The organism is Nostoc sp. DedQUE09 (genome assembly GCF_034530915.1).
Lineage (GTDB): Bacteria > Cyanobacteriota > Cyanobacteriia > Cyanobacteriales > Nostocaceae > Nostoc.
The window spans coordinates 1-81,741 of the sequence record NZ_JAVRCE010000033.1 but is presented as its reverse complement, the minus strand read 5'-3'; the positions used below and the strand labels follow the sequence as shown (position 1 = coordinate 81,741).

At 42.3% G+C, this 81,741-nt stretch carries 59 protein-coding genes and 3 pseudogenes; 40 read left to right on the top strand and 22 right to left on the bottom strand.

All coding sequences use genetic code 11. The annotated features are described in order from the left end of the window. Positions 1-171 precede the first annotated feature (171 nt). From aroC to RMY27_RS20765, 6 genes are all read left to right on the top strand, one after another. Positions 172-1,260, top strand: a complete 1,089-nt coding sequence (gene aroC, locus RMY27_RS20790; RefSeq protein WP_322666339.1) for a chorismate synthase — start codon at positions 172-174, stop codon at positions 1,258-1,260. A gap of 287 nt (positions 1,261-1,547) precedes the next feature. Further along, complete coding sequence (locus RMY27_RS20785; RefSeq protein ID WP_322666337.1) at positions 1,548-3,281, top strand: hypothetical protein; 1,734 nt, start codon at positions 1,548-1,550, stop codon at positions 3,279-3,281. Between the two features lie 112 nt (positions 3,282-3,393). After that, a complete protein-coding gene (locus RMY27_RS20780; protein WP_322666335.1) occupies positions 3,394-3,648 on the top strand; it encodes a SemiSWEET transporter in 255 nt (84 codons plus the stop codon). Between the two features lie 21 nt (positions 3,649-3,669). Then, complete coding sequence (locus RMY27_RS20775) at positions 3,670-5,325, top strand: radical SAM protein (protein WP_322666333.1); 1,656 nt, start codon at positions 3,670-3,672, stop codon at positions 5,323-5,325. A 99-nt stretch (positions 5,326-5,424) separates the two neighbouring features. Beyond that, entirely contained in the window at positions 5,425-5,613 is a 189-nt protein-coding gene (locus RMY27_RS20770; protein WP_012411100.1) for a CPXCG motif-containing cysteine-rich protein, read from the top strand. A gap of 19 nt (positions 5,614-5,632) precedes the next feature. Next, positions 5,633-6,076, top strand: coding sequence for an SRPBCC family protein (locus RMY27_RS20765; RefSeq protein WP_322666331.1), 444 nt, complete (start codon positions 5,633-5,635; stop codon positions 6,074-6,076). 28 nt (positions 6,077-6,104) lie between these two features. Here RMY27_RS20765 and RMY27_RS20760 read toward each other — a convergent pair. Continuing rightward, positions 6,105-6,557: pseudogene (locus tag RMY27_RS20760) on the bottom strand (SDR family NAD(P)-dependent oxidoreductase). A 328-nt stretch (positions 6,558-6,885) separates the two neighbouring features. Between RMY27_RS20760 and RMY27_RS20755 the strand changes: the two are divergent. The 8 genes and pseudogenes from RMY27_RS20755 (at position 6,886) to RMY27_RS20720 (ending at position 16,267) form a co-directional block, all read left to right on the top strand. Further along, on the top strand, positions 6,886-7,077 hold the full coding sequence (locus tag RMY27_RS20755) for a chlorophyll a/b-binding protein (RefSeq protein WP_322666329.1): 192 nt from the start codon (positions 6,886-6,888) through the stop codon (positions 7,075-7,077). Between the two features lie 322 nt (positions 7,078-7,399). Then, positions 7,400-8,161, top strand: coding sequence for a beta-carotene ketolase CrtW (crtW, locus tag RMY27_RS20750; protein ID WP_322666328.1), 762 nt, complete (start codon positions 7,400-7,402; stop codon positions 8,159-8,161). A gap of 118 nt (positions 8,162-8,279) precedes the next feature. Further along, complete coding sequence (cofG, locus tag RMY27_RS20745) at positions 8,280-9,260, top strand: 7,8-didemethyl-8-hydroxy-5-deazariboflavin synthase subunit CofG (protein ID WP_322666327.1); 981 nt, start codon at positions 8,280-8,282, stop codon at positions 9,258-9,260. 254 nt (positions 9,261-9,514) lie between these two features. Beyond that, positions 9,515-10,840, top strand: a complete 1,326-nt coding sequence (locus RMY27_RS20740) for an AAA family ATPase (protein ID WP_322666326.1) — start codon at positions 9,515-9,517, stop codon at positions 10,838-10,840. Beyond that, positions 10,837-12,603, top strand: coding sequence for a tetratricopeptide repeat protein (locus tag RMY27_RS20735; protein ID WP_322666324.1), 1,767 nt, complete (start codon positions 10,837-10,839; stop codon positions 12,601-12,603). Before RMY27_RS20740 ends, RMY27_RS20735 begins: the two co-directional genes overlap by 4 nt. Before the next feature lie 121 nt (positions 12,604-12,724). Further along, positions 12,725-12,977, top strand: a pseudogene (locus RMY27_RS20730) (UPF0175 family protein). Positions 12,978-13,192: 215 nt separating this feature from the next. Next, positions 13,193-14,938, top strand: a complete 1,746-nt coding sequence (gene hflX, locus RMY27_RS20725) for a GTPase HflX (RefSeq protein WP_322666341.1) — start codon at positions 13,193-13,195, stop codon at positions 14,936-14,938. Between the two features lie 447 nt (positions 14,939-15,385). After that, positions 15,386-16,267 carry a 2OG-Fe(II) oxygenase gene (locus RMY27_RS20720; protein WP_322666322.1) on the top strand — a complete coding sequence of 294 codons (882 nt, stop codon included), beginning with the start codon at positions 15,386-15,388 and terminating at the stop codon, positions 16,265-16,267. Positions 16,268-16,755: 488 nt separating this feature from the next. On the opposite strand, the gene RMY27_RS20715 is transcribed toward RMY27_RS20720, so the two are convergent. Both RMY27_RS20715 and RMY27_RS20710 read right to left on the bottom strand, forming a co-directional pair. After that, on the bottom strand, positions 16,756-16,926 hold the full coding sequence (locus tag RMY27_RS20715) for a hypothetical protein (protein ID WP_322666346.1): 171 nt from the start codon (positions 16,924-16,926) through the stop codon (positions 16,756-16,758). A gap of 395 nt (positions 16,927-17,321) precedes the next feature. Continuing rightward, positions 17,322-17,831 carry a hypothetical protein gene (locus RMY27_RS20710; RefSeq protein ID WP_322666343.1) on the bottom strand — a complete coding sequence of 170 codons (510 nt, stop codon included), beginning with the start codon at positions 17,829-17,831 and terminating at the stop codon, positions 17,322-17,324. A 2-nt stretch (positions 17,832-17,833) separates the two neighbouring features. Between RMY27_RS20710 and RMY27_RS20705 the strand changes: the two are divergent. The 3 genes and pseudogenes from RMY27_RS20705 to gshB form a co-directional block, all read left to right on the top strand. Further along, positions 17,834-17,899, top strand: a pseudogene (locus tag RMY27_RS20705) (hypothetical protein); the annotation flags it as partial. Between the two features lie 524 nt (positions 17,900-18,423). Further along, a complete protein-coding gene (grxC, locus tag RMY27_RS20700; RefSeq protein WP_190893995.1) occupies positions 18,424-18,696 on the top strand; it encodes a glutaredoxin 3 in 273 nt (90 codons plus the stop codon). A 232-nt stretch (positions 18,697-18,928) separates the two neighbouring features. Further along, positions 18,929-19,903, top strand: a complete 975-nt coding sequence (gene gshB, locus RMY27_RS20695) for a glutathione synthase (protein ID WP_322666319.1) — start codon at positions 18,929-18,931, stop codon at positions 19,901-19,903. A gap of 505 nt (positions 19,904-20,408) precedes the next feature. Here gshB and ftsZ read toward each other — a convergent pair. The 3 genes from ftsZ to RMY27_RS20680 all read right to left on the bottom strand — a co-directional run bounded on the left by ftsZ (position 20,409) and on the right by RMY27_RS20680 (position 23,620). Beyond that, the gene (ftsZ, locus tag RMY27_RS20690; protein WP_289796678.1) at positions 20,409-21,725 is read right to left on the bottom strand and encodes a cell division protein FtsZ; all 1,317 of its coding nucleotides are present in this window, start codon (positions 21,723-21,725) and stop codon (positions 20,409-20,411) included. 60 nt (positions 21,726-21,785) lie between these two features. After that, complete coding sequence (locus RMY27_RS20685) at positions 21,786-22,061, bottom strand: hypothetical protein (protein ID WP_322666317.1); 276 nt, start codon at positions 22,059-22,061, stop codon at positions 21,786-21,788. Between the two features lie 725 nt (positions 22,062-22,786). After that, a complete protein-coding gene (locus RMY27_RS20680; RefSeq protein ID WP_322666315.1) occupies positions 22,787-23,620 on the bottom strand; it encodes a cell division protein FtsQ/DivIB in 834 nt (277 codons plus the stop codon). Positions 23,621-24,524: 904 nt separating this feature from the next. Here RMY27_RS20680 and RMY27_RS20675 point away from each other — a divergent pair. Both RMY27_RS20675 and RMY27_RS20670 read left to right on the top strand, forming a co-directional pair. Beyond that, the gene (locus RMY27_RS20675; RefSeq protein ID WP_322666313.1) at positions 24,525-25,856 is read left to right on the top strand and encodes a P-loop NTPase fold protein; all 1,332 of its coding nucleotides are present in this window, start codon (positions 24,525-24,527) and stop codon (positions 25,854-25,856) included. A gap of 103 nt (positions 25,857-25,959) precedes the next feature. Next, a complete protein-coding gene (locus tag RMY27_RS20670; protein WP_322666311.1) occupies positions 25,960-31,008 on the top strand; it encodes a hypothetical protein in 5,049 nt (1,682 codons plus the stop codon). A gap of 110 nt (positions 31,009-31,118) precedes the next feature. Here the strand turns inward: RMY27_RS20670 and RMY27_RS20665 are convergent, their stop codons facing one another. Together RMY27_RS20665 and RMY27_RS20660 are read right to left on the bottom strand one after the other, a co-directional pair. After that, the gene (locus RMY27_RS20665) at positions 31,119-31,466 is read right to left on the bottom strand and encodes a hypothetical protein (RefSeq protein WP_322666309.1); all 348 of its coding nucleotides are present in this window, start codon (positions 31,464-31,466) and stop codon (positions 31,119-31,121) included. A gap of 123 nt (positions 31,467-31,589) precedes the next feature. Beyond that, entirely contained in the window at positions 31,590-31,808 is a 219-nt protein-coding gene (locus tag RMY27_RS20660) for a hypothetical protein (protein WP_322666307.1), read from the bottom strand. A 468-nt stretch (positions 31,809-32,276) separates the two neighbouring features. On the opposite strand from RMY27_RS20660, the gene RMY27_RS20655 reads away from it, so the two are divergent. The 6 genes from RMY27_RS20655 to RMY27_RS20630 all read left to right on the top strand — a co-directional run bounded on the left by RMY27_RS20655 (position 32,277) and on the right by RMY27_RS20630 (position 38,973). Continuing rightward, positions 32,277-33,113 carry a photosystem II manganese-stabilizing polypeptide gene (locus RMY27_RS20655; RefSeq protein ID WP_322666305.1) on the top strand — a complete coding sequence of 279 codons (837 nt, stop codon included), beginning with the start codon at positions 32,277-32,279 and terminating at the stop codon, positions 33,111-33,113. 752 nt (positions 33,114-33,865) lie between these two features. Then, positions 33,866-34,642: an RNA polymerase sigma factor SigF gene (locus RMY27_RS20650; protein WP_292729987.1), complete on the top strand. Its 777-nt coding sequence runs from the start codon at positions 33,866-33,868 to the stop codon at positions 34,640-34,642. A 162-nt stretch (positions 34,643-34,804) separates the two neighbouring features. Then, a complete protein-coding gene (locus tag RMY27_RS20645; protein ID WP_322666302.1) occupies positions 34,805-35,656 on the top strand; it encodes a hypothetical protein in 852 nt (283 codons plus the stop codon). A gap of 2 nt (positions 35,657-35,658) precedes the next feature. Beyond that, a complete protein-coding gene (locus RMY27_RS20640; protein ID WP_322666300.1) occupies positions 35,659-35,910 on the top strand; it encodes a hypothetical protein in 252 nt (83 codons plus the stop codon). 408 nt (positions 35,911-36,318) lie between these two features. After that, positions 36,319-37,602 (top strand): serine hydroxymethyltransferase, encoded by a 1,284-nt coding sequence (gene glyA, locus RMY27_RS20635; protein ID WP_322666298.1) that lies wholly within the window; start codon positions 36,319-36,321, stop codon positions 37,600-37,602. A gap of 120 nt (positions 37,603-37,722) precedes the next feature. Further along, complete coding sequence (locus RMY27_RS20630; protein ID WP_322666296.1) at positions 37,723-38,973, top strand: competence/damage-inducible protein A; 1,251 nt, start codon at positions 37,723-37,725, stop codon at positions 38,971-38,973. Between the two features lie 207 nt (positions 38,974-39,180). Here RMY27_RS20630 and RMY27_RS20625 read toward each other — a convergent pair whose 3' ends face one another. Then, complete coding sequence (locus tag RMY27_RS20625) at positions 39,181-39,363, bottom strand: hypothetical protein (RefSeq protein ID WP_322666294.1); 183 nt, start codon at positions 39,361-39,363, stop codon at positions 39,181-39,183. Between the two features lie 262 nt (positions 39,364-39,625). Between RMY27_RS20625 and RMY27_RS20620 the strand changes: the two genes are divergently transcribed. The 7 genes from RMY27_RS20620 to RMY27_RS20590 all read left to right on the top strand — a co-directional run bounded on the left by RMY27_RS20620 (position 39,626) and on the right by RMY27_RS20590 (position 47,966). Then, positions 39,626-40,072 carry a hypothetical protein gene (locus RMY27_RS20620; protein ID WP_322666292.1) on the top strand — a complete coding sequence of 149 codons (447 nt, stop codon included), beginning with the start codon at positions 39,626-39,628 and terminating at the stop codon, positions 40,070-40,072. Between the two features lie 748 nt (positions 40,073-40,820). Further along, on the top strand, positions 40,821-42,728 hold the full coding sequence (dxs, locus tag RMY27_RS20615; protein ID WP_322666291.1) for a 1-deoxy-D-xylulose-5-phosphate synthase: 1,908 nt from the start codon (positions 40,821-40,823) through the stop codon (positions 42,726-42,728). Between the two features lie 1,290 nt (positions 42,729-44,018). Further along, complete coding sequence (locus RMY27_RS20610; protein WP_322666289.1) at positions 44,019-44,555, top strand: GAF domain-containing protein; 537 nt, start codon at positions 44,019-44,021, stop codon at positions 44,553-44,555. An 82-nt stretch (positions 44,556-44,637) separates the two neighbouring features. After that, positions 44,638-45,027 carry a VOC family protein gene (locus tag RMY27_RS20605; RefSeq protein WP_322666287.1) on the top strand — a complete coding sequence of 130 codons (390 nt, stop codon included), beginning with the start codon at positions 44,638-44,640 and terminating at the stop codon, positions 45,025-45,027. A gap of 89 nt (positions 45,028-45,116) precedes the next feature. Then, the gene (locus tag RMY27_RS20600) at positions 45,117-45,449 is read left to right on the top strand and encodes a DUF433 domain-containing protein (RefSeq protein ID WP_322666285.1); all 333 of its coding nucleotides are present in this window, start codon (positions 45,117-45,119) and stop codon (positions 45,447-45,449) included. Positions 45,450-45,496: 47 nt separating this feature from the next. Further along, positions 45,497-46,675 carry a class I SAM-dependent methyltransferase gene (locus RMY27_RS20595; RefSeq protein ID WP_322666284.1) on the top strand — a complete coding sequence of 393 codons (1,179 nt, stop codon included), beginning with the start codon at positions 45,497-45,499 and terminating at the stop codon, positions 46,673-46,675. Between the two features lie 412 nt (positions 46,676-47,087). Next, positions 47,088-47,966 carry an NAD(P)-dependent oxidoreductase gene (locus RMY27_RS20590; RefSeq protein ID WP_322666282.1) on the top strand — a complete coding sequence of 293 codons (879 nt, stop codon included), beginning with the start codon at positions 47,088-47,090 and terminating at the stop codon, positions 47,964-47,966. A 184-nt stretch (positions 47,967-48,150) separates the two neighbouring features. Here the strand turns inward: RMY27_RS20590 and RMY27_RS20585 are convergent, their stop codons facing one another. Together RMY27_RS20585 and hslO are read right to left on the bottom strand one after the other, a co-directional pair. After that, positions 48,151-50,223, bottom strand: coding sequence for a chromosome segregation ATPase (locus RMY27_RS20585; RefSeq protein ID WP_322666280.1), 2,073 nt, complete (start codon positions 50,221-50,223; stop codon positions 48,151-48,153). A gap of 160 nt (positions 50,224-50,383) precedes the next feature. Next, a complete protein-coding gene (hslO, locus tag RMY27_RS20580; RefSeq protein WP_322666279.1) occupies positions 50,384-51,283 on the bottom strand; it encodes an Hsp33 family molecular chaperone HslO in 900 nt (299 codons plus the stop codon). 141 nt (positions 51,284-51,424) lie between these two features. Between hslO and RMY27_RS20575 the strand changes: the two genes are divergently transcribed. After that, positions 51,425-51,811, top strand: coding sequence for a hypothetical protein (locus RMY27_RS20575; RefSeq protein WP_322666278.1), 387 nt, complete (start codon positions 51,425-51,427; stop codon positions 51,809-51,811). Positions 51,812-52,183: 372 nt separating this feature from the next. Here the strand turns inward: RMY27_RS20575 and RMY27_RS20570 are convergent, their stop codons facing one another. Together RMY27_RS20570 and hisD are read right to left on the bottom strand one after the other, a co-directional pair. Then, positions 52,184-52,609 (bottom strand): universal stress protein, encoded by a 426-nt coding sequence (locus RMY27_RS20570; protein ID WP_322666276.1) that lies wholly within the window; start codon positions 52,607-52,609, stop codon positions 52,184-52,186. A gap of 409 nt (positions 52,610-53,018) precedes the next feature. Then, complete coding sequence (hisD, locus tag RMY27_RS20565; protein WP_322666274.1) at positions 53,019-54,320, bottom strand: histidinol dehydrogenase; 1,302 nt, start codon at positions 54,318-54,320, stop codon at positions 53,019-53,021. A 733-nt stretch (positions 54,321-55,053) separates the two neighbouring features. Here hisD and rpsT point away from each other — a divergent pair. The 5 genes from rpsT (at position 55,054) to RMY27_RS20540 (ending at position 66,569) form a co-directional block, all read left to right on the top strand. After that, the gene (gene rpsT, locus RMY27_RS20560) at positions 55,054-55,350 is read left to right on the top strand and encodes a 30S ribosomal protein S20 (RefSeq protein WP_322666272.1); all 297 of its coding nucleotides are present in this window, start codon (positions 55,054-55,056) and stop codon (positions 55,348-55,350) included. A gap of 77 nt (positions 55,351-55,427) precedes the next feature. Continuing rightward, positions 55,428-56,225: a TatD family hydrolase gene (locus tag RMY27_RS20555; protein ID WP_322666270.1), complete on the top strand. Its 798-nt coding sequence runs from the start codon at positions 55,428-55,430 to the stop codon at positions 56,223-56,225. A gap of 885 nt (positions 56,226-57,110) precedes the next feature. Beyond that, positions 57,111-60,410, top strand: coding sequence for a DNA-directed RNA polymerase subunit beta (gene rpoB / locus RMY27_RS20550; RefSeq protein WP_322666269.1), 3,300 nt, complete (start codon positions 57,111-57,113; stop codon positions 60,408-60,410). A 137-nt stretch (positions 60,411-60,547) separates the two neighbouring features. Then, the gene (locus RMY27_RS20545) at positions 60,548-62,425 is read left to right on the top strand and encodes a DNA-directed RNA polymerase subunit gamma (protein WP_322666268.1); all 1,878 of its coding nucleotides are present in this window, start codon (positions 60,548-60,550) and stop codon (positions 62,423-62,425) included. 97 nt (positions 62,426-62,522) lie between these two features. Beyond that, the gene (locus RMY27_RS20540; protein WP_322666267.1) at positions 62,523-66,569 is read left to right on the top strand and encodes a DNA-directed RNA polymerase subunit beta''; all 4,047 of its coding nucleotides are present in this window, start codon (positions 62,523-62,525) and stop codon (positions 66,567-66,569) included. Between the two features lie 587 nt (positions 66,570-67,156). Here the strand turns inward: RMY27_RS20540 and RMY27_RS20535 are convergent. After that, positions 67,157-69,166, bottom strand: a complete 2,010-nt coding sequence (locus RMY27_RS20535) for a cytochrome-c peroxidase (protein ID WP_322666265.1) — start codon at positions 69,164-69,166, stop codon at positions 67,157-67,159. 350 nt (positions 69,167-69,516) lie between these two features. Here RMY27_RS20535 and RMY27_RS20530 point away from each other — a divergent pair, with 350 nt between their 5' ends. Further along, on the top strand, positions 69,517-70,311 hold the full coding sequence (locus tag RMY27_RS20530) for a DUF2993 domain-containing protein (protein WP_322666263.1): 795 nt from the start codon (positions 69,517-69,519) through the stop codon (positions 70,309-70,311). A gap of 137 nt (positions 70,312-70,448) precedes the next feature. On the opposite strand, the gene RMY27_RS20525 is transcribed toward RMY27_RS20530, so the two are convergent. From RMY27_RS20525 to RMY27_RS20490, 8 genes are all read right to left on the bottom strand, one after another. Continuing rightward, the gene (locus tag RMY27_RS20525) at positions 70,449-71,840 is read right to left on the bottom strand and encodes a UDP-glucose/GDP-mannose dehydrogenase family protein (RefSeq protein WP_322666261.1); all 1,392 of its coding nucleotides are present in this window, start codon (positions 71,838-71,840) and stop codon (positions 70,449-70,451) included. 148 nt (positions 71,841-71,988) lie between these two features. Next, positions 71,989-72,939, bottom strand: a complete 951-nt coding sequence (locus tag RMY27_RS20520; RefSeq protein ID WP_322666259.1) for a UDP-glucuronic acid decarboxylase family protein — start codon at positions 72,937-72,939, stop codon at positions 71,989-71,991. Between the two features lie 492 nt (positions 72,940-73,431). Further along, a complete protein-coding gene (locus RMY27_RS20515; RefSeq protein ID WP_322666257.1) occupies positions 73,432-75,570 on the bottom strand; it encodes a cation:proton antiporter in 2,139 nt (712 codons plus the stop codon). A gap of 148 nt (positions 75,571-75,718) precedes the next feature. Then, entirely contained in the window at positions 75,719-76,375 is a 657-nt protein-coding gene (locus tag RMY27_RS20510; protein WP_322666255.1) for an HAS-barrel domain-containing protein, read from the bottom strand. A 79-nt stretch (positions 76,376-76,454) separates the two neighbouring features. Next, positions 76,455-76,652: an NAD(P)H dehydrogenase subunit NdhS gene (locus RMY27_RS20505; protein WP_094351697.1), complete on the bottom strand. Its 198-nt coding sequence runs from the start codon at positions 76,650-76,652 to the stop codon at positions 76,455-76,457. 95 nt (positions 76,653-76,747) lie between these two features. Further along, the gene (rodA, locus tag RMY27_RS20500; protein WP_322666253.1) at positions 76,748-78,061 is read right to left on the bottom strand and encodes a rod shape-determining protein RodA; all 1,314 of its coding nucleotides are present in this window, start codon (positions 78,059-78,061) and stop codon (positions 76,748-76,750) included. 160 nt (positions 78,062-78,221) lie between these two features. Beyond that, positions 78,222-79,292, bottom strand: a complete 1,071-nt coding sequence (locus tag RMY27_RS20495) for an Mrp/NBP35 family ATP-binding protein (RefSeq protein WP_322666251.1) — start codon at positions 79,290-79,292, stop codon at positions 78,222-78,224. 365 nt (positions 79,293-79,657) lie between these two features. Next, a complete protein-coding gene (locus tag RMY27_RS20490) occupies positions 79,658-80,182 on the bottom strand; it encodes a polyketide cyclase / dehydrase and lipid transport (protein ID WP_069070960.1) in 525 nt (174 codons plus the stop codon). A 453-nt stretch (positions 80,183-80,635) separates the two neighbouring features. Between RMY27_RS20490 and hemF the strand changes: the two genes are divergently transcribed. Next, positions 80,636-81,676, top strand: a complete 1,041-nt coding sequence (gene hemF / locus RMY27_RS20485; protein WP_322666249.1) for an oxygen-dependent coproporphyrinogen oxidase — start codon at positions 80,636-80,638, stop codon at positions 81,674-81,676. The last annotated feature ends 65 nt before the right edge of the window (positions 81,677-81,741 follow it).

Below are 81,741 nucleotides of genomic sequence, written 5' to 3'. Positions count from 1 at the left end.
TAATTCTGAAGTTTAGCTAAATGAGAAAGCGCCCTCTGGTAACGGAGGGCGCTTTCTTATTTGTATAGGTAAAGGCTATACGTCAAACATTGCGAGTGCCAAAGCATAAAAATTAACTTTTGCACAAACTCTAGGTAAAATACATAAGCCTCATCCTTTTTCTTTAAGATCATGGGCAACACTTTTGGTCATCTATTTCGTATAACTACTTTTGGTGAATCTCACGGCGGTGGTGTGGGGGTTGTGATTGATGGTTGTCCTCCACAACTAGAAATTTCGGCAGAAGAAATTCAAGTAGAATTAGATAGAAGGCGTCCGGGACAAAGTAAAATTACCACACCTCGCAAAGAAGCCGATACTTGCGAGATTTTATCAGGTGTATTTGAAGGCAAAACACTAGGAACGCCTATAGGAATTTTGGTACGGAACAAAGACACTCGTTCCCAAGACTACGACGAGATGGCCGAGAAGTATCGCCCTTCTCACGCGGATGCAACTTATGATGCAAAATATGGCATTCGTAATTGGCAAGGCGGGGGTAGATCGTCAGCGCGTGAGACAATTGGCAGAGTAGCAGCAGGTGCGATCGCTAAAAAAATTCTCCGTCAAGTTGCTAATGTCGAAGTTATCGCTTACGTCAAGCGCATCAAAGACTTGGAAGGTGTAGTCGATCCAAATACCGTTACCTTAGAACAAGTAGAAAGCAACATCGTTCGCTGCCCCGATGCTGAATGTAGCGATCGCATGATTGAATTAATTGAACAAGTTGGGAGACTTGGTGATTCTATCGGCGGTGTCGTAGAATGTGTAGCGCGTAACGTGCCGAAAGGTTTGGGCGAACCAGTATTTGATAAATTGGAAGCTGATATCGCTAAGGGTGTGATGTCTCTCCCTGCTAGCAAAGGCTTTGAAATCGGTTCCGGTTTTGGCGGGACGTTGTTAACCGGAATTGAGCATAACGACGAATATTATATTGATGAAAATGGTGAAATTCGCACTGTAACTAACCGTTCTGGTGGTATTCAGGGGGGAATTTCCAACGGGGAAAATATCATTTTACGAGTTGCATTTAAGCCAACGGCGACAATTAGAAAAGAGCAAAAAACAGTAACTCGTGAAGGAGAAGAAACCCTATTGGCTGCGAAAGGACGACACGATCCTTGTGTGTTACCGCGTGCAGTTCCAATGGTGGAGGCGATGGTGGCGCTAGTGTTGTGTGACCATTTGTTACGACATCATGGACAGTGTAAGGTGTTGTAGGGATTGTACGTGGACTTTCATAAAATATTTATGCTTCGAGGGTGGGTGTCTGACTCGCCCTTTTTTATCTGTATTGCTATAGTAGCGGATAACACATTTAACTACGTGCGATCGCATCTACTAGCAATATGGTTCAAGAGTCTCAAAATCGCTTAAAACACTTTGCTGCTTTAAAGTCCAAGTACCAAGCAACTAATTATCCCGATTCATCACCCTCTAGTCTTCTTTATCTCATCCTGCGAAAAGTTGACTTAGGAATTCAACTAACTACACTAGAAATTGAATGGTTGAGAGAACATGAGCTTGAATTTATATGTCAAGAAGAGCAAGATAAATTAAAGGACTTTGTAAATTTAGGGGTTGAATTCTCAAAATTAAAGTCTAAGTACAAAGCTACAAAGCATGGTACTTCCTGGCAATCTAGTCATCTGTATTCTATACTTTGGAAAATTGATTCAGGGAATTTACTTACTGATTCAGAAGTTCAATGGCTGAGAGAAAATGATTTATCTGAAGCGAAGAAGATTGCTCAAGAGATGAAGAAGATTGCTCAAGAGAAGCATAAGATTGATCAAGAGAGAAACCGATTTACTCAACTCAAATATAAGTACAAAGCTACTCAATATCAAAACTCATATCTTGATAGTTTCTTGCATCAAATACTAAAAAAGTTAGAAGTTACAGAACGTTTAAGTGATTCTGAATATAATTGGCTGCTTAATAACCAACTCTTGGAAACAGCAGAAATTTTTAAGCAACAGGAGTCAGTAAAAGAAGCTCAATTTGCTGAGTTAAAAGATAAATACCAAGCGATTAAACATTCAGATTTATCATTATCCAGTCCACTATATCCAATACTGCAAAACATTGACGCAAAAAATAATTTGAGTGGTTCAGAAATTAACTGGTTAGAACAGCAAGGATTTAGCGAAACAATTGCGATTGCTCAAGAGTTAGAACAAACACGAGAATTTACTGCCTTGAGAGCTAAGTATAAGGTCACTCATTATGATGATTTATCGCCTAAGAGTCACCTGTATAAAGTTCTCAAAAAACTTGATTTCTCACATCACTTAGGTGAACAGGATATTAACTTCTTGAGAAAGCATAAGCTGACTAAGACAATAGAAATTTATCACGATAAATACGCTAGTAATCTCAAGTTAAATATAGAATCAGGAAAAGCTCTAAATGAATTAGAAATTGAGTGGCTGAAAATTAATGGACGAGAAAATATAATTATTCTCGCCCAACAAAAGCACTTTGCAGCTTTGAAATTAAAATATGATGTTTTAGCTTATCAAGATAAATCACACACTAGTCTTTTATACACAATTTTGCAAAAACTTGAATTAAAAGAGCGACTTGAACCAACAGAGTTTGCTTGGCTACAAGAGACTAAAATTAAAGTGCCTCAACCAACAGCTAATTATTATAGCTGGCAAAAAGAGCCTAAGTATCAAGAGAAGAATTTAGTCTCTGGTAAAATTTGGATTGCTTACCACACAATTGAAGCAAATTTCTATGAGCAGGAGTTTAAGCGCACTGACAACAAATGGAACTTAGCAAATGCTAGTAGTCATTGGCGCAAAGCAGATAAACCAGAACAGGCATTGCAACTGACTAACAATTTAGAATTCGACAACATCAAAGAAAATAAACTCAAGTCAGCTTTGCTAACTAGCAGAGGTGGAGCCTTTCGAGATATTGAAAAATTAGATAAAGCAGAAAATTGCGCTCGTCAAGCTATTGAGTATCAGCCAAAAAGCCATCACCCTTACACCTTGATGGGAGCTATTTGTTTTGAACGGCATCAATATTCAGATGGTGAGTATTGGTTTCAAGAAGCAATCAAACGTGGGGCTAATCCTAGAGATATGGATTCTGAAATCAAGCGAGTAGTGAAAAATGCTAAGGATGAAAATAAGCGTCGGCAAGTGATAAACTACCTACTAAATAAAGATCCACAACGCTATGCTTGGGCGAAGTCTTATATCAAAAAGCCAAAGAATAAAATCTGAATCAAAAAATAAAATTACATTAGAAAACTAAAAAAGAACCTAAGTAAAATTTAATGTAATGCAAGTGTTCCTCTAGCGTTACACTACAAATGAATTGATATGGTTGCATCGCATGGATTTTCTAACGATTCTAGGATTAGCTGCCGCCACAATAACCACAATCTCTTTTTTGCCGCAGATGTTTAAAACTTGGCAAACAAAATCAGCAAAAGATGTTTCTTTGGTGACGCTGATTACATTCATAAGTGGTGTTTTTTTGTGGCTAATCTATGGAATTTATTTACAATCTTTGCCAATTATTCTTGCTAACGCTATAACATTGATTTTTAACTTAATTATTCTATGGCTTAAAATTAAATATAGATAAACTTGCCCCTAACAAACACCTGTGACATCATCTGTATTCGACTCTGAACGCCTTCTATTTACACCTACCGCCCCAGACACCAACGCTATCCCCATAATCTTCGCCTTTCCCAACGAGTACAGCGTAGGTATCACTAGCCTTGGCTATCAGGTAGTGTGGGCAAGTTTTGCAATGCGTGATGATGTGCAGGTGAGTCGCCTGTTTACAGATACTCACGAACAACTCCCCAGAAAGCCGGAAATTGTAGGATTTTCTATTTCGTGGGAACTGGATTATGTGAATATTCTAAATTTGCTGGAATCTTTAGAAATTCCCATTCGAGGAACCTCTCGTGATGATTCTCATCCGATAATTTTTGGTGGTGGCCCCGTTCTTACTGCTAACCCCGAACCTTTTGCAGATTTTTTTGATGTCGTTTTACTGGGAGATGGCGAAACCCTGTTAGGGAATTTTCTTGAGGCTTACAAAGAAGTAAGAAATGCCTCAAGACAAACTCAACTAAAAAGACTTGCACAAATACCAGGAATTTATGTACCCAGTTTGTATGAGGTGGAATATAACACAAGAGATGGTGAAGTAAAGTCAATTAAACCAATTTCTCCCGAAATTCCCGCAGTGGTGCAAAAGCAAACTTACAGAGGAAATACCCTATCGGCTTCTACTGTAGTCACCGAAAAAGCAGCATGGGAAAATATTTACATGGTGGAAGTTGTAAGAAGTTGTCCAGAAATGTGCCGCTTTTGTTTGGCGAGTTATCTTACACTGCCTTTTAGAACAGCCAGTCTTGAAGGTTCGTTAATTCCAGCGATCGCAAAAGGTTTAGAAGTCACAAATCGGCTAGGATTATTAGGGGCTTCAGTTACTCAACATCCAGAATTTGAGGCTTTGCTAGATTATATTAGTCAGCCAAAGTATGATGATGTCCGTCTCAGTATTGCTTCAGTGAGAACTAATACTGTAACAGTCCAATTAGCAGAAACTTTGACGAAACGAGACACGCGATCGCTTACCATTGCAGTAGAAAGTGGTTCCGAGAAAATCCGGCAAATCGTCAACAAAAAGCTGCATAACGACGAAATTATTCAAGCAGCCATAAATGCCAAAGCTGGCGGATTAAAAAGCTTGAAACTCTACGGAATGGCAGGAATTCCTGGTGAAGAAGCAGAAGATTTAGAACAAACCGTGGCGATGATGCGTAATATCAAAAAAGCTGCGCCGGGATTGCGCTTAACATACGGATGCAGCACCTTTGTGCCCAAAGCACATACACCATTTCAATGGTTTGGGGTAAATCGCCAAGCAGAAAAGCGGTTGCAGTTTTTGCAAAAACAGCTAAAACCACAGGGGATAGAGTTTCGCCCAGAAAGCTATAATTGGTCGATTATACAGGCTTTGTTATCGAGAGGCGATCGCAGACTCTCCCAACTCCTCGAACTTACTCGCGACTTTGGCGATTCCTTGGGTAGCTACAAACGTGCTTTCAAGCAACTCAAAGGACAAATCCCCGACTTAGATTTCTATGTCCACGCCGAATGGTCAACAGAACAAGTATTACCCTGGAGTCACTTGCAAGGGCCTCTGCCACAGTCTACACTACTAAAGCATTTGGCTGATGCTCAAAGTTATATCAATCCATCTCCAAAAGAATTACAGCCAGTACTGGGGGCTAGGAACTAGAGACTGGGGACTAGGGACTGGGAATTAAAAGTTAATATTCGATATTCTAATGCCCCATGCCCCATGCCCAATACCATTGAATTCATAGCTGAAAACTTGATGCAAAACACAGCTGAGTATTACTGCGCCTATTGCGGCGAACCGAACTTAACTTTTATTGATTTGAGTGCTGGAGGACAGCAATCTTACGTTGAAGATTGTCAAGTTTGTTGTAACCCAAATATTTTGTATGTGCGGGTTGATGAAGATACCCTAGATATCGAGATTGACACCGAGTCCGAAAGTTGAATTTTAGCTTTTTCTTTCCATGCTGCACTTTAAACATTCCTCAATAATTAATGCCTCACCAGAAGTAGTTTGGAAATTTCACGAAAGGCCAGATATTTTGCAACTGTTGAATCCCCCTTGGCAGCCAGTCCAAGTGGTTCGTCGTGAAGGAGGGCTAAACGTGGGCGCTATCACAGAATTTCGCCTATTTCTTGGTCCATTACCTTTAACTTGGTTAGCGCGTCATACTGAATGTGAAAAATATCGCCTGTTTACCGACGAACAGATATCTGGGCCTTTTGAATCTTGGATACATCGACATGAATTTGAACTGGAAGCTGGCAAAACTAAGCTCACTGATGCTATTTCTTTTTCTATGCCTGGCGGAGGAACAGTTGAATTTGTCAGTGGTTGGTTAGTGCAAGTCCAACTAGAAGCAATGTTTCGCTATCGCCACTATGTAACGAAACGAGAATGTGAGTAACAATAGCAAAATGTGCTGGTAGCAAAAATTAATTCTCTTGATTTTTCAACCCTTGCCGCGAAACCCACTTTATCAAACTAGGAAATAAGCGATACAAAGCTTGCGATAAATTCGCAGAACCAACCATCACTTCTGACTTCTTATTCTTGACTGCATCCCAGATAGAATTTGCCACATCTTCAGGCTTTTCCACCACCGGATTTTTCAGCACATTCTCAAGCTGTCCACGACGAGTTTGAGTATCTTGCTCATCCTTGCCCCGAAAAACTGCCCGTTCCATGAAAGTGAGATGGGTCAGTGACATCGCAAGTAACCGTTAATGGTGCTACACGGCCAATGCTTTGCACCTCCTGCACTAAGGCTTCAAACGGTCAGGATAACGAGCTGCAAGTACCAAGTCATATCTTTGCCGGGCAAATAAAAGAGCCGTTGCTTTGCCAATGCCTTCAGAAGCACCTGTAATCAGTACCGTAGGAGTCATACTTTAAGTCTGAAAAACCTATTTACTGTTTATTAGTCTCGGTAAGAACACTCCAGAAACCTTCTAACTTCCGTTAGATTTTTTCTCAGATGCAAAATATTTTTTTAGTAATATGACAAGTTTTCATGAGCAATTATTTGGTAAAAATACCTCTGATCTATAGGCTAATAAAAGCTATTATTGAACTTTTGTTAGATAAATATTTCCTAAACTCCTTAAAATCTCATTCTTTAGAGTTGCTTCTACTTTGAAACTAGAGACAGATAGCGCCCAAGAGTTAAGTTAAGTAATATGAACTAAGTAAATAGCTTCTTAAGGGAACTTAACAATGGCACTTTATCCTAGTGATAAAACTGAGACGGCATACAATGGCAAAGACCGCAATGCTGGTGATCTTGGGCTAACTCCTCAGTCTGAACTTTGGAACGGTCGCTTGGCTATGATCGGTTTTCTAGCTTACTTACTTTGGGATCTCAATGGTTATAGCGTAGTGCGGGACGTACTTCATCTCGTCTCCTAAACTCCCCGCTAATTATTGACCATTTTTGTTGCAGGCTAAGATTATATCCAAAGTATCAAAGATAAGACACTGGTTATAGTAGATACTAACTTTTCCAGTGCCTTTACTTGTATCACTCAACCTTCCAACCGAAAACAGTTTTTAGACTAGCAGTTGCTTGTGTAATACTAATTAAAGTATCTTAATATTTATACATACTTTTGAGCATTGGCATTGTCCAGTGTAAAACATTGACCACTAACAGATTTTCTCGGTTAGTTGTTTTTGTCATAACTATATATATTTTTGGAATTTTCACCTGAATGCTAGGCGGAGTAAAAGCGTGATCCAGTTAGAACAACCACCCAGTCATCAAACAAAACTGACTCCAGTAGTGAGAAGTAAATCTCAGTTTAAGGGGCTTTATATTGCTATTGTCATTGTTAGCGCATGGGTGATTAGCCTGAGTTTATTACTTACCCTTGATATCTCCAAGCTAAAATTTTGGATGTTATTCCCTGTTATATTATGGGAAACATTTCTATATACCGGATTATTTATTACATCTCATGATGCTATGCATGGGGTAGTATTTCCCCAGAACCCCAAAATTAATCATTTTATTGGAACATTGACCCTATCCCTTTATGGTCTTTTACCCTATCAAAAATTATTGCAAAAACATTGGGTGCATCACCACAATCCAGCAAGTCAAATAGACCCAGATTTTCATAATGGTAAACACAAAAACTTCTTTGCTTGGTATTTTAATTTTATGAAGGGTTACTGGAGTTGGGGGCAAATTATTGCTCTGACTCTTATCTATCAATTTGCTAATCGCATCCTTCATATACCTCATGCTAATCTAATAACCTTTTGGGTGCTTCCTTCGCTTTTAAGTTCATTCCAATTATTTTATTTTGGTACTTTCCTTCCACATAGCGAACCAAGCGGAGGCTATATTCAGCCTCATTGTGCCCAAACTATAAGCCGTCCAATTTGGTGGTCATTTATCACGTGCTATCATTTCGGCTACCACGAAGAACACCACGAGTATCCTCATATTCCTTGGTGGCAGTTACCAGAAATTTACAAAGCGAAATAGTTCTTGTTTTTCTAATAAATTAAGTGGGCGTGAATAATTAAAGGTTTGTAGTCAGTGTATCCAGCACTTAAAATAAGTCTGAAGCTGCTTACTAAGAGCAAATTTATTCTGCTTATTGATGTTAATTAATAATTCTCGTGTTGTAACTTATAGCCCTGCTTATACAATCGTTCCCACTTACGAGTGCTTTAATCGGTGTAGCTACTGCAACTTTCGCAGCGAACCGGGTAAAAGTCCCTGGATGAGTATTTCAGATGCAGACAGTATTTTAAAACCACTTCAAAACGAAAAAGTTTGTGAAATCCTCATACTTAGTGGTGAAGTACATCCCCATTCGCCAAAGCGTCAGGCCTGGTTTGACCGGATTTATGATTTGTGTGAATTAGCGCTTTCAATGGGGTTTTTACCTCACACAAATGCAGGGCCACTGAGTCTTGAAGAAATGCAAAAGCTTAAGCGTGTGAATGTTTCTATGGGGCTGATGTTGGAACAGTTAACGCCAACATTGTTAAATAGTGTACATCGGCACGCACCGAGTAAATTACCAGAAGTGCGTTTACAACAATTGCAATGGGCGGGAGAGTTGCAGATTCCCTTTACAACTGGGTTACTATTGGGAATTGGGGAAACTATAGATGATTGGTGGGAAACATTAACAGCTATATCTCAACTGCATCAACGTTATCACCACATTCAAGAAGTTATCTTGCAACCTCATAGTCCAGGATATCAGCAAACCTTTGATGCACCACCTTTTGATCCTCATCAGTTACCAGAAGTAATTGCTAAAGCACGTCAGATTTTACCGCCAGATATTACTATTCAAATTCCGCCGAATTTAGTTAAAGATGACCAATGGTTACTCGCTTGTATCGAAGCTGGTGCGCGAGATTTGGGTGGAATTGGGCCAAAAGATGAAGTCAATCCTGATTATCCTCATGTTCAGGAACAGGCATTAAGAGAAATTTTACAGCCCGCGGGGTGGGAATTGCTGCCCCGTTTGCCAGTTTATCCGCAATTTGATAGCTGGTTGTCGGGAGAATTACAAACAGCAGTGAAGCACTGGCGCAAGACTCTAACCCCAGTTTCTCTTTTATAAGAATAGGGAAGTAAAGATTTTCCCATTTCGTAGTAGTTTTTTTGTTGACGAGTATTTGAGGTGCGTTCATCCACCTTTGAACTCCATTAATGAACCTCTGAACTCCATTAATGAGCCTTTGAACTCCGTTAATGAACCTCTGAACTCCATTAATGAGCTTTTGAACTCCGTTGACGAGTATTTGAACTGGATTCATCTACCTCAATTCTGTATGATCTCAATTATTATGAGCATCATTGCTATATTTTTTACCTATGGTTAATAGTACTGACTTACTCGCAAACCTCTACAACGCGTTTAACCCCTTTGAACCCTTACCCGCAGGCGATCCAAAATATGTAGATTGTCAGGATGTGCGGGGAGATGCCGATATTTTGCAAGAGTTGGGAAATCGGATGCAATTGGCAAATACAAATACTTGCCAATTGTACTCTGGTCATCGGGGTGCGGGGAAGTCTACAGAGTTACTCAGATTAAAGAAGTATTTAGAAAATCGGAAATTTTATGTAGTCTATTTTGCGGCGGATGAAGAGGATATCGATTCTGAAGATGCCCAATACACAGATATACTCCTTGCCTGTACCCGCCGTTTGCTCAAAGATTTAAAAGAAATTGCCAGTCCTGATCCTATACTCAACTGGTTAAAAAGTCGTTGGGAAGATTTAAAAGATTTGGCGCAGACTCCCATAGAGTTTGAGAGTCTGGGAGTAGAAGCCAAACTTGCTCAGTTTGCCAAGTTGACCGCAAATTTAAGGGCTGTTCCGGAATTACGCCAGAAGATTCGCCAGAAAATTGATCCTTACACTGTCACTTTAATTCAGGTGTTAAATGAGTTTCTAGTGGATGCAAAAAAGAACTTACCTACGGGTAAAACTCAACTGGCGGTAATTGTCGATAATTTAGACCGGATGGTATTAGTCAAAGACGGAGAACGCACCAATTATGAGGAAGTCTTTTTAGACCGCAGCGAACAACTCCAAGCTTTAGATTGCCATTTGATTTACACTGTCCCCATTTCAATGGTCTATTCTACAAGGGCAACAGACCTCAGAGATATCTACGGCGACCCCCAAATTTTGCCGATGATTATGGTCAACACTCTCAAAGGTGAACTTTACCAGCCAGGACTTAAGAAAATTAAAGAAGTAATTAACAAGCGAGTCCGGCAAATTGCACCCGAACTATCACTAGAAACAGAAATTTTTGACAGTCCCCAAACCTTAGACAGACTTTGTTTAATGAGTGGAGGTCATGTGAGGAATTTGCTATTGTTAACTCAAGATGCCTTTGGACGCACTGAAGAGTTACCTGTTTCAGAAAAGGCAGTGCGACGAGCAATTACTCAAGCTAGAGATACTTATCGCCGCGCTGTGGAAGATCATCAATGGTGTCTGTTAGCGGAAGTGTCTTGTTCTAAGCGCATTATTAATGATGACTTGTATCGGAGTTTGATGTATAACCGTTGTCTTTTAGAATACCGCTATTTGGATGATGAGGGAGAGATGCAGCGTTGGTATGATATTCATCCATTGATTCAAGGAATTCCAGAATTTAAAGAAGCCGTAGCAAAACTTTCATGAACCCAAATTTAAGTGATTGGGATGATGATTTACCCCCAGAACCAGAAGAAGCTTATCAAGACTTGATTCGCGCACTGAAGCGAAAATCAGGATTTGGTTTGTTTTTTGTGCAATGTACACCTGTGGAAGCAGACAACTTCATTGTCAAACTTCCCCAGGAGATTCCGCATAAAAAGATTGCAGTTTTGCCCTTAGTTGAGGCGATTGATAATTTATATCAGCCCGTAGCAGAGTTTGTTAAAGACAAGCAAATTGATATTTTATTGATTAAAGGTCTGGAATATTCTTTATATAAGTATGAAAAAAGAAGCTTTGGCGAAATTACTGAAGGACAATTTAGCAATTTAACCAGTGTTCCGCATATTTTAAATCACTTAAACCAACAGCGAGAACGCTTTAGAGATGATTTTAAAATTAGCTTTGTTTTTCTTTTGCGTTCATTTTCGATAAACTATTTTATTCATCGTGCCCCAGATTTTTTTGATTGGCGTTCTGGGGTGTTTGAATTGCCGACAACACAAGAAGTGGTAGATGAAGAGTCATCTCGCCTACTGGACGAAGCAGGTTATGAAGAATATTTAAAACTTAGCCATGAAAAAAAAATAGAGAAACTTCTGGAAATTAAAGATATGCTGACAGAAAAATTCCAGACAAAAAGTCGGAAGCCGAGTTTACTATGTGAGATGGGAAAGTTATTAGTTAGTGCTAATGAAAATGAAGTCGCGATCACATCCTATGATGAGGCGGTAAAAATTCAACCTGATTATCACCAGGCTTGGTACAATCGGGGCATTGCGCTAGGTAATTTAGGACTTTATAAACTAGCAATCTCATCCTACGATGAGGCTGTAAAAATCAAGCCTAATTACCATGATGCTTGGTACAATAGGGGTATTATGCTGGTGAATTTAGGATATTTTGAAGCAGCGATAGCATCTTACGAAGAAGCACTAAAAATTAAAAACGATTATTATGAGGCTTGGAATAATAAAGGTAATTTACTATTAAATTTAGAGCGTTTTGAAGCAGCAATTACATCTTATGAAGAAGCACTAAAAATTAAACCTAATTCTTACTTAATTTGGAATAATCGAGGCATTGCACTAGTAAAAATAGGATACTTTGAAGCAGCAATTACATCTTATGAAGAAGCACTAAAAATTAAACAAGATTACCATTTAGCTTGGTACGGTAAGGGCAATGCACTTGCAAATTTGGGACATACTGAAGCAGCAATTACTTGTTATGAGGAGGCAGTTAAAATTCAACCTGATTATCACTTAGCTTGGTATAGCCAAGGAAATGTACTAGACAATTTAGGACGTTATGAAGAGGCGATTAGATGCTACGAAGAGGCACTAACAATTAAACTAGACGACTATTTAGCTTGGTATGATCGAGGTATTGCACTAGAAAGTTTAGGAAACTACGAATTAGCAATTACTTCCTACGATCAAGCACTAAAAATTAAGCCAGATGACTATTTATCTTGGTACGCTAAAGGCTATGCTTCGAGAAATTTAGAACGTTATCAAGAAGCGATCATATCCTTCGAGCAAGCACTGCAATTTAAACCAGATAATCATGAAGCTTGGTACAATAAAGCTTGCTGTTATGCTCTTCAAGGTAATATTAAGCAGGCATTAAAAAATTTGGAAAAAGTAATTCATATGAGTCCCGATAAATATCGAGAGATGGCAAAAACTAACTCAGATTTTGATAGTATCTGGGAAGATGAGCGGTTTCAAACTTTAATTCAATAACCGCTATAAAGACTAAATTAATGTAGGGATTAATGTAGTGATCGCCTTCACACCTTGACTGAGAAATAAAATGCGCTCGCCCTTTTCTTGCCGAACTGAAATTAAAAGCGCTCTAAAAATCATGTCACAACTTAAAATTGACTATCCAGAAACTTTACCAGATGCCTTACAGCAAAAGCGAGAACAGTTTTAACAAGAAGCAAAAATGGCGATGGCAGTTAAACTATTTGATAATGAAACGCATTTCTTCTGGTCTAGCTGCACATTTAGCAGGTATAGATAGGGTAACTTTTTTACTTAATTTACACCGTTATGGTGTAGCGATGATTGATTTAACAGAAAAGGAACTTATATCTGATTTAGCAAATGCTTGAAAGTAATATAATTGTTAAATTTTGTTGTGAGGCGGCGCGTGTTGTTACCATTGCTCGATTTGTGAGTTATTTTACCACCAAAATCGCCTCAAATAAATACCCACCGTGAACTAATTACTAACGCATCCCTCAAAGGAGAGAGATAGGAGCCTAAACCCTGTTGTAAAATAGACTTATAAGAATTCGGGGGGCCATTTCACTGGTCATAAACGCCTATAGAAACTATTTTTGGAAATCTCCAAGGTCTGAAGTCCAGCCAGCTGAAGCAACTACAGCGGCTGTATCACCAGCGCATACCAGGCGATCGCATCACCACGCCTGAGTTTTCCCAGCGTCTGGCAGCAATTAGCACAGAAGTCAATCAGCCTGTGTGCGCCTACATCAACCGTCGCGGACAAGTGATTCGCGTCGGGGTAGGCACACCACGTCAAACGCAAATACCACCGATGGAATTGCCCCGTTACGGTGCAGAACGACTCAGTGGTATTCGTTGTATTGCCACCCATCTAAAGCCAGAACCGCCCAACGAAGCGGCACTCACGGCTATGGCACTGCAACGCTTAGATGCCCTAGTTGTCCTAAATATTACCGGAACCGGCTTTACACGGCGGGGAGGCGGTGCGACTGGGTATGTCAAAGAAGCTTATCTAGCTCATCTAACACCCCAAGAGTCTCGCACCCTGATTACTAGTCCTGCTGCTCCCAAGATAGGGGAGAGCCAAATCCAATCCCCAAGTTGGAATATATCGCCACCTCTAGACTTGGACGATCTGGCAGACCAGGATTTAGTAGACTTGGTAGAAAATCTGGAAGCGGAATTCCAGCGGGAATTTATCGCCCAGGAAGTAGATGCTGACCACGATCGCGTGCTGATTGTGGGGCTGATGACCAGTGAGATGACTCCCCTACAATTCCAAGACACCCTATTAGAATTGGCACGGTTAGTTGATACAGCTGGGGGAGATGTATTACAGACAATACAACAAAAGCGATCGCGCGTTCATCCCCAAACCGTAGTTGGCGAAGGTAAGGTGCAAGAAATTGCCCTAACTGCCCAAACACTAGGAGTTAACCTCGTTGTCTTCGACCGCGACCTCTCACCCTCCCAAGTCCGCAACTTAGAAATGCAAATTGGTATCCGGGTAGTTGACCGCACCGAAGTAATTTTGGATATCTTTGCCCAACGCGCTCAATCTCGTGCCGGTAAGTTGCAGGTAGAACTAGCACAGTTAGAATACATGCAACCGCGACTGGCTGGTAGAGGCCGCACCATGTCCCGATTGGGTGGTGGTATTGGGACTCGTGGCCCTGGTGAAACCAAACTGGAAACTGAACGCCGTGCCATTGGCCAGCGCATATCCCGACTGCAAAAAGAAGTAACTCAGTTGCAGGCCCATCGTTCTCGGTTACGGCAACGAAGACAGCATCGAGAAGTTCCTTCAGTGGCTTTAGTTGGATATACCAACGCTGGCAAATCCACTTTGCTGAATGCTCTCACTAATGCAGAAGTTTATACAGCCGACCAGTTATTTGCCACTCTCGATCCCACCACGCGCCGTCTGGCGATTCCTTATGGGGAAACAAATGAACATCAGGAAATTCTGATTACAGATACAGTGGGGTTTATACATGAACTGCCTGCATCATTAATGGATGCCTTCCGCGCCACCTTGGAGGAAGTCACAGAAGCCGATGCCCTACTACACTTAGTGGACTTATCTCACCCTGCTTGGTTGCGTCATATTCGCTCAGTCAGAGAAATTTTGGCACAAATGCCAATAACTCCTGGGCCGGCGCTAGTGATTTTTAACAAGATCGATCAAGCTAATAGTGAGACACTAGCCCTAGCTAGGGAAGAATTTCCCCTCGCGGTATTTATTTCTGCAAGTCAGCGCTTAGGATTAGAAACCTTACGTCAGCGCCTTGCCAAACTGATTGAATACGCCGTTGACTCCCAGTAAATGCTGAAATAAGTTTTTAACTTCTACTTGAAAATGCCGTAGTTAATAGTAACTACGGCATTTTCTATTGAAAACAACAGATATTTTTGCTTTACTCTTTGCCAAAGCTTTATCGGATTATGTGGAATTTGCTGAATGACAATATTATAAAAGACGTGTTAGAACAATTGATTAATGGTATTTTTCTGTTTATAGCTGATACAGTAATTAAATTTATTCACAAAATAAATTTTAATAACGTATCAGGATTTAAGCATTGAACTTGTTCTTAATTAATTTTATACAGCAGAATTTAGAATTCAGAAGTAAAACACGCTCTATATCTGGGTAACAGACTTAGCTTGTGTACCTCACAACTTGAAATTTGCTGTAAGTACTGTATTAACCTTTCAGAATGAATTTTAGAGTTATCTCATTGATCAACATTATAGAAAGAAAGGTATATATATGCAATTAGCTTCACAGCAATTTGAGTCGAAAGATGTCAAAGTACAGCTTCTTTTAACTGGAGGACATCAATACACCGTTTATTTAAAATCGGATGCACCTGTGCTGCATAGCCTTTTAACAACAGTTGTGGCTCATGCCTACAAACAAGAATCAGAGTTACAGAATTTATTCCAAATTCCCATCAATGAAGGCCGCTCGGTTTTGTCTTTTCCTAGCGAACATCTTATAGGTGTGGTTACAGAACCCCCAATCTTTGTACAGCAATCAGAGGAAATACAACTTCAAAATGATTATATTTTAGCTTCTGATTATATACAAATAAATAATTTTCTTAAACCAGAAGAACACAAACGCTTACTCAAATATGTCCTGGCAAAAGAGTCGGACTTCTTGCCAAGCAATACTTCTACAAAGGATATTAACTATCGCCAATCAATGGTTATCTACTCATTTCCTGAATTTTCTGAACTGATCTTAAAGAGAATTCAAGCAATGATTCCTGATATCATCAGCAAATTAAACTTACCATTATTTTCTGTATCACAAATTGAAAGCCAACTAACTGCACATAATCATGGTAATTATTACAAAATCCATAATGACAATGGCAGCCCAGAAACTGCTACAAGAGAAATTACATACGTTTATTACTTTAATCGAGAGCCAAAGCAGTTTTCTGGCGGTGAATTACTAATTTATGACAGCAAAATTGAAAACAACTTTTATGTCAATGCAGAGTCTTTTAAGACTATTGAACCGCGCAACAATAGTATTGTATTTTTCATCAGCCGATATATGCACGAAGTGAAGCCTGTGATTTGTCCGTCTAAAGCGTTTGCTGATAGCCGTTTTACAATCAACGGCTGGATACGCCGATAAGCGAATTTAAGCAGTTAGACAATACCTTCGGCAATTATCAGAGGGTTGAGTTAGGTAAATACACCTGACTCAACCCTTTGGTAAAATCTATGGTTGCTTAAATTAATTCTACTTTTTGTGGAAAGCATTTTTATTGTCTCGTCCACACATAATCTTTAAAAGCTCTTATGCGATAGGCATTGAAGAGGCTTAGTTTGCAGTGCAAAATTTTTTCAATTTATAAAGCCAATATTAAACGGTATTTATTCTTATAGTATTTGTTGCACATGCAGTATATGGCAAAAAACAAATTTAATATTTTTAGTGATAAACAAACTTGTTAATCTAAGTGCTAATACTATCTATTCAATAATTATTTATATAAATAAACCCATAAATAAAGATATCAATAAAGCTAGAAAAAACAGTAGACACTTAAAAAATATAAGGAGAAAATTGAAATTGGAATTAACAAAAATTTCTGCATATAACGACTATTATTTAGTACATCACATCATGGCAAGAGTATTTTCTATTTGGCTAGGATCTTCTTTGATAGCGGCTGCGGGTATAGCTGTATCTACCTCTTCGTTCAACCCTGCTAATGCTGCCTCTATGAGTTTCACTGCTACTAACTTTACAGGCGATCCGCTGCAAGTTAAATACACTTTAGATGACACAGTAGCGGGTGCTGGAAAGGTTCAGTTTAAAGTGGAATTTTTGACTGACTCAACCTACAAAAATATCGGCGATATACGCGGAGTCTTCTTCAACATTAAAGATAACTCGCTTCTATCTGGCCTCAAAGTCACAGGTTTGGGCGTACCCATAACGGAGACTGCATATAACACCGCCGGACAGCTTGAAAGTGTTGGTCAAGCTAATCTGAACGGTGATGGAAATACCCACAAATTTGAATACGGTGTAGAAATTGGTGTGCAAGGTTTAAAGGGCGGGAAAGATGACTTTCAAACAGCAACCTTTGTCCTGTCTCACAGTACAGCAGCCTTAAATCTTGATCAGTTCTTCAATCAAGACTTTGGCTTGCGTGTAATGAGTGTAGGACTTCCAGGTTCTAGCCGTGAGGGAAGTAGCAAACTTGCAGGCATATCACCAACACCAGCACCAGCGCCTGCTCCCGCACCAGCTCCCGCACCAGCACCTGCACCAGCACCAGCACCTGCACCTGCTCCAGCGCCAGCACCTGCACCTGCACCTGCTCCAGCACCTGCTCCAGCACCTGCTCCCGCACCAGCTCCCGCACCAGCACCAGCACCAGCACCAGCACCTGCACCTGCTCCAGCGCCAGCACCTGCACCTGCTCCTGCTCCTGCACCTGCTCCAGCACCTGCTCCAGCGCCTGCTCCAGCGCCTGCTCCCGCACCAGCGCCTGCACCTGCTCCTGCTCCTGCTCCAGCGCCTGCTCCAGCGCCTGCACCTGCTCCAGTTCCTGCTCCAGCGCCTGCACCTGCTCCAGTTCCTGCTCCAGCGCCTGCACCTGCACCGTCAGTACCGCCTTACTATCAACCTCCTGCACCTGCACCTCAACCGAGAAAAGTACCTGAACCCAGTACAACCGCAGCATTAGGATTATTTGCCTTGGGTATTTTCGGACTCAAGAAGAAAAACAAAAAAAATATTTCTCAAAATTAAATCACACTGCTGAGTTTTAATAAAAGGGAGCTTAAATATGGGTTTAGAAGAGCATAAGCATTTCTAAACCCATTTTTGTTAGCGTAAGAAACGCTAAACTAGAACTCACCCCAATAATTCCTGCTTTTTAACTGGCGCTTAGTAGCGAAAAAATTTGAGCGACAGAAACAATCTAAATATAACTCCTGCTATTGCTAACATTTAAACTGAAATATTATTAGTTTGTTAGGTCAGATGCAAAATCAGATGCAAAATAAAAATAATCTACATATTTGGCTAGCTTAACCTTGGAGCCTAAATAAGCTGCGTAAATAATTCAAGGTTTGTAGATGCTAGGCGTAGCTTGCTTTCCCGAAAAGGTACACTACAAACTAATATCAATATTTTTACATTACTTAACACTACTTTTATTTTTACCTACTTACATCAGCGATTTCTGTAAATTAGGTTATGAAGGGATAAAGCAGCCACAGTCAGTGGCAAAGCTCTAAAATTAAAAAGTATTAAATCAAGTTGAGGACATCATGGCTGCAAAAGTCGAAATTTACACTTGGAGGACTTGCCCGTTTTGCATTCGTGCTAAAAGTTTGCTGAAAAACAAGGGTGTTGAATTTATCGAATACAGCATTGATGGGGATGAAGCAGCCAGAAATAAAATGGCTCAAAGAGCAAATGGACGCCGTTCTTTACCGCAAATTTTCATCAATGACGATCATATTGGTGGTTGTGATGATATCCACGCTTTAGACAGTCAAGGTAAGCTGGATGAGCTACTAACTTCTAGTAACAGCGTATAGGTTCAGAAGGTATTGCGATAGCGACAAACCACTGCAAATTACACGGTAGTCGCTACAATTCCAGAAAAGCAACGCGCTGCCTTGTCTACGGGTTTCCTCACAAAACCAATCTGTCCACAAGACTTTACCCTCCAGATTCTACTCAGCAGTACATATGTACGTCAATTGGTGAGAGCATCAAGAGATAATAATTGAATAACCATTTAATTTCTTGGTGATTGAGGTATAAAGGGTGAAACTGGCTTTTATCATTGATCCCATCCATCTACTTGACCCGTGTCATGATACCAGTGTTGCCCTAATTGAAGCAGCGCAAATTCTGGGACATGAAGTTTGGGTGACTCAGGCAAATCTGCTGAGTGTGGTGGAGGGCAAAGCTTGGGCTGTCCTACAGCAAGTCGAACTTGTCCCAGTGCAGTTGGTGGAGGGACGCTGGGTAGCGCTAAATCCTTGGTATAAGTTGAGCGATTCCTCCTTAACTTCTTTAGAGACAATGGACGCCGTATTTATGCGGACAGATCCACCTGTCAATGATTCCTACCTATATGCCACATACATTCTTGATTACATTGACCAAAATAAAACCTTGGTGATTAACAGTCCCAGTGGCATCCGAGGGGCAAATGAAAAAATGTATGCCCTCCAGTTTACCAAAGCGATTCCAGAAACGATTGTCAGTGCTGATAAGCAATTTATTCGGCAATTTGTGGAAGCAAAGGGGGCAGGAGTTCTCAAACCACTGGGAAATAAAGCTGGCGAAGGTATTTTGTTTTTGCAATCAGGCGATCGCAATTTTAACTCCATTGTTGAACTCAGTACCCTCCAAGGTAAAGTGCCAGTAATGGTGCAAACCTATTTACCGGAGGCAAAAGAAGGAGATAAGCGAATTATCTTGCTCAATGGTGAACCAATTGGTGCGCTCAATCGCCTCTCTAGTGGAACTGATTTTCGCAACAATATGGCAACTGGTGGTACAGTCGCTCAAACCGAAATTACCTCAAGAGAGTATGAAATTTGTACCCAAGTAGCCGAACGCTTACGCCAAGACGGCTTAATTTTTGTGGGTATTGACGTTATCGGTGGCTACCTAACTGAAGTTAACGTCACTAGTCCTACCGGAATTCGTGAGATTGACCGCCTAGATGGTACTCGCCTTGGTCATCAGGTTATTCAATGGATTGAACAAACACTAAAAATCAAAAAATAATTTACATTTTTTTGTTTGATGTCCTATCTTCAGCAAACAGACTTCTTTCGGACACTTGCGTAGGCTGGTTACCTACGCTACTTTTTAAGTAAATATACGTACTTGTACGGAATATGAGTTTACTAGATAGCGAGGGGTAGATGCATTCATGTCTATGATTGGCTGTGACGCTCGATGACTCGCTAACGCCCTCGCCCTTGGCGTCTCCCTCTGGGAGAAGACTCGCTAACACTGTGCTATCGGTGATGCATCCATAGTTGGGCAGGTATTCCTATTGTTTTGTTCTGAAAGCATAGCTGGACATGTAAGCCAGTAGACTCCTGCCCAAATTCATTCTATAAAGTAGCGTTGACAAGTTTTTTTACCAATTGGCAAAATTGGGTATGGCAAAAGGATTGCTTATCCCTGCCCTTGGTAAAACCCTGGTGGAAGTAGCAGATTTTATACAGCGTTCAGCCTGACCTGAAACTGCTAAGTTAATCTAAAATCCCAAATTCCAAATCTTTTAATTCCTTGGTGTACGTCGGTTTCTTAGAAAATCAGGTATATCTAATCCAGGTTTTTCTTTTGGTTCTGGAATTGGAGTTGGAGTTGGAGTTGAACTTGGAGTCGAGGTTGAGGGATTAACTGCGGGTTGCTGTGTTGTTGGACGCTTGGAGGTATTAGGTGCTACTCGAACGTTAGCCACGCTTTGTTGTACCGCAGCTTGCACTTCACCTGTAAATCCGGTGGCAATTACAGTAATTCTTACCTCACCTTGGAGCCTGTCATCAATTACAGCCCCAAAAATAATATTGGCGTTGGGATCAACTACCTCATAGATTGCTTCTGCGGCTGCATTCACTTCATGCAAAGTCAGGTCAGTACCACCTGTAATATTAAATACAACTCCTCTAGCGCCTTCAATAGAACACTCTAGTAATGGTGAAGAAATAGCTGCGATCGCAGCTTCTCTAGCTCTGGATTTTCCAGAGCTAACGCCTATTCCCATCAAAGCCGAACCTGCATCGGCCATCACAGCTCGGACATCAGCAAAGTCAACGTTTACTAAACCGGGGATCGTGATGATATCAGAAATACCTTGCACCCCTTGACGCAGTACATCATCTGCATAGCGAAAAGCTTCTTGTACAGGGGTTTGTTCGGGGATCACTTCCAGCAGTTTATTGTTGGGGATAATGATCAGTGTATCTACTCTACTTTTTAGTCCTTCAATACCCTGTTCCGCTTGGCTGGTGCGGCGGCGTCCCTCAAAAACAAATGGACGTGTTACTACACCAACAGTTAGAGCGCCCATTTCTTTGGCCACTTCTGCCACGATTGGTGCTGCACCCGTCCCAGTACCACCCCCCATACCAGCAGTGATAAATACTAAATCTGCACCCTCTAAAGCCGTAGCAATTTCGTCCCGCGATTCCTCAGCTGCCTTTTGACCGATAGCAGGATTACCACCTGCTCCTAAACCCCGTGTTAGCTTCTGCCCAATTTGCAATCGACTTGGAGCGCCAGCTAAGGTAAGAGCTTGGGCATCAGTGTTAATTGACCAAAACTCTACCCCAGAGACATCAGACTCGATCATGCGGTTAACAGCATTGCCACCACCACCACCAACACCAATCACTTTGATGTTGGCAACCCGACCAGGAACAATCTCGCCAATTCGGCTATTTTCAGGAGAAATTTTCTTATTATCGTGATTTTGTCCGAAGTTCAGCCCAGAGTTATTAAAGGGATTGGTCGAGTTCACTGCCAGAGAGAACCCCGGCTGTCCCGTAGATTGGGAATTTTTATAGTTAAGTCCTTGGTTATTATCAAGTGTCATTGGATTTGTGAAAGGGTAGATAAACGACTTTTTCAGGTGTTATTCACCTCAGAGTCAACTTTAGTTTGACAATGCCACAATACTATGGCTTTGTTCTTTATTGTTTTCACTACTGCCAAGCCTAACAGAATTGGCAGTGCGAAAATTTGCTATGGGATAAGCTTTTAACACAGCCGATCGCACAGCCAATTCTAGAGAAGTATACCTATATTTATCTAAAACTGACCTGTATAACTTCAACCAGACATTAGTCTGAGCACAGGGCATAACTTGTAAAGACACACTACAGCCTATCTTCTCTGCTTCAATAATAATATTGTTAATAGGTTTCACCATTGGGGATGATTGCAACTTTATACACAAAATCTACCTTCTACTTACTTATCCTTAAGGTTAAACTAAGCAAGAATTTGCTTGTCAGACTATATCTGATTAATTTGTTGTTTAGGTGGTCTCAATGGACACTTTGTTGGAGCAATAGTCTATCCTACAAGAACCCTCACTAGAGCGGCCAACAAATCAAGATTTCCTAAGAGATTTCGTCACCTAATAGGAATTACGGTACAGAACAGTCGAAACTGATTGCCCAGAAGCAATGCTTATGCAACTTTAGGCGTTATCGTTACAGATTGAAACTTCGGTAAACTGTCTTTGGAAGTGTCCTCAACAGACCAAAGCCAGAGCTTTTTGTCTCTGCACTTGGATGACGGCGTAAAGCGTTCTCATCAGTGGTCTCTGCTCACGAGTCTGAATCTGAATGAAAAGCTCAAGCAACTTTCTCTTTTTTGCATTGGGTTTAGCCAAAGAATGTATGGGCAGAAGGCATTTTGCAGGCTATAGACCATTATTAGATCGTCTGACATCTTGCACCCTAATATTAGATGTTAGGGTAACAATTGAGGGTATGTTACTCCCAATGGAGATTTTAGGATTGATCTTCTCATTTTAATTAGAAGTTAATGCCGATTTTCGTGCGATTTGCTGGAAAACTGAAAATAATTAATATATTTATCAGCATAAAGCTTTTTAATTTACTAGGAGCTATCAAAATAATAAACATGCTAAATGTTTTTAAGGATTTTGGGAGTTAATTTTTGGTCTTTTTGGTTCATCTGTACTAATGGAAAATCGGGATTTTTTAGATCAATATACTCTATTTGACCGGGATTAAATTTTGTTGCTAAATGACGCATTTGGGCGAGTACCTTAATTTGTTCAGATAGCTGGGGACCTGGAACACCGAGATGCACATTTCCTAATTCTGTTTTCAAAATTAAATTTGTTGGATTTTGGCAATCAATTTCCATCACTTTCACAGGACTTTGACTCACAGCTTCATGGAGTTGAGTCCAGTAGAGGCAGTATTGATTTGGCAAACCAATTACTCTGAGATTGGGTAATTTTCTAGTGGGATTCAGTGATGTATATTTTTCTAAAGGCATCCAGGCCCCACTTGCATCTAGCAAGCCGATTATTACTTTTTTGTTGCCACGTGTTTGAGTTACCGCTACAGGTACTCGTTCTTGGATTTCAATGATTAATCCAGGTGGAAATAGGCGGCGTCTGACGATCGCTTGGGCAATAGTTGGCTGTTTCTTTAAAGAGTTAGCGATCGCTGACGGTTCAATCCGCCACAAAGATTGAGGGTAAGACAGCACCAACAATGACTGAGTTGTTTGATCCGACAGCAATTTATTGCCTGATTTCATCACTATTTGTTTGGGAGCCTTTAGCATCCACACAGGTTGGACAGCCACCCATAACAATCCACCTGCCAAACCAGTAATAGCAAAGGTTCGCCAAATAGCTTGAATAATTTTCATCTGCCGCTGTCGGCGCAATTTCTGACGACGGTGGGCTAGATGCGTGCGGGAAACTGATATTATGCCAGCCATTCACACCTCTTTTGATTGCAATCTAAATTCCTTGACAAGCTCGTATCACTATTAATTTCAGTAAATACTGTTGGCATCTTTTAGCCGCTCTCCTCAAGACTTTTTTTATTTTTAGTAACACTTTACAGTAACTACACAATGATTATGGCGCTAGTTATTATTCCTATTAAAGTTTCCGGTGTCCATTTTTAACTGACCGTAGTCTTTTTGACAAGCTATTTTTAAAGATTTTTCCTTAAAGATTACAAAATATTAATTGAGATATGTGGGATTTTGCTTTCTTGACAAATAGAATGTGAAATGATAAATAAGTATTCCTGGTTCTCTGTATAGCTTGCTATAATTCATACCAGCTAGAGTAATCGACCATCTAAATTGAGAACAATGAAAATTTGTAGCTTTTTTTACTTCCTCTCTGAACCATACAATTTTGTAGCCGGTCAAACAGAAGGGAGAGATTGTCAAAACCTCAATAGTAGGTGTAAAAAGGACAGATATGCTTAAGACCTGACGGATCGAATGGTACTAATAAAAGATGCAACCCTTGTCAGGTATGGATATAGGGGATAGGGTGTAGGTTCGTAAAAAATCAAGAAAAGTAAAAATAAGTGCGAACATAAATAAAGTTCTTTGCTACGCAACGCTGGCGCAAACGTCACTATACCCCACACCCTACACCCCACATCCCAAAGCTTTGTAGATAATGGGTTTGCATTATCTTAGTGCTATTCGCTATTAGGGTCAATTAAATCTCTACCATACTACTGACAGTAATCTGGCAACAAGTGCTGTCTTTTGCAAGACACTACCACCTTGCGAGTCAATACTGCATCTACATCCTACGATAGAGATTAATTGTATAAAAAATCCAAACTAAACTGCATCTACATAAACCTCTACATACATGAAAACGACATTAAATTTGTCACGTTTTTATAAAGCATGTAACCCTAGCTACACGCTAAATATAAGTAACGTCCTAGATCGGCAGTATTACATAGATTTTGCTGATGTACGTGGTTGCAAGATTGTCGAAGAATTGCAACGAACTATCATTCGGATTTCTCCTGATGAGCCAACCTGTCAGTTATTTACGGGTCATATTGGCTGCGGTAAGTCAACGGAATTGCAGCGCCTCAAGACAGAACTAGAATTGGCAGGATTTCATGTGGTTTATTTTGAGTCTAGTCAAGACTTAGACATGGCGGATATTGATATCAGCGATATTTTGCTGAGTGTAGCCCGTCAAGTCAGTGCCAGTTTAGAAAGTATTAGCATTAAACTCAAACCTGGTTACTTTACTAATTTGTTTAAAGAAGTAGGCGATTTTTTGCAAAGCCCCATAGAGCTTTCTGGACAAGCGGAGTTGTCCTTGGGTATTGCCAAAATTACTGCCAAAACCAAAGATAGCACCCAGATGCGGAACCAACTAAGACAATATCTGGAACCGCGAACCAATAGTATTTTACAAGCGATTAACGAAGAGATTTTAGAAAAGGCTGTTGAACAGCTAAAGCTAAGGGGTCAAAAAGGACTGGTAGTGATTGTAGATAATTTGGATCGAGTAGATATGCGTCCCCTAGCATCGGGGCGATCGCAACCAGAATATCTCTTCATTGACCGAGGCGAACAGTTACGCCGACTTAAATGCCACCTAGTTTACACAATTCCCCTAGCGTTAATTTTCTCCAATGAGTATGAGACACTAAAAAATCGTCTGGGGGGAGGGATTGCACCAAAAGTACTGCCGATGGTATTGGTGCGGCAAAGAGATGGCAGTGACTACGAACCAGGAATGTCACTAGTACGCCAGTTAGTTCTAGCTAGAGCTTTTCCAGAAGTTCCTTTGAATAGCAGACTTTTATTAATTACAGAATTATTCGATCACTCCCAAACCTTGGATCGTCTATGTCGCGTTAGTGGTGGTCACATTCGTAACTTATTGGGCTTACTTTATAGCTGTCTGCAACGACAAGATCCGCCTTTTTCTAGGGACTGCTTAGAAGCCGTGATTAAGGACTATCGTGACGATCTGCTATTAGCTATTGATGAATCCCAGTGGGAATTATTGTTTGAAGTAGTACAGCAACAAAGAGTTAAAGGTGAGTCTGACTATCAGAGCTTACTAAGAAGTATGTATCTGTTTGAATATCGCGATCCTGTGGGGCGCTGGTTTGGCATCAGTCCAGCCTTGGCAGAAACAGAAAAAGTTTTGGCTTGGCAACAAAACAAGTAATAGTCAATTGTCATTTGTCATTAGTCATTTGTTAGTGAACTAATGACGAATGCCCCATATCCAATGCCTAATACTCTATATCCAATGCCCAGCCCCATATCCAATGACTAATGACAAACAGCTAGGCCTCTACACAAAAGAAAATCAGCATACTTTGCAAAGACTGATTAGAGCGATCGCACTTTCCGAAGGTCAATTTGCTCTGATTTTAGTTCGATGTAACTATGGGCGATTACGTGAGCAAATGCTAGAGAATATTCGCTCGAACACCAAAGAAATTAATATCAGAGAAATCGTTCTCAATCCATCAACTACTTCTTTACACAGCACAATAATCTCAGAACTATCTTTAGATAATCCTGCGGTACTTACAGACTCTTTGCCATCTGCTGTGATGGTTTTTGGTATTGAGTCAATTACCGACCTAGAAAACTTACTTACAGGTATCAATCAAGCACGAGATATCTATGCTGCGACTTTTCCATTTCCGCTGGTGTTGTGGCTACAAGATGAAGTGGCATCATTGCTTTCAAGATTAGCACCTGATTTCAAAAGCTGGGCTGCAACCACTATTAAATTTGAAATGGCCAAAGCAGATTTAATTGCTTTGATCTCTCAAGAGGAAGAATCTCTATTTGCCAAAGTTTTAGAAGCAGGTGCTGAAACGTTTTTATCTAATGCCTTTTTAGATTTAGATCCGAAGTCACAACATCGCCACGAAATAGAATCAGCCCGTAATGATTTACTACGCCTGTATGGCGTTAAATTAACACCAGGATTAGAAGCTAGTTTAGAATTTGTGTTGGGGCGAGATAAATACGCCAACGATCAAATTAATGGTGCTCTAGCTAATTATCAAAGAAGCCTTGCATTATGGCAGCAGGAAGCAAGGAGAGTAGCAGAGTGGGAGGGTAATTCTTCTTTGCCTCTCTCATGTCCTCAACCTATGTCCCCCTCATCTTTACTCAAGCAAGCAATAGTACTATTCCACCTGGGGCTTTGTTATCACCGAATGGCAGACTTATACCAGAATACTAGTAGCTATTGCGAACATGCTCTGTCGTGGTTTAAACAATGCTTGGAGCTATTAGAGGAGGTACAAAGAGAAGACTTAGTTGCTAAATTCATTTTGCCTGCTTGTGAAATGCTGCAACGCTTACAAGCCTGGGATGAATTAAAAGAATTAGCTCAAAAGTCATTACACCTACATAAAACTTATGGAACTCCCGCACAAGTTGCTCAAAATTATGGTTTTTTGGCAAATGTGGCGGCTTCAGAATCGAATTGGGTACTGGCTCATGAATTAGCAAATACAGCACTTTCTATTTCCGAAGAAGTAACACAAGTTTCTCTGCGAGACGCTTTGCGAAGACGACGAGAAGAAAGTTGGTATCTTCTTTTGCTAGCACGCACACAACGGCATCTGGGTGAGTCGGAAGAAGCTATCAATAACTTGGAATGGGCGAGAGTAGTTTGTGAACTACAACATCAGCCATTACTTTACTTAGAGATTTTAGAAGAACTGCGATCGCTTTACTTTTTTGAGTGTCATAACTATACAGAAGCCTTTAAGCTGAAGCAAGAAAAAATAAAAATAGAACATCAGTATGGCTTTCGTGCCTTTATCGGAGCAAGTCAATTACAACCACAACGCCCCAGAATTAACCCAGTACTAGAACCTCACAAAATACCGTTTATTCCTGAAGAAATTGCTCAAGAAATATCTGCTTCTGGACGGCAACAAGATATCAATCGCTTAATTGAAAGAATTGCCCGCGCTGACTACAAACTCACAGTTATTTATGGGCCATCTGGTGTAGGTAAAAGTTCAATTCTCAAAGCTGGTTTAGTCCCAGCGCTCAAGGGAAAAGTTATCGGTGAACGCATTCCTATACCGATTGTTTTGTCTGTTTATACTGATTGGATAACAATCTTGAGCAGCAGTATCAACCAAGCATTAGCATACACCGGAATATCAGTTAATATTGACTCTACACCTACCATAATACTAGAAAGAATTCGGCTAGCATCTGAACGCAATTATACAATAGTTATCATATTAGACCAGTTTGAAGAATTTTTCTTTGTTAATAATCCCCCTACACAAAGAATAGAATTTTATAAATTTTTTAGTGAATGTTTAAATGTTTCTTATGTAAAAATTATTCTTTCATTACGAGAAGATTATTTACATCATTTATTAGAATTCGAACGTTTAAGTCAGACAAATAGTACTGGTTTATATGATTTAGGAGTAATTAATAAAAATATTCTTGATAAGGATATTCGCTACTATTTAGGAAAATTCTCTAGCCGAGATGCTAAAGCCATAATTCACAGTCTTACTCAACGTTCACATTATGAACTAAGTGAGGAATTAATTAACCGATTAGTCCAGGATTTGACAGGAGAACTAGACGAAGTACATCCAATTGAATTACAAATAGTCGGTGCTCAATTACAAATAGAAAACATTACGACACTTGCAGAATATAAACTTTGTGGTGGCTCGGCAAAATTGGTGGAACGCTGGTTAGGGGAAGTTATCAAAGACTGCGGTCAAGAGAACGAAGAGTTAAGTTGGAAATTATTATTTGAGTTAACAGATGAAAAGGGGACACGACCTTTAAAAACTAAAGCTGATTTAGCGGCTGCATTAGTTAATAATTATGAGATAGATACGATATCAAGCTTTGACAAAGTTGGAGAACTGATTTTAGAAATATTAGTGGGTTCGGGCTTGGTATTGCGAGTTAGAGAGGAGTTAGGCGATCGCTACCAGTTGGTTCATGATTATTTAGTTGAACCAATTCGCCAAAAGAACAACTATGGTATGCTCGCCGAATTAGAAAAAATCAAACTTGAAAAAACTAGAGCGGAAGCAGCCCAACAACTCAGTCAAAAGCAACTAAATTTGGTATTGCAACGACGACTGCGGGAAGCACGGATAGCAGGTGCAATCCTAGCAATTATGGGGGGAACAATCGCAGCATTATGGTGGCAAGCCGACTTACAAAAAAGAGCAGCAGTGCGTCAAACTCTACGAGCTGAACGCAGTGAAACCAACTTACAAATTAGTGCGATCACTGCTGCTAGCGAAGCTCTGTTTGCATCTAATAAAGAATTTGATGCCCTATTAGAAAGTTTACGGGCTTGGAGAGGGCTTAAACAAGCAGATGGAGTTCAGCCAGATACCCGAATGCGGGTGGTAACAGCCTTGCAACAAGCAGTTTATGGGGTAACTGAGGTTAACCGCCTAGAAGGGCACACTGATATCGTCTGGGGAGTGACTTTCAGCCCGGATGGTCAGTTGATAGCATCAGGTAGCCGAGATCAGACAGTGAAACTTTGGCATCCTGACGGTACTTTACTTCAAACCCTCAAAGGCCACACTGATGCTGTTAGTTGTATAACTTTTAGCCCTGATGGTCAAACTCTAGCTTCCGCTAGCCTTGACAAAACAGTGAAAATCTGGCACAAAAACTCGCTTACAGGTGAATTTGACCCCAAACCATATAAAACCCTCAGAGGACATGAAGATTGGGTTTATAGCGTTAATTTTAGTCCTGATGGCGAGTTGTTAGCTACTAGCAGCAAGGATAAAACCATCAAACTCTGGCACAAAGACGGTAGCTTAGTAAAAATACTGAGAGGACATCAAGGGTGGGTTAACTGGGTAAACTTCAGCCCTGATGGTCAATTTATCGCCTCGTCCAGCGACGACAAAACAGTGAAAATCTGGCGACGGGACGGTAGCCTCGTTACGACTTTGCAGGGACATAAGCAAGGTGTGATCGTGTCTATTTTCAGCCCAGACGGTAAATTCTTGGCGTCAGCAGGTCGAGATCAGACAGTCAAACTTTGGCGGTGGGAAACTAACACTAATAAAGATGGTTTTGGCTTTTTTCCTTACAAAACTTTACGGCAGCATAACGGTACAGTATGGAGTTTGAACTTTAGTTCGGATAGTAAAAAGTTAGCTTCCGCAGGTGAAGACAATACCATAAACCTCTGGAGTATTACTGGTACTTTACTCAAAACCTTCAAAGGACACAGCGATGCTGTCGTTAGCATTGCTTTCAGTCCAAAAAACAAATTGCTAGCTTCAGGAAGTTTCGACAAAAGCGTGAAACTATGGAGTTTAGATGCTCCAAGGCCGTCTATTCTTCAAGGGCATCGAGATCGAGTTTTAAGCGTTGCTTGGAGTCCCGACGGTCAGATGCTAGCTTCTGGTAGTAGCGATCGCACTGTCAAACTTTGGCAACGATACACCAGCAGTGGCGAGGTCAAAACTCGACTTTACAAAACTTTGGTGGGGCACACAAATAGAGTTCCTAGTGTCAGTTTTGACCCAAAAGGTGAAATGCTGGCTTCCGGAAGTTATGACAAAACTGTGAAACTTTGGCGGCTTGACGGTACTTTAATCATGACTCTCCACGGACATAGCGATAGTGTGATGAGCGTCAATTTCAGCCCTGATGGTCAGTTTTTAGCATCAGCTAGCAAAGATAAAACAGTGAAACTTTGGAACCGTCAAGGCAAGTTGCTCAAAACCTTAGTGGGACATCAAGGTTGGGTAAATAGCGTTAATTTCAGCCCTGATGGTCAGGTTTTAGCCTCTGCCAGTGACGATCAAACTGTGAAACTTTGGCGGCAGGATGGTACTTTGCTCAAAACTTTCTCGCCCCATGATAGCTGGGTATTGGGTGTCAGCTTTAGTCCCACTGACGAGTTGCTGGCTTCTGCTAGCTGGGATAACACTGTGAAACTGTGGCGACGGGATGGGACGTTGTTAAAAACTTTATTAAAAGGGTACAGTGATAGCGTCAATGCCGTGACTTTCAGCCCCAATGGTGAATTACTTGCCGCCGCCAGTTGGGACAGTACAGTCAAGCTCTGGAGCCATGATGGCAAATTAATTAAAAGTCTTAATGGGCATCGCGCTCCAGTATTAAGTGTTAGTTTTAGCCCAGATGGTCAAACACTAGCATCAGCTAGTGATGACAACACAATAATTCTGTGGAATTTACATCTTGACGATCTGCTTGTTCGTGGTTGCAATTGGCTAGGTGATTACCTTAAGCACAACCACAATCTTGAAGAACGCGATCGCCTTCTTTGTGATGGGATAATCCGTACAAACCCTTTTTAATTACAAATTACGAATTAGGTTGAAGCCTCAATGAGCAACCGCTCTCGGTTTAGCGGTTGATGAGGCGATCAAAGTTATTAATTCAGAGCTAGAAATAAATTTCGAGTTAATCAGCCAAAGGAGCGATCGCTCTCCAAAACTTCATGGCTATTTTCTTCGGGAGCCTCTTGTGGCAAATTCGCTAAAAAGGCTTGTAGCCTCATCCGCTCAATATAGGGCCAGCCCCCCTCAGACTCAATATCTTTCAGCAGTGAGTAAAGTTGGCGACGATTAACAGGCAAACTCTCTTGAAAAACCCCATCCCGGATCTCTCGGTGTAACTGCTCTAATTGCCGCAGCAATGCCAAAAGAGCTACAGTATCGCCTTCACAAGCTGTAGCGGCATCATACACTACAGTTGCGATCGCTTGCAGTTTACCAGACAACTTCTCTGATTCAATATTTTTGTAATCGTTCATGCCACCTTTTCCGTATAAATGAGGTCAACTCAAATTTACCGGAGATTTTTAATTTTCCCTAGTTTGTCAGTATTGATTCCTCTAATCCTCCTGTCTACCTGTTACTGCATCTCCTCACTTGCCCTAGTTAGGGGTGAATATAACTAGATTTGTATCTTTATCAAAAGCAATAGCGATCGCTCCAAAAAGAGCGTAGTAACCTTTAGCATAGGCTTTACAGAAGCTAGATGCGATCGGGACGAGACTTTTTTGGATTTTGAGAACTTTGATTTTGAGTTGAAAAAAATCGTATGATCTGGCTGATTTACCCATCCAACAATGGGCTGTATGTAGTAGCGTCACATACATGATACAAAAAGACTTGGGCGACGCCGCTTTTGCAATAAGCGAGAGCAAAGTCCGAAACAGACACCCCTGTTCGCACTTTTCGAGACACAAGCATTTATGCTTCTCTGTGTGAGGCTTACTCATACACTCGCCCAACTCTAAACAAATGCCACCAACAGTAAAACTAACTGTTGGTTTTTGCTCCCCTAGTGACACACATCCAAAATGGATGCAGTGTGCTACTTAGTCTGGGGTCTACACCCCAAGCTCAAGATAGCGACACGTTTAACTACGTTTAGCAGAGAAAAGTTTGAGCAGCGTCTGACAACTAGACATCCGAACACTAGCTTCAACTTTTTTAATCAGAGCAAAGCCGTGTCCGAACAAAGGTAGCTTTTCGCAGAGTAGCGGCTTCTCATCAGAGATCAAAGCTTCGATGCAGTTTTACAACTTAGATATTAATTTTTGAGATTGAGGTTGACCATGAGGTATCGCGCTTTAATTGTTGCATTCTTGGCTTTGTGCCTGGGGCTAATAACCGCTTGTAGTGATGCTCCTGCTAGCAGTAGTGGTAGAGATGTACTCACTTATGATCAAATTCGCGGCACTGGCTTGGCTAACAAATGCCCCCAACTAGCAGAAACAAGCCGTGGTTCCATTCCCATTGATTCTAGCCAGTCTTATACCATCAAAGAACTTTGCTTGGAACCAACTAGCTTCTTCATCAAAGAAGAACCTGCTAATAAACGGCAAGAAGCAGAATTTGTTGCTGGCAAATTGTTGACCAGATATACTTCCACCATTGACCAGGTGCAAGGTAATCTAAAAGTCAACGCAGATAATAGCTTGACCTTTACGGAAACCGATGGTCTTGACTTCCAAGCCATCACTGTGCAACTTCCTGGTGGTGAGCGAGTACCTTTCCTCTTCACCATCAAAAATTTGGTTGCTCAAAGCCAACCCAGCTTGACCAGTATTAACACCTCTACGGACTTTGAAGGCAGCTTTAAAGTTCCTTCCTATCGTGGTGCTGCCTTCCTAGATCCCAAAGGTCGTGGTGTCGTCAGTGGCTACGATAATGCTGTGGCTCTTCCCGCCCAAGCAGATGATGAAGAACTTACCCGCACTAACGTCAAGCGTGCTGAAAATCTTAATGGCAAGATTTCTCTGCAAATCGCCAAAATAGACAGTTCTAGCGGTGAAATTGCTGGTACTTTCGAGAGCGAACAGCCATCTGATACAGATTTAGGTGCTGGCGAACCTAAAGAAGTCAAGATTCGTGGTCTATTTTATGGACGGGTTGAATCGACTCGTGGCTAAATCCTCGAAAGTAGGGCAACTGACTGGCACTCAAAACGACAATTCTGTAAGTATCAGACTTGCTTGCCATAGTTAAACTATCCACCCTCTTGAAAAAAGAGGGTGGATAGATTTTTTACAAAAATGGGGAAAAGTTAAATCTGAGTAAAATAGCCCTGGCAGTTGGGAAAATTTTTATTCCTCAGTCTTATGGGTCACTTGATTTATCACTTTAACCTTTTCCCTTTCATTAAAAGAATATAGACTTAAGTACAAAAAAGGGTGAGATGCCCTTTTTTTATTGGCTTGCGTAAATATACATAGAATTTTTTAAAATTATTAGTAATTTTTAACTATTGAATGAATTTTAGTTAAAAAGGCACGTAATTTCACTGTAAATCTAACTTTTATTTATCAAACAAAAGCTCGACTACTGTTGTTTTGTTTCTCTAAATTAACTTTATCATTAATTAATTCAAGTTAAGTACAATCTCGGTTTGATATTTAGTGATTAATTTTATATTTTATTTCTATGTGGTTCTAAAAAAGCTACAGATAATACCAAAGATAAATAACCAACTAAATAGCGATTTCGCCAATTTAAATTTTGCTCGATTGTCAAGTAAGCTATGGGGTTTTAATAGAAAGTCTTTATTATCTACCATAGTATTTACTAGGAAATATTGCATTATATTTCCTTTGATATCGTGCGATCGCAGCTTAATTTAAAAAGCGAATAATTGATTCTTTATTTGCTCAATAAACCCGGTGCTATGCCTACCACAGTCACCAATGAACTAAAGCACGAAATTTGGCAGTTGCTGCGAGAATATCAGCAATCTCCGTCAGAAAACATCCGCAATCAACTGGTAAAACTCAATTTTGGACTTGTGAGAAAAGAAGCTCACTATTGGACAAATCAATGTCATGAAACCTACGATGATTTGCTCCAAGTTGGATGTTTGGGTTTAATCAGAGCTATTGAAAGATTTGAAATTTCTAAGGGACATGCCTTCAGTTCCTACGCTCTTCCCTATATTCGGGGTGAAATTCAACACTATCTCCGAGATAAAGGTGTCACCGTGCGAATTCCTCGGAGATGGTTAGCGCTCCAACAGCAAGCAATAGGAGTATCACGTTCTTGGCGTGAAAAACACAATCGTCAACCAACCGACTCGGAATTAGCAGCAGCACTGGAAATTTCTCCAAACGAATGGCAAGAAATTAAATTAGCATGGGTCAATCGCGCTCCCTTGAGTCTTGATGTGCCAATCCAAGATGGAGAAGAAGGTTCTACCTGCTTGGGAGAATTGGTTCCAGATCCTCACTATCGCAGCTTTCAACTGGCACAAGAAGACCAACTTCGCTTACAACAAGCGTTGGTTCAGCTAGAAAAACGCACCCGCGACGTGTTGGAATGTGTGTTTTTGCAAGATTTGACCCAAAAACAAGTTGCAGAACATTTGGGCATCAGTGTAGTAACAGTTTCCCGCCGAGTCAAGAAAGGACTGGATTTGATGAAAGAACTTATGGGTGTCGCAGAAGATTGACTGCAAACAACAAACCGCAGTTCTACTGGGTATGCAGTGCTAAAAATAACCCTTGAAATTTAAAAAATTAGGTTATAAAGGGAAGATACTTTGCCTTTGATCCAAATTTTAGGCATGTTGATTTCCACTTTTCAATTTTCCAATGGCTTTTGAGAAAGGCTCATGGGCATAACTTCAAAAATTACAATTGCAGCTATTCTAACTTTGGCGCTTGCCGGATGTGCTTCTGAAGATACACAACAAGCCATCACTCCTGTGCCAGTTCCCAAAATAGCAAAAAAGTCGCCACCAGCGGCTCAATCCTTTAAGAATCCAGTGATACCGGCCAAACAGGTCTCACAAGTTAATCTTGCATCTGTTAACTTGATTCAATCCACGAATGCTACAGAGCGGACACGAGAACTTGTAGTATCAAAAGCTCGCAGCGATCCTTTTACAGAACTTTTCGGGCAGACTGTTCCTGGAATGTCTAAGACATCTGGAAGACCACTTCCCGTGTTGCCTAAGCTACCTACTGCATTACTAGGAGTACGAAAAGTTCCAACACGCAGCATCGCTTTAAATCCAAAGAAAAATAACGTTTCTTCTGTACCAAAAAAAGTCAATCCTACTTTGACTTCAGTGTTGCCGAAAGTTTTGCCTCAAGTTGTCCCTAACCCCACTTTAGTTTCTGTATTGCCACCGCCAGCACAACCTGAGTTAGCAAGGGCAGTAGTTGTGACTGGTGTAGTTCTAATTAGTAAAGAACCACAGGCAATTATCAAAGTACCGGATGAGCCGACAAGTCGGTATGTACAGGCGGGACAGCGATTAGCAAATGGCGTACTGATTAAACGTATTGAAATGAATCAGGGCTACAACCCCATCGTGATTTTGGAACAATATGGTATTGAAGTTGCCAAAATGGTAGGGGAAGGGACTGTCAAATCAACGTCGTCAGCTGCATCAGCTAACGGCAATGCTATTTCAGTGACAACGCCCCCCCCAAATACCTTTAATGTGGGAGCTTCATAAAGATGGAGACTAAGGAAAAAGTTGAATTCGCTGGTTTGCCTTTAGCTGTTTATAGAGAAATAGCAGCTCATTTACGTCAAGTCGAGGGGGTGGAAGTGGATTTAATTCCCCAGTCATCCCAACAGTTTGATTACAATCAAAGTCAAATTGCTGGCTTAAGCCTCTCGTGGACACCAAACTCTAGCTTAGAAAATCGGCAACGAGTTAATCAGATTTTGGCTTACTATCAAAATCGCTATATGAATCCTATTTGATTTTTTGATTTGTGAGAATTACACCCCGCAGAACCCCGACTTATTAAAGAAGTCGGGGTTCTTGTTGTTCATGAATGATTTTGAAGTTCATTCCACAGAGCAACGATGTCTCCGACGGGCTACGCCTACGCAGTAAGCATTATTTAACATAGGTTCAAAAAAAATACTGTCTAACGACCTTACAAGACACAGCAAGGTGAGGATTTCAAAAAGCAACGTTATGATAATTAATGCATTAATCGAGCTTGGGTCTAATAATAAATAAGTTGGCACAAATAAACTTCCAGAGTACGGAGACGATTAATTGCCTCTGTACAGCAGTCAAAAGCCATTGCTCTTGAGTGTATATTTAGGTGCTGCGTCCAACCAAAATCAGCCGTTGTACAAATTTCCATAAGGATAATTCAAGTGACTAGGACTAATTCAGACTTTCTTTCTTCGAGCGATCCGGCGATCGCAGGGTTAATCAACGACGAACTACAGCGTCAACGAGATCACTTGGAGTTGATTGCTAGTGAAAACTTTACCTCAGCTGCTGTACTGGCGGCTCAAGGTTCGGTACTGACAAATAAATATGCCGAGGGATTACCTGGTAAACGCTACTATGGCGGTTGTGAGTATGTCGACAAAATTGAGCAGCTAGCAATCAATCGTGCTAAACAGATATTTGGCGCTGCTCATGCGAATGTGCAACCTCATTCTGGCGCACAAGCCAATTTTGCAGTGTTTCTGTCGCTGTTAGAACCAGGAGACAAAATTATGGGGATGGATTTGTCTCATGGGGGACATCTTACCCACGGTTCACCTGTAAATGTCTCAGGTAAGTGGTTCCAAGTTAGCCACTACGGTGTCAGTCAACAAACAGAACAACTTGACTACGATCAAATTCGGGAGCTGGCGTTGAGGGAGCGTCCTAAGCTGCTGATTTGTGGTTATTCGGCTTATCCCCGTATAATTGACTTTCAAAAGTTCCGTAGTATTGCTGATGAAGTCGGTGCTTACTTGCTTGCCGATATTGCCCATATTGCTGGTTTGGTTGCTAGTGGTCTTCATCCTGATCCCATTCCTCATTGTCACGTAGTAACAACAACAACCCATAAAACTCTACGCGGCCCTAGAGGTGGTTTAATTTTGACCAGTGACGCAGAACTAGGTAAAAAGCTAGATAAATCTGTTTTTCCTGGCACTCAAGGCGGGCCATTAGAACACGTCATTGCTGGTAAGGCAGTAGCCTTTGGAGAAGCCCTAAAGCCTGAATTTAAAACCTATTCTGCCCAAGTGATTGAAAATGCTCGTGCTTTGGCAGAACAACTACAAAACCGAGGTTTAAAGCTAGTGTCAAATGGCACTGATAATCATTTAATCCTCGTGGATTTACGTTCTGTCGGTTTAACTGGTAAGCAGGCAGATCAGTTAGTTAGTACTGTAAATATTACTGCTAACAAAAATACTGTTCCCTTTGATCCGCAGTCCCCATTTGTTACCAGCGGTCTGAGGTTAGGTTCGCCAGCAATGACCACACGGGGCTTAGGAGTAGCAGAATTTACCGAGATTGCCAATATTATTAGCGATCGCTTACTTTCTCCAGATTCCGACGTAGTAACCCAAGACTGTCGTCAACGGGTAGCGGCATTGTGCGATCGCTTCCCCTTATATCCTCACCTGGAACTTCCTGTACCAGCATTAGCCTGACATGATAGTTAGGAGTTAAGAATTAGAAGTGATGAGTTTTAAATATTGAACTATTAACTCCTAACTATTAACTTCTAACTATTAACTTCTAACTATTAACTTCTAACTCCTAACTATCTAATGAGTGCAGAAATTATTTGTGTTGGTACTGAATTATTGCTAGGAGATATCCTCAATGGCAATGCTCAATTCTTGGCGCAACAATTAGCGCAACTAGGTATTCCCCACTACTATCAAACAGTGGTTGGGGATAATCCAGAACGGTTGAAGCAAGTTATAAAAATTGCTATTTCCAGAGCGCAAATTCTCATTTTCACTGGTGGACTCGGCCCCACACCAGATGATCTCACCTGCGAAACCATCGCCGATTTTTTTAAAGTTCCGTTGGTAGAACGTTCTGACATAATCGAAGACATAACCCAGAAATTCGCCCAACGTGGTCGGGTTATGTCACCAAGTAACTGCAAACAGGCTTTGATTCCCCAAGGTGCAGAAATTTTACCTAACCCCACTGGAACAGCACCCGGCATCATTTGGCAACCTCGTCCTCAAATCACGATTTTTACCTTTCCCGGTGTTCCCAGCGAAATGCACGCGATGTGGGAAGAAACAGCTGTGCCATTTCTCAAAAGTCAAGGTTGGGGTAAAGAAATTATTTACAGCCGGAGTTTAAAGTTTTGGGGTATTGGTGAATCTGCTTTAGCGGAAAAGGTTGCTTCGTATTTAAAGTTGGCCAATCCCACAGTTGCCCCTTATGCAGGTAAGGGGGAAGTAAGATTGCGAGTTTGTGCAAAAGCAAATTCAGAAGCAGCCGCAGAAGCCCTAATTGCGCCCATTGAAAAACAACTTAAAGAAATTGCTGGGCTGGATTTTTATGGCGTTAATAATGATACTCTCGCTTCCGTAGTTGGTCAGTTGTTGCGGGCATCAAAAGAAACGCTTTCAGTGGCAGAATCTTGCACTGGCGGTGGTTTAGGGCAAATGTTGACTGAGATTTCTGGGAGTTCTGATTACTTTTGGGGTGGAGTAATTTCTTATGACAATTCGGTGAAGGTTAAGCTGCTGGGGGTTAACCAGGAAGATTTAGATAAATTTGGGGCGGTAAGTGCTACCGTTGCAAAGCAAATGGCTGTTGGAGTCAAAACCCGCCTTGAAACAACTTGGGGACTGAGTATTACTGGAATTGCTGGTCCAACTGGAGGGACAGATACGAAGCCAGTGGGTTTAGTTTACATTGGTTTAGCCGGGCCAAAGGATGAAGTGACAAGTTTTGAGTATCAGTTTGGAACTGTGCGAGGTCGAACTTTAATTCGTCATGTAAGTGCGAATGCAGCGTTGGATAATCTGCGCCGGAAGTTGTTGAGCAAGTAGTCAGGTATATTATGTTTGTCATACAATCTGTATGGCAAACGAACCTAACGATGCGAATTAATGCACAATTAGATGACGAGTATGCTGAAAAATTAGCCTTTATTTAACAGCAGACTAATCAAGCAGTAACGGATGTGATTAAGTCTGCTATTGAGTTGTATTACCAGCAGTTTTAGCACGAACAAAAGAATTGCCATAGCATTCTGTTCACTTTCTGTCTGTGATTTCTGCACCCCGCTTCCAAGGGATTTCTAATTGAAACTCAGCATTTATTTTGTAGTAGTTGTACCACTCATCAGATATCGGACTGAATAAAAAATCAGGACGCAAACGCCCCAATCGTAAAAAGTCAGTTGCGATGGCGTAACTGCCCACTGGAAGCGATCGCAAGTTAATTGACTAAAGGGCGATCGCTAACTTTTCTCTAGCTTTGTTAGCGTAGCTTATCGTAGGTATCGCTCATTTACAAAGTCTGTAAACTGTTTAATTCTAGTTTTAACGATATAAAATAATCTTTATTCAAAATTCAATCTATCAAAATAGTGAATTTATCTCATAACTATTGATGCCAGAACTTCTATCTAGAGATCGATATGGCTAATAAGCTAAATGAAGTAAAAATAGTATACTAAATCACATGAGATTGTATTGTATGAAATCCAATTATGTTGCAAAACAGTTTTCCACCGTAAAACGCTGGATGGCCACAGCGCTGTTTTGTATGTTAGCGATCGCTTTCGTTTGGCAAGGTGCATTTTTCTCGAACACCTCAGCAATGGCCGATCCTGCTGCAACCTTGATTGCATCCTCAGACACAAGCGATCGCGCCCAAGAGAAAGCTAGTAGAGATGCTGGACGAACCAAAAATTTCATTGATGATACAGCAGATAAAGTTAAAGATGCTGCTAAAAGCAATGCTAGTAAAGTTGACCAAGCAACAGACAATGGTAGCTTTATTGAGCGCAAAGCCAAGAAAGATGCCGCTACAATTCAGAAGAGAGCAAATGAAGATGCATCTCGGACTAAAGAAGCAGTAGACAACAGCAAGAATGTTGTTGAACGTACTGTTGAAAACATTAAAGATGCTTTTGGTAAATAGAGATATAGATATAGCAATCCTATTGGATTTGTAAAAATCGAAAGCTTCAAATTTCCGACTTCTTAAAGAGGTCGGAAATATTGTTGTTTGCCAGTAATTTCGGAAAATCTAAGGTTACATCAATACTATTACAGCAATTTACAGGTAGTTAAACATTATGGTAGGGTAACACAGATAGCTCTGCATCCCTATAAGGGGTTGTAGTTAATGCCTCGTTTCCAGTTGGAGACTCTTAACGAGATATATAATAAAAAAAGTTAGCTCGAATAATCAAGTAGCTTTAGATACATATTTGTCACAGTTATAAGAATTAGCGATCGTTGATAAAATTAGCTGCTGGCAACTAACAAGAGTAGAAACTATAGTTAAATATTTACTAGCAATTATGCTAGATATGTAGCTGTAAATAAAATATTTGACTTTCGTTTGTACTAACTTAGAAATGGCAAAATTGAGTAATCTGCTTAGGGAACTTCCGCAAACTACTCCTAGAAAAATTGTTTTTCTATACTGATGAAAAACAATTTTTAAGTAGCATTACTTATTGGCAAATGTGTTATAACATTAACTGATTGCAATTTAATTTGACGAATTGTTAATGGTTAACAAATTTTTCTCCATTATCAATTAAGAAGTTATACTTTCCACTACAACTTAGTAACAATGTAAGAGTTTGATTCTGTGGACAACCCGACCGTGGGAAAATCAAAATACCGAGACTCGAAGTTAGAGAGGAAAACCTTATAATATGCATCTGAGCGAAATCACCCATCCTAATCAGTTGCACGGTTTATCTGTTCGCCAACTGCAACAGATTGCCCGTCAGATTCGAGATAAGCATCTTCAAACAGTAGCAGTTAATGGTGGACACTTAGGACCAGGGTTGGGTGTTGTCGAATTAACACTAGGACTTTACCAAACACTGGACTTAGATCGGGATAAAGTGATTTGGGATGTAGGACACCAGGCTTATCCCCACAAACTGCTTACAGGACGTTACGATCACTTCCACACCCTTAGACAAAAGGATGGAGTTGCAGGTTATCTCAAGCGGGGTGAAAACAAGTTTGACCACTTTGGGGCTGGACACGCTTCTACAAGTATTTCAGCCGCATTGGGTATGGCTTTAGCGCGAGACTTGAAAGGGGAAAAATTTAAAGCCGTTGCTGTGATTGGCGATGGCGCACTCACTGGGGGTATGGCTTTAGAAGCCATCAACCATGCGGGACATATGCCGAAAACGAACCTGTTGGTTGTTCTCAATGACAACGACATGTCCATATCTCGCAACGTCGGCGCGATTCCTCGCTATCTCAACAAAATGCGTCTTAGCCAACCGGTGCAATTTATTAAAGATAATCTTGAGGAACAGTTTAAGCAAATTCCCTTTGTGGGTGAATCCCTGTCACCCGAACTTGGACGCATCAAAGAAGGTATGAAGCGTTTGGCTGTTCCAAAGGTAGGTGCAGTTTTTGAAGAACTCGGCTTTACCTACATTGGACCAGTGGATGGGCATAATCTCGAAGAATTGATTGCCACCTTCCAACAAGCACATCAGATAACGGGCCCAGTCTTGGTACACGTAGCAACAATTAAGGGCAAAGGTTATGAAATTGCTGAACTAGATCAAGTTGGCTACCATGCCCAAAGCCCCTTCAACGTCGCAACTGGCAAAGCCATTCCTTCTAATAAACCCAAACCCCCAGCTTATGCCAAAGTCTTTTCTCACACTCTGGTAAAACTTGCCGAACAAAACCCGAAAATCGTTGGCATTACTGCGGCTATGGCGACGGGGACAGGTTTAGATAAACTTCAAGCAAAACTGCCGAATCAATATATAGATGTCGGCATTGCGGAACAACACGCAATTACTCTAGCAGCAGGACTTGCAACCGAAGGAATGCGCCCCGTTGCTGCTATTTATTCCACCTTTTTACAACGCGCCTACGACCAAATAATTCATGATGTCTGCATCCAAAACCTGCCAGTATTCTTCTGCTTGGATCGGGCAGGAATTGTCGGTGCTGATGGCCCCACTCACCAAGGTATGTATGATATTGCCTATCTGCGTTGTATTCCCAACATGGTAATCATGGCACCCAAAGACGAGGCAGAACTGCAAAGCATGATAGTCACTGGTGTTGAGCATACCAGTGGACCGATCGCAATGCGCTACCCGCGTGGCAATGGCTACGGCGTTCCCTTGATGGAGGAAGGTTGGGAACCTTTGGAAATCGGCAAAGGCGAGATTCTGCGTACAGGCGATGATGTGTTAATCGTCGCTTATGGCACAATGGTCTATCCAGGAATGCAAGCCGCTGAAATTCTCAGCGAACACGGCATTGAAGCAACTGTAATTAATGCTCGTTTCGTTAAGCCGTTGGATACCGAGTTGATTTTACCTTTAGCGAAGAAAATCGGCCGTGTTGTCACCTTAGAAGAAGGCTGTGTAATGGGTGGCTTTGGTTCTGCGATCGCCGAAGCTTTACTAGATGCAGATATTCTCGTTCCTGTCAAGCGATTTGGTGTACCAGATGTATTGGTGGATCATGCTGAACCTAACGAATCTAAGACAGAACTAGGTTTAACTAGTCATCAAATAGCAGAGAGAGTGTTGCAAGCTTTCTTTAAACAGCAAGTATCTGCTGTGGTTTAGTTTACTTATCAACAGTATTATCTAAAAATAACCCCTGTTATGGGGGTTATTTTTATGAGAATATTAGCCATCGATATTTATACTCACTCTTCACAAATTGCAATAAAATTAAAGCCGATTTTTCTTTCATGACTGCTAGTTCTGGAGATCCTGAGCCTGATTATTCTTTAATTCCCAAATCCCAGATGGCGGCTTGAACTTTGTTGGGAGTTAATATCTTTAACGATAATTTGATAATTACATCGTTTGCTGTGTCTGGGGATTGAACATCAAATCTCTTATCCCATGATCGGTTAAAGCAAGAGACGCGATGAATCGCCATCTCTACAAAGGGCTAATTATTGTAGAGACAGCAATTTATCGCGTCTTTGTTATGTTTCGGAAAATACCTAAATTAGAAAGCAAACTGGGGTTTGAGTAAGTCAAAGCTGCTTTTGCTTGCGGAAAACACCAAAATGAGAAAGTAAACTGGGGTTTGAGTAAGTCAAAGCTACTTTTACTTGCGGAAAACACCAAAATGAGAAAGCAAACTGGGGTTTGAGTAAGTCAAAGCTGCTTTTGCTTGCGGAAAACACTAAAATGAGAAAGCAAAAGCTTCTTTTGAGTAAGTCAAAGCTTATTTTGAGAAAGCATTTCAGTATTTTAAGAAAGTAAACGGGCATTTTTATAAAGCAATTAGGCATTTTGATAAAGTAATCAGCAAATATACCTGACAATTAAAAATCATAGTTGTACAAATAAAGCCGCCGCTTATAAAAATTGGTAATAGAAGCTTACCGTAACTTTGCCCCAATGTTTGGAGAATCACAAAGAGTTGCATTAACTCATTAAAGCAAAGATAGCTGGCAATACGCTTGGGTTAAGGACTATCGGTAAAAAATTTTGGGTTTTCGAGACGCGATAAATCGCCGTCTTTACAAGTGTTTTGGTTTTATCTGAACTATATTGACTGATGATTTTCTGTAACTATGAATACAAACTAACTTGTGATTTGGTGAAAACTTGCACATTAGATTGCAATCAATAATTTATGCTATAAAAAACTCAATATGCATATTATCTTTAAAATTTCAATATTCTTAACTTTAAATTTATAATTTTAAATCATCCCTAGCGTAGATTAAAAATTGCAACTTCTTAAGAATTTATTTTAAATTTACGAAGAGGTTTACTAGTATTCTGCTTTGTTAAAATTGAATTGCTGCTATCAATACAAAAATGTATTTAAATAAAGTGTAATAAATTACTATATAAATCCGGCAGCATTTACTTAGTCGTCATCTTAGAACCGTGCAAATTCATCCTCACTCGAAATTTAACCATAGCCGCGATCGCCCTGAACAAGGTTTGCAAAATTTGCTTGATCGCCTTGTTAAAACAATCCAGCGCGATGAGTTAGTGCGGCAAACAACCAATCAACTCAGAGAATCGCTTCAGGTTGATCGGGTGGTGTTGTATTATTTTTACGGGCAGTGGCAAGGGCAGGTGACTTTTGAATCTTTGAGTTCTCAAGAGTTCTCAATTCTGGGTTCCACTGGCCCAGATGATTGTTTTAACAACGAGTATGCTGCTTTATACTTAAGAGGACGAGTAAAGGCGATCGCTGATATTGAATTAGAGCCAATCCAGCCTTGTCACCGAGACTTTCTCCTCAGTATGAAGGTTCGCGCCAACTTAGTTGCACCAATTGTCATACCTAGAGGATTATGGGGATTACTAGTAGCACATCACTGTCAAGGGCCTCATGATTGGTCGCCATCAGATATAGAAATGATGCAAACAGGGGCACAAACTCTCGCAACAGATCGTAATATTCTAGAGAGTTAAGTTACTGTGTATTCAAATAGCATACAGTTAAGTAGCAGAAATCCTCGCCAGCACTGATTTTTCTAGATAAGGAGAAAAAACTGTGAAATTTGGTCATACGGTCATCTGGGTAGATGATGTAGTTAAAACAGTTGAGTTTTACGAAAAAGCATTTGGTCTAGTTCGCCGTACTCTCCAGGATAAAGGACAATCTATCTGGGCGGAAATCGAAACCGGAAACACTACACTAGCTTTTTCCTCTAGTAGCGAAGCACAGAAGTTATTTCCTGGTGGCTTCCATCCGAACGATCCCACACAACCACCGCCATTAATCCAAATATCATTTATTACTCCTGATGTTGGCAGCGCTTACATGAGAGCGATCGGGGCAGGTGCAAAAACACTAGATGCTCCTAAAACCCAGCCTGGGGGACAAACAATTGCTCGTGTCCGCGATCCCAATGGTGTGCTGGTGTCGTTGGTGAGTGCCTAAGTAGCAAATTGCTTTCTATTGATCTAGATGGCTGCTTCTAGATTTGGCTTATACTGGCCATAGGAAAACAGCACTGCCTAGATATTAAAATGCTACTTATTCCTACTGTTACCCCGATTCCCCGTGTAACTGATGCAAGTGGCATTGTTAGAGTTAGCAAAACCCGCATCACTATAGATACAGTCATTACAGCTTTCCTTGAAGGGGCTACAGCAGAAGAGATCGGAGAACAGTACCCATCGCTTCACCTTTGCGATATCTATTTTGTGATTGGTTATTACTTAGAACACCAAGCCGAGGTTGATGCCTACCTTCGAGAGCGTCAAAGACTTGCCACGGAGGTTCAACAGGAAGCTGAAAAGCGTTTTAATCCTATTGGATTGCGCGATCGCCTTTTAGCAAGACGCAACCCACAAGGGTAAATTACGATGCTGCGTTTCTTGGCTGATCATCTAAAATCTGAAATTTTATGGATTCTAATGCTTTGCTGTGTGCAGCGATCGCAAATCATATTACCACCAGTCCTCAGCAACGAATTACTTTCGCCCAATTCATGGATTTGGCACTATACCATCCTGAATACGGCTACTATTCCAGCGATGCACTCAAAATTGGCTTTAAAGGTGGTGATTTTTTTACCTCTCCTAACCTCTGCGCTGACTTTGGTGAGTTACTAGCAGAACAATTTTTTCAGATGTGGGAGATTTTAGGAAAACCTGTACCCTTTTCTCTGGTAGAAATGGGAGCAGGTCAAGGACTGCTAGCTTTACATATCCTTAAATATCATCAACAGCACTACCCAGATTTTTTTACGGCGCTAGAGTACATTATTGTTGAAAAGTCCCCAACTTTAAGACAAGAACAGCAGCAACGCTTGCAAGATTTCCCTGTGCGTTGGTGTAATTTAGAGGAGATACCACCAAATGCGATCGCTGGTTGCTTTTTCTCTAACGAGTTAGTAGATGCGTTCCCCGTGCATCAATTCATCCTAGACACGGGAGAACTCCGAGAAATTTATGTAACCACAGATAGTAACGAGAAAGAAACCTGCTCATCATTTGTAGAAGTCACAGGGGAACCTTCAACGCTCCAACTAGCTGAACATTTGGATTTCCTGGGAATTGACTTGACCCAAAGTGCATATCCAGATGGCTACCGTAGTGAAATTAATTTAGCGGCTGGTGACTGGTTGAGTATAGTAGCAGACCGCTTGCAGCGCGGCTATGTGTTAACAATTGATTATGGCTACCCCGCCAGTCGTTACTATAATCCCAGGCGATCGCAGGGAACGTTACAGTGCTATTATCACCACCGTTTCCATGACAACCCTTATATTAATATTGGGCGACAAGATATCACTACCCATGTTGATTTTACAGCTTTGGAACGCTGGGGTGAAAAGTACAATTTAAAGAATGTTGGTTTTATCCAGCAGGGATTATTTTTGATGGCGTTGGGGTTAGGCGATCGTATTGCAGCCCTTTCCGAGCAAAAGCAACCTCTCTCGCGGTTACTACAGCATCGGGACGCACTACACCAACTTATAGATCCCACAGGACTCGGCGGCTTTGGAGTCTTAATTCAGAGCAAAGGTCTGGACAATACAGAAATTTCTCAACGATTAAAAGGATTGATCCTGCCAGAGTAAGCGTAAAGAAAGAAAAGTTAAAACTCTATTTAAGAATGCAGTATCAGTCTTATTTAGACTAGCATAACAGTGATTACTGTAAAGTTAAACACACTACCAAAGTAATAATTATGTCCACTCATGACCTGTTAATGCTAGCAACACTACTTACCCCCGGTCTTTTACTTTCAGTGATAATTATGTTGACTTTTGCTGCCGGTGGTTGATTGCAAGAGTTAGGAAGTAAAAAAACTGGAATTTAGGATTATATCTTAAATTTCAAATAACTACTTCCCAACTAAATTTGAATCAAACAATGCGATGTTCATAATGAGCTATGAATCTCGATGACTCGCTCTAAGCGTTGGCGCAGCCTCTCTAAGAGTTGCTATGCGAACGCTATCGGTGACGCTGTATTAAAGGAACGTAAAAAATGAAGGTGGCATTTCTGGGAACTGGACTGATGGGACTACCAATGGCTCAAAGGTTATTAGCCGCAGATATACAGCTAGTTGCCTACAATCGTACCCCAGAAAAATTAGCACCACTACAAGCAGCTGGGGCTGAAATTGCTACACATCCCCGCCACGCCATTCGTGCTGCTGAGTGCGTAATTCTCATGCTGACTAATGCCCCAGCCATTTATAATGTGTTGCTTTCAGACACTGCTTGGCAAACTCTGGAAGGACGTACGATCATCCAAATGGGAACAATTACGCCCACAGAAAGCCAAGAAATTAGAGATGCAGTTCTTGGGGGTGGTGGTGAGTACTTAGAAGCACCCGTATTAGGGAGTATCCCAGAAGCAAAAGCTGGCAAGTTAAGTGTTATGGTAGGGGCCGAGCCAGAACAATACGAACGCCACTTGAAATTACTCCAAAATTTTGGCACAGAACCTTTACTTATCGGGCCAGTGGGATCTGCGGCGGCGCTTAAATTGGCACTAAATCAACTAATAGCTTCTCTAACAACTAGCTTTGCTCTAAGTTTAGCTTTTGTCCAGCGTCAAGGTGTTGATGTCGATGTGTTTATGCAAATTTTGCGTGACAGTCCCCTCTACGCACCTACCTTTGACAAAAAGCTACAACGGATGTTAGATGGCAATTATGCCGATCCCAATTTCCCCACAAAACACTTGCTTAAAGATACGGAATTATTTATCTCAGAAGCTAAATCTCAGAATTTGGATCTCAGCAGTGTTAAAGGAGTGCGGCAAATTTTGCAAACGGCCGTAAAAATGTCATTTGCTGATGATGATTACTCATCACTATTTTCTGTCATTAAGGAATGGGGAGAAGCAATCGGGGAATAAAGAGTTTAAGCTCATCTCACGCCTGAAGTCAGTAGACTGTGGGGAAAAGGGTAAGGGTTAAAGGGTAAAACTATGAAATTTTTCTTTACCCTTTAACCTTTACTCAAGACAGTAAAAATACTATCACGCAGACACAACTGGAGACTACGACAAGGTGGACTATTTAGTTTAGATGGTATGACGATCACTGACCATTAATAGTAGTTGATTGAGGGAATGGTAGAGATTCAGGCACAGGCGAAGGCTGAGGTTCGGGTTGAGGATTGAGAAAATCTTGCCAAGCCTTAATTTGCTCTTGTGCTGCACTGTAAGCAGCACTACCGCGTGGAACCGATTTGGCAATGTCAATGCCTCTAGCAATATCAGACTGACCTTGAGTCCGTGCAATTTCTAACAATTGCTGACTCCATTGGTCAATAGCCTGATTTGCATCCATACGTAAGATGCTATTGTTTGAAACTCGATCCGCCAGTCGTATTGCCTCAACTAAGGCTTCTGGAGTGCCGGCTGCCCCTACTTCCTGGGCTTTTTTCCAGTTTTCTCTAGTGCGGATTTGCCCTTCCCACTCATTGATCGCAGCTTGTGCTTCTTGTGAAAGCGCCCTTCCCGATGAGGCAATTTGTTGAGCTGTGTTAATGGCGGCGGTGAGATTTCCACTCTGGGCCAGTTCTTGTGCTTGATCTAAGTAAGGTTGGTCTTGAATTCGCTCAATCTTTCCTACCCAAGTACGAATTTTTTTCCGTGCTTCTGGATATAATGCACGACCTTTACGAATTTCGCTGGCCTGGGCGATCGCAGCTTGCAAGGAGTTAATATCCTCGAATATTGCTATCTGTTCGGCGCGGTCTAAGTAAGGTTGGTCTTCAATTGTCTCCACTTGGGCATTCCAGCGACCTATCTCTTGCCTAGCTTCTGCGCCTCTAGGATTACTAGCAGGAATCAGCTGTACTTGAGCGATCGCAGCTGTTAAATTAGGGACTGTTCCCTGGCTAGCCAATATTCTTGCTTTTTCCAGATTCGCAACATCTTCAATTTCCAACTGCCAACGAGCAATTAGTTGCTGTGCTTCGTTATACACTGGTCTGGAAGGATCGATTTGTTGTGCTTGAGCGATCGCTGCCTCTAAACCAGAAACATTACCGATCCAAGCACTCCTTTTCGCGTCAGCTATGGCAATAAAGTCATCAGTTTCGCCTTGTAGTTTCGTACTTTCCGGTATTTGCCTAGCAATATTCAGCGCTTCATCCGCATCCTGCTTATCTAGTTTCGCCTGTGCTAATTCCAGCATTTTACGTCCAAATGCCGGAACCGCTTCCTGAGCTTGTTGGTAAAGGTAACTTTCCTGCCCAATGGACTCCGCTAACTCGATCGCTTTTAGGATCTTATCGACTACTTTGCTGTTTGCTAAACTTTCGGCTTTTCCTAACTTATCGCCATCTTCCCGTGCTGTGGCAATTATACGATTCAATTGGTCGTATTTAGTACCCGCCCAATATTGATTGTCTACGCGCAGCATTTTAGCGGATAACATGAACGCCGATTGCCAGCGCCGTTCCTTTACTTCGGCGATCGCACCGTTGTATGTGGCTTCAGCCTTTGACCAAATTGACTGCCATTTGTCAACTTGTTCATTGACTAATTTATAAGCTGCTACATCTTCGGGTATTTTCTGAGCAGTAGCGATCGCTTCCTCTAAATTCCCTGTTTGGAAACTTTGATCGGCTAGCTTCAAAATATCCCGCGACCATTCTTCGATGAAACGATCGATTTCTCCATGCAACGGGTGATTTTGTGGTAGTTGCTTCACCAGAGCGATCGCTTGCAATAGGTCGTTCACTGTTTGCTTAGAAGCCGCTAACTGAGCGCAATGTAGCCGCACAGAAGCACTAGCTAGCGGCCAGAAAATCGATGGGCAATTAGGGGCAGTTGGCAACTTTAGCAGCATCGCCATTGCCAAAAATCCTACACTGCCGGGAATCAACATTAGTAGTACTAGCCACAATGTCCAGCTTTTCATCCAGCCTGGCCATTTCCTACTACTACTGAGTTGGGCAGTTTCTTCTGAATGACTCTTTATAGATGATCCTTTCGTATGGTTTTTTTTTCGCCGCTTCACTGACTTGGAGGTAGAACCAGTAGCTGGGACATCAAATGGCTGAGTTTCACCGAATTGTTCTGTTCGGGATAATCTTTTGTTTTGATCTGGCTCTCTTCCACTGGCTGAAGACCAACTGTCTGGAATATCCCGCTCTGTCATCTCTCACACCAAAATAATTGAATAGCGCTCTGTTTTAGGTTGATAATTCCATTGTTGACATAGTAACTTTCTCATCATTAAAAAGCTACTTTTTTGATTATCTCTCTCCACAGAGTACCATTATCAATCTCAAAAATCAGTGCTATTTTATACTTTATCCTCAAATAGCAGATTCGGCTTGCAAATCGGAAATTAGTTGAGCTAACTGATCGCTACTTGCCTGGTAGACGTTGCCGCAAAAGTCGCAAGTTGCTTCAGCACCATCATCTTTAAGAATCATATCTTGTAGTTCAGCTTCTCCCAAAATCTTCAGTGCCCCCAAAACGCGATCAAAAGAGCAACCACAGTGGAAGCGCAACATTTGGCGTTCGGAAAAGATTTCCAACCCCATATCTCCCAATAAGTCACCAAAAATTTCAGGTAACGTCTTGCCAGCTTGCAATAATGGCGTAAATCCTGCTAGACCAGCTACCCGTGATTCCAATGTTTCTACTAAGGCTTCGTCTCTGGCGGCTTTGGGCAATATTTGTACCAATAATCCTCCAGCAGCAGTTACTCCGCCTGCTCCCACGAACACACCTAAAACTAAAGCCGAAGGTGTTTGTTCGGAATTCACGAGATAATGAGCTACATCATCACCAATTTCGCCAGAAACTAGTTCTACTGTACTAGAGTAAGGATAACCATAACCGATATCTCGCACAACGTAGAGGTAGCCGCTACCCACAGCACCACCAACATCTAATTTACCTTTGGCGTTGGGAGGCAATTCTATAGATGGATTCCCGACATATCCACGTACCGTACCATCTAAGCCTGCATCTACCAATATGCCACCCAAAGGCCCATCGCCCTTAACGCGGACATTCACCCTCGATCCAGTTCGCTTCATACTAGAAGCCATTAACAAGCCCGCCGTCATAGTCCTACCTAGTGCTGCCGTTGCCACATAAGAAAGCTTGTGGCGCCCCCGTGCTTCTTCTGTTAAACGTGTGGTGATCGCACCTACGGCACGAATTCCACCTTCGGCTGCTGTTGCACGAATTAACTGATCCGCCATGAATAACCTTACATTTCTTAACAAGTTCGCTTTTTCTATTCTAAGTTCTCTGCTGCGAGAAAAGTCACCTAGTCATAATCAGTGATTATATTTGCAATATTAGAAATAGCGATGTCTTAATCTTTAGGTAATTCGAGAAAAATGCTGGGTAATTTTCAACAAAGCCAACTGCGGATCGAAATCGAAGCATCAACAGATGCAATTCGTGACAGTCTGCTGCATCCCGTGCAACTAAAAAAATGGCTTTTAGGACAACGTTTTGCGCCAGGAATGCCAGAAGAACTGATTCCCGGATTCCAGTTTACAACCTGGACTGGACCAGTCGCGATTCATCATCAAGTAAACGTTGTCAAATCCAACTGCCTCCGCTTAGTACTAAGCGGAGGGATTGATGGGTTCCACGAATGGTACTGGGGAGAAGGTTGGGTACAGTCCCGCTTGGAAGGAATTTCAATTTTGCCCTTAAATTTGGGTCAAACACTCAGCTTGTTGAGCTTGCGTCAGTTTTTAGCAACTCAAGAACGTTGAATCGACTGAACCGGAAAAGGAGATTTTCCTTGTCTCTATAGCTAGCCCTTTCAAGGTAACTCGAAAAATCTCTTTTTTCTTCTTGCGCCACGGACACTTTGCTCAATTAGGGAAACCCGCTTATGCAAGTGTCCTCCTCTGTTCCTCTGCGGTTTCAAAATAATTTATTTAACGACTCCAAACGCTGAGGACACAGAATTGCATAGGTTAAAATTCTTAAACTCTTATGCACTGTGTTGCCCACTTTTTAGACTCATGGGAATTAGTTCTCCCTTGACCACTTTATAGCGGGTATCAGAACCATCATATTTCAAGTATTCTTTAAAAATTAGTTTTGGGGCGGTTATAGCCATTGCTTCCCCTTGCAAATCTTTACCTTGGTTTTACGACTAACACTGAACAATTAGCCTCTTCTACAACTTGACTGCTAACAGAACCCTGAACAATTCGTTTCATCCCCATCAACCCCCGACTGCCAATTATGATCAAGTCAGTTTTATAAATATTGGCAAGACGAATAATCTCTTCAGCGGGATCGCCAGTTACTAACTCTAACTCACTTTTGACTGATAACTTTTCCTGATATAATTGCAGTTGCTTTTCAATATGAAAATAAGACAATGTTGGGGACTCTGGCTGAGGGCGATCAGCAGGTAGTTCCATTTCTGACTCTGGTGTGAGAAACACATGACAAAGAATAACCTTGGCGTCTTTTGAAAACACTAAATTATCTAAAGCTTGAATTACTCGTTCTGAAATATCCGAACCGTCCAGAGCTACCAAAACACTATTTAGCACTGCTCTTGTCTCCTAAAGAGTAGACCCCTTACATACATAAGTATCTAGCAAAATTAGTCGGCAGTGACACGAAACTAATTTTTTATCTGACAACTTACAGCTATTTTCAGGTAAATAGCTGTAAGTTTATATATTTAAGGCTACGCCATAGGTCAGTGAGTTTTATGCCACTTTCATGTGAAGAGGTTGTAGCAACTTTTCTGGAGAATGAAACTTTTCACGAGTTTCTGGGAGAGGAAAACCCTCTCCCAGAAACTCGTGTCTGTTTACAATACCCGACTTGTGGACGCTTAAAGGGTGACTCAAGGTAGTCCCGATGAAACAAGTTTCACAGCCATGCATGAAAATGTTCTAGGAATTGGGATTTTTACTCAGCACTGGCTTATCAGAAAAAATTAAGCATTCCAAATCACTCTTCTTGCTGAATTCGGCGTCGGACTGAATCAGCATGGGAAGGTAAACCTTCTGCTGTTGCTAGCACATCAATAGCACCAGCCACATTTTGCAGTGCGGTTTGGGAGTATTGAATAATACTGGAGTGTTTGAGAAAAGTTTCAACACCCAATGCCGAAGCATAGCGGGCAGCACCAGAAGTTGGCAAGGTATGATTAGGACCTGCCAAATAGTCTCCTACAGCTTCTGGTGTTGAGTAACCCAAAAAGATAGCCCCAGCGTGGCGAATCTGTGGTAAGAGTGCCCAAGGGTCTTTGACTTCTAATTCCAGATGTTCGGGGGCAAATTCATTTGAGAGTTCTGCTGCTGCTTGGAGCGATTCCACAACGATAATCAAGCCGTAGTGAGCGATCGCTTTTTCTGTGTCTATTCGCCGTGGGTGATCGACTAGCTGTCTTTCCAAGGCTAATTGTACGTTTTTTGCCAAAGCAGCATCTGTGGTCAGCAAAATGGCTGCCGCCATTGGGTCGTGTTCGGCTTGGGCTAGCAAGTCAGCAGCTACATGAACCGGATTTGCGGTTTCATCGGCAATCACCAGCACTTCGCTGGGGCCTGCCAAAGAATCAATACCGACAGTGCCGTAGACAAGTTTTTTCGCTAAGGTGACATAAATGTTACCAGGCCCAGTAATCACATTCACTTTCGGAATCGTTTCTGTACCATAAGCTAAAGCGGCGATCGCTTGTGCGCCCCCAATACGATAAATTTCTTGCACCCCTGCTTCTTGGGCAGCTACCAAGACTGCTGGGTTAATAGCACCCCCTGGGCCTGGTGGTGTTACCATTACCACGTGCGGTACAGCAGCAACATGAGCCGGAATTGCATTCATCAGCACTGTACTGGGATAGGCAGCACGGCCACCAGGCACATACAACCCGGCTCGGTCTACAGGGGTGTAGCGTTTGCCCAGTACTACTTCATCGTCACCAAAGTGTACCCAGCTTTTTGGTACTCGCTGACGATGAAACGCTTCAATTTGGCGGCAAGCTAGCCGAACTGCACTCAACAACTCCTTTGATACCTGCTGATAGGCTGCATCCAGTTCCGAGCCTGTAACTCGGAGTTCTTCTGCTTTCAGGGTTTGTTTGTCAAATTCGTCCGTGTAATGCAATACAGCTTTGTCGCCTTGGCGCTTCACTGCTTGCAAAATTTCCCGCACCGTTGCTTCTTTGTGAAGTACCTGTTCGTCATGGGTGCGATCGCAGATCCGTTGTAGTTCTGCTCTAACGTCTGCCTGCTGAGTAATAATTCGCAGCATGGAGTAAGGACAATGCCAAAATTATAATATTGCCACCTGAGATTTAGTATTGCTCTTGACCCACTGGGGTGTGCAAGCTGACTCTAATTCTCTTCTCTAGCTTAACCTGGATTTTTTTGATACTCTCAAGGCTACCAGCGTATAGTTTGCTTGAGAAGGCGACTTAATTGCTCAATCCGACAAGCCTTGACTGGCCAGCGGCTGGAAGCAGGTGTGCCATTTCCCACTTTCCTTACACCCTTTCCTCAATCCTTGGGGGGTGCAGATGGTATGTTTACACATCCAATCCCGTGAATTTACAGGGGTTAGGGTTTGAGTATAATTTTTACTTATTTCCCTAACTTTTACTAGTTAATGTGTGTACAGGCACGATATATCGGCTCTATACTTGAGAACCTCTGAGATTTAGCTCTTTATAGTTCCTGCCTCTAAATAATACATCTGGTTTACGGACAAATTATATTTATTGGCAATCACATTGCTTAATCAGGTTGTGATGAGTTAGGGTGACATTTATTTAGATGTATTTTATTTTAACGCATTTCCTAAATTGACGAAATACTGAATTGGCGAGTAGAGACTATGGAACTAATAATATTGACGATCTTCATTCATACCCAATACCTAATCCCATAATTTTTTTAGGAAATTATAACATTGGCAATTTGGATGCTATATTAGTAAGTCTAGTAGTGTGTGTACATAATTAATAATCGTATTTTTGGAATTGACTGTGGCGAATACAAAGTCTGCTCTTAAGCGTGCCCAAATCGCAGAACGTAACCGACTGCGTAATAAATCTTACAAATCAGCAGTCAAGACGCTGATGAAAAAATACCTCAATGCTGTAGCTGCTTATACAGCTAATCCTACCCCAGAATTAAAACAAGAAGCACAGGCTCGGTTATCCGAGGCTTACGGCAAAATTGATAAAGCGATCAAACGAGGTGTTCTTCACCCAAACAATGGGGCAAGGAAAAAATCAAGATTGGCTCACAGACTAAAGCCCCTCACACAAACAGCTGAGTAGTCATTGGTAATTTGTCCTTAGTCATTGGTAACGAAACAAACGACAAATGACGAAGGACAAACAACAAAGGACAAAAGATGCAACTAATAGACACGCATGTACATCTCAACTTTGATAGTTTTCAGCCGGATTTAGCCATAGTGCGATCGCGGTGGCAAGAAGCGGGTGTAGTGCGTTTAGTGCATTCCTGTGTTCACCCGGAGGAGTTTTCCAGTATTCAATCCATAGCCCAAGAGTTTCCCGAAATTAGTTTTGCTGTAGGATTACATCCTTTAGATGCTGATAAATGGAATAGCGAGACAGCCGAGAAAATCAAAACTTTAGCGAGTTCTGACTCGAATGTAGTAGCAATTGGGGAAATGGGGCTGGATTTTTACAAAGCTGATAACTATGAGCAACAGTACATGGTGTTCGAGTCCCAGTTGGCGATCGCATCTGAACTAAACTTACCAGTGATTATCCACTGCCGTGATGCTGCGGTGGCAACCAAAGAAGTGTTGCAAAAGTGGCGGCAACTCAAAGGAGAAAGAGTGCGGGGTGTAATGCATTGCTGGGGAGGAACGCCAGAAGAAACTCAATGGTTTCTCGATTTAGGCTTCTATATCAGCTTTAGCGGTACAGTAACGTTTAAAAATGCCAAAGCAATCCAATCCTCAGCTGCAATGGTAAGTAGCGATCGCCTCCTGATTGAAACAGATTGCCCATTTCTCGCTCCAGTTCCGAAACGGGGCGAGAGGCGCAACGAGCCTGCGTACGTACTTTATGTAGCCGAGCAAATAGCTAAACTGCGTCAGGAAACGGTAGAGGCGATCGCCCATCAAACCACCCAAAATGCCTGTGAATTATTTGGGTTGTCAATATCAAATCTGTTCTAGTACCTTTTGTGAAGTTGTGTAAAAAAAAATAAATCTATAGGGGGACAAAAATATGCTAGTATTATTCCCTCAAAAACATTTTGCTTGCGCCATAATGATAAAAGAAGGAGCATAAAACTTCTCATCTTAATCTTCCATGCTGTTATAGCTTGGCCATCCTCAAAATCTCTACAAGCGGATGCTCTTCACACATGACTAACTGTGCCAAACTAAATTGAGCTAGACTTTTGCACAACATCGGTTTACTTTGTATTAGAACCTATTCAAAATCGTTAAACAAAAATTGCCTTGTGAGTACAATCCAGCAAAATGAAGTGATTCTGATTCAAAATCGACAAGGTGCGGATCATTCCCTCAATCTTAGGATATCTAAAATATCACTGAGAGTATAAACCAGCGGGGTGGATTTAAAACACACTGTGTGGAGCTGCGTCAGCGAATTAACGCGCTTTTTGGAGGGGAAGTGAAGCAAGTAAATCAAATTCAGGAATATTTTAACTGGATATTCTATTTGAAATGGGCATTGGGGAGCCAAGGCGTTGGGCAGCTCTGCCGAATTTTCTCCCTGATCTTAAGCAAGCTATGCGTAGCGTCTCTGACAGGAGAAGCTACTAGCTCCATTGGGCATGAGATGCAAAGGAAAAAGATTTTCAGCAACTTTTCCCTTGCTTTCATAATACCCATTACTTAGTCCCTTCTTATGGGCAACTTTCCTTGTAAAAATTGCTCATTCCAGCCAAATTTAATCGCTGCTTTTGCCGACAGATGTAAATCACAAGTGTGTAAGAAAAAGTTCCCAAACAGCCAAGGACACTGGCTAGCAATGGGAAGCGTCAAACAGCAGTGTCCAAGGGAAAATTTAACCAGGTTAACAAAGGTAGAGGCATGACTAAAGAAACATATATGGAACCCGCCTTTCTGTTACCCGACTTGATTGAAATCCAGCGGTCAAGCTTTCGCTGGTTTTTGGAAGAAGGGCTGATAGAAGAACTTAACTCCTTTAGTCCTATTACAGATTATACGGGCAAATTAGAACTGCACTTTTTGGGTCATAACTACAAACTCAAGGAGCCAAAGTACAGCGTTGAAGAAGCCAAACGGCGGGATAGTACTTATGCCGTTCAAATGTATGTTCCCACACGGTTGATTAATAAGGAAACCGGGGAAATCAAAGAGCAAGAGGTATTCATTGGCGATTTGCCTTTGATGACCGATCGCGGCACATTTATTATTAACGGAGCCGAGCGGGTAATTGTCAATCAAATCGTGCGATCGCCAGGCGTTTATTACAAATCAGAAATCGACAAAAACGGGCGACGTACTTATTCGGCTAGCTTAATTCCTAACCGAGGAGCATGGCTGAAATTTGAAACAGACCGTAACGATTTGGTGTGGGTACGCATCGACAAAACCCGCAAACTGTCAGCACAAGTACTTTTAAAGGCTTTAGGGTTATCAGATAACGAAATCTTTGACGCCTTACGCCACCCAGAGTATTTCCAAAAAACCATTGAAAAAGAAGGGCAATTCTCTGAGGAAGAAGCGCTGATGGAGTTATATCGCAAACTCCGTCCTGGTGAACCACCCACAGTCTTAGGTGGACAACAACTCCTAGATTCTCGTTTCTTTGACCCGAAACGTTATGACCTTGGTCGCGTTGGACGGTACAAACTCAACAAGAAATTGCGCCTTTCTGTCCCAGACACCATGCGCGTGTTGACTCCTGGCGATATCTTGGCAGCCGTAGATTACCTGATCAACCTAGAATATGATATCGGTAATATCGATGACATTGACCACTTAGGCAACCGTCGAGTGAGAAGCGTCGGTGAATTGCTGCAAAACCAAGTGCGGGTGGGCTTAAACCGTTTGGAGAGAATCATTCGGGAACGGATGACTGTATCCGATGCCGAAGTGCTAACTCCCGCTTCCTTGGTGAACCCCAAACCATTGGTAGCAGCAATTAAAGAATTCTTTGGTTCTAGCCAATTAAGTCAGTTCATGGATCAAACCAATCCTCTAGCAGAACTGACCCATAAACGCCGTCTAAGTGCCCTTGGTCCCGGTGGTTTAACCCGCGAACGCGCTGGATTTGCCGTGCGGGATATTCACCCTAGTCACTATGGACGCATTTGCCCCATTGAGACACCAGAAGGCCCCAACGCCGGATTGATTGGCTCCCTAGCAACCCATGCGCGGGTTAACCTATATGGGTTCTTAGAAACACCATTTAGACCTGTAGAAAATGGGCGAGTCAGATTTGATCTGCCTCCAGCCTACATGACAGCCGATGAAGAAGACGATCTACGGGTTGCTCCGGGAGATATTCCCGTAGATGAAAGCGGGCACATTATTGGGCCACTAGTGCCAGTCCGTTATCGTCAAGAATTTTCCACCACAACACCAGAACAGGTGGACTACGTAGCAGTATCTCCCGTACAGATTGTGTCGGTAGCAACCAGCATGATTCCTTTCTTGGAGCATGATGACGCTAACCGAGCGCTGATGGGATCGAACATGCAAAGGCAAGCAGTACCCCTGCTCAAGCCAGAACGTCCTCTGGTGGGTACTGGTTTGGAAGCCCAAGGTGCAAGAGACTCTGGGATGGTGATTGTATCGCGTACTGATGGCGATGTCACTTATGTGGATGCTACGGAAATTCGCGTTCGTCCTAAAGCTAATACCCAAGAAATTAAGTACACCCTTTCCAAGTACCAACGCTCAAACCAAGACACCTGTTTAAATCAGAAACCTCTCGTCCGCATTGGTGAACGGGTTGTTGCTGGTCAGGTATTGGCTGATGGCTCCTCCACCGAAGGCGGTGAATTGGCGCTAGGACAAAATATCGTCGTTGCCTATATGCCTTGGGAAGGCTACAACTACGAAGACGCGATTTTAATCTCTGAAAGACTGGTGCAGGATGATGTCTACACCTCAATTCACATTGAAAAATATGAAATTGAAGCTAGACAAACCAAATTGGGACCAGAAGAAATTACTAGAGAAATTCCCAACGTCGGGGAAGATGCCTTGCGTCAGTTGGATGAACAGGGAATCATTCGCATTGGGGCATGGGTAGAAGCTGGTGATATCTTGGTAGGAAAAGTTACACCCAAGGGTGAATCTGACCAACCGCCAGAAGAAAAACTCTTACGTGCAATTTTTGGTGAGAAAGCACGGGATGTGCGAGACAATTCTCTGCGAGTACCAAACGGTGAAAAAGGCCGCGTAGTTGATGTGCGCTTGTTTACTCGTGAACAAGGCGATGAACTGCCACCAGGAGCCAATATGGTAGTCCGGGTGTATGTCGCTCAAAAACGCAAAATCCAAGTTGGCGACAAAATGGCAGGACGCCACGGTAATAAAGGGATTATTTCCCGGATATTACCAGCGGAAGATATGCCTTATTTGCCCGATGGTTCACCAGTGGACATTGTACTTAACCCCTTGGGCGTACCCAGCCGGATGAACGTCGGACAAGTATTTGAGTGCCTCTTGGGTTGGGCTGGTCAAACCTTGGGAGTGCGATTTAAAATTACTCCCTTTGATGAAATGTACGGGGAAGAGTCATCTCGCCGAATCGTGCATGGCAAATTGCAAGAAGCACGAGACGAAACAGGGAAAGATTGGGTATATAACCCAGATAACCCAGGCAAAATCATGGTGTATGACGGTCGTACAGGCGAACCCTTTGACCGAGCAATTACCATCGGTGTGGCTTACATGCTGAAGCTGGTGCATTTGGTGGATGATAAGATCCACGCCCGTTCCACAGGCCCATACTCACTGGTGACTCAGCAACCCTTGGGTGGTAAAGCACAACAAGGTGGTCAGAGGTTTGGAGAAATGGAAGTGTGGGCATTGGAAGCCTTTGGTGCAGCTTACACCTTACAGGAATTGCTCACAGTTAAATCTGACGATATGCAAGGACGGAATGAAGCGTTAAATGCGATCGTTAAAGGTAAGGCAATTCCTCGACCTGGAACTCCAGAATCCTTTAAGGTGCTAATGCGCGAGTTGCAATCATTGGGGTTAGATATTGCCGTACACAAGGTAGAAACCCAAACAGACGGCAGTTCCCTGGATGTAGAAGTCGATTTGATGGCAGACCAATCAGCCCGTCGTACACCTCCTCGACCAACATACGAATCTCTTTCCCGCGAATCGTTGGAAGAAGACGAATAAGGAGTGCTGAGTGCTGAGTGCTGAGTGCTGAGTATTAAAAAACTCAGTAATTGGCATTTAGCACTTGGATATTTCTTAATTCAAACCTTAAAACTAAATATACTCAAAACTCATAACTCGAAACTCAGCACTTAAGTATGAGACCTGCCCAAACTAATCAGTTTGACTACGTAAAAATCGGCTTGGCTTCCCCGGAACGTATTCGCCAATGGGGCGAGAGAACATTGCCTAATGGTCAAGTAGTCGGTGAAGTTACCAAGCCAGAAACGATTAACTACCGAACTCTCAAGCCAGAAATGGATGGCTTGTTTTGTGAGCGCATTTTTGGTCCCGCGAAAGATTGGGAATGCCATTGTGGCAAGTATAAAAGAGTTCGTCACAGAGGTATTGTTTGTGAGCGTTGTGGGGTAGAAGTCACTGAGTCACGGGTGCGTCGTCACCGCATGGGCTATATTAAACTCGCCGCACCAGTAGCTCACGTTTGGTATCTCAAGGGTATCCCTAGCTATATTTCCATTTTGTTGGATATGCCCTTGCGGGATGTCGAGCAGATTGTCTATTTCAACTCTTATGTTGTCCTGAGTCCAGGTAATGCCGAAACTTTAACTTACAAACAGCTACTGAGCGAAGACCAGTGGTTGGAAATAGAAGACCAAATTTATAGCGAAGATTCTGTTCTGCAAGGCGTAGAGGTAGGTATTGGGGCTGAAGCGCTATTGCGTTTGCTTGCCGATATTAATTTGGAACAAGAAGCGGAAAGCCTACGCGAAGAAATTGGCAACGCCAAGGGACAAAAGAGAGCCAAGCTAATTAAGCGACTGCGGGTAATTGACAATTTCATCGCTACTGGTTCCAAACCAGAGTGGATGGTAATGGCAGTTATTCCTGTGATTCCGCCCGACTTGCGCCCAATGGTGCAACTAGATGGCGGACGGTTTGCTACCAGCGATTTGAATGATTTGTATCGGCGGGTAATTAACCGCAACAATCGTTTGGCACGCTTGCAAGAAATTTTGGCACCAGAGATTATTGTGCGGAACGAAAAGCGGATGCTGCAAGAAGCAGTAGATGCTTTGATTGACAATGGTCGTCGGGGACGCACTGTAGTAGGGGCAAATAATCGACCCCTGAAATCTTTGTCCGACATTATTGAGGGTAAGCAAGGACGTTTCCGACAAAACTTGTTGGGTAAACGAGTTGACTACTCTGGACGTTCGGTTATTGTGGTCGGGCCAAAGCTGAAAATTCACCAGTGCGGTTTGCCTAGAGAAATGGCGATTGAGCTATTTCAGCCATTTGTGATTAACCGCCTGATTCGTAGCGGCATGGTAAATAACATCAAAGCTGCGAAAAAGCTGATATCCCGTAATGATCCCAGTGTCTGGGATGTGCTGGAAGAGGTGATTGAAGGACACCCTGTAATGCTAAACCGGGCACCAACATTGCACCGCTTGGGTATTCAGTCTTTTGAACCAATTTTAGTAGAAGGTAGAGCGATTCAACTGCATCCTCTGGTGTGTCCAGCCTTTAACGCCGACTTTGACGGCGACCAAATGGCGGTACACGTTCCTCTTTCTTTAGAAAGTCAGGCTGAAGCGCGGTTGTTAATGTTGGCTTCTAACAATATTTTGTCACCAGCCACAGGTAGACCGATCATCACGCCTAGCCAAGATATGGTATTGGGAGCCTATTATTTAACAGCAGAAAATCCCGATGCGACAAAAGGGGCAGGAAATTACTTTTCTTCGCTAGAGGATGTAATTATGGCTTTCCAGCAAGATCAAATTGACTTGCACGCCTACATCTATGTGCGGTTTGACGGTGAAATAGAATCAGACCAATCGGATACAGAACCCGTGAAAGTGACGGAAAACGAGGATGGTACGCGCACATTACTCTATAAGTTCCGTCGAGTTAGACAAGACGCTAAAGGCAATGTAATTTCCCAGTATATATACACAACTCCTGGTCGTGTTATTTACAACAATGCCATTCAGGAAGCACTTGCAAGCTAAAAGTGAGGAGTGAAAAGTTAAGAGTTAGGAGTTATTAATTACAAACTCCTAACTCCTAACTCCTAACTCCTAATTATTAATTTAGGACTAATGACTAATGACTAACGAAAAAATGATTTTTCGCAATCGCGTAGTTAACAAAAGTCAACTGCAAAAATTAATTTCTTGGGCGTTTACGCATTATGGTACGGCGCGAACCGCAGTGATGGCGGACAAACTGAAAGATTTGGGATTTCGCTACGCTACCAAAGCAGGGGTTTCCATCAGTGTAGATGACTTGATGATACCACCAACTAAGCGATTGCTCTTAGAAGCAGCTGAGGAAGAAATTCGCGCTACTGAAACCCGTTATCAACGGGGAGAAATTACTGAAGTAGAACGCTTCCAAAAGGTAATCGATACTTGGAATGGTACTAGTGAAGCCTTGAAAGATGAAGTAGTCGTTCACTTTAAGAAAACTAATCCCCTGAACTCCGTATACATGATGGCATTCTCCGGGGCACGGGGTAACATCTCTCAAGTGCGGCAATTGGTGGGAATGCGGGGATTGATGGCAGATCCTCAAGGGGAAATTATCGATTTGCCGATCAAAACCAACTTCCGTGAAGGGCTCACTGTAACGGAATACATTATTTCGTCTTACGGGGCCAGAAAAGGATTGGTGGATACTGCCTTGCGGACGGCTGACTCTGGTTATCTCACCCGCCGTTTGGTAGATGTATCCCAGGATGTAATTATTCGGGAATTTGACTGCGGCACCACTAGAGGTCTGGCGATTCAACCAATGACAGAAGGTGCCAAAACCTTGATTCCTCTGGGAACCCGCTTGATGGGACGGGTAATTGGCGAAGATGTCATGCATCCGGTAACAAAAGAAGTGATTGCAGCACGTAATACCCCAATTTCTGAGGATTTGGCGAAGAAAATTGAAAAATCTGGGGTGGGAGAAGTTGTGGTGCGATCGCCACTCACTTGTGAAGCCGCGCGTTCTGTCTGTCAACACTGCTACGGCTGGAGTTTAGCCCACGCCAAGATGGTAGATTTGGGCGAAGCTGTGGGGATTATTGCCGCCCAAAGTATCGGCGAACCTGGTACTCAGCTAACAATGCGGACATTCCACACAGGTGGGGTGTTTACCGGAGAAGTGGCACAACAAGTTCGTTCTAAAATTGATGGAACTGTCAAGCTTCCCCGCAAACTGAAGACCAGAACATATCGTACCCGCCACGGGGAAGATGCCCTTTATGTTGAGGCTAATGGCATCATGCTTTTGGAGCCAGCAAAAGTAGGTGATGTTACTCCGGAGAACCAAGAGGTTCATCTTACCCAAGGTTCAACACTATATGTATTTGATGGAAATAAGGTAAAACAAGGTCAGTTGTTGGCAGAAGTTGCCCTTGGTGGACGCACAACTCGGACTAATACAGAAAAAGCAGTTAAAGATGTCGCCTCTGATTTAGCAGGGGAAGTGCAATTTGCCGAAGTTGTTCCAGAACAAAAAACTGACCGTCAAGGTAATACCACAACCACAGCCGCACGCGGTGGCTTGATTTGGATTTTGTCTGGGGAAGTTTACAACTTGCCGCCTGGTGCAGAATTAGTAGTGAAAAATGGTGATGCGATCGCTTCTAATGGAGTTTTGGCAGAAACCAAGTTAACTAGTTTGCACGGCGGTGTGGTGCGCTTACCAGAAGCTACCCCAGGTAAGAGTACTAGGGAAATTGAAATTATCACCGCTTCTGTGGTCTTAGACCAAGCAACGGTGACAGTCCAAAGTTCCCAAGGTCGCAATAACTACTTAGTTTCTACTGGCAACAACCAAGTATTTAACCTCCGAGCTACACCGGGCACAAAAGTGCAAAATGGTCAAGTGGTAGCTGAGTTAATCGATGATCGCTATCGCACAACCACTGGTGGATTCCTGAAATTTGCAGGTGTCGAAGTCCAGAAAAAAGGCAAAGCCAAGCTGGGTTATGAAGTCGTGCAGGGCGGTACACTGTTGTGGATTCCCGAAGAAAGCCACGAAGTTAATAAAGATATCTCTTTACTGTTGGTAGAGGACGGTCAGTTTGTCGAAGCTGGCACTGAAGTGGTGAAAGATATCTTCTGCCAAAACAGTGGTGTAGTAGAAGTGACCCAGAAAAACGACATCCTCCGGGAAGTAGTCGTGAAGCCAGGGGAACTACTGATGGTGGACGATCCCGAATCAGTTATCGGGCGAGATAACACCTTCATCCAACCAGGTGAAGAATTCCAAGGTAATGTCGCCACAGAATTGCGTTATATCCAGTATGTAGAGACACCAGAGGGGCCCGCCCTGTTGAGCCGTCCAGTAGTTGAGTTTGCCGTCCCTGATAATCCAGATGTGCCATCAACTACATCTGTAAGTCAACAAACCGGGCGATCGATCCAATTAAGAGCGGTGCAGCGACTGCCTTATAAAGATTCAGAACGCGTCAAATCTGTTGAAGGCGTAGAACTGCTGCGAACCCAGCTAGTGCTAGAAATTGAGCAAGAAGGGGAACAAGACCATAATGCTTCACCCCTGGCAGCAGATATTGAATTAGTAGAGGATACTGAAGACCCAGAAGTTCAACGTTTACAACTAGTGATTTTGGAATCCTTGGTAATTCGTCGAGACATTACCGCTGATGCCACCCAAGGTAGTACCCAGACGACACTTGAGGTACACGATGGGCTAACCATCGCCCCAGGTTCTGTAGTCGCACGTACCCAAATCTTGTGTAAAGAAGGTGGGGAAGTACGAGGTGTTAAAAAAGGAACCGAAAACGTGCGTCGCTGTTTGGTGTTGCGCGACGCTGACAGACTTCCCATTAATACTAGTACTCAGCCAAAGGTAAAAGTGGGTGACTTATTAGTAGAAGGTACAGAAGTTGCTCCTGGAGTTTTTGCCCCAGAATCAGGGCAAGTAGTCGATATTAAAAGTGTCGCTGCTGCATCTGGTGAAGAATCAGCTTTGAGTAGTAAAAACTACGTTATTACTACCCGTATCGGTCGCCCTTATCGAGTCAGCCCTGGTGCTGTGTTGCAGATAGAAGACGGCGATTTAGTACAACGGGGTGATAACTTGGTGTTGCTAGTGTTTGAACGCGCCAAAACCGGAGATATCATTCAAGGTTTGCCCCGGATTGAGGAACTGCTGGAAGCTCGTAAACCGAAAGAAGCGTGCATCTTATGTCGGCGAGGCGGAGAAGTTAAGGTAGTTTACGGTGATGGTGATGAAGCGATCGCCATCAAGGTCGTAGAATCCAATGGGGTGGTGACAGATTATCCTCTGGGACCAGGACAAAATTTGATTGTGCCAGATGGCTCGACAGTATTAGCAGGACAACCGTTAACTGATGGGCCATCCAATCCCCATGAAATTTTGGAAATCTTCTTTAGCTTGGGTTCCGAAGATGGCATCTATGCTTGTGCTAGCCTTGCCTTACAGAAGGTACAAACCTTCTTAGTGAATGAAGTGCAAATGGTGTACCAGTCTCAAGGGATTGATATTTCCGATAAGCACATTGAAGTGATTGTTCGCCAGATGACCAACAAAGTCAGGATTGATGATGGTGGTGACACCACAATGCTTCCCGGCGAATTGGTGGAACTGCGTCAAGTTGAGCAGGTGAACGAAGCTATGGCAATTACAGGCGGTGCTAGGGCACAGTATACCCCAGTATTATTGGGGATCACTAAAGCATCGTTGAACACCGACAGCTTTATTTCCGCCGCTTCCTTCCAAGAGACAACACGGGTACTCACCGAAGCAGCTATCGAAGGCAAATCTGACTGGCTGCGCGGATTAAAAGAAAACGTGATTATCGGGCGATTGATTCCGGCAGGTACTGGATACAATACCTATGAAGAACCAGGAGCGATCGATGACTATGCTGCTGAAATTACCAGTAGCGTGTTAGATGAAGTTGACGATCCCCTAGATATGGTCTTAGACGATCGCACAGCTCGCACCTATAATTTAGATTCTCCTACTCTTGGGGAATCTGGCTTTGGCAGCAGACGTGCAGAAAGGTCAATTCTAGATGAAGAAGATGAACTAATTGCTGACGAAGTAGTAGATGACGACGATTACGAGGAAGAAGAGGAAGACGACGAAGATGATTTCGACGACGAATAGAAACTTGATATTTCGCGTCTAAAAAGGAAAAGGGAAAAGGTAATATCCAGTCTGCTCAATTACCAATAACCAAAATACCTGACTCGTGCTAGCGTGCCCCTTGCAAAGGGGCGCGCTAGTTTCAGTTTTACCCCTAGCGAGCAAGTGTCGTCATATTCAATTAAAATAAGCGATCGCAATCAGTATATTGAAATTTTCTACTTTACAGCGCTGCAAACTTTTTAGGTGCAATTTATCTAGCTGCTTCTATCATTTGGCTTAATTGATGACACGCCCTAGTAATCACTGGTACATAACCATCTGATTCTAGTAACTTTATTCATGAATTTAAAATTATAAAAACTGTCGAGCGATCGCTGGTTCTATATTAAGTCCAAGGTAACTTATTTGACTGTGATATTTCTGGCTTCAGATAATTTTGATGCTGTCTGCTGGAACCGTTCAGGAAGTATACGAAGTTAACAATGTTTGAGGCACTATCAAGCCCATAAATTTGAGAAAATAAGGCTAAAGAATTCAATTAAATTGTGTTTGTAACCCTCATTTGATCGTTACTCCCTGAACAATTACGTTTCAAGTCTAGAGTATTACTCTAAGAAATTTGGTTTGGGAGTAGTAACACCATTACGACCGACTGCGGGTATTTCCAAGAGCTCATCTGTAGCAGTAGGAGTCCCATTAGTATTACCACTGGAAGTCACTGAGCTTTGATTGCCAGGATGTCCATTAGGGATGAACAATTGCGGATGATCAAAGGGTGCTTGTTCAAGGAGGACTCGCTGATCGGTTAGTCCGTTTCTTAAGAAAGCGACCAAATCAGCTTTTTTAGCATCGGTTAAGTTCAACACTCCTGCACCAGGCCCACCGTCGTCACCTCGACCACGATTGTAAAAGTCCACTACTTGCTCTAAAGTTGCCATCCCACCGTTATGCATATATGGAGCTGTCAAGCCGATATTACGCAGGCTAGGTGCTTTAAACAGCGATTTGGTAGTGTTTCCAGCTCCTGGATCGTCTGAGGCAGGTCTGACTCCGTAGTTAGGGAAGAAGCCGTTAGTTGGATTATTAATAAGCGGATCAGTTGAATCAGTTGAAGCTACTCCTGCGGTTCTTCTTATCGAAGCGGTGGTGAATTCTGGAATCGTATGGCAGATGTTGCAATTACCGCCACCATTAGCCGTACTATTTACAAATACAGTCAGACCGCTTTTTTCCTGAGCGGTGAGAGCATTGATATTTCCCGCTTGGAATTTATCAAAAGGTGTATTGTCAGACACAAGAGTAGATATATACTTTTGCACTGCTAACCCAGAAAATAAGGAGAAGTTCCAATCTCTAAGCGAAAACTGATTTGCAGGTAAAGTCTGTCCTTCCTCACTCTCATTACCATCATCATTCTTGGCGAGGATTGTTGGTGTTCCATTACTATCAACTTGAATGATTGACTTTGACTTCCACCATTCCTTCTTAAAGGCTTTCCGAATCAGCTGATCGTAGGATGTGGTTTTCAGACCAGGGCGAGGAAATCGACTGTCAGATCCTAAAACACTGTCTTGCTGATCTACAAGTTGTTTACCTAAAGGTCTGAGGCTTTTGATCTTCTGACCTTTTTTTCGCAGAAACTTAGCACCGACTTCAGGTAAGGTACGACCATTAGCAGATGTCTCAAATTCACTCAATAGTGGTCCGGTGACTAGAGAAGCAATAGAGGAATTGTTGAGCGAAACGGAAACAGCAGTTAGTTGCTTTGGTTTTGTAGCTTTGTAAACTTTAGCACTCAGGTCTGCTGCTCCTTTTATATTCACCCCATTGAAGGTTTCCTTGGCGCGACCATCCCAAAACTGGAGTTTGTTGAAAATTGCATTAATTACCGTTGGGGTATTACGCGGCGCAACTCGACGCACATTAATTCCATTGACTTGAAAGCCGTCTGGATCTGGTTCAGATGTAGCCGAATCCACTGCTTGACCCGGAACAGTGTTCTTAAGAACACTGTAAAACACACCTTGGGATGAGGCGACATCGTTAGTGTTAGAAATAACCGTACTGGTTCGATCGTTAGGATCTGCCAGTTTGTGAAATGGAAAATCTGCCGCCGTGAGCTGATAGTTTGCAGCACCACCTACCTGGAAAGTTATATCTTTCAGTGATGCCAAAAGACCAGGACTGATTTGATTCTTTGATCTATTATCAGTTCCCGCATGAAAGTGACAACTAGCACAGGACTGAACGCCATCACTACCAAGCTGCATGTCCCAAAATAGGGCTTTTCCTAGCTTGAGTAAAGCTTGCTGGTCGTCAACAAAGTCTGTGAGATTGCTTGGTTGAGCCACTGCTGTCAAGAGTAGTGGGTTCGCCGGGGTAGGATCTCCAGATGTAGCCGATGGCAAACTGGTTATGTTATTTAGGGGAGTCGGGTTCGGTGTTACTTCTGCGGATACGATACCTCCACCAGCGATCGCCACAGAAACTATAACGAAAATTGCCAGAGGGCGTGAATATCTTGATATTATTCTGGTTTTATGCATTAAATAAAACCAGAATAATATCAAAATTAGCACGATTAATATTGCTAATGCGGTATTTGAGCGTATCATAAGACCTCGCGATACGTGTGGAAACCATCAGGTTGAAACTGACTCAGGAAGACTCAACCTTAATTTATGTAGTATTAAAGTACCAAAAATGTATTATAAGCGTATAAATGATGTATTTTAACCATCTATAAAATACTACGCCGCAGTAATCTGATTCTCTTAGGATTACTATTGTCATGAATGCTGCGACTTTCTCCAACTGACGCCACATTAGTAATATTTAATACATAGACCAGCAATTATCAGTCATTCTATGCCTATCCATCAGTACAATTAATCACGGGATCGCTTGCTGTATTCTTCACGATTTGTTACAAAAGTACAAAGAACTTCTAGAGACTTAAAACCACATGTTCGGCGGACTTACTGGTTTACAAAATCCTAAAGGCACAGATTGGGGAGAGCGGATGCTCAATACAGTCGCCAGCCAAACGATTCGCCACCTGTTTACCCAAAGCGAGTCAGTAGAAGTCTTTGTGCGCTGCTACCCCTCCAGCAAGCTCTTGCAAGGCAGCATTGATAGCTTCAAAATGAGCGGCCGTGGCTTGGTGATTCGGAGAGATTTTGCAGTTGAAGAGATGTCGTTTGAAACTGATGCGGTGGCCATTGACTTCGGCTCGGTTTTAAGTGGCAAACTTAGCCTTAAGCAACCTACTCAAGCGATCGCTCAAGTAATCTTATCAGAAGCAGGCATAAACCAAGCCTTTAATGCGGAACTGGTGAAAAAGCGCTTGCTTAACCTCACCGTACCATCACTGACAGAATTATCTGGCGGTGAACCAGTCTCCTTTACAGATGTTCAGGTACAGCTATTGCCAGAAAATCGCTTACAGCTTCTAGCAAAAGCAGATTTAAATAATGGCGAACTTGTACCCCTGAGCATGATTTTAACTGTAGGTATTGAAAGACGGCGGCGAGTTTCTTTCAAAGATCCAAAAATTCAACTTGACCAAGTGCCAGAAGCACAACGAGAAATCTCGCAAACCTTGAGCGTAGCGCTGGTAGAAATTTTAGATAATATGGTCGATTTGGATCGTTTTGACCTTGATGGAGTGAAAATGCGCCTCAACCGATTAGAAACTGAAGGTCAAAAAATTATTTTCAGTGGATATGCTGAAATTGAACGTATTCCAAATAGTCCTTAATCTAAGATTATAGGTAAACAAATTAAAGTGAAGCTTTAAACAAATTAAATACCGCCTAAATGATTTTAGGCGGTAGTTTAAATCTTTAGGTTTTGAAGAAAGTTAGGAGTCATTAATTACTCCTAACTTTTAACTTTTTATCTTCCCACGCCTACATATTGGAATCCTGCCCGTATCATTGCTTCGGGGTCGAGGAAGTTACGACCATCAATGATAACGGGGTGGGCCATCAATTTTGCCATCTTCACATAGTCGAGAGTGCTGAACTGCTGCCATTCGGTGACAAGTACTAAGGCATCACAGCCGTCAGCAAGTCTTTCGGCATCGGTTTCTACTAACACACCAGAAAGCCCATGACGTAGACCTGTTTGGGAAACAATGGGGTCATAGGCTTTAACTTTAGCTCCCAGCCGATTTAGCTGCTCAATTAGGTTGAGTGCTGGAGCGTCGCGCAAGTCGTCGGTATCGGGCTTGAAGGTCAGTCCGAGTAGTCCGACTGTTTTGCCTTTGAGAATTTTGAGAACTTGTTGGAGTTTTTCCAAAGCAATCAACCGCTGACGCTCGTTGACACTGACAGCAGATTTTAGTAGTTGGGCTTCATAACCATAGTCATCAGCAGTGTGAATCAGAGCGGAGACATCTTTGGGAAAACAAGAACCACCCCAACCAATACCAGCTTGTAAAAACTTGTTACCAATGCGGGAATCTAGACCGATACCTCTAGCTACTTGGGTGACATCAGCACCGACGCGATCGCAAATATTAGCAACTTCGTTAATAAAACTAATCTTAGTGGCTAAAAAGGCATTAGCGGCGTATTTAATCATCTCCGCCGAACTCAGGTCTGTTGCCAAAATTGGCACTGGAGGTAAAGACTGATCGTCAGCGTACTTGCGTTCCACAATTGGGGCATAGAGTTGTTGCATTAAAGCTACTGCTCTTTGGCTATTGCCTCCTAGTACAATACGATCAGGGTTAAAAGTATCGTGAACTGCCGAACCTTCGCGCAAGAACTCTGGATTGCTGACTACATCAAACTCGGCTACAAATTCAGATAATTTCTCATCACTCGGCACTCCACCCGCAGGTATCAGTGTTTTCTGCCGCTCTGCAACACCATCTAGAACAAGCATCCGCACCCAGTCACCTGAGCCAATGGGTACTGTAGATTTATTCACTATGACTTTATAACCACCGTTGAGATTTTCCCCAATCCCACGGGCTACAGCTTCAACGTAACGAGTATCACTTTCACCAGTGGGCAAAGGTGGCGTTCCCACAGCAATAAACAGAATTTCTCCGTGGGAAACTCCAGCAGCAAGATCGCTAGTAAAGTGAATCTTCTCTGTTTGAATGGCAGACTGCATAATTTCTGAGAGTCCCGGCTCAAAAATTGGAGACTGCCCAGACTTCATTAACTTAACTTTTTCTTCGTTGTTGTCTACGCAAATTACATCATGCCCAATATGAGCCAAGCAAGCGCCTGTAACTAAACCAACGTAACCAGTACCAATCACGCAAACACGCATTTATTTAACTCCTCACTTATTTGGGCTTAATCTTCAAAAAGAAGTTCTCAAGTTTACACTTACACATTTGGGAAAACTCAGCAACTAAATATACTAGCTACTGATGGAATTAGCCTGCATAAAAATTTAGAGCGACGCTAGACGCCACTCAGGTGCTTGAATTATTGACATCGCTTTGAATGCGATCGCGAAAATCTTCTATTGTTAGTTTTAGACCCTCTTGTAGAGGAATGGTAGGTTCCCAATTTAACCAAGTTTTTGCCTTTGTGATATCAGGCTGGCGACGGCGGGGATCGTCCGAAGGTAGTGCCTCGAATTTAATCTGCGCGTCTGGATTGATCATATTTTGCACAGTTTGTGCCAATTGTAAAATCGTGTATTCACCAGGATTACCCAGGTTGACTGGGCCAATGTAGTCGCTATTCATTAGGCGGATGAATCCTTCTACCAAATCGGAAACGTAGCAGAAACTACGAGTTTGTGAACCATCACCGTACACGGTTAAAGGATTACCCTGCAAGGCTTGAACTATAAAGTTGCTCACCACCCGACCATCATTTTCTAACATTCTCGGTCCGTAGGTGTTGAATATCCGCACAACTCGAATATCAACTTTATTTTGCCTGTAGTAATCAAATGCTAGAGTTTCAGCAATTCTTTTACCTTCGTCGTAGCATGAACGTATTCCAATGGGATTGACGCTACCTCTATACTCTTCAGTTTGAGGATGAACTTCTGGATCTCCGTATACTTCACTAGTAGAAGCTAAGAAAAACCTCGCTTTCACACGTTTAGCTAGCCCCAACATATTTAGTGTTCCCATCACGTTAGTTTTAACGGTTTTAACTGGGTTGTACTGGTAATGTACTGGTGAAGCAGGACAAGCTAAATGATAAATTTGATCGACTTCTAACCGAATTGGTTCGGTAATATCGTGACGGATCAATTCAAAGTACGGATGGCCTAACCATTTCAAAATGTTGCGTTTATGACCGGTGTAAAAATTATCCAAGCATATTATTTCATGGCCAGCAGTCATTAGTCGGTCGATGAGATGGGAACCAATAAACCCAGCACCGCCCGTCACCAAAATTCTCATAGTTTCCCAGTTACTTACAAATATTTTCAGTAGCTATTGCACTTACTTTTAGATTACCCACCTTGGGTACAAAAATACAAAACAAAAAAACGAACAAGGCTCAATCAAAAATTGTTGTTGAACTTACCTATTTTTTCACAGTTGTAGTTTTGTTATATTTTTACCTGTTTTCTTAAGAATTCAATTAGCAAAATAACAAATATTCTTTAAAAATTGTTTGTTGTTCTGCCGATCTTTATCAAATCTTCAAAAATATAAAGTATTTTTACGGTTATTAAGTTTTTAATTGGATACCAAAAATTAGTCGAGATCGGGTTGACACTCGCGCTAAAAATATATGCAAATAATACAGACGTAAACCTCTACAGCCGATTCTATTTATTACCAATATTTGAGGAAATTTGATGCCTCCGGCGGTCACTGAGCTTGTCGAAGTGCGGACTACGCTAACGTAGCCCAAGTCCACTTACTTGAACTGTATTCTGCCTTACATCATACAGCAGATGTAATGCTGTTAACCGTGGTAGAGAGAATTAAATTTGTGCTTTGAGTGCGTTGCGGTTCTCCAAGCATAATAATTGAGCAGGTCAGTTGTCTGGCTAACTGGGTTGTGACATCGCTAATGGCTAACCCTCCAGGACTAGTACGATTACGTATAAAAGGTAAAACTACTAAATCATATAATCTTGCTGCCTGTAAAATTGCTTGGGCAACATTTTCGTGAGCGATGATTTGAATTTCTGGGGCATTGGCTAAAGCCAATTTAGATACCAATAAGGAGAGATGCGATCGCCTCCAAGCAATTTTACTAGAACTAGTACGGCGATCGCACACATTCAGCACAGTAATGTGGCTCTGATTTGCCTCTGCGAGCATTTGGGCAAGTTGTACAGGTTGTAATGTCGGCGCTGTTAAATTTTCTATTGGTACTAAGATTCGCTGAATTTTTTTCGGTGATTGTACTAAACGTGTTACCGCTACTGGACAATGAGATGCCCAAAGCACACCATCAATCACATTTCCAAATAAACGCGCTCGCAACCCAGTTCGTTTACCCCAACCCATAACAATTAAATTAGCCTTTTGTTCGCGAGCCGCTCTGCTAATTCCTTGAGCAAAGGCATCATCAATTCGCAGCACTGGTTCTGCGGCTACGCCTAAAGCTCGACTTTGTTTAGTGGCTTTATTCAATAACCACTCACTCCGTTGTAGAGACGCTTCTAACTGGGGCGCATCCATGTGAGCAGCAGCAGTAGCGATCGCCAGGGGTATAATTTTGCCCTCAGACTGACGCGCTAATAATGCCGCCATTTCAGTCAAATACTGCTGGGTCTGAGGATTATATATAGGTACGACTATAGTAAAAGCACTGTCTGTTTCTGATGTGTTCTCCTCAGCTAGGGGTGGTGCTGGATCTTCATCTGGTGGGGAATTCAAACCAACAGCTGTTCGACTGGTGATCAACGGTCCCAAGGTTGATGTGACGAGCATTAAGACAATCACACTGTGTAATACTTCTAGTGGCAGTAACCCAGCCTGATATCCCACTAACGTTGCTGCTAACGTTGTACCAACCTGGGGAAGTGACAGCGACCACATCGTTAGCATTTCTTGCCATTTATAGCGGTAAACCAGTTTTGTCAACAAAGCTGCGATCAATTTACTGATAATCAAACCAACTACGATCAATAGCGTTAACTTGAGCGTATTCAGATTGTTTACAAAGACGGGTAGATCGATCAGTAAGCCAAGGTCAACAAAGAAAATGGGAATGAACAGCACACTGCCAATAAATACCACCTTTTCTTTGACTGGGCCTTCACCCACAGCTTCATTCACTGCCAAACCCGCTAAAAAAGCACCAACAATTTTTTCTACCCCAATCAATTGAGCGCCCACAGCTGCCAGAAACACAGAAAGCAACACAAACAAAAACTTGTTTCCTTCATCGTCTCCAGAGCGTTTGAAAAATTCTTTGCCTGCCCAATCAAAGCCTGTCACAACGGCCACAGAGTAGATAATTAACCAACCTGACAAAGTGAGTAATCTCGCAAAGCTGAATGCTTCAGTATGAGAGACTGCTACACAAATGGCTAATATCAGTACTGCACCAATGTTTGTAAAAATCGTAGCCCCAATGGTGACAGTAACAGCTTCGTTGTTTACCACTCCCAAACGGCTGATTATGGGGTATGCCAAAAGGGTATAGGAAGCAAATAAAGAGCCAATTAAGATTGAAGTATTCCAGCCATAGCCTAAAATCAGCCCTACTAAGGTTCCCATGACTAGGGGTACACAGAAAGTAAAGCTAGCAAACCCAAAGGCACGACTTGTTTTCCGGCGAAACTGTTCTAAATCGATTTCTAGCCCGGCGACAAACAGCAAATAAATTAACCCAATGTCTGAGAGTAGGTTAATCATCGGTGAGTCAGACTGAAAAAGATTCCAACCTGAAGGCCCAAGTACTAGCCCTGAGAAAACCAAACCCACTAATCCTGGTAATCTTAGCCGTTCAAACATGATGGGTATAACTAAGATGACCACCAGCAAAATAGCAAAGGGAACAATTGGTTCTTTGCCAAGAACTTGGGAAGTTGGTTCCAGAACAAGAACTTGTGATATTAGTTCCATATATAGGAATTGAAGGGGCTATGGTAAAACAGCGATTACCTTGGGGGCGATCGCCCGATCAATATGAATAAATAGAGAAGCCACCTGACGAAAAATCAAAAATCTTCTTAATTTACACTAACTAGGCAATTATTTAAGAACTAACTACCTACGGGTGGATTTGACTCAAAATGAACCGTAAGCGATCGTAGTCATCTTTCAGTAACACACTTAAGTTACGTCCAGCTTTAATTAACCATTCTCGGTCAGCTTTGCGTAACTGGTATACATCTCGAATGGCAGCTGCGGTTAAAGACTCGATTGGCGCACCATTAATACACAGCAGTGTCCGTAAAAAATCTAGTTCTTCAGTAAATTTAATGATAGCTTCTGGTTCACATCGATAAACAGCTTGATGAATTTGTGGGGGACGGGGTGGAAGATACTGATATACTCTTTGGTTATAACTTTTATTTTGCGAAGATAGTTCAAATCCCACGATCGCAGCCCTAAATTCTGTGCGGAGCATGGCAAATATTTGGGGTTGTTCCTCCCGTAAATCTTGCAAGGACAACCCTAATGCCCTCGCCCTGTGTACGGAATCTATGGGCATAGTTGTAGCATAATAGACTACAGCATAAATTTGATTGCCAGATTCTTCATCTACAGAACAGACCCAACTACCAAAGGGTGGCATCGAGGGAAAGCTTAAATCTTCCGGTTCTAAACACTGAGCTAAAAATTCGGTACTAGTAGTTTCAATCACCTCCGCAATGTGGTTGGGATGGCGATCGCCAGTGGCAAACTGTGGTAAAGGGAGGCGCATAGTAATTTAGTCATTAGTCATTGGTCATTAGTCATTAGTTTTTGCCAAATGACAAAGAACAAATGACTAATGACTAATCTTATTTGGCTTTTTTACGTCCGGCAGTGGTTTCTACGAGTTCCAATTCGCTCAGACGGAAGGTAACTAATTTATCCCAGTTACCACCTTCGAATAATACGGCTACTTTGCCGTCACTCACCCGTTGCACGAGTCCTTCGTAGCGATAATAGGTATCTGCGGGATTCTTGACGCGAACAGTTGCTCCAGGCAGAATCATTTTTTTAGCCTCGCTTGTTTCCTTTTAATAGCTTAATACTTGTTAATAGTCATTTGTCATTAGCAAAGGACAAAGGACAAATGACTAATGACGAATCAATAATACTTCTGCCTTTGTCGAAAATTTGCTACCGATTCTACTATTCCCAAGGAAATGAAGTTGGTTAGCATCGCAGAACGCCCATAACTCATCCAAGGTAGGGGAATTCCTGCCACAGGTGCTAACCCAACAGTCATACCAATGTTGACAATCAGCTGAAACACAATCATGGACAAAACGCCAATAGCCAACAAAGAACCAAAGTTATCTTTGGCGGTTTGGGCAACATGCAGTAGACGGAAGCAAATTAAGCAGAAGACAAACAGCACTACCAAACAACCAACAAAACCAAATTCTTCCCCTACTGCGGAAAAAATAAAGTCTGTATGCTGTTCCGGTACGAAATTCAGTTGTGTCATTGGCCCCTTGAATAGTCCCCATCCCCAAATTTCACCAGCACCAATAGCAATGCGAGATTGGATTAAGTGATATCCAGCACCGAGCGGATCGTGATCGGGATTCATGAATACAGTCAGACGGTCTTTTTGATACTCTTTCAAAACATGGTTCCAGGCGAAAACTCCTAATTCTCCACCCAGAATATTGAGAGTCCATGCACCGATAGCACCTAAACCAAATCGACGCCAGGGAAGAGTTTGCCAGCCCACAATAGCCATTGCAACTGACCAAACTATCCCTAATGGGCCAAAAGATAGTTCTTTGAATAAAACTATTGGCGCTGTTAAAGGCCAAGAGATACTAAACAAAATGGCGGCAACCACCGGAGAAATCATCAGAATTAACCAGCCTGGGTTAGCATTTGCCCAGTAAAGCATTCCTAAGACGATCGCACCAAATACCAGTGATGTTGCTAAATCTGGCTGTAAAAATACTAGCCCCCAAGGTATAGCGGTGATTGCCAGAACGCGGAAAACACCTTCTAGGCTAGAAGCAGTCCGCCTGTGTAGCAAAGCAGCTAAGGTGATGATCATGCCAACTTTGGCAAATTCTGAGGGTTGCACATTAAAGCCGGCGACACTAATCCACCGTTGTGCCCCTTTGGCGCTAGTACCAGCAATCATCACGGCAATTAAACTGAAGTTCGTCAGTGTGTATGTTACCCAGTGCCACTGCATCAAAAGTTCGTACCGGATGCGAGATAAAAATAGGGCTATAAGCACGCCGATACCCGCTACCATCCAGTGCCACCACCAGTCAGTTACTGGCTGCTTCAGTTCCGTACTGAGAATCATCAGGCCGCCAAAGATACTGACAGCAATCGGCAAACAAAAAAGTAGCCAATCTACATGCTGCCAGGGCTTAACCCAAGACTTCCAGCGAATTTTGGGGAGCGATCGTTTTAACAACATTGTGCCAGTTTAGACTTTAGCTTTAATTGTTGGGAATTGGGAATTGGGCATTGGGCATTGGTTATTCTCCTTTGCTCCCTTGCTTCCCCACTTCCTAATACCCAGTCCCTAGTATTCCCAAGCCATAGCCCAGGAAGTAGATAGAAATCAAAATTTATAATTATGTCAGGGCAGCAACTGATACTTTACCAGCAATGGTAAGAGCGATCGCTGTTAATGCTTTTGCTGAAGCTGAATCTGGATCGCCAACAACTATCGGTACACCACTATCACCACCAACTCGCGTGGAAATTTCTAGCGGCACACACCCCAAGAGTGGCACTCCCAATTCAGCAGCTGTTTTGGAGCCACCACCGGAACCAAAGATGTCATATTGCTTATCTGGTTGATCGGGGGGGATAAAATAGCTCATATTTTCCACGATCCCCAATACTGGAACATTCATTTGCTGGAACATCCGCAATCCCTTGCGAGAATCTAACAGAGCTACGTTTTGCGGCGTTGTGACAATTACTGCCCCTGCCATCGGCACTGCTTGCGTTAAAGTTAACTGAGCATCTCCGGTTCCCGGCGGCATATCTACAATCAGATAGTCCAGTTCACCCCATTCAACTTGATAGAGAAACTGGCGAATTACACCATTGAGCATAGGCCCCCGCCAAATTACTGGTTGATCTCGGTCAATCAAAAAGCCCATTGAAACTAATTTGACGCCGTGATTAAAAGCAGGTTCCAGAATGTCACCTGTTTCACTAGAACGCACAGTAATTTGAGCATCAGACAAACCCAGCATGGTGGGGTCATTGGGGCCGTAAATATCAGCATCTAGCAAGCCGACTTTCGCTCCAGTTTGAGCTAGAGCCACTGCTACATTCACTGCAACCGTACTTTTACCAACGCCACCTTTACCGCTGGATACAGCAATGATATTTTTGACTCCAGAAATGCCAGTGCGATCGGGTAAACTTTTTTGTTGGGGTGTTTCTGCCGTCACTTCTATACTGACATCTGTCACGCCTGGGAGTTTTTTGACAGCTTTCTGACAGTCTTCGACAATAAATTCACGTAAAGGACAGGCAGGAGTGGTTAATACTAAAGTGAAACTAACCTTACCACCGTCAATTTTTACGTTGCGAATCATATTCAGTTCTACCAGACTTTTGCGGAGTTCTGGGTCTTCCACTGGTCGCAAAATTTCTAAGACAGAGCGGGAATCGAGGACATCGTACATAAAAATTCAAAATTCAAAAAGAATAAATACACTTGTGGGGGAACATCTTAGCTATTAACTGGATGCCTTCTTAAGTAAGGTCAGCTAAGTTTTATCACTGTTACTGCCGTGATAAAACTTAGCAAATAGCATTATTACCTAATAGAATCTTAACTTTCTTTGGGCATTGGGCATTGAAAAGAGATAGAAGGGCAAGGTGCTACTCTTGCTGAAGGGAAAACTCTTCTCCCCTGCTCCCCTGCTCCTCGGTCACTGAGCGTAGCCGTTGGCGTAGTCACTGAGCGTAGTCTCTCGTAGAGAAGTGCAGCCTTTCGTAGAGAAGTGCTGCTCCCTTGCTACCTTGCTTCTTCCCCAATCCCCACTACCTAAAAATCAAAACAACTGTCATTAAGGGATTTTTTCTGACCAGATACCGCTGGTAATGCCGTCTTTTCTACTGCTTCGACTAAAGAACGTGCAACGCGGTCTGCATAAGGACGGGATAAAGACCAAATCAGGGGTGATAACCAACCCCGTAGGGTTACAGAATAAGACAAACAAGTACCACAAACTGTTGACTCTACTTGGTAAGTTACCCGTTCCTCTATTCCAGGAATCGCCATCACGCGGATACTCAGCATCTCTCTGGGATTGACGCGTTCCACAAAAATTCTGATGGGAATCGGCGAAAAGCGTGTTACAGCTTGAAAAATTAATCCTGGTTTGGGTACTAATCCGTGGGGTACATTAGTACTCTTAAGTTGTGGATGCCAAGAAACATCTGTTAAGTCAACCACTTTTTGCCACAGTTCATCTACAGAAGCAGAACTAATCTCTCGATACGTCCACACCAGAGAAGCGCAAAACCGACGACGTTTGCGGTGGATGAATTTGGATAACCAACCTTGCATTTTCCTAATCCTCCTCCCTAGACACTTTTCTGGTAACTCTGGTATGGCGTTCAACTACGCTTAACTGCTAAATTAAAACTTTCTCAAAAATGTCCTAAATCATAGCAAGCCCCGATTTCGATACAGACCCTAACAGTCAACATCAGCAATATGGCAAAAAATTTCTGAGTAGGCCAGTCAAATCGTTGATACCTCAAGCTTAAGACTAAAATTTAGTCTTTATACCAGAATATTCCAATTAAGAATTTCAAAAAAAACTAATTCAATATACAAGCCTATACGCATTTGAGGGAAAATAACTCTAGTGATGCCCATCAATCGGATAAATGCTTAACCCAGGAAGAAAAAAGCGGGTTGGGCAAATAAAGCTAGATTGTTGGCGCGTGTTTCCCCCAAATTTTAAAATGAAAAATTTGTGGCTTTCTGGAAATTGTAATTTAGGTTCGGGAATCTATGTTGACCAACTCGCAAATACCAACTGTAGAAGCAGAATCATCAAAGTCTTTGCCAGCAGATAACGCTCAGGCTAGGGTCAGTCAGTTTATGAAACAGCTGCAAGACGAAATTACCGAATCATTGGCAAAACTAGATGGTGTGGCTAAGTTTCATGAAGATAGTTGGGAACGCCCAGAAGGAGGGGGAGGGCGATCGCGCGTGCTGCGAGAAGGTGCAATATTTGAACAAGCAGGTGTAAATTTTTCTGAAGTTCAGGGTTCCCATTTGCCACCCTCAATTTTAACCCAACGCCCGGAAGCCGCAGGGCATGGCTTTTATGCCACAGGCACTTCAATGGTATTACATCCTCGCAATCCTTATGTGCCCACAGTTCATCTCAATTATCGCTACTTTGAAGCGGGGCCAGTGTGGTGGTTTGGTGGCGGTCTTGACTTGACACCTTATTACCCCTTTGCTGAAGATGCGGCACATTTACACAAAACATTAAAGCAGGCTTGCGACCAACACCACCCAGAGTATTACCCGGTGTTTAAGCGGTGGTGTGATGAATATTTTTACCTGAAGCATCGTGATGAGACACGGGGCGTCGGTGGTCTATTTTTTGATTACCAAGATGGGCAGGGTGCTTTATACCGCGGCCCAAATGCCAATGGAGAAGCGGCTATTTATAGCAATCAGGTGGGAACACCAGCAACCCGCAATTGGGAAGATTTGTTTGCTTTTGTGCAAGACTGTGGTAGAGCATTTTTACCAGCCTATGTACCAATTGTAGAACGGCGCAATGGGATGGAGTATGGCGATCGCCAACGAAATTTTCAACTCTACCGTCGGGGACGATATGTAGAATTTAACTTGGTTTATGACCGAGGCACTATTTTTGGTCTGCAAACCAACGGACGCACCGAATCAATTCTCATGTCCCTACCGCCCTTAGTACGCTGGGAATACGGCTATCAACCGGAACCCAATTCCCCTGAAGCCGAGTTGTATGAAACTTTCCTTAAACCTCAAGATTGGATCAATTGGACACCTAAATAGTTTTGAGTGCTGAGTGCTGAGTGCTGAGTGCTGAGTGCTGAGTGCTGAGTGCTGAGTGCTGAGTG

Excerpts from the sequence above, each read along its gene's own strand:
- aroC (WP_322666339.1), top strand. The coding sequence starts at position 172 with ATGGGCAACACTTTTGGTCATCTATTTCGTATAACTACTTTTGGTGAA.
- RMY27_RS20780 (WP_322666335.1), top strand. The coding sequence starts at position 3,394 with ATGGATTTTCTAACGATTCTAGGATTAGCTGCCGCCACAATAACCACA.
- RMY27_RS20770 (WP_012411100.1), top strand. The coding sequence starts at position 5,425 with ATGCAAAACACAGCTGAGTATTACTGCGCCTATTGCGGCGAACCGAAC.
- RMY27_RS20765 (WP_322666331.1), top strand. The coding sequence starts at position 5,633 with ATGCTGCACTTTAAACATTCCTCAATAATTAATGCCTCACCAGAAGTA.
- RMY27_RS20755 (WP_322666329.1), top strand. The coding sequence starts at position 6,886 with ATGGCACTTTATCCTAGTGATAAAACTGAGACGGCATACAATGGCAAA.
- cofG (WP_322666327.1), top strand. The coding sequence starts at position 8,280 with ATGTTAATTAATAATTCTCGTGTTGTAACTTATAGCCCTGCTTATACA.
- RMY27_RS20740 (WP_322666326.1), top strand. The coding sequence starts at position 9,515 with ATGGTTAATAGTACTGACTTACTCGCAAACCTCTACAACGCGTTTAAC.
- RMY27_RS20735 (WP_322666324.1), top strand. The coding sequence starts at position 10,837 with ATGAACCCAAATTTAAGTGATTGGGATGATGATTTACCCCCAGAACCA.
- RMY27_RS20720 (WP_322666322.1), top strand. The coding sequence starts at position 15,386 with ATGCAATTAGCTTCACAGCAATTTGAGTCGAAAGATGTCAAAGTACAG.
- RMY27_RS20710 (WP_322666343.1), bottom strand. The coding sequence starts at position 17,831 with ATGCTGCGGTTGTACTGGGTTCAGGTACTTTTCTCGGTTGAGGTGCAG.
- grxC (WP_190893995.1), top strand. The coding sequence starts at position 18,424 with ATGGCTGCAAAAGTCGAAATTTACACTTGGAGGACTTGCCCGTTTTGC.
- ftsZ (WP_289796678.1), bottom strand. The coding sequence starts at position 21,725 with ATGACACTTGATAATAACCAAGGACTTAACTATAAAAATTCCCAATCT.
- RMY27_RS20685 (WP_322666317.1), bottom strand. The coding sequence starts at position 22,061 with ATGGTGAAACCTATTAACAATATTATTATTGAAGCAGAGAAGATAGGC.
- RMY27_RS20680 (WP_322666315.1), bottom strand. The coding sequence starts at position 23,620 with ATGGCTGGCATAATATCAGTTTCCCGCACGCATCTAGCCCACCGTCGT.
- RMY27_RS20675 (WP_322666313.1), top strand. The coding sequence starts at position 24,525 with ATGAAAACGACATTAAATTTGTCACGTTTTTATAAAGCATGTAACCCT.
- RMY27_RS20670 (WP_322666311.1), top strand. The coding sequence starts at position 25,960 with ATGACTAATGACAAACAGCTAGGCCTCTACACAAAAGAAAATCAGCAT.
- RMY27_RS20665 (WP_322666309.1), bottom strand. The coding sequence starts at position 31,466 with ATGAACGATTACAAAAATATTGAATCAGAGAAGTTGTCTGGTAAACTG.
- RMY27_RS20655 (WP_322666305.1), top strand. The coding sequence starts at position 32,277 with ATGAGGTATCGCGCTTTAATTGTTGCATTCTTGGCTTTGTGCCTGGGG.
- RMY27_RS20650 (WP_292729987.1), top strand. The coding sequence starts at position 33,866 with ATGCCTACCACAGTCACCAATGAACTAAAGCACGAAATTTGGCAGTTG.
- RMY27_RS20645 (WP_322666302.1), top strand. The coding sequence starts at position 34,805 with ATGGGCATAACTTCAAAAATTACAATTGCAGCTATTCTAACTTTGGCG.
- RMY27_RS20640 (WP_322666300.1), top strand. The coding sequence starts at position 35,659 with ATGGAGACTAAGGAAAAAGTTGAATTCGCTGGTTTGCCTTTAGCTGTT.
- RMY27_RS20630 (WP_322666296.1), top strand. The coding sequence starts at position 37,723 with ATGAGTGCAGAAATTATTTGTGTTGGTACTGAATTATTGCTAGGAGAT.
- RMY27_RS20620 (WP_322666292.1), top strand. The coding sequence starts at position 39,626 with ATGAAATCCAATTATGTTGCAAAACAGTTTTCCACCGTAAAACGCTGG.
- dxs (WP_322666291.1), top strand. The coding sequence starts at position 40,821 with ATGCATCTGAGCGAAATCACCCATCCTAATCAGTTGCACGGTTTATCT.
- RMY27_RS20600 (WP_322666285.1), top strand. The coding sequence starts at position 45,117 with ATGCTACTTATTCCTACTGTTACCCCGATTCCCCGTGTAACTGATGCA.
- RMY27_RS20595 (WP_322666284.1), top strand. The coding sequence starts at position 45,497 with ATGGATTCTAATGCTTTGCTGTGTGCAGCGATCGCAAATCATATTACC.
- RMY27_RS20590 (WP_322666282.1), top strand. The coding sequence starts at position 47,088 with ATGAAGGTGGCATTTCTGGGAACTGGACTGATGGGACTACCAATGGCT.
- RMY27_RS20585 (WP_322666280.1), bottom strand. The coding sequence starts at position 50,223 with ATGACAGAGCGGGATATTCCAGACAGTTGGTCTTCAGCCAGTGGAAGA.
- hslO (WP_322666279.1), bottom strand. The coding sequence starts at position 51,283 with ATGGCGGATCAGTTAATTCGTGCAACAGCAGCCGAAGGTGGAATTCGT.
- RMY27_RS20575 (WP_322666278.1), top strand. The coding sequence starts at position 51,425 with ATGCTGGGTAATTTTCAACAAAGCCAACTGCGGATCGAAATCGAAGCA.
- hisD (WP_322666274.1), bottom strand. The coding sequence starts at position 54,320 with ATGCTGCGAATTATTACTCAGCAGGCAGACGTTAGAGCAGAACTACAA.
- RMY27_RS20555 (WP_322666270.1), top strand. The coding sequence starts at position 55,428 with ATGCAACTAATAGACACGCATGTACATCTCAACTTTGATAGTTTTCAG.
- rpoB (WP_322666269.1), top strand. The coding sequence starts at position 57,111 with ATGACTAAAGAAACATATATGGAACCCGCCTTTCTGTTACCCGACTTG.
- RMY27_RS20545 (WP_322666268.1), top strand. The coding sequence starts at position 60,548 with ATGAGACCTGCCCAAACTAATCAGTTTGACTACGTAAAAATCGGCTTG.
- RMY27_RS20540 (WP_322666267.1), top strand. The coding sequence starts at position 62,523 with ATGACTAACGAAAAAATGATTTTTCGCAATCGCGTAGTTAACAAAAGT.
- RMY27_RS20535 (WP_322666265.1), bottom strand. The coding sequence starts at position 69,166 with ATGATACGCTCAAATACCGCATTAGCAATATTAATCGTGCTAATTTTG.
- RMY27_RS20530 (WP_322666263.1), top strand. The coding sequence starts at position 69,517 with ATGTTCGGCGGACTTACTGGTTTACAAAATCCTAAAGGCACAGATTGG.
- RMY27_RS20525 (WP_322666261.1), bottom strand. The coding sequence starts at position 71,840 with ATGCGTGTTTGCGTGATTGGTACTGGTTACGTTGGTTTAGTTACAGGC.
- RMY27_RS20520 (WP_322666259.1), bottom strand. The coding sequence starts at position 72,939 with ATGAGAATTTTGGTGACGGGCGGTGCTGGGTTTATTGGTTCCCATCTC.
- RMY27_RS20515 (WP_322666257.1), bottom strand. The coding sequence starts at position 75,570 with ATGGAACTAATATCACAAGTTCTTGTTCTGGAACCAACTTCCCAAGTT.
- RMY27_RS20510 (WP_322666255.1), bottom strand. The coding sequence starts at position 76,375 with ATGCGCCTCCCTTTACCACAGTTTGCCACTGGCGATCGCCATCCCAAC.
- RMY27_RS20505 (WP_094351697.1), bottom strand. The coding sequence starts at position 76,652 with ATGATTCTGCCTGGAGCAACTGTTCGCGTCAAGAATCCCGCAGATACC.
- rodA (WP_322666253.1), bottom strand. The coding sequence starts at position 78,061 with ATGTTGTTAAAACGATCGCTCCCCAAAATTCGCTGGAAGTCTTGGGTT.
- RMY27_RS20495 (WP_322666251.1), bottom strand. The coding sequence starts at position 79,292 with ATGTACGATGTCCTCGATTCCCGCTCTGTCTTAGAAATTTTGCGACCA.
- RMY27_RS20490 (WP_069070960.1), bottom strand. The coding sequence starts at position 80,182 with ATGCAAGGTTGGTTATCCAAATTCATCCACCGCAAACGTCGTCGGTTT.
- hemF (WP_322666249.1), top strand. The coding sequence starts at position 80,636 with ATGTTGACCAACTCGCAAATACCAACTGTAGAAGCAGAATCATCAAAG.